The organism is Streptococcus timonensis, assembly GCF_047463455.1.
GTDB classification, from domain to species: domain Bacteria; phylum Bacillota; class Bacilli; order Lactobacillales; family Streptococcaceae; genus Streptococcus; species Streptococcus timonensis_B.
The window spans coordinates 55,929-157,478 of the sequence record NZ_JASHDV010000004.1 but is presented as its reverse complement, the minus strand read 5'-3'; the positions used below and the strand labels follow the sequence as shown (position 1 = coordinate 157,478).

General features: G+C 37.8%; 93 protein-coding genes, 4 tRNA genes and 1 pseudogene (1 of these 98 cut by a window edge). 52 read left to right on the top strand and 46 right to left on the bottom strand.

All coding sequences use genetic code 11. From position 1 onward, the window contains the following. Window positions 1-19: 19 nt before the first annotated feature. The 16 genes from QM847_RS07640 to QM847_RS07565 all read right to left on the bottom strand — a co-directional run bounded on the left by QM847_RS07640 (window position 20) and on the right by QM847_RS07565 (window position 16,583). A tRNA-Glu gene (locus QM847_RS07640) sits at window positions 20-91 on the bottom strand. Between the two features lie 148 nt (window positions 92-239). After that, a complete protein-coding gene (ftsH, locus tag QM847_RS07635) occupies window positions 240-2,198 on the bottom strand; it encodes an ATP-dependent zinc metalloprotease FtsH (protein ID WP_269797910.1) in 1,959 nt (652 codons plus the stop codon). 16 nt (window positions 2,199-2,214) lie between these two features. Further along, a complete protein-coding gene (hpt, locus tag QM847_RS07630) occupies window positions 2,215-2,757 on the bottom strand; it encodes a hypoxanthine phosphoribosyltransferase (RefSeq protein ID WP_269797909.1) in 543 nt (180 codons plus the stop codon). Between the two features lie 4 nt (window positions 2,758-2,761). Further along, the gene (gene tilS / locus QM847_RS07625; RefSeq protein ID WP_269797908.1) at window positions 2,762-4,039 is read right to left on the bottom strand and encodes a tRNA lysidine(34) synthetase TilS; all 1,278 of its coding nucleotides are present in this window, start codon (window positions 4,037-4,039) and stop codon (window positions 2,762-2,764) included. Further along, window positions 4,036-5,304, bottom strand: coding sequence for a serine hydrolase (locus QM847_RS07620; RefSeq protein WP_414354824.1), 1,269 nt, complete (start codon window positions 5,302-5,304; stop codon window positions 4,036-4,038). Before QM847_RS07620 ends, tilS begins: the two co-directional genes overlap by 4 nt. Continuing rightward, window positions 5,297-5,419 (bottom strand): SP_0009 family protein, encoded by a 123-nt coding sequence (locus QM847_RS07615; protein WP_414354822.1) that lies wholly within the window; start codon window positions 5,417-5,419, stop codon window positions 5,297-5,299. Before QM847_RS07615 ends, QM847_RS07620 begins: the two co-directional genes overlap by 8 nt. Before the next feature lie 6 nt (window positions 5,420-5,425). After that, a complete protein-coding gene (locus QM847_RS07610; protein ID WP_269797906.1) occupies window positions 5,426-5,794 on the bottom strand; it encodes a septum formation initiator family protein in 369 nt (122 codons plus the stop codon). Further along, window positions 5,787-6,053 (bottom strand): RNA-binding S4 domain-containing protein, encoded by a 267-nt coding sequence (locus QM847_RS07605; protein ID WP_269797905.1) that lies wholly within the window; start codon window positions 6,051-6,053, stop codon window positions 5,787-5,789. Before QM847_RS07605 ends, QM847_RS07610 begins: the two co-directional genes overlap by 8 nt. A gap of 65 nt (window positions 6,054-6,118) precedes the next feature. Next, window positions 6,119-9,622, bottom strand: a complete 3,504-nt coding sequence (gene mfd, locus QM847_RS07600) for a transcription-repair coupling factor (RefSeq protein WP_414354826.1) — start codon at window positions 9,620-9,622, stop codon at window positions 6,119-6,121. Further along, window positions 9,615-10,184 carry an aminoacyl-tRNA hydrolase gene (gene pth, locus QM847_RS07595; RefSeq protein WP_414354820.1) on the bottom strand — a complete coding sequence of 190 codons (570 nt, stop codon included), beginning with the start codon at window positions 10,182-10,184 and terminating at the stop codon, window positions 9,615-9,617. The genes mfd and pth overlap by 8 nt, the downstream gene beginning before the upstream one ends. A gap of 72 nt (window positions 10,185-10,256) precedes the next feature. Then, window positions 10,257-11,372 (bottom strand): redox-regulated ATPase YchF, encoded by a 1,116-nt coding sequence (ychF, locus tag QM847_RS07590; RefSeq protein WP_414354818.1) that lies wholly within the window; start codon window positions 11,370-11,372, stop codon window positions 10,257-10,259. 84 nt (window positions 11,373-11,456) lie between these two features. Then, on the bottom strand, window positions 11,457-11,651 hold the full coding sequence (locus QM847_RS07585) for a DUF951 domain-containing protein (RefSeq protein WP_004250933.1): 195 nt from the start codon (window positions 11,649-11,651) through the stop codon (window positions 11,457-11,459). A gap of 66 nt (window positions 11,652-11,717) precedes the next feature. Then, window positions 11,718-12,854 (bottom strand): DNA polymerase III subunit beta, encoded by a 1,137-nt coding sequence (gene dnaN, locus QM847_RS07580; RefSeq protein WP_414354816.1) that lies wholly within the window; start codon window positions 12,852-12,854, stop codon window positions 11,718-11,720. 158 nt (window positions 12,855-13,012) lie between these two features. Continuing rightward, on the bottom strand, window positions 13,013-14,371 hold the full coding sequence (gene dnaA / locus QM847_RS07575) for a chromosomal replication initiator protein DnaA (RefSeq protein WP_414354814.1): 1,359 nt from the start codon (window positions 14,369-14,371) through the stop codon (window positions 13,013-13,015). 212 nt (window positions 14,372-14,583) lie between these two features. Beyond that, window positions 14,584-15,342 (bottom strand): ParB/RepB/Spo0J family partition protein, encoded by a 759-nt coding sequence (locus tag QM847_RS07570; RefSeq protein WP_414354812.1) that lies wholly within the window; start codon window positions 15,340-15,342, stop codon window positions 14,584-14,586. Between the two features lie 56 nt (window positions 15,343-15,398). Then, window positions 15,399-16,583 (bottom strand): S1C family serine protease, encoded by a 1,185-nt coding sequence (locus tag QM847_RS07565; RefSeq protein WP_269797898.1) that lies wholly within the window; start codon window positions 16,581-16,583, stop codon window positions 15,399-15,401. Window positions 16,584-16,768: 185 nt separating this feature from the next. On the opposite strand from QM847_RS07565, the gene rlmH reads away from it, so the two are divergent. The 6 genes from rlmH (at window position 16,769) to QM847_RS07535 (ending at window position 19,802) form a co-directional block, all read left to right on the top strand. Then, the gene (gene rlmH / locus QM847_RS07560; RefSeq protein WP_269797897.1) at window positions 16,769-17,248 is read left to right on the top strand and encodes a 23S rRNA (pseudouridine(1915)-N(3))-methyltransferase RlmH; all 480 of its coding nucleotides are present in this window, start codon (window positions 16,769-16,771) and stop codon (window positions 17,246-17,248) included. 41 nt (window positions 17,249-17,289) lie between these two features. After that, window positions 17,290-17,363, top strand: a tRNA-Arg gene (locus QM847_RS07555). Between the two features lie 168 nt (window positions 17,364-17,531). Continuing rightward, window positions 17,532-18,851: a GHKL domain-containing protein gene (locus tag QM847_RS07550; protein WP_269797896.1), complete on the top strand. Its 1,320-nt coding sequence runs from the start codon at window positions 17,532-17,534 to the stop codon at window positions 18,849-18,851. Continuing rightward, window positions 18,848-19,600 (top strand): competence system response regulator transcription factor ComE, encoded by a 753-nt coding sequence (gene comE, locus QM847_RS07545; protein ID WP_075565225.1) that lies wholly within the window; start codon window positions 18,848-18,850, stop codon window positions 19,598-19,600. Before QM847_RS07550 ends, comE begins: the two co-directional genes overlap by 4 nt. 51 nt (window positions 19,601-19,651) lie before the next feature. Then, a tRNA-Glu gene (locus tag QM847_RS07540) sits at window positions 19,652-19,723 on the top strand. Window positions 19,724-19,728: 5 nt separating this feature from the next. Further along, window positions 19,729-19,802, top strand: a tRNA-Asn gene (locus QM847_RS07535). A 39-nt stretch (window positions 19,803-19,841) separates the two neighbouring features. Here the strand turns inward: QM847_RS07535 and QM847_RS07530 are convergent. Continuing rightward, on the bottom strand, window positions 19,842-20,384 hold the full coding sequence (locus QM847_RS07530; RefSeq protein WP_269797895.1) for a TetR/AcrR family transcriptional regulator: 543 nt from the start codon (window positions 20,382-20,384) through the stop codon (window positions 19,842-19,844). Between the two features lie 128 nt (window positions 20,385-20,512). On the opposite strand from QM847_RS07530, the gene QM847_RS07525 reads away from it, so the two are divergent. Further along, on the top strand, window positions 20,513-23,155 hold the full coding sequence (locus tag QM847_RS07525) for a YhgE/Pip domain-containing protein (RefSeq protein WP_269797894.1): 2,643 nt from the start codon (window positions 20,513-20,515) through the stop codon (window positions 23,153-23,155). Between the two features lie 192 nt (window positions 23,156-23,347). On the opposite strand, the gene QM847_RS07520 is transcribed toward QM847_RS07525, so the two are convergent. Next, entirely contained in the window at window positions 23,348-24,970 is a 1,623-nt protein-coding gene (locus QM847_RS07520; RefSeq protein ID WP_414354809.1) for an ATP-binding cassette domain-containing protein, read from the bottom strand. Window positions 24,971-25,165: 195 nt separating this feature from the next. Between QM847_RS07520 and trpS the strand changes: the two genes are divergently transcribed. Further along, a complete protein-coding gene (trpS, locus tag QM847_RS07515) occupies window positions 25,166-26,191 on the top strand; it encodes a tryptophan--tRNA ligase (RefSeq protein WP_269797892.1) in 1,026 nt (341 codons plus the stop codon). Window positions 26,192-26,353: 162 nt separating this feature from the next. After that, a complete protein-coding gene (gene guaB, locus QM847_RS07510) occupies window positions 26,354-27,832 on the top strand; it encodes an IMP dehydrogenase (RefSeq protein WP_414354807.1) in 1,479 nt (492 codons plus the stop codon). A 65-nt stretch (window positions 27,833-27,897) separates the two neighbouring features. Here the strand turns inward: guaB and recF are convergent, their stop codons facing one another. Beyond that, entirely contained in the window at window positions 27,898-28,989 is a 1,092-nt protein-coding gene (gene recF / locus QM847_RS07505; RefSeq protein WP_269797890.1) for a DNA replication/repair protein RecF, read from the bottom strand. 2 nt (window positions 28,990-28,991) lie between these two features. Further along, window positions 28,992-29,351, bottom strand: a complete 360-nt coding sequence (gene yaaA, locus QM847_RS07500) for a S4 domain-containing protein YaaA (protein WP_269797889.1) — start codon at window positions 29,349-29,351, stop codon at window positions 28,992-28,994. 161 nt (window positions 29,352-29,512) lie between these two features. Here yaaA and yfmF point away from each other — a divergent pair, with 161 nt between their 5' ends. From yfmF to tsf, 12 genes are all read left to right on the top strand, one after another. Next, a complete protein-coding gene (gene yfmF, locus QM847_RS07495; protein ID WP_269797888.1) occupies window positions 29,513-30,763 on the top strand; it encodes an EF-P 5-aminopentanol modification-associated protein YfmF in 1,251 nt (416 codons plus the stop codon). Then, window positions 30,760-32,043, top strand: a complete 1,284-nt coding sequence (gene yfmH / locus QM847_RS07490) for an EF-P 5-aminopentanol modification-associated protein YfmH (protein WP_414354805.1) — start codon at window positions 30,760-30,762, stop codon at window positions 32,041-32,043. Before yfmF ends, yfmH begins: the two co-directional genes overlap by 4 nt. Window positions 32,044-32,082: 39 nt before the next feature. Then, the gene (rodZ, locus tag QM847_RS07485; protein ID WP_414354803.1) at window positions 32,083-32,910 is read left to right on the top strand and encodes a cytoskeleton protein RodZ; all 828 of its coding nucleotides are present in this window, start codon (window positions 32,083-32,085) and stop codon (window positions 32,908-32,910) included. Between the two features lie 11 nt (window positions 32,911-32,921). Next, window positions 32,922-33,461 carry a CDP-diacylglycerol--glycerol-3-phosphate 3-phosphatidyltransferase gene (gene pgsA / locus QM847_RS07480; protein ID WP_414354801.1) on the top strand — a complete coding sequence of 180 codons (540 nt, stop codon included), beginning with the start codon at window positions 32,922-32,924 and terminating at the stop codon, window positions 33,459-33,461. A 2-nt stretch (window positions 33,462-33,463) separates the two neighbouring features. Then, window positions 33,464-34,291, top strand: coding sequence for an energy-coupling factor ABC transporter ATP-binding protein (locus QM847_RS07475; protein WP_414354799.1), 828 nt, complete (start codon window positions 33,464-33,466; stop codon window positions 34,289-34,291). Further along, the gene (locus QM847_RS07470; RefSeq protein ID WP_414345986.1) at window positions 34,276-35,115 is read left to right on the top strand and encodes an energy-coupling factor transporter ATPase; all 840 of its coding nucleotides are present in this window, start codon (window positions 34,276-34,278) and stop codon (window positions 35,113-35,115) included. The genes QM847_RS07475 and QM847_RS07470 overlap by 16 nt, the downstream gene beginning before the upstream one ends. Continuing rightward, a complete protein-coding gene (locus tag QM847_RS07465; RefSeq protein ID WP_414354797.1) occupies window positions 35,108-35,902 on the top strand; it encodes an energy-coupling factor transporter transmembrane component T family protein in 795 nt (264 codons plus the stop codon). Before QM847_RS07470 ends, QM847_RS07465 begins: the two co-directional genes overlap by 8 nt. Before the next feature lie 28 nt (window positions 35,903-35,930). Then, on the top strand, window positions 35,931-36,752 hold the full coding sequence (gene mreC, locus QM847_RS07460; protein ID WP_414354795.1) for a rod shape-determining protein MreC: 822 nt from the start codon (window positions 35,931-35,933) through the stop codon (window positions 36,750-36,752). After that, a complete protein-coding gene (gene mreD, locus QM847_RS07455; RefSeq protein WP_414354794.1) occupies window positions 36,749-37,243 on the top strand; it encodes a rod shape-determining protein MreD in 495 nt (164 codons plus the stop codon). The genes mreC and mreD overlap by 4 nt, the downstream gene beginning before the upstream one ends. A 91-nt stretch (window positions 37,244-37,334) precedes the next feature. Next, window positions 37,335-38,534, top strand: coding sequence for a peptidoglycan hydrolase PcsB (pcsB, locus tag QM847_RS07450; protein WP_414354792.1), 1,200 nt, complete (start codon window positions 37,335-37,337; stop codon window positions 38,532-38,534). Between the two features lie 230 nt (window positions 38,535-38,764). Beyond that, the gene (rpsB, locus tag QM847_RS07445; protein ID WP_269797878.1) at window positions 38,765-39,547 is read left to right on the top strand and encodes a 30S ribosomal protein S2; all 783 of its coding nucleotides are present in this window, start codon (window positions 38,765-38,767) and stop codon (window positions 39,545-39,547) included. A gap of 78 nt (window positions 39,548-39,625) precedes the next feature. Then, window positions 39,626-40,666, top strand: coding sequence for a translation elongation factor Ts (gene tsf / locus QM847_RS07440; protein ID WP_414354789.1), 1,041 nt, complete (start codon window positions 39,626-39,628; stop codon window positions 40,664-40,666). Window positions 40,667-40,754: 88 nt separating this feature from the next. Here the strand turns inward: tsf and cysK are convergent, their stop codons facing one another. The 3 genes from cysK to QM847_RS07425 all read right to left on the bottom strand — a co-directional run bounded on the left by cysK (window position 40,755) and on the right by QM847_RS07425 (window position 42,870). Then, entirely contained in the window at window positions 40,755-41,681 is a 927-nt protein-coding gene (cysK, locus tag QM847_RS07435; protein ID WP_414354787.1) for a cysteine synthase A, read from the bottom strand. A gap of 96 nt (window positions 41,682-41,777) precedes the next feature. Further along, window positions 41,778-42,221 (bottom strand): PH domain-containing protein, encoded by a 444-nt coding sequence (locus QM847_RS07430; RefSeq protein WP_414354785.1) that lies wholly within the window; start codon window positions 42,219-42,221, stop codon window positions 41,778-41,780. 13 nt (window positions 42,222-42,234) lie between these two features. After that, window positions 42,235-42,870: a YigZ family protein gene (locus tag QM847_RS07425; protein WP_414354783.1), complete on the bottom strand. Its 636-nt coding sequence runs from the start codon at window positions 42,868-42,870 to the stop codon at window positions 42,235-42,237. A gap of 55 nt (window positions 42,871-42,925) precedes the next feature. Between QM847_RS07425 and QM847_RS07420 the strand changes: the two genes are divergently transcribed. The 19 genes from QM847_RS07420 to polA all read left to right on the top strand — a co-directional run bounded on the left by QM847_RS07420 (window position 42,926) and on the right by polA (window position 63,872). Beyond that, window positions 42,926-44,224: a DEAD/DEAH box helicase gene (locus tag QM847_RS07420; protein WP_414354781.1), complete on the top strand. Its 1,299-nt coding sequence runs from the start codon at window positions 42,926-42,928 to the stop codon at window positions 44,222-44,224. Next, complete coding sequence (locus QM847_RS07415) at window positions 44,221-44,883, top strand: ComF family protein (RefSeq protein WP_414354779.1); 663 nt, start codon at window positions 44,221-44,223, stop codon at window positions 44,881-44,883. Before QM847_RS07420 ends, QM847_RS07415 begins: the two co-directional genes overlap by 4 nt. 79 nt (window positions 44,884-44,962) lie before the next feature. Further along, the gene (gene hpf, locus QM847_RS07410) at window positions 44,963-45,511 is read left to right on the top strand and encodes a ribosome hibernation-promoting factor, HPF/YfiA family (protein WP_414354777.1); all 549 of its coding nucleotides are present in this window, start codon (window positions 44,963-44,965) and stop codon (window positions 45,509-45,511) included. 216 nt (window positions 45,512-45,727) lie between these two features. Next, entirely contained in the window at window positions 45,728-46,936 is a 1,209-nt protein-coding gene (locus tag QM847_RS07405) for an acyl-CoA dehydrogenase family protein (RefSeq protein ID WP_269797871.1), read from the top strand. 103 nt (window positions 46,937-47,039) lie between these two features. Further along, entirely contained in the window at window positions 47,040-47,888 is an 849-nt protein-coding gene (locus tag QM847_RS07400) for a 3-hydroxybutyryl-CoA dehydrogenase (RefSeq protein WP_075565162.1), read from the top strand. Window positions 47,889-47,906: 18 nt separating this feature from the next. After that, the gene (locus QM847_RS07395; RefSeq protein ID WP_075565159.1) at window positions 47,907-49,085 is read left to right on the top strand and encodes an acetyl-CoA C-acetyltransferase; all 1,179 of its coding nucleotides are present in this window, start codon (window positions 47,907-47,909) and stop codon (window positions 49,083-49,085) included. A 277-nt stretch (window positions 49,086-49,362) separates the two neighbouring features. After that, window positions 49,363-50,142 carry an enoyl-CoA hydratase/isomerase family protein gene (locus tag QM847_RS07390; RefSeq protein ID WP_269797869.1) on the top strand — a complete coding sequence of 260 codons (780 nt, stop codon included), beginning with the start codon at window positions 49,363-49,365 and terminating at the stop codon, window positions 50,140-50,142. 16 nt (window positions 50,143-50,158) lie between these two features. Beyond that, the gene (locus QM847_RS07385; protein ID WP_414354774.1) at window positions 50,159-50,884 is read left to right on the top strand and encodes a CoA transferase subunit A; all 726 of its coding nucleotides are present in this window, start codon (window positions 50,159-50,161) and stop codon (window positions 50,882-50,884) included. A 1-nt stretch (window position 50,885) separates the two neighbouring features. Beyond that, window positions 50,886-51,536, top strand: a complete 651-nt coding sequence (locus tag QM847_RS07380) for a 3-oxoacid CoA-transferase subunit B (protein WP_075565155.1) — start codon at window positions 50,886-50,888, stop codon at window positions 51,534-51,536. 124 nt (window positions 51,537-51,660) lie between these two features. Then, window positions 51,661-52,569 carry a LysR substrate-binding domain-containing protein gene (locus QM847_RS07375; RefSeq protein WP_269797867.1) on the top strand — a complete coding sequence of 303 codons (909 nt, stop codon included), beginning with the start codon at window positions 51,661-51,663 and terminating at the stop codon, window positions 52,567-52,569. 16 nt (window positions 52,570-52,585) lie between these two features. After that, window positions 52,586-53,698, top strand: a complete 1,113-nt coding sequence (locus tag QM847_RS07370) for an acyl-CoA dehydrogenase (RefSeq protein WP_414354772.1) — start codon at window positions 52,586-52,588, stop codon at window positions 53,696-53,698. A 4-nt stretch (window positions 53,699-53,702) separates the two neighbouring features. Further along, window positions 53,703-54,617 (top strand): MBL fold metallo-hydrolase, encoded by a 915-nt coding sequence (locus QM847_RS07365; protein ID WP_414354771.1) that lies wholly within the window; start codon window positions 53,703-53,705, stop codon window positions 54,615-54,617. Between the two features lie 108 nt (window positions 54,618-54,725). Next, window positions 54,726-55,664, top strand: coding sequence for a DUF561 domain-containing protein (locus QM847_RS07360; RefSeq protein WP_269797864.1), 939 nt, complete (start codon window positions 54,726-54,728; stop codon window positions 55,662-55,664). Window positions 55,665-55,842: 178 nt separating this feature from the next. After that, entirely contained in the window at window positions 55,843-57,816 is a 1,974-nt protein-coding gene (locus tag QM847_RS07355) for a DHH family phosphoesterase (RefSeq protein WP_414354769.1), read from the top strand. Then, window positions 57,813-58,265 (top strand): 50S ribosomal protein L9, encoded by a 453-nt coding sequence (rplI, locus tag QM847_RS07350; protein WP_269797862.1) that lies wholly within the window; start codon window positions 57,813-57,815, stop codon window positions 58,263-58,265. The genes QM847_RS07355 and rplI overlap by 4 nt, the downstream gene beginning before the upstream one ends. A 42-nt stretch (window positions 58,266-58,307) precedes the next feature. Next, window positions 58,308-59,666, top strand: coding sequence for a replicative DNA helicase (dnaB, locus tag QM847_RS07345; protein ID WP_269797861.1), 1,359 nt, complete (start codon window positions 58,308-58,310; stop codon window positions 59,664-59,666). Beyond that, on the top strand, window positions 59,663-59,935 hold the full coding sequence (locus QM847_RS07340) for a Veg family protein (protein ID WP_075565140.1): 273 nt from the start codon (window positions 59,663-59,665) through the stop codon (window positions 59,933-59,935). Before dnaB ends, QM847_RS07340 begins: the two co-directional genes overlap by 4 nt. Before the next feature lie 96 nt (window positions 59,936-60,031). Further along, window positions 60,032-61,174: an SH3 domain-containing protein gene (locus QM847_RS07335; protein WP_414354768.1), complete on the top strand. Its 1,143-nt coding sequence runs from the start codon at window positions 60,032-60,034 to the stop codon at window positions 61,172-61,174. 64 nt (window positions 61,175-61,238) lie between these two features. Then, window positions 61,239-63,872 (top strand): DNA polymerase I, encoded by a 2,634-nt coding sequence (gene polA, locus QM847_RS07330; RefSeq protein WP_414354767.1) that lies wholly within the window; start codon window positions 61,239-61,241, stop codon window positions 63,870-63,872. A 105-nt stretch (window positions 63,873-63,977) separates the two neighbouring features. Here polA and QM847_RS07325 read toward each other — a convergent pair whose 3' ends face one another. Next, a complete protein-coding gene (locus QM847_RS07325) occupies window positions 63,978-65,426 on the bottom strand; it encodes an APC family permease (protein ID WP_414354765.1) in 1,449 nt (482 codons plus the stop codon). Between the two features lie 426 nt (window positions 65,427-65,852). After that, window positions 65,853-67,940: a GH92 family glycosyl hydrolase gene (locus QM847_RS07320; RefSeq protein WP_414354763.1), complete on the bottom strand. Its 2,088-nt coding sequence runs from the start codon at window positions 67,938-67,940 to the stop codon at window positions 65,853-65,855. 172 nt (window positions 67,941-68,112) lie between these two features. Between QM847_RS07320 and QM847_RS07315 the strand changes: the two genes are divergently transcribed. The 10 genes from QM847_RS07315 (at window position 68,113) to QM847_RS07270 (ending at window position 82,364) form a co-directional block, all read left to right on the top strand. Next, entirely contained in the window at window positions 68,113-69,393 is a 1,281-nt protein-coding gene (locus tag QM847_RS07315; RefSeq protein WP_414354762.1) for a glycoside hydrolase family 125 protein, read from the top strand. A 76-nt stretch (window positions 69,394-69,469) separates the two neighbouring features. Continuing rightward, complete coding sequence (locus QM847_RS07310) at window positions 69,470-72,115, top strand: alpha-mannosidase (protein ID WP_414354761.1); 2,646 nt, start codon at window positions 69,470-69,472, stop codon at window positions 72,113-72,115. An 84-nt stretch (window positions 72,116-72,199) separates the two neighbouring features. Further along, window positions 72,200-73,069: an ROK family protein gene (locus QM847_RS07305; protein WP_414354760.1), complete on the top strand. Its 870-nt coding sequence runs from the start codon at window positions 72,200-72,202 to the stop codon at window positions 73,067-73,069. Then, window positions 73,063-74,943, top strand: coding sequence for a beta-N-acetylhexosaminidase (locus tag QM847_RS07300; RefSeq protein WP_414354758.1), 1,881 nt, complete (start codon window positions 73,063-73,065; stop codon window positions 74,941-74,943). The genes QM847_RS07305 and QM847_RS07300 overlap by 7 nt, the downstream gene beginning before the upstream one ends. A 207-nt stretch (window positions 74,944-75,150) precedes the next feature. After that, window positions 75,151-76,080 (top strand): ABC transporter permease, encoded by a 930-nt coding sequence (locus QM847_RS07295; protein WP_414354756.1) that lies wholly within the window; start codon window positions 75,151-75,153, stop codon window positions 76,078-76,080. 13 nt (window positions 76,081-76,093) lie between these two features. Then, complete coding sequence (locus QM847_RS07290) at window positions 76,094-77,014, top strand: carbohydrate ABC transporter permease (protein ID WP_414354754.1); 921 nt, start codon at window positions 76,094-76,096, stop codon at window positions 77,012-77,014. A 106-nt stretch (window positions 77,015-77,120) separates the two neighbouring features. Beyond that, the gene (locus QM847_RS07285; protein ID WP_414354752.1) at window positions 77,121-78,608 is read left to right on the top strand and encodes an ABC transporter substrate-binding protein; all 1,488 of its coding nucleotides are present in this window, start codon (window positions 77,121-77,123) and stop codon (window positions 78,606-78,608) included. Window positions 78,609-78,996: 388 nt separating this feature from the next. Continuing rightward, on the top strand, window positions 78,997-80,190 hold the full coding sequence (locus tag QM847_RS07280; protein ID WP_414354751.1) for an OFA family MFS transporter: 1,194 nt from the start codon (window positions 78,997-78,999) through the stop codon (window positions 80,188-80,190). A gap of 195 nt (window positions 80,191-80,385) precedes the next feature. Then, entirely contained in the window at window positions 80,386-81,372 is a 987-nt protein-coding gene (locus QM847_RS07275) for a rhodanese-related sulfurtransferase (RefSeq protein WP_250307881.1), read from the top strand. 122 nt (window positions 81,373-81,494) lie between these two features. After that, complete coding sequence (locus QM847_RS07270) at window positions 81,495-82,364, top strand: DUF4299 family protein (RefSeq protein WP_414354749.1); 870 nt, start codon at window positions 81,495-81,497, stop codon at window positions 82,362-82,364. A 92-nt stretch (window positions 82,365-82,456) separates the two neighbouring features. Here the strand turns inward: QM847_RS07270 and QM847_RS07265 are convergent, their stop codons facing one another. The 6 genes from QM847_RS07265 to QM847_RS07240 form a co-directional block, all read right to left on the bottom strand. Further along, window positions 82,457-83,428 carry a DUF6574 domain-containing protein gene (locus QM847_RS07265; protein ID WP_414354748.1) on the bottom strand — a complete coding sequence of 324 codons (972 nt, stop codon included), beginning with the start codon at window positions 83,426-83,428 and terminating at the stop codon, window positions 82,457-82,459. 54 nt (window positions 83,429-83,482) lie between these two features. Then, entirely contained in the window at window positions 83,483-84,433 is a 951-nt protein-coding gene (locus QM847_RS07260; RefSeq protein ID WP_414354747.1) for a DUF4097 family beta strand repeat-containing protein, read from the bottom strand. Beyond that, window positions 84,426-85,019, bottom strand: coding sequence for a DUF1700 domain-containing protein (locus QM847_RS07255; RefSeq protein ID WP_414354745.1), 594 nt, complete (start codon window positions 85,017-85,019; stop codon window positions 84,426-84,428). The genes QM847_RS07260 and QM847_RS07255 overlap by 8 nt, the downstream gene beginning before the upstream one ends. Then, window positions 85,006-85,332, bottom strand: coding sequence for a PadR family transcriptional regulator (locus QM847_RS07250; RefSeq protein WP_006149048.1), 327 nt, complete (start codon window positions 85,330-85,332; stop codon window positions 85,006-85,008). Before QM847_RS07250 ends, QM847_RS07255 begins: the two co-directional genes overlap by 14 nt. A gap of 285 nt (window positions 85,333-85,617) precedes the next feature. Further along, the gene (locus QM847_RS07245; protein ID WP_001291561.1) at window positions 85,618-86,835 is read right to left on the bottom strand and encodes a tyrosine-type recombinase/integrase; all 1,218 of its coding nucleotides are present in this window, start codon (window positions 86,833-86,835) and stop codon (window positions 85,618-85,620) included. An 81-nt stretch (window positions 86,836-86,916) separates the two neighbouring features. Next, complete coding sequence (locus QM847_RS07240) at window positions 86,917-87,120, bottom strand: excisionase (RefSeq protein WP_000814511.1); 204 nt, start codon at window positions 87,118-87,120, stop codon at window positions 86,917-86,919. On the opposite strand from QM847_RS07240, the gene QM847_RS07235 reads away from it, so the two are divergent. Then, entirely contained in the window at window positions 87,104-87,355 is a 252-nt protein-coding gene (locus QM847_RS07235; RefSeq protein WP_001845478.1) for a hypothetical protein, read from the top strand. The two genes, QM847_RS07240 and QM847_RS07235, sit on opposite strands and share 17 nt — an antisense overlap. A gap of 225 nt (window positions 87,356-87,580) precedes the next feature. Here QM847_RS07235 and QM847_RS07230 read toward each other — a convergent pair whose 3' ends face one another. Both QM847_RS07230 and QM847_RS07225 read right to left on the bottom strand, forming a co-directional pair. After that, window positions 87,581-87,811 carry a helix-turn-helix domain-containing protein gene (locus tag QM847_RS07230; RefSeq protein WP_000857133.1) on the bottom strand — a complete coding sequence of 77 codons (231 nt, stop codon included), beginning with the start codon at window positions 87,809-87,811 and terminating at the stop codon, window positions 87,581-87,583. After that, window positions 87,808-88,230 carry a sigma-70 family RNA polymerase sigma factor gene (locus QM847_RS07225; protein ID WP_000804885.1) on the bottom strand — a complete coding sequence of 141 codons (423 nt, stop codon included), beginning with the start codon at window positions 88,228-88,230 and terminating at the stop codon, window positions 87,808-87,810. Before QM847_RS07225 ends, QM847_RS07230 begins: the two co-directional genes overlap by 4 nt. Before the next feature lie 504 nt (window positions 88,231-88,734). Here QM847_RS07225 and QM847_RS07220 point away from each other — a divergent pair. After that, entirely contained in the window at window positions 88,735-89,088 is a 354-nt protein-coding gene (locus QM847_RS07220) for a helix-turn-helix transcriptional regulator (protein WP_001227347.1), read from the top strand. Window positions 89,089-89,147: 59 nt separating this feature from the next. Here the strand turns inward: QM847_RS07220 and QM847_RS07215 are convergent, their stop codons facing one another. The 13 genes and pseudogenes from QM847_RS07215 to QM847_RS07155 all read right to left on the bottom strand — a co-directional run. Further along, window positions 89,148-89,315 (bottom strand): cysteine-rich KTR domain-containing protein, encoded by a 168-nt coding sequence (locus QM847_RS07215; protein WP_000336323.1) that lies wholly within the window; start codon window positions 89,313-89,315, stop codon window positions 89,148-89,150. Between the two features lie 118 nt (window positions 89,316-89,433). Further along, a complete protein-coding gene (gene tet(M), locus QM847_RS07210) occupies window positions 89,434-91,353 on the bottom strand; it encodes a tetracycline resistance ribosomal protection protein Tet(M) (protein WP_019418832.1) in 1,920 nt (639 codons plus the stop codon). Window positions 91,354-91,368: 15 nt separating this feature from the next. Continuing rightward, window positions 91,369-91,416: pseudogene (locus tag QM847_RS07205) on the bottom strand (hypothetical protein); the annotation flags it as partial. Window positions 91,417-91,729: 313 nt separating this feature from the next. Next, complete coding sequence (locus tag QM847_RS07200) at window positions 91,730-92,665, bottom strand: conjugal transfer protein (RefSeq protein ID WP_001224320.1); 936 nt, start codon at window positions 92,663-92,665, stop codon at window positions 91,730-91,732. Then, on the bottom strand, window positions 92,662-93,663 hold the full coding sequence (locus QM847_RS07195; RefSeq protein WP_000769868.1) for a lysozyme family protein: 1,002 nt from the start codon (window positions 93,661-93,663) through the stop codon (window positions 92,662-92,664). Before QM847_RS07195 ends, QM847_RS07200 begins: the two co-directional genes overlap by 4 nt. Then, window positions 93,660-95,837, bottom strand: coding sequence for a CD3337/EF1877 family mobilome membrane protein (locus QM847_RS07190; RefSeq protein ID WP_000804748.1), 2,178 nt, complete (start codon window positions 95,835-95,837; stop codon window positions 93,660-93,662). The genes QM847_RS07195 and QM847_RS07190 overlap by 4 nt, the downstream gene beginning before the upstream one ends. Before the next feature lie 2 nt (window positions 95,838-95,839). Continuing rightward, entirely contained in the window at window positions 95,840-98,287 is a 2,448-nt protein-coding gene (locus QM847_RS07185) for an ATP-binding protein (RefSeq protein ID WP_000331160.1), read from the bottom strand. Beyond that, window positions 98,271-98,663 (bottom strand): conjugal transfer protein, encoded by a 393-nt coding sequence (locus QM847_RS07180; protein WP_000723888.1) that lies wholly within the window; start codon window positions 98,661-98,663, stop codon window positions 98,271-98,273. Before QM847_RS07180 ends, QM847_RS07185 begins: the two co-directional genes overlap by 17 nt. Before the next feature lie 88 nt (window positions 98,664-98,751). Then, window positions 98,752-99,249 carry an antirestriction protein ArdA gene (locus tag QM847_RS07175; RefSeq protein ID WP_000342539.1) on the bottom strand — a complete coding sequence of 166 codons (498 nt, stop codon included), beginning with the start codon at window positions 99,247-99,249 and terminating at the stop codon, window positions 98,752-98,754. Between the two features lie 116 nt (window positions 99,250-99,365). Next, window positions 99,366-99,587 carry a hypothetical protein gene (locus tag QM847_RS07170; protein ID WP_001009056.1) on the bottom strand — a complete coding sequence of 74 codons (222 nt, stop codon included), beginning with the start codon at window positions 99,585-99,587 and terminating at the stop codon, window positions 99,366-99,368. A 42-nt stretch (window positions 99,588-99,629) separates the two neighbouring features. Then, complete coding sequence (gene mobT / locus QM847_RS07165) at window positions 99,630-100,835, bottom strand: MobT family relaxase (protein WP_000398284.1); 1,206 nt, start codon at window positions 100,833-100,835, stop codon at window positions 99,630-99,632. Between the two features lie 22 nt (window positions 100,836-100,857). Then, window positions 100,858-101,010: a hypothetical protein gene (locus QM847_RS07160; protein ID WP_000879507.1), complete on the bottom strand. Its 153-nt coding sequence runs from the start codon at window positions 101,008-101,010 to the stop codon at window positions 100,858-100,860. A gap of 2 nt (window positions 101,011-101,012) precedes the next feature. Then, window positions 101,013-101,550 carry the end of an FtsK/SpoIIIE domain-containing protein gene (locus tag QM847_RS07155; RefSeq protein ID WP_000813488.1) on the bottom strand. The gene runs 848 nt beyond the window's last position, so only the last 538 of its 1,386 coding nucleotides appear in the window; its start codon lies off the right edge, out of view; the stop codon is at window positions 101,013-101,015.

Genomic DNA, 101,550 nt, shown 5'->3' with positions numbered 1-101,550 from the left:
TTCTACTGCAACACACTCATAGTCCGTACGGGATTCGAACCCGTGTTACCGCCGTGAAAAGGCGGTGTCTTAACCCCTTGACCAACGGACCCGAGCTTTTTGACTCTTTCTATTATACCTACTTTTTTTGCCTTGTCAAGAACTTAGGTTTATTTTTTTAATTTTTATATTTCTCTTAATACAATATATTTAAAAAAGAGAGGATTAACGATTTCCTCTCTTTTTATATAGAAAAATTTTTATTGTTCTTCAGCCATTTTTGATTTTACTTCATCATATGATAATGCACGTGACTCTTCTTCTACTGATTCAGGCATTTTACCTGTTTCGTAAAGAGATTTGATTTGTGTACTATCTAATGTTTCATATTTCAATAAGGCTTCTGCGATTAATTTGTGCGTTTCACGGTTTGATTGAATAATCTCAGCAGCTTTATTACGGGCTTCATTCAACAATGAACGAACTTCTTCATCAATTTCGTAAGCTGTACGCTCTGAAATTGTTTTTTGTGGGGATTGAGCACCAAACATAGCATGATTACCTTCGTACTGAACTGGACCAAGTTTTTCACTCATACCATACTCAGTAACCATAGCACGCGCCATCTGTGTAGCTTGTTCAAAATCGTTGGATGCGCCTGTTGTTTGGACATTGAAGATGATTTCCTCTGCTACACGTCCACCCATTAAACCAGCTAATTGTTCTTTCATGTCTTCTTTAGATAGCAACATTTGATCCTCTTTTGGAAGAGCAATCATGTAACCACCTGCACGACCACGAGGAACAATTGTTACCTTATGAACTACACGCGCATTTGATAATACTAACCCCACGATAGTGTGTCCGGCTTCGTGATAAGCAACCATTTCACGTTCTTTTTGAGAAACAGTTTTATCTTTCTTAGAAGGTCCAGCAATAACACGATCTTCTGCTTCATCAATGTCAGAAGCATCAATCACTGATTTATTACGACGAGCAGCAACTAATGCCGCTTCGTTCAATACATTTTCTAAATCAGCACCAACAAATCCTGGTGTTTGTTGAGCAACTAATTTTAAGTCGACATCTTCAGCTAATGGTTTATTTCTAGCATGAACTTTTAGAATCGCTTCACGTCCCTTAACGTCTGGACGACCAACCAATACTTTTCTATCAAAACGACCTGGACGAAGAAGCGCTGGATCTAATACGTCAGAACGGTTTGTTGCCGCAATAACAATAATTCCTTCATTTCCTTCAAAACCATCCATCTCAATCAGCAATTGGTTCAAGGTTTGTTCACGTTCATCATTACCCCCACCAAGACCAACACCACGTTGTCGACCGACAGCATCAATTTCATCAATAAAGATAATTGCAGGGGCTGCTTTTTTAGCATCCTCAAAGAGAGAACGTACACGGCTTGCACCGACACCGACGAACATTTCTACGAAGTCAGATCCTGAAATACTAAAGAATGGTACGCCAGCTTCTCCTGCAACTGCTTTAGCAAGTAATGTTTTACCAGTTCCTGGAGGACCCTCTAAGAGAACACCAGCTGGGATACGGGCTCCCAGTTTTGTAAAGCGTTTTGGATCTTTTAAAAATTCAACAACTTCAACAAGTTCTTGTTTTTCTTCTTCAGCACCAGCAACATCTGAAAAGCGAACTTTGATATCTTCTTTATTTGCTGCTCTAGCTTTATTTCGTCCAAAGCTCATTGGGTTTCTTCCATTATTCCCTCCTACATTTCCCATCATAGAAAATAAGAAGAAAAATAGGATTGCAAATGGCACAACTGAGACTAGTATGTTAATCCACATACCACTTGAACTCTCATGTTTTACTTCAATTTGCGTCTGATGTTCACTTGCAAGTTTTTGTAAATCAGCTACAGTAGTATCTGACGGAAGAAGAATACTTGTAAATTTTTCTACTTTAGCAGAAGGAGGTGTGAAGAAACGTATACCAGTTTCTTTTTTTTCTGTTTTAGCAGTTTTATATACACCAGATACTTCAATAACACTACCACTTGGTTGATAGGTCATTTCCTTAACGTTATCATTAGTAATTTCCTGCACTAATTCTGAGTACTTAATTTCTTGACTTCTACCTGCAACTCTCCCAGCAAAAAAGTACTGGAATCCTGTTACAAGCAAAAAGATTATCAACAAATAAAGAAATGGATTTTTTATGAAACCATTATTTTGTTTTTGCATTCAACAACTTACCCTTCTATTTTGAGTAAACTTCCTCTTTTAATACACCTACATAAGGAAGATTACGGTAATTTTCATTATAGTCTAAACCATAACCTACAACAAATTCATTTGGAATTGTAAAACAAGTGTAATCTGCTTCAATCTCTACAGTACGACCTTCTGGTTTATCTAGCATAGTAACAATTTTAACAGAAGCCGCTTCTCTCGCAGTAAACATATCTCTCAAACTTTTTAAAGTCTGACCAGTATCAATAATGTCTTCTACAAAAACAATATGTCTACCTTTAATTTCTTGAGTTACATCTTGTTTAATATTGATTACCCCGCTACTCACAGTTCCACCATGATAGCTAGAAACCATCATAAAGTCCATCTCAAGATGTGTATCAATATATTTCACCAATTCTGCCATAAAAGGAATAGATCCTTTTAAAATACCAACCAGAATCGGATTTTTCCCTTCATAATCTTTTGTTAATTGAGCGCCTAATTTTTTTGCCGCTTCTGTGATTTCATCTTGAGAAATCATAATCTTCTTGATATCTTGTTCTAACATGATTTTACCTATCTATTTTTTCTATATAAAGTACAGTGTTCATTATATCATTTTTAGTTTTTTTACTCAAATCACTGATTTCAATTCCTAAAACTGAACAAATTTGTCCAAATTGCTCAATGACAATCACATTTTCCCTTTTTTCTAAAGAAATTTTCAAATCTATAAAGAGTCGTCTCAGTTTCTTTCGATGTCCATTTTTTATCAGATAGTCCCCTACTTCTCTATGTCGTAAAACGATAGATGTTTCACGGGAAACATTGATTTTTTGAACATTATCTCCTTCTAATGGAATGCCAAATGAAAAGAGATAACCTTCATAAGAGACTTGATTTAGATAGTCTAACACACATTTACTACTTATTTCATCCGACTTTGGTCTGATTTTACGAATTTGAAAGTAATTGTATTCTTTAACTAATTCATAGCCATTTTTCAAGCTATGGTGGTATTGACTTTTAGTCTTTAGAATATGATGAATTTCTTGGAATTGTTCTCTAGTTACATTTAAATTAGCAAAGCGACCCAGATACTGTTGCAATAAAACTCGTTGTGTCTCTTCTGAAAAAGCTAAAAACTGAGTTAAGTTTTCTACATCAACAGCCTGAGATAATTCATTAATGGCTGTTTGATAATCAGAAATTTCTTTTCCAAATTCTAGTATAGCTTTTCGAACTTCAGGATTTTCTTTCTCCAATTGCGGTAAATAGAGATTACGAACACGATTTCGAAAATAATGATTTTCTTGATTTGAAACATCTTCAAAATGATTTATTTCAGGAAAATCACTTTTATAGAAGCTTAGTAAGGGACGAATTAATTCACATCTATCAAACTTTTGTTTTTCTTTTATAGCTGATAAATGGTGTAATCTAACACCTCTAATCAGTCGCATAAAAATCGTCTCGACCTGATCATCTGCATGATGAGCTGTTACAAGTGCAGTTGCAGATGTTTCTCTCATTACTTCTCTAAAAAAGTCATAGCGAAATTGGCGAGCACTTGCCTCTGTAAAACGCCCAGTGAAATAATCTACATAAAATGGAGTTCCATTTTGTCTAGCTAGTTTTCTTAATGCGTCTTCTTCTTCATCAGATTCTGGTCTTTGTTTGTGGTTCACATGGGCCACAACAAGTTCAATATTAAGTTCATCTTTATAAGTAGACAAAAGGTGAAATAGAAACATCGAATCAAGTCCACCAGATAAAGCTACAACTACTTTTGAATGATTTTTGAAATAACCTTTTTTAAGAAAATGATTCAAAAAATCCCGGTCTGTCATTTTAAGACCTCATAGACATCCTTAGCAATTTTAGAAATTGTATCGTAATCTGAATTTTTGGTAAAGATAGAAATGATAAATGGTGATTCTGTATAAACAACTCCAGTATCATGTTTGAATTCATCTGCATCTCCAATTTTGTGAGCCACACTAACAGAAATATTTTTAGCAATTCTCTGGTTGTCATACGAAGTTTTTGAAAGTGATTCAAGTACAAAACCATTTTGGTTATAAATAGACTCCATGACTTGGCCAGCCATTTTTGCAGAAGCCAATTTATCTGTAACATCCCAGTTTTCGCCAGTAAGAGCTGTCATCTGCTGTTTAAATGTTTCATCAGATTTGTTTGTAATATAATAACCAAGGATATTATGTGCTACATTATCTGACTCTTTTGCTGTTTTTTCGATTAAATCTTTAACACTGTACTCTTTGTTGTCTGCTTTTTTTGGAATACTTCCACTTCCTTCAGGTTTATAGGAACCAGGATATTCATTCACTTCTGGAATATACTTAAGAGCTGTGTCTAGTTGAATATCTCCTTGATTTATCTTTTCCTGAACATAATAGAGATAAGGCAATTTCATGATACTAGCAGCGTACATTCTTTGGTTTTCATTAATACCAGCTTCTTTACCTGTGCTTAACTGTTTAACATAAATTGAAAACTGTTTATTTTGATAATTTGAAGATAATAATTCCTGTACTTTTTCAATACGGTTATCCTCTTCAGAAATATCTTCCAGCGAAATCCAACCACCTTGTTTAAGACGTAAAAACTCTCTACCTTCAGCAAACACTAACATATCCCCTTCAATCTTTTGATAAGGTGATAAAGTATGTGTTTTTTCTGTTTGATCATAAGGACTGTTATAGATCATAAACCCAGGTTTTAACCATACCTGTTTAATGGTACTATTTACAGTTGATTCATCATACACGAATCTTTTATCTGCAGCGACAAATTGGTTATTAGATAATTTAAACACTGCAATTCCTTGACTATTTAATCGCCACTCTAATACAGTTAATTTAGTTTCTGAATTAACTTTTCCTGATTCTTTAATCAAATCTTCTGTAGAATAAGTGGGGATTTCACCATAAAATTTTGGAGATTCAATGGCATCTTGATAATAAAAATCATATGAACCATGAGTTAATGAATAGATTTCTTGTTTTGGAATGATAACTGGATTCTCAGTGCTAACTACTTGGACACTTTTTAAAAAAATTGGAAGTAGTAATATCACTAAAAATTTACGCATTCTTTGTTTCCTCTTCTTCCTGCAATCGCAACAGATGATTCTTCTGGGCTAATTCTTCTAATTTTTCATCTGATAAATTTAAAAATTGCTCAACTATATCTAATATATTTTCCATCTCATATTACCTAGGAAGTAAGTCCGGAATAGTATAGACTTCCTCCCACGATTTCGAATAATAATATTTTGCACGAGAATATTTAGCTGCGTACGACTCATCTTTCAACTTAGTAGCAAAACTAGCTTCTTTATCCTTTTCGTCACTCAATTCTTGGTATTGTTTTTTCAACTCAGCTAGTTGTTGACGACGTGACAGTAGTTGTTGATAACTCTGCGCTAAATTGTAAGTTGGTAAAATAAACAACAACATGATTAAAATCAAAACCCAACCCATAAAACGATTGCGTCTTTGTCGTTCTTCCATCAAATATCTACGACGTTGATGTTCATTTTGAATAAAAGAGTTATTCATTTGGACTATTTTTTTATACATCGGCTTCTACCCTTGTTTCACTGATAATCTCAAACATTCCTGCTGCATCTTCTTTTTTAGTGCTATCTTTCATTTCGAGCACTTTTACAAGCAACAATTTATTTCCAAAGCGAATTTCAACCTGATCGTTCACTTTTAAATCTGTTGAACTCTTAGCAAGGATTCCATTTACCTTAATTCGCCCCTTATCTGCTACTTCCTTAGCGACTGTACGGCGTTTAATAATTCGTGATACTTTTAAATATTTATCTAATCTCATCTTATAATACCTCAAATTATTATTGTACCATTTTTATCCCTTTTATAGAAGAAAAAAGGTAATTCCTAATGTAACTCTTTTGAATCTTTTATCTTCGCTAATGATTCTCCAAAAGTTAAGAGTCCTTCTAAAATCTCATAATCTTTTTTATTTCGAATATCAAACACAACTTCGATTAACCCTTGATTTTCTGAAATATTAGCCTTCAAATTTGTCTGAGAAAGAGCTTGGAAATAATCTTGAGTTAAGAATAGTTGTTTCGATATTTTTTCAAATTGAATGACAAGCTTATTATTTCTTCTTTCAACACGATTGACAAATACTTTATCAAGATAAGCTTTAGCTAATCCAATTTCCAAAAGATAAGCAACTACATCCGGATATTCTCCGAATCGGTCTATCAACTCATCTTGCAATTCTTCATAGTTGACACGATTGTCAATCTGCCGAATTCTCTTGTAAATCTCAATTTTATGTCTCTCGTCCGAAATATACTCATCTGGAAGATAAGCATCAATTTGTAGAATTAACTCAGCATTTCCTTTTTCACGTTTCTTGTCAGTTCCATTTTTCTTAGCAATTGCTTCTTCCAGTAACTGAGAATACAGTTCAAAACCGACTGAATCAATAAAACCGGACTGCGAACTTCCCAAAAGATTACCCGCTCCACGGATGGACAAATCACGCATGGCAATTTTGAAACCAGAACCCAATTCAGTGAAACCTTTAATTGCCTCCAATCTCTTCTCAGAAACTTCTGTCAATGATTTATCTGGTCGATACATGAGATAGGCATAAGCAATACGATTACTACGACCAACCCGACCTCTTAATTGATACAAGGTAGACAGACCCATGTGATCCGCATTTTCGATAAACAAGGTATTGGCATTTGGAATATCCACTCCTGTTTCAATGATTGTCGTGGTTACTAAAATATCATATTCACCTTCAATGAAATCAAGTAGTGTGTTCTCCAAACGAATTTCACTCATTTGACCATGAACAAAACCAATAGAAGCTTCAGGAATCAGTTCTTGTAACTCTGAAACCTTCTTTTCAATCGTGTCAACTTTGTTGTAAAGATAGTAAACTTGACCACCACGATCGATTTCTCTCAAAACAGCATCTCGAATGACACGATCATTTTGTTCAAGAACATAGGTTTGTACAGGATATCGATTAGTTGGAGGGGTTTCAATAACTGATAAATCTCGGATGCCTAGCATAGACATATGAAGAGTTCGAGGAATTGGTGTAGCTGTCAAGGTTAAGACATCAACTTTCTTTTTTAATTCCTTCAACGCTTCCTTATGTTTGACACCAAAACGTTGTTCTTCATCGATGATGATTAATCCTAAATCTGAAAATTGCACATCTCTAGATAAAACTCGATGAGTTCCTATCAAGATGTCTACTTGACCTTTTTTCAATTTTTCAAGTGTTTCAGCCTGCTCTTTTTTACTTCTGAAACGACTTAAAACATCTACATTTACAGCAAACTGTTCAAATCTTTCCTTGAAATTACTGTAATGTTGCTGCGCCAAAACTGTAGTAGGTACTAACACAACAACCTGCTTATGATCATTGACAGCTTTAAATGTAGCTCGCATTGCAACTTCTGTTTTACCAAATCCAACATCTCCAACTAAAAGTCGATCCATTGGTTGAGAAGCTTGCATATCCTTTTTAATTTCATCTATGCTTCGAAGTTGATCCTCGGTTTCAACATAAGGGAAAGCCGCATCAAAAGCAACTTGATCTTCATCATCTTTTGAAAATGCAAAACCTTCAAGTTGACTTCTCTCTGCATATAACTTAATTAAATCATCTGCAATATCTTCAACTTGAGTTTTGACTTTTTGTTTAGCTTTTTTAAAACGTCCATCGTTTAATTTGTTTAACTTTGGAGCCTTGCCATCACTAGAAACATACTTAGAAAGAGTCTGTATCTGCTCAACAGGGATAGAAATTCGATCTCCATTTTGATATTGGATACTCACATAATCTCGATGAATTCCTTTGATTTCAATCGTTTCGATTCCTAAATACTGCCCAATACCATGAATTTGATGAACGACGTAGTCTCCTTTTTGGAGCTCATTATAATCCTTTAATCGCTCAGCATTACTGATATTTTGTTTTCTATATTTACGTTTAATCTTCTTTTTAAAAATCTCATATTCAGTGATGAATACAAGATTCTCATCTACAAAATGAAATCCATGACAAAGATTTCCTTCAACAAGATTGACAACTCCTTTACATAGTTTATTTTCATTGTTATTGTCAACTTTAATGCTATATTCATCTAAAATTGATGTTAGTCTTTTTAGTTCAGTCTTGCTGCTTGACTGAAGAACAATCGTGTACTTTAATTTTTTATATCGTTCAATTTCTTCTTTTAGAAAGGAAAACTGATTGAAGAACTCCTGCATTGGATATTGATTAAATTGATAAAGATAATCAAATTTTAGATTTCCAAGACCTTTTTGAAAATTAGAAAAGAAACTAGCTGGTAAATATTTTTTTATTTTACTTTCCATATCAGCAAAATATTGTAAACTTGATACAGATTTACCCTTGTGTAAATCATCTGTAAAGTAGCTAGCTGTTTCCTTATCAAAAACATCATATTGATTCATGATTTTTTGGTAATCATCAAAGATAATAGGCGTTTGGTTCAAGTAGTCAATCAAAGTCCACTGTTTTTTATACAAAACAGATAAAAACTTTCGAATATCAGCATGAAGAACTTGCTCTTTCGTGCAACTAAAAACTTCTTCTAGGTAAGACTTTACAGTTGGTGACAGTGTCTTGTCAATCTCTTTTTCTAAAAATTCATGACCACGATGATAATCTTCAGCAGTTAGTAAAATATCACTAGCGGGATATATAGAAATTTCAGGGAGACTTTCCTTTGATAATTGTGTCTCTGCATCAAATTCTCTAATCCCATCTATTTCATCACCGAAAAATTCAATTCGGCAAGGAGACATTTGTGAGGTTTCAAAGACATCTAAAATATCCCCTCGAAGACTAAATTCACCTTGACTCTGAACTTGTGTAACTTTCTTATAGCCAAGTGCAGTTAACTTATTTTTTAATTCTCTTTGTTCACACTCTTGTCCGACTTGCAGTTTTAAAACACTATCATCGAAAATCTTAGGATCAGGCAAGAATATGCGACTAGCTGCCATGTTGCAAACTAAAATACCTCTTTGAGATTTATCTCTTAAAAAACGCAAGGCTTCAACTCGAGAAAAAATCTTCTCTTGGGACGATACTAAAAATTCTACCATAGGTGAATCATCCACCAAGAATGGATAGACCATATCTGAACCCAGGGTAGACATTAAATCATTGACCAGACGTTCAGCCTCTCCATAAGTAGACGTCATCACTAAAATCTTGTTCTGGCTTTTTACACTACTTGCAATAACTAAAGACTTTGCTGAACCAGAAAGACCGAGTAATAATTGTCTTTTTTTAAGCTCTAAGTGCTCATACCAGGATTGTATCTGCTTATTTTCAATAAAGAAATCTATTAATGTCATTTCCTTACCCATTGTATTTCTGCATTGTTTTTTCAAAGTTTTTCTCTTGTAAATAGTAATTTACAGCATCGTCAACCTTGTCAATAGACTGTAAAATACTGATATAGTCATCCTTGTCAAATTTACTCAAAACGTGTTGAACAACGGATATTCCTTTTTTAGGTCTACCGATACCAATCTTTACACGATTGAAAACCTGGGTACCAATATGTTGGATAATCGACTTGATACCATTATGACCGCCAGCTGATCCTTTAGCACGAAGTCGAATCTTTCCTACTTCCATGTCAAGATCATCGTATATGATTAGTAAATCTTCAATATCTAAACCATAGTAGGTTAATAATGCATGAACTGCTTTTCCACTTTCATTCATAAAAGTAGTTGGTTTCACAAGATAAATTTTTTCACCATTGTAGAAAAATGAAGCTAAATCAGCTTGAAAAATTTTATCATGTGTAAAGGTGATATTCTGTTTTTTAGCTAGTTGGTCAATCAACATAAAACCAACATTATGCTTTGTCTCAAAATATTTATCTCCTGGATTTCCTAATCCTACAATTAATTTAGTCATGTATTTTCCCTTTCAAAAGCCAAAAGGGTTGGAATTTTTTTCCAACCTAATTGACACTATTTAAAATGTTAATTAAACGTTAAAGCGGAATTCCATAATGTCGCCATCTTGAACGACATATTCTTTTCCTTCTTCACGCAAGCGTCCAGCTTCTTTTACAGCCTTTTCAGATCCGTATTTAATCAAATCATCATAAGACATAGTCACTGCACGAATAAAGCCTTTTTCGAAGTCAGAGTGGATAATACCTGCTGCTTGAGGAGCTTTCATGCCACGTTTAAAGGTCCAAGCACGAACCTCTTTTTCACCAGCTGTGAAATAAGTCCCAAGTCCAAGTAAATGGTAAGCTGCACGAGTCAACTTATCAACACCTGATTCTGTCAAGCCAAGTGCTTCAAGAAACTCTTGCTTATCTTCATCGTCTAACTCAGAAATTTCTTCTTCAGCACGCGCAGAAATCACAACCACTTCAGCATTCTCTGTTGCTGCAAATTCACGAATCTGCTTCACATAATCGATAGAGTCTGGGTCTCCAACAACATCCTCATCAACGTTAGCTACATAAAGAACTGGTTTAGTTGTCAAGAGAAAAAGACCTTTGACAACCTTTTGCTCTTCATCTGTAAATTCAATAGTACGAGCTGATTTCCCATCTTCAAGGACTGGTTTAATTTTTTGAAGAACGTTAAATTCTGCAACTGATTCCTTATCTTTTTGCGTACGTGCCATCTTTTCCACACGCGCATAGCGTTTATTAACAGATTCTAGGTCAGCAAGAATCAATTCTAGGTTAATGGTATCAATATCTGCTAATGGATCTACAAAAGCATCTTCACGTCCTTGCTCACGCATGACATTCTCATCATCAAAGGCACGAACCACATGGACAATAGCATCAACTTCACGGATATTGGCCAAGAATTTATTCCCAAGCCCCTCTCCTTTTGACGCACCTTTTACAATCCCTGCAATATCTGTAAATTCAAAGGTTGTTGGAACTGTCTTCTTAGGAGTAATCATTTCAGTTAATTTTTGTAGGCGTTCATCTGGAACTTCTACCATCCCGACGTTTGGGTCGATGGTTGCAAATGGATAGTTTGCAGCCTCTGCTCCTGCTTTGGTAATTGCATTAAATAGAGTTGATTTACCAACATTTGGTAAGCCAACGATACCTGCTGTTAAAGCCATAGTTTCTCATTCTCCGTTCACATTTCAATCTTCAATATTATAACACAAAAAGGGAAAACTTGCTAACCCTCCAATTAAGTGTTACTAATCGATGATTTTACTCATTTTTCTTTCAAAATCATAACGACTCATCATGACTACATGGTCACAGTTACTGCATTTAATCTTAATATCTGCCCCTAAACGTGTTATTTCCCAACGATTTGCTTTTTTACCAGTTGACTTGATTGTACAAGCATGTGGTTTTTTCATTTCAACAAAATTTCCAACTTGATACATACTACTCTCCTTTTCATATTTCTGATTATATCATAAAAGAGGTGAGCTAGGCTCAACCTCTTTCCATTAATTTGTACGAACTGGTGTAATCAGCTGCATGAAATCTTCATCTGTATCAGCTGGTACCAAGGTAAAAGGACGAACTGCTGAAATGAAGCTGATTGTTACCTTTTCACTATTCAAAGCTTTTAGTGCTTCAATCAAGTAAGTTGGGTTAAAGCTAATAGTTAAATCTTCACCAGATACAGCAATTGTATCTATTTCTTCGTTTACTTTACCAACTTCTGGAGAATTTACATGAGCTGTAACTACTCCTTGTTTGATTTCTAATTTTACAGTTCCATTTTGAGTAGCACTTGATAAAAGACGTGCACGTTCCATAGATTGACGTAGATTCACAACATCAAAAGTTACTGTCGTATTAAAATCTGTTGGAATCAGACGATCTGTATCAGGATAATTACCTTCTAAGAGACGTGTATAGAAGCTAATATTTTCGCTTCTAAAGAGAATTTGGTTGTTTGCGAAGAAAATCTCTACTGTTTCGATATCGTCCGTAAAAACAGCTGAAAATTCGCGTAGAGAGCGACTTGGGATAACAACATCAAAATTATCACTATTTTTTTCAAGAGTTAATTTTTTCTGGCTGAGACGATGTGAGTCTGTCGCAACTGTTTTCAATTCTTGATGATTACTTAGGACAAAGTGTACACCAGTTAAGATTGGACGGCTTTCTTGTACACTAGCAGCAAAAGCAGTTTCATTGATAATTTTCTTAAGAAGTTTTGTTTCAAGAACTAGAGGATTACTTGCTGCAATTTCCTGAATACGTGGATACTGTTCGCTGTCTTTTCCTTTCAGAGTAATTTCTGATTTTCCACTTGTTAATACAATCTGATGTTGTTCAATTTCTTTAAAATCAAGAGTCACATCTGGAAGACTAGAAACAACATTGATAAAGAATGAAGCTTCTAGAAGGATAGAGCCTAAAGAGTTTATTAAAAGACCAGCATTTTCATCTTTTTGAGAAATGAAGTTTTCAATTGAAATTTGACCATTTGATCCAATTAATGTAATTCCTTCGCTTGTAACATCGATTTTGATTGTTGATAAAACAGGAATAGCATTTTTAGAACTAATTGCACGTTTAGTGATATTTAATGATTGCAAGAATAAATTTTTATTAATAGAAAAATGAATCATGAAATCTCCTTTATTTATTTTTATTATTAGAAGGTTAATAGTAATAGTAGATTGTGTGAAATCTGTGGAAAACGTAGTTTAGTTTAGAAAAATCAAGAAGTTGTACTTGTTTAAAATATGTGTATAAATTAGTAAAAATTTATACACTTATCCACACGCTATTTGATTTTCTTTTTGATAGTTTCGATTTCTATACGTAATTTATCATCAGTTTCAATCATAGATTTGATTTTTGCATGAGCATGAATGACGGTTGTATGATCTTTACCACCAAATTCTTTCCCGATTTTTGGAAGGCTATTATCAGTCAGTTCTCTAGCTAGATACATAGCAACTTGACGAGCTAGAACAATATTCTGAACACGTCTAGTTCCCTTCATTTCCTTAACGCTGACATCATAAAAGCTTCCGACTTCTTCTTGGATTTTTTCAATCGGAATAACAACCATGGTGCTAACATTTTGTTTTCTAGCACGTATAGCCTCAGATGCAATATCCACAGTTATAGTGTTGATTTGTTTAACTTTAGCCATGAGACTAATATCTTTTAGGGCACCTTCTAATTCACGTACGTTTGAATCAAACTGGCCAGCCAAATATTCGATTGTGTCAGGTTGAAAATGATATTCTAAATCCTCTGTTTTACTATTTAAAATAGCGATACGAGTTTCGAAATCAGGTGGAGTAATATCTGTTGTTAATCCCCATGAGAAGCGCGTGACAAGTCGCTCAGGTAGATTTTCTAGTTGTTCTGGTCTACGGTCACTCGTTAAAACAATCTGTTTATTGTTACTATGAAGGTTGTTAAATGTGTTGAAAAACTCTTCCTGAGTTTGCACTTTATTTCCACTAAGAGATTGAATATCATCAATAAGAAGGAGATCTATACTTCGATAGGTTTTCTTAAAATTCTCCATATCATTGAGTCTTAGATGATCTAAAAATTCATTAATAAAGCTTTCTGCAGGAATGTATTTTACACGCGCATTAGGATTTTTTTTGAGAATTTCATTCCCCAAAGCATTGAGTAAGTGAGTTTTTCCTAGACCAGGACCACCATAAATAAACAGAGGATTATAAGTTAGTCCAGGATCTTCCGAGACGGCTAAAGCTGCAGACTTGGCCCAAATATTTCCATCACCTTGGATGAAATTATCAAAAGTATAGATGTCTCTTAATCCTGTTTCTGAATAAGGAATAGACTTTTCAGTTTGTCCCTGTTGATGATTATTGTTTTCAACATTGTTTGATATATCGAAGATATTAGAATCTTCTTTAGTCAATACATACTGAGCTTTTATTTCAGTATCATAAACTTGGAAACCTACAGCTACAATAATATCATTGAGTTTTGTGCTCCAAACCATTTCCATTTCAGATCTTGGTAAAAATATTGTCGCTACATTTCCCTCGACCTTTATTAATTCAGCAGGTGTTGCATAGAAATCAAACATTGATCGTGTCAATCTTTCTTTAGCCAATTCTAAAATCTGATTCCAAAACTGTTTCTCTTTCAACTACCAACTCCTCCTCTCCTAAAAGGTATAATCTTAAACACTATTTTATCATATAGCAAGTATTTTTTCCACAACTTGTGAAAAACAATCCACAATGTTTAAAAGATTTATCCACAAGTTGTGGATAAAATATCTTATTTTTGATTTAATCGACTTTTTCCATACTAATCCAGTGGATAACTATGTTAGTTAAGAAAAATAAAATAACAGCCTTATTTCAGGCTGTTAATAAAACGTTGATACTCTTCTTGATTATGGAAGGAAATAGTTATTTTTCCAGCATCTTTTTTTTGAAGTTTAATGTCGACATCTAACCCTAGTATTTTTTTCAAAGACTCTTCTTCTTCTTTTATGAAGTGATCTTTTTCTTTAAGTGTTTTTTTCTTTTTTTCCTGAAGTAATCGTTCTACTTGTCTTACTGATAAATCTTCTGATTGAATTCTACCAAGTAATTTCTTCTGTTCTTGATTGGATAGTTGAATTAGGAGCCTAGCATGTGCCTGTGATAATCTACCATTTTCAACTTCAGTTAAAATATCATCTGGTAAGCTTAGTAATCGAACAAGATTTGTAATATAAGGTCGAGATTTCCCCATTTTTTCAGCAATTTCTGCATGAGTGAACCCTTTATCAATCAAAGACTGGTAGGATTTGGCTTCCTCAACAGGATTTAAATCCTCTCGTTGCAAATTTTCAATGATTGAATGAAGCATCATATCTTGATCAGATAAATTTTTGACAATTACTGGGACTTCTGAGAGTCCAGCCAGAATGGATGCACGATAACGTCTTTCTCCAGCCAAAATTTCATAACCGATGACTGGAGATTGACGAACAATAATGGGTTGAATCAAGCCGTTTTCTTTAATAGATTGAGCAAGTTCCTTTATTTTTTCTTCAGGAAAATCTTTACGGGGTTGATAGGGATTTTTTTGAATATCTTTTATATGAATTACTTTTAATTCTTCCATATTTCTACAGTATCACAACTTCGATATTCTGTAAAGTAGCTTTACATTCATGTAAACTAATAATTTAAATCATTTGTACTCTTATCTAATTTGATTGTTGTTGTCTCTTCTTTACCATTACGATAGTAAGTTATCGTTATTTCATCTCCAACAGAGTGACTGTAAAGCGCATTTTGCAATTCTGTAGCAGATGCAATAGGATTACCGTCGACTTTAGTGATGACATCATATTTTTCTAAGTGTCCGTTTGCTGGCATATTAGGTTGAACAGAACGAACAGCTACTCCAGAAGTAATATTATCAGGGAGTTTTAATTTTTGAAGGTCAGTTGTGCTTAGATTTGATAAGTTGACCATTTGGATTCCAAGAGCTGGTCGAGTTACTTTTCCGTTTTTCTCCAACTGTTCTATGATTTTGATAGCATCATTTGAAGGGATAGCAAATCCTAGACCTTCTACAGAAGTTCCACCATTGGTAGCAATTTTACTTGATGTAATTCCAATAACTTGTCCTTGAATATTGATTAAAGGACCACCTGAGTTACCAGGGTTGATAGCTGTATCAGTTTGTATAGCTTTAGTAGAAATAGCTTGACCATCTTCAGATTTTAAAGAAACAGTTCTATTCAAACTAGATACAATTCCTTGAGTAACAGTATTTGCATACTCTGAACCTAAAGGACTACCGATTGCGATAGCTGTCTCTCCAACAGTTAATTGACTTGAGTCTCCGAATTCAGCTACTGCAGAAACCTTTTCTGAAGAAATTTTAACAACGGCTATATCAGAATAAGTATCAGTTCCTACAATTTCTCCTGGTACTTTTGTTCCGTCAGCCAAACGAATATCAACTTTGTTAGCTCCATTAATAACGTGAGTATTAGTAACGATATAGGCGTATTCTCCATCTTTTTTATAGATAACACCAGATCCTTGACTGGAAACTTGTTCAGTATTTGTGTCTGTATCAGATTCACCATATCCAAACAGACTATTTTGAGAGTTTGCTGAGTAGGTGATAATCGATACCACAGCATCTTTAACTTTATCTACTGCCTTAGTAGTTGAATTCTCATTTTTAACTGAAGTTTGAGTGATTGTTGTACTATTCTGTGTATTAGTTTCCTGTTTTTGGTTTAGCTGAAGAATAGTCAAACTACCCAATACACCACTAAAAAAGCTAATGAGAATAATTAGTAAAAGTTGTCCGATTTTTTTTGAAACATTTTGTATTGTTTTCATATATTCCTCCATATTTTAATCATTGTTTAAAGTATAAAATTGTTAACTTAATTCAAACTTAAAAAAAATTATATTTTCAACAATCTGTGGATAACTGTGGGAAATATGTGAATTTCTTGAAGATTTTAGTTCTTTTACTTGTGTATAAGATGTGAAATATGATTTGAATGTGGTAGAATATAAGAATGAAAATTAAAATTGTAACAGTAGGAAAACTGAAAGAAAAATACCTTAAAGACGGGATTGCTGAATATTCAAAAAGACTTTCGCGATTTGCGAATTTAGAAATGATTGAACTTGCTGATGAAAAAACACCAGATCGTGCAAGTGATTCTGAAAATCAGAAGATTTTAGAGTTAGAAGGAACTAGAATTCTTTCTAAAATTGGTGAGCGAGATTTTGTTATTGTACTAGCTATAGAAGGGAAAACTCTCTCTTCAGAAGAGTTTAGTAAACAATTGGAACAAGCACCTATCAATGGTTTTTCTACTTTAACCTTTGTCATTGGTGGGAGTTTAGGTCTCTCTCCTCAAGTAAAAAAGCGTGCTAATCTATCTATTAGCTTTGGCCGTTTGACTCTTCCCCATCAATTAATGAGATTAGTCTTGGTTGAACAAATTTACCGTGCCTTTACTATCCAGCAAGGCTCTCCCTATCATAAATAGGATTGACTAACCTAGATTTTTCTGATAATATAGACTAGTGAGGTCTCATAGCTCAGCTGGATAGAGCATTCGCCTTCTAAGCGAACGGTCGCAGGTTCGAATCCTGCTGGGATCAATACATACAATTTTAAGCTGGGTTTTCCCAGCTTTTTTTGTAAAAAATACATTTCAGGCACAAAAAAGTGCAGTTGAGAATGAATGGTTCTAAAATAGAATTCATTTTGTATAATAGATTTGTAAGTTCATTTACAAGTAAAAATAGAAAACATTATAGGGAGATATAATGGATTTATTGAAAATACTTATAGTTATTCTTCATATTCTTATTCTGTCAAATAGCTATGAACTCATTTGTAAGGCAACAAAAAAAGAAAAATATCTGTTTGTTTTTGGAGTATTTATAGCACAGTCTATAGTTGAAATTCTATTCTATTTCTTTTCCTTTCATGGATTAGGAATGGAAAAAATTTCATTTACTTGTATGATATTTGTTTATCTAATAGGATTCAAGAAATATCATAAGTACAAGGCTATTTTTATCGGCCTACTACTGTCTTTACTATATCAAAGCACTCATACTTTTATAGCAGTAATCATATCCTCTATAACAGGTGTTTCTTTCGTAACCAAATATGAAGATTTCTTTTTTGTAGTAGTTTTATTACTGACTTATTTTGTAGTAAAAAAAATTATTATTTATTTCCACTTGGAGCTCAATTATTTTGATAAAGATTACCTCTATTCATTTTTTAAAAAGGTCATCTTTGCTTTCTTTGCTTTACATATTCTACTATTCATTTCAGATATGGTGAATATTCATGAACATTTTAATAGTTTTAGTAGTATTCTAGCAACAATTGTCTTTATTTGTTTATTACTAATTTTCTTTGCAATGAATGCCAATAAGGTTCAAGTTGAGAGGGAAATTGCTCTAAATCAGAAAAAATTTGAACAGGAATATTTACAGAATTATACTGATGAAATTGTTTCACTTTACAATGAGATTCGAGGGTTTAGACATGACTATGCAGGAATGATGGTTAGTATGCAAACTGCAATTGACAGTAAAGATTTACAAGAAATTGACAGGATTTACAACGAAGTATTTGTTAAAGCCAACCATAAACTTAGATCAGATAAGTATACTTATTTTGATCTAAATAATCTTGAAGATTCTGCTCTTAGAAGTGTAATTGCTCAGTCTATTGCCAATGCAAGAGTTCATGATATAGAGTATACTCTGGAGGTAAAAGATATCATTTCACCACTAGCAATGGAATTATTAGATTTAGTTCGTGTCATGAGTATTTTACTTAATAATGCTGTTGAAGGTGCACTAGAAAGCTATAGAAAACAAATGGAAGTAGCTGTCATTAAATTAGACTCTGAAATATTGATTGTTATCCAAAATTCTCGCAAAAATAGATCAATCAAGCCGGAAGAAATATTTAACATTGGATATTCTACAAAAGGTATAAATAGAGGAATAGGTCTTAATAATGTTAAGGAAATACTAGAAAAATATGACGATGTTATTTTAGAAACAGAAATTGATGATGAACGATTTAAACAAATTATTAGATTTAAGAGGAATATAATATGAAAGTATTAATTTTAGAAGACATTATAGAACATCAGGTAAGATTGGAAAAAACTTTGAATGAGATTTCCAAAGAAATGAATATTCCTATATCATATAAAACAACAGGAAAAGTTAGAGAATTTATGGAATATGTTGAAAACGAAGAAGTGAATCAGCTGTATTTTTTAGATATCGATATTAATGGAATTGAGAAAAAAGGATTTGAAGTAGCCCAGTTTATTCGTCATCGTAACCCTTATGCGATTATCGTTTTTATAACGAGTCGCTCTGAATTTGCAACACTAACTTACAAATACAAAGTATCTGCTTTAGATTTTATTGATAAGGACATCAATGATCGTTTATTTAAAGAACGAGTTGCGGAGTGTATTGTGTATACTAAAAGTACACTATTAGAGAATCAATCCGTAGTTGATTATTTTGAATATAGTTTTAAAGGAAATGACATTTGTCTTCCTTACCATGATATTTTATATATCGAAACAACCGGGACTTCCCATAAATTAAGGATTATTGGTAAGAATTTTTCAAAAGAGTTTTATGGAACAATAACAGATATTCAAGAAAAAGATAAGGAATCTCAACGTTTCTATTTAGCTCATAAATCATTTTTAGTGAATGTTGGAAATATTAAAGATATAGATCGTAAGACTATGGAAGTTGTTTTTTACGAAGAACATCGTTGTCCTATTTCACGTTTAAAAACGAAAAAACTCAAACAGATTTTAACTGAAAAGACTAAAAAATAATTGACAATTTTTCATTTATTGATATAATGGTTATATCTGTTAAAGATAAATGGTCCGTTGGTCAAGGGGTTAAGACACCGCCTTTTCACGGCGGGAACACGGGTTCGAATCCCGTACGGACTATTTTATCCGCCATAGCTCAGTTGGTAGTAGCGCATGACTGTTAATCATGATGTCGTAGGTTCGAGTCCTACTGGCGGAGTTAAACAAAAAGAACACCATTGGTGTTCTTTTTTTGTCTCTAATTTGCATCTCCCAACATTTTCATAAGAAAGTTTGTCATTTCTTGAGGACTTTCTTTTTTTCCATGAGCAATCCAGGTTTGGCATACACCAAATAGTGCGTTTGTTAGATAAATACTGCTATACTCTAACTCAATATTGTTTAAATTTAATTGCATAAAGCGTTTTTGGAGGTCAGTGCTAAGCATAATGTGAAGTTTATTTCTCAGGAAGTTTTGTATCTCTTTTGTACCATTTTCAGATAGAAGAGCAGCTAGTAAAGGTTCAGACTCTAAGTATTCAAACACTTCTAGAATAGCATCTCTTTTATGATTTGCGTGTTTTTGAAAAATGTACTCAAAAGTATGAAATAGCTTACTTTGGTAGTGTTCAATCATGTCATACTTATCTTTGTAATGAGTATAAAAACTAGAACGACTAATTCCGGCTTTTTCTGCCAGTTTAATGGTGCTAATTTGATCAAATGGTTGTTCCATTAATAATTGAACCATGGCGTTCTCGATAGTACGTTTGGTTTTTAAGCGTTTGTTGCTCTCTTTCATAGTTCCTCCTTTTGAACAAAAATAGACGTAGTGTCTAAAAATGATGATTTTGACTTGTAAATCAGATTTTTTAATGTATAATCTATTATATCAAAATTTTAGACAATATGTTTAAAAAAGGAGACAATATGTTTAAAGAATGGAAAGCAATTTTTAAAAAACCAACCTTTATCATTGTAATGATAGGGATTTCTCTTATTCCTGCCTTATACAACATCATATTTTTATCATCTATGTGGGATCCATATGGCCAATTATCTGAGTTGCCTGTAGCGGTCGTTAATAATGATAAAGAAGCGTCTTACAATGGAAATACAATGAGCATTGGAAAAGACATGGTGTCTAATTTAGAAAACAATAAATCCTTGGATTTTCATTTTGTAAATGAGGAAGAAGGAAAAAAAGGACTAGAGAATGGCGATTACTATATGGTAGTGACTTTGCCAAGTGATTTGTCTGAAAAGGCTGCTTCTATTTTAACAGATCACCCAGAACAAATGAATATTGACTATCAAACTTCTAGTGGACATAGCTTCATTGCAAGTAAGATGAGTGATTCTGCCATGACACAGTTGAAACAGAATGTTTCTGCTAATGTAACCGAATCCTATACGAAAGCTTTATTTCAAAAGATGGGTGATTTAAAATCCGGTTTAACGAAGGCAGCCGATGGAAGTGAACAATTGGCTAACGGGGCCAGTCAGTTAGCTGTAGGAAGTCAGACATTGACTACTAACCTACACTCTTTAGCAGATTCAAGTTTAACATTTTCAAATGGAACGGAGCAGTTTACTAAAGGATTATCCTCTTATGTTTCTGGTGTTGAACAACTTCATCTTAGCTTAGGGACTTTTAATAGTGGTTTAGTTACATATACTGGTGCAGTAAGTAAATTAGATAGCGGATTAGGTCAATTAGCTTCTAAAAGTCCTGAATTAGTAGGAGGAATCAATCAATTATATACTGGTGTAGAGGCCTATACTGGCGGTGTTTCTCAGCTCAATACTGGTCTTAATCAATTTTCATCTGGTGTTAGTGCCTATACAAATGGAGTGGAAAATCTTGCAACAGGTGCAAATCAGTTATCTAGTCAATCAGCTACACTTCGAATGGGTGTGGAGCAATTAAGTGAAGGGATTCAACAACTTTCTAGCAAGTTAGATACTTCGTCTGAGCAAAAAGATCAAATTAATCAATTATCTTCTGGTCTAAATCAGTTAAATCAAGCCATTCAAAATATTGATGTTGGAGATACAGAACAATTATCTTCTGTTTTATCAAGTATGGTTTCTCTTTCTAATCAAATGCTAGCAAGTGCTCAGTCTGAAAAAGCAACTACATTAGCCAATATTCAATCGACAGCAGCTTATCAATCATTGACAAGTGAGCAACAAGCTGAGATAAGCGCTTCTGTATCTCAAAATTCGACTGATAGTATTCAATCGGCTCAGTCAATTATAGCTTTAGTACAAGGTTTACAGGGAAGTTTAGAAAACTTACAAAATCAATCTTCAAATCTTTCGACATTAAAAAATCAAGCCAATCAAGTATTACCGCTTGCTTCTAGTTCTTTGACAGGATTGTCAAGTGGATTAACAGAAATGCAGGGAGCAGTGACGAGTAAATTAGTTCCTGCTAGTCAGTCTATTGCATCAGGTGTAAATGCATATACTGCAGGTGTTGATAAAGTTTCTCAGGGCGCAAGTCAACTAAGTGAAAAAAATTCCACCTTGACAGGTAGTTTGGATCAACTAGTTTCAGGCTCAACTACCTTGACACAAAAATCTTCTAGCTTGACAGCAGGAGTTGGTCAATTAGTTGAAAAAACTCCAGAATTAGTATCTGGTATTGAAAAATTATCAACTGGCTCTAACCAATTGAATCAAAAGAGTCAAGAATTAATGGCAGGAGTTGATAAATTACAATCAGGATCTGGTCAATTAGCAGACAAATCCAGTCAGTTACTTTCAGGTGCTTCTCAATTAGAGAATGGAGCTAATAAATTGGCAGATGGATCTGAGAAACTTGCAGAAGGTGGAACAAAGTTAACTTCTGGATTGGAAGATTTACAGGCAGGAGTTGCTTCTTTAGGACAAGGACTAGCTAATGCTAGTGATCAACTCAAATCAGCATCAACAGAGTCAAAAAATGCAGAAACATTAGCGGAACCCTTAAGTCTTTCAAAGACAGATAATGATCAGGTTCCTGTAAATGGGATTGCAATGGCTCCTTACATGATATCAGTTGCACTTTTTGTTGCAGCATTATCAACAAATATGATTTTTGCTAAGTTACCTTCAGGTCGTCATCCTGAAAGTCGCTGGGCTTGGTTCAAATCTCGCTTTGAGATAAATGGAGTTATAGCTGTTTTAGCCGCTGTCTTAGTCTATGGTGGCGTTCATCTTATTGGTCTAACAGCAAATCATGAAATGAGAACCTTGTTCTTAATTATTATCGCAAGCTTAACATTTATGTCTATGGTAACTGCATTAACAACATGGAATAGTCGTTTGGGTGCTTTCTTCTCTCTAATATTGCTATTATTACAATTAGCTTCGAGTGCAGGAACCTATCCACTTGCTTTGACAAATGATTTCTTTAAAGCTGTTAATCCTTGGTTACCAATGAGTTATTCAGTTTCAGGATTGAGACAAACCATTTCTATGACAGGAAATATTCATCATCAGATAATTTTCCTTCTCGTAACTTTGGTTTTATTCATAGGATTAGGCATGCTAGCTTATCAACCTAAAAAAATGGATGAAGATTAAAAAAATCGACCAATTTGGTCGATTTTTTATGTGCATGAATCTTGTCAAGAATTTATAAATCTAATAATAGAATGTTTCACGTGAAACAATGAATATGTTGAATAGAATCAGATTGACAGAACTATCAACTAAAAATTCATAAGAAATAAAAAAACTCAGTTGGGAGCCCAACTGAGTTTTTTTAAATTCTACCTAATCTTTCCAAAGTTCTTTGACTTTTGCTTGAACTTCAGCATTTTCTAAGAATTCATCATAGGTTTCATCAATACGATCGATGACGCCGTTTTTAGATAAGACAATAATGTGGTTAGCCAAAGTTTGAATAAACTCATGGTCGTGACTGGCAAAGATGATGGACTCTTTAAAGTTTTTCAATCCATCGTTCAAGCTTGAGATTGATTCCAAGTCTAAGTGATTTGTAGGATCGTCAAGTACAAGAACGTTTGATTTTAAAAGCATGAGTTTTGAGAGCATCACGCGCACTTTTTCTCCCCCTGACAAGACGTTTACAGGTTTGTTAACTTCGTCTCCAGAGAAGAGCATACGGCCTAGGAAACCACGTAGGAAGGTATTGTCATCTTCTTCTTTACTTGCAAATTGACGTAACCAGTCAAGGATAGATTCACTGCCAGCAAAATCAGCTGAATTGTCTTTTGGCAAGTAAGAGCGACTAGTTGTAACTCCCCACTTGACAGTCCCTTCATAGTCAATTTCACCCATAATGGCGCGGATCAAAGCAGTGGTTTGGATGTCGTTTTGTCCGATAAGAGCTGTTTTATCACCTGGACGCAAGATAAAGCTGATGTTGTCAAGAATAGTTTCACCGTCAATCTTTACAGATAAGTTCTCTACTGTCAAGAGATCATTACCAATTTCACGTTCTGCTTTAAAGTTGATAAATGGATATTTACGACTTGACGGAATAATTTCTTCTAAGACAATCTTGTCAAGCATCTTTTTACGTGAAGTAGCCTGTTTAGATTTAGATGCGTTAGCAGAGAACCGAGCAACGAATTCTTGGAGTTGTTTAATTTTCTCTTCTGCTTTAGCATTTCTGTCTGCTAGCAATTTAGCAGCAAGCTCAGAAGATTCCTTCCAGAAGTCGTAGTTTCCGACATAGAGTTTAATTTTACCAAAGTCAAGGTCAGCCATGTGGGTACATACTTTATTTAAGAAGTGACGGTCATGGGATACGACAATAACTGTGTTATCAAAATCAATTAGGAAATCTTCTAGCCAGGTAATAGATTGAATATCAAGACCGTTGGTTGGCTCGTCCAAAAGAAGGACGTCTGGTTTACCAAATAGGGCTTTAGCAAGGAGAACCTTCACCTTGTCACCATTAGTAAGTTCGCTCATATTTTGGTAATGAAGTTCTTCTGGGATGTTAAGGTTTTGTAGGAGTTGTGAAGCTTCACTTTCTGCTTCCCAACCCCCTAGTTCAGCAAATTCTCCCTCAAGTTCAGCTGCGCGTACTCCATCTTCATCGGAAAAATCTTCCTTCATGTAGATAGCATCTTTTTCTTTCATAATGTTGTATAGTTTTTCATTTCCCATGATAACAACATCAATCGCACGCTCATCTTCGTAGTCGAAGTGGTTCTGACGAAGAACTGAGAGACGTTCGTTTGGTCCAAGAGAGATATGACCTGTTGTTGGTTCGATATCACCAGCTAAGATTTTTAAAAATGTTGATTTTCCCGCACCGTTAGCACCGATCAAACCATATGTATTTCCCTCTGTAAATTTGATGTTGACATCATCAAAAAGTTTGCGGTCACTAAAACGTAGTGAGACATCCGATACTGTAAGCAATGTTTTTCTCCTATAATATGTAATATATTTATTCTACTAGAAAAGGGAGAAATATTCAAATTTTTGTTTGTCAATTTTATGTCAATTAAGTTTACAGATTCATTGACACAAACCTAGTTGTTTGATTTTAAAATTTATCTGTCTTTTTATTAAAAAAATGCTATAATTGAAAGGACCATATCAAAGGAGAATAAGATGAATAAACCCATTATTTTAACAGGAGATCGACCAACTGGGAGATTACATATTGGGCACTACGTTGGGAGCTTAAAGAACCGTGTCTTACTACAAGAAGAAAATAAATATGACATGTTTGTATTTTTAGCTGATCAGCAAGCTTTAACTGACCATGCAAAGGATCCACAAACAATTGTAGAGTCTATTGGGAATGTGGCCTTGGACTATCTTGCAGTGGGATTAGATCCTAAGAAATCAACAATTTTTATTCAGAGTCAGATACCAGAATTAGCAGAACTTTCTATGTATTATATGAATTTGGTGTCTTTAGCTCGTTTGGAACGAAACCCAACCGTCAAGACTGAAATTGCTCAGAAAGGCTTTGGAGAAAGTATTCCAACTGGATTTTTAGTTTATCCAGTTGCGCAAGCAGCAGATATTACAGCATTTAAGGCTAACTTGGTTCCAGTAGGGAATGATCAAAAGCCGATGATTGAACAAACACGTGAAATTGTGCGTTCTTTCAACCATGCCTATAACTGTGATGTTTTAGTAGAACCAGAAGGAATTTACCCTGAGCACGAAGGTGCGGGACGTTTACCAGGTCTTGATGGTAATGCCAAAATGTCGAAATCACTTAATAATGGAATTTATCTAGCTGATGATGCAGATACTTTGCGTAAAAAAGTAATGAGTATGTATACAGATCCAGACCATATTCGTGTTGAGGATCCAGGTAAGATTGAAGGAAATATGGTTTTCCATTACTTGGACGTATTCGGTCGACCTGAGGATGCTCAAGAAATTGCTGAAATGAAGGAACATTATCAACGTGGAGGCCTTGGTGATGTTAAGACTAAACGTTACCTACTTGAAATCCTAGAACGTGAACTTGGTCCAATCCGTGAACGTCGCCTAGAATATGCTAAAGATATGGGTGAGGTTTATAGTATGCTCCAAAAAGGTAGTGAAAAAGCTCGAGAAGTTGCTGGGCAAACACTATCAGAAGTAAAAGCTGCAATGGGTCTAAATTACTTTCACTAATGGATAAAATATGAATTATAAAACTATTTCTTCTTTAAAATAAGAGGGATAGTTTTTTATTTATTCTCTTATAAATTTAATTGACAAATTTTCATAGAATGGTATGATAGATACAATACAAAAAGCGTCTAGCTCAATAAAGAAAGAAAAGAGGAAACTTCAATGTCTAATTGGGACACTAAATTTTTGAAAAAAGGTTTTACCTTTGATGATGTATTGCTAATTCCAGCAGAGAGTCATGTGTTGCCTAATGATGCGGATTTAACAACAAAATTAGCAGATAATTTGACTTTAAATATCCCAATTATTACAGCTGCAATGGACACTGTAACAGAAAGCCAAATGGCCATTGCAATCGCGCGTGCAGGTGGACTCGGAGTTATCCATAAAAATATGTCTATCGAACAACAGGCAGATGAAGTTCGTAAGGTAAAACGTTCTGAAAATGGTGTTATCATTGATCCATTCTTCTTGACTCCGGAACATACAATCGCTGAAGCAGATGAACTCATGGGCCGTTACCGTATCAGTGGTGTTCCAGTGGTTGAAACTCTTGAAAATCGTAAGTTAATTGGTATTTTGACCAACCGAGATCTGCGTTTTATTTCTGACTACAATCAACCAATTTCAAAACACATGACTAGTGAAAACTTAGTTACTGCTCCGGTTGGTACAGACTTAAAAACTGCAGAGAGTATTCTTCAAGAACACCGTATTGAGAAATTACCTCTAGTTGATGATGAAGGACGTCTATCAGGTTTAATCACCATTAAAGATATTGAAAAAGTGATTGAGTTCCCAAATGCGGCAAAAGATGAATTCGGTCGTCTTTTAGTTGCTGGTGCGGTAGGTGTTACTTCTGACACATTTGAACGTGCAGAAGCCCTCTTTGAAGCAGGGGCGGATGCCATTGTCATCGATACAGCACACGGACACTCTGCAGGGGTTCTCCGTAAAATCGCTGAAATTCGTGCGCACTTTCCAGACCGTACATTGATTGCTGGGAACATCGCTACTGCTGAAGGAGCACGTGCTCTTTATGATGCAGGTGTTGACGTTGTTAAAGTCGGTATTGGCCCAGGTTCAATCTGTACAACTCGTGTTATTGCTGGTGTAGGAGTTCCTCAAGTAACAGCAATTTACGATGCAGCAGCAGTTGCGCGTGAATACGGAAAAACTATCATTGCTGACGGTGGTATTAAGTATTCTGGAGATATTGTAAAAGCTCTTGCGGCTGGCGGCAATGCAGTTATGCTAGGTTCAATGTTTGCAGGAACTGATGAAGCTCCTGGTGAGACTGAAATTTATCAGGGACGTAAGTTCAAGACATACCGTGGTATGGGTTCAATTGCAGCTATGAAAAAAGGGTCAAGTGATCGCTACTTCCAAGGTGCTGTAAATGAAGCTAACAAACTAGTTCCAGAAGGAATTGAAGGTCGTGTTGCTTATAAAGGTGCAGCAGCTGACATCGTCTTCCAAATGGTTGGTGGTATTCGCTCTGGTATGGGCTATTGTGGTGCAGCAAACCTTAAGGAGTTACATGACAATGCTCAGTTTATCGAAATGTCAGGGGCTGGCCTCAAAGAAAGTCATCCACATGATGTTCAAATTACTAATGAGGCACCAAATTACTCGTTATAGTAAAAAATTAAAAAATCTCCTAACTAAAATAGGAGATTTTTTGTTTATTTACAGATATGTAAATTTTAATTTACAGAGACTTGACCATTATTTACTTTAAAGATGCTAAGGTTGTCAGGTAAATTTTGAAGATGCTCTAAACTAGTAGTGGTAATAAAGGTTTGAATGTTGTGTGAAATGGTTTCTAATAATTTAAGTTGACGGTTGTTGTCAAGTTCGCTCATGACATCGTCAAGTAATAAAATAGGAGATTCCTGAGTGATACTTTCCATTAGTTCAATTTCTGCAAGTTTGATGGAAAGAACAAGACTACGGTGTTGTCCTTGACTACCGAAACTTGCTTCCATTCTATTAATGAAAAAAATCATGTCATCTCTATGAGGACCAACCCCAGTGTTCTTTTTAAAGATATCCCTTGATCTACTTTTCTTCAAACTTGATGTAAAACTGTCAACTAAGTCCACCTTGTCAATAAAGTTTACAGAAGATTGATACTTGATTGACAACTCTTCTAGCTGGTCTGATATTTCAAAATGTTTTTTTCGACCAAATGATTCAAGCTTTTTGATAAAGTCTAATCGATGAAGCATCACGCGACAACCATATTCTACTAACTGATCGTCAAGAACTGATAGAAAGGTTTCGTCAATATTTTGTGTTGATTTTAAATAAGTATTTCTCTGTTTAAGTACATGATTATAACTTGACAAGTCTGACAAGTATATCGGTTTGATTTGACCCAGCTCCATATCTATAAATCTACGTCTAATGGCTGGTGCTCCTTTTACAAGCTGTAAATCTTCTGGTGCAAATAAGACAACATTCATATGTCCGATATAATCAGAAAGACGAGCTTGTTTTAAGTGATTCACTTTAGTGATGCGTCCTTTTGGAGTTAAGTCAATTTCAAGTGGTACTGTTGTAGTCCTTTTTTGTAGGATTCCAGACACCTGAAGATTCTCTTCTTCAAATTGGATGAGATTTTTGTCTGAATTGGTTCGATGACTACGTGTCAGGGATAGGAAGTAAATACTTTCAAGAAGATTCGTTTTTCCTTGAGCGTTTCGACCAACAAAAACGTTTAATTTAGGGTTAAACTCTATATTGGTATTATTGTAATTTCTAAATTGTTTGATGGATAAGTTTTTGAGCCACATACTTATCTACCTGGGAAACGTGGAGCAGTTTTATTTTGGGTTGGGTTAGTCTTTTTCGTTTTGACCTTCTTGTTCATTTCTTTGACAAGTTTAGCTACACGTTCTTTCTCAAGTTTTTCTAGTTTATACTCTTCTATTTCATCAATGCTAGGTTGGACTATACTGATGTGGAGTTGCATTTTGGGAATCTCGATAGAATCTCCAATTCGTATTTTTTTCCCTCGACGATTTTCTAATTCTCCGTTAAAATAAACGATATTCTCAGCTAAAAAGGATTTAATAGCCCCGCCACTTTGTATAATACCAAGCTCTTTCAAAAGTGCTTGGAGAGTGATAAATTCTTCAAATAATTTGTATTCCATAGTACACCTCGATCTTTGGTATTATATCATATTTTACTATAAATAACAGAGCGTGACCTTTTCTAAATTGAAATGGAATTTTATTGAAAAAGAAATAAAGAGAATAAGAAAATTTTCCTGTTTCGTGGTATAATAGAACTCTATGTATAAGGAGGTAAAATATGGAGTTGGTTCCAGGAATTGCAGTGCGTTTTATCCAATCTAAACAATTTAAAACTAATAAAATAACAGTGCGTTTCACAGCTCCATTGTCTCTTGAAACAATTTCAAGTCGCATGTTAATTGCAAGCATGTTGGAAACTGCCAATAAGTCTTTTCCAACTGCTCAACTTTTTAGAAAACATTTAGCAGGCTTGTATGGAACAGATTTGTCTTCTCATGCATACAGGAGAGGACAAAGTCATCTTGTAGATGTTAGTTTCACTTATGTAAGGGATGAATTTTTAAGCAAGAAAAATGTCTTAACTTCACAAATTTTAGATTTATTAAGTCAGATTCTATTTTCTCCCTTGACAGACGATGAAGGATTTGAAAAAAACACATTTGAGATTGAGAAAAAGCAGGTTTTAGCTAGATTAGAGTCAGAATTTGAAGATCCATTTTTCTTTGCTCACAAAGAACTAGATCATTTATATTTTGAAGATCCTTCTATGCAATTAGTTCCTGAGGATTTGATTACTAGAATATCAGAAGAATCTCCAAACACGAGTTTTACTAGCTTTCAAAAGATGCTTCAAGAAGATCGAATTGATATTTTCTTCTTAGGTGATTTTAATGAAATTGAGATTTTAGAATATATAAAACAAACACCCTTTACAGATCGTCAACGAACTGTAAATATTCAGTACCAGCAACCTTATTCGAACGTGATAAAAGAGAATCTTGTTCGAAAAAGTTTAGGACAATCAATCATAGAAATGGCTTATCATTGTTCTGTAGGGTACGGGGATGAACAACAGATGGCTATGATTGTTGTTAATGGTTTACTAGGAGCTTTTCCTCATTCTAAAATGTTTACGGTGATTCGAGAAAAAGAGGCTCTAGCTTATACTATTTCTAGCCATATAGATTTTTTTAGTGGATGTTTACGTTTATATGCTGGAATTGATCGTAATAATCGAAACAGAGTAAGAAAACTGATGAACCAACAATTGCAAGATATTAAAAATGGGAAATTTACAGATTTAGAGATTGATCAAACGAAAAAAATGATTAAGCGATCTTTGATGTTGGCTCAAGACAATCAAGATTCAATTTTAGATCGCACCTATTTGCGTCATTATTTTGGGAAAAAAGCTTTGGATATCCCTACCATGCTAGAGAAATTAGAGTTGATCGGAAAAAATGAGATTTGTGAGGCTGCAAGTAATCTAAAATTACAGGCCATTTACTTTATGGAAGGAGTAGAATGACAAAAGTTGAGTTTAACAAAAAATACTACCCTGCTATTAAGGAGACTCTATATCAAGTAACTTTAGAAAATGGATTGACAGTTTCTTTGTTACCTAAGAAGGATTACAAAGAGATTTACGGCGTTGTAAATGTTCATGTCGGATCGATTGACACAGAGTTTACAACACCTAGTAAAGAGTTTAAAACTTTTCCTCACGGAGTTGCACATTTTTTAGAGCACAAGTTATTTGAAAGAGAAAATGCGGGAGATATTATGGCGGCATTTACAGCATTGGGAGCTGAAAGCAACGCCTTTACAAGTTTTACACATACAAGTTATTTATTTTCTGCTACTGATCATGTTATTGAGTGTTTGGAATTACTCAAGGAGCTTGTAACTAAAATTAATATATCTGAAGAATCTGTTGAGCGAGAGAAAGATATTATTGAGCAAGAAAGAGAAATGTATTTAGATGATCCTGACTCATGTTTATTCTTTAGAACTTTGGCAAATCTTTATCCAGAAACACCTTTAGCAGCTGATATAGTTGGTACGGAAATGTCTATTCAGGAAATTTCGGTAAGTGATTTAGAGGAAAATTTCAGGTGGTTTTACACCCCTGTAAATACAAATATTTTTCTGGTAGGTAATTTTGAACTTGAAATCTTGAAAGAATATTTTCTTAAAAATTATAGAACTAGTGAAAGATTTGAAAAGATTGTTAAAAACAAGGTTGCTTTACACCCTGTAAATAAGATCGACAGCATTCGAATGGATGTTACCTCTCCAAAATTAGCAATTGGGCTACGTAGCAATTTAGATTTTGACAATAAAGATTGTTATCGTTATAGTATCTTGTTGAGAGCTCTATTTACAATGATGTTTGGCTGGACTTCACAAAGGTACCAAAATTTATATGAAACTGGTAAGATCGATTCGTCTTTATCTTTAGAAATTGAGATTAATAAACGTTTTAACTTCCTAATGTTAACTATGGAAACCAAGGAACCTCTTGCCCTTTCTCATCTTTTTCGTAAAGCTATTCAGGAATTTGAAAGAGATAATGATATCTCAGAGGACCATTTAGATTTAGTTAAAAGTGAATTATATGGGGAATTTATTCATAATTTAAACTCTTTAGATTTTATTGCGACTCAGTATCAACCTTCTAAAGAGGGTTCAACCCTATTTGATTTACCTAAAATTATACAAGAAATGACTTTGGAAGATGTTCTTGAGGTTGGGCATCATTTTATTGATAATAGTGATATGGTAGATTTTACAATTTTACCATTATAGTAAACAATAAGAATATACTTGAAAGTAGGAGTGTTAAGTATGAGAAAAAAAACGATTGGTGAAGTCTTGCGGTTAGCTAGAATTAGCCAAGGGTTAAGTTTAGAGGAATTGCAAAGAAAGACTGATATTCAACTAGACTTGTTAGAAGCGTTGGAAACAGATAATTTTGATAAATTACCAAATCTTTTTTATACGCGATCATTTTTAAGGAAATATGCTTGGGCTGTTGAACTTGACGAAAATATTATTCTAGATGCCTATGATTCTGGTAGCATGATTACATATGAAGAAATCGATGTTGATGAGATTGAACTTTCAGGACGTAGACGTTCAAATCGAAAAAACCAATCTTATCTTCCTCTGTTCTATTTCCTTGTCTTTTCATTATCTATAATAGCTTTTGTGGTCTATTATGTCTGGAATTACATCCAAACACAACCCATAAAAACATCTGAAGCTAGTTATAGTGTTATTACAACGACTGTACCTGATTCTACTAGTGAAGTGACAAGTAGTAGTCAATCTACTACTGAAACAAGTGTTAATAAAACGTCTGCAGTGACGGTTTCTGGAGAAGGTGATACAATCTCAGTAGTATATAAAACTTCTAAAGAAACTGCCGAGCTCCAACTTTCTGTAAAAGATACTCAAAGTTGGGTGAGTGTTTCGGATACTGACTTGGCAGGAGGTGTTACTCTTGCTGCAGGTAAACAGACAGCCACAACTACAATTTCTAAAAAAACTCCCGTAACAATAACTTTAGGCGTTGTCAAAGGAGTAAGCTTGAAAATAGATAATCAAGAAATAGATACATCAAAATTAACCGGACAGACAGGATGGATAAGTTTGACTATTAGTCCAAATTAAGAAAGGTAAACATGAAAAAAGAGAATATTCCTAACATACTTACGATAGGTAGAATTTTATTTATACCCATTTTTATTCTTCTTCTATCATTTGGTGAGTCTCATTTATTACATGGAATAGCGGCCATTATTTTTTCAATCGCGAGTATAACAGATTATTTAGATGGGTATTTGGCTAGAAAATGGGGAGTTGTTAGCAATTTTGGCAAGTTTGCGGATCCTATGGCTGATAAATTACTGGTGATGTCTGCATTTATCATGTTGGTTGGTTTAAATATGGCTCCTGCTTGGGTTGTTGCCATAATTATTTGTCGAGAGCTTGCAGTTACAGGACTACGCTTGCTGCTGGTCGAGACAGGTGGTACAGTTCTAGCTGCTGCAATGCCAGGTAAAATTAAGACATTTAGTCAGATGTTTGCGATTATTTTCTTATTGTTTCATTGGAATTTTCTAGGACAACTGACGCTGTATATAGCACTATTCTTTACTATCTATTCAGGATATGATTACTTTAAAGGAAGTGCCTATTTATTTAAAGGAACCTTTCGTTAAAAATGGAAAACATTATTGAAATTAAAGATTTAGCTTTTCGTTACCAAATGAACCAAGAGCATTATGATGTTAATCATGTATCGTTTCACGTGAAACGTGGAGAGTGGCTGTCTATTGTTGGTCATAATGGAAGCGGTAAATCGACAACAGTTCGCTTGATAGATGGCTTGCTTGAGGCTGAGTCAGGAGAAATTTGGATAGACGGTGATCTTTTAACTCCCGAAAATGTCTGGGAAAAGAGACGTAAAATTGGAATGGTTTTTCAAAATCCGGACAACCAATTTGTTGGAGCCACTGTGGAAGACGATGTTGCTTTTGGCTTGGAAAATCAAGGAATTTCGCTGGATCAAATGCAAAAACGAGTAACAGAGGCGCTTTCCTTGGTAGGAATGGAAGAATTTCATAAAAAAGAACCTGCGCGTTTGTCTGGTGGGCAAAAACAAAGAGTAGCGATTGCTGGTGTAGTAGCTTTGCGCCCTGATATTTTGATTTTAGATGAATCAACAAGTATGCTTGATCCAGAGGGGCGATTGGAACTAATCAAAATCGTCCAAGAAATTCGAAAAGATCATCAAATGACTGTTATTTCTATTACTCATGATTTGGAAGAAGTTGCCATGAGCGATCGTGTTCTGGTTATGAAAAAGGGTCAAGTCGAATCAACAAGTAGCCCGAGAGAATTGTTTTCTCGAAGTGATTTAGACAAAATTGGGTTAGACCAACCTTTTGTGAACCAATTGAGACAGTCATTACGCGAGAGCGGCTTGAATTTACCTGATTCGTACATGACTGAGGATGAGCTAGAGGAGGCGTTATGGGAATTACTCTAGAAAATGTTAGTTATATTTATCAGAATGGAACGCCGTTTGCCTCTACAGCTCTATCTGATGTTAGTTTAACAATCAAGGATGGTTCTTACACTGCCCTGATTGGACATACAGGGAGTGGAAAGTCGACAATACTACAATTACTGAACGGTTTGTTAGTTCCAACAGATGGGGAAGTTCGTGTCTTTGATACGCTGATTACCCCCACATCGGTAAATAAAGAAATTCGACAAATTCGTAAGCAAGTTGGCTTAGTTTTTCAGTTTGCTGAAAACCAAATTTTTGAAGAGACTGTTCTCAAAGATGTGGCCTTTGGCCCTCAAAACTTTGGAGTTTCTAGGGAAGAAGCAGAGACTATTGCGCGTGAAAAATTAGCCCTGGTCGGAATTGATGAATCCCTCTTTGAACGTAGTCCTTTTGAATTATCAGGTGGACAGATGAGACGTGTAGCAATTGCTGGAATTTTGGCTATGGAGCCTAGAATCTTAGTGTTAGATGAACCAACAGCGGGATTGGATCCGATTGGTAGAAAAGAGTTGATGAACTTGTTTAAAAAACTCCATCAAGATGGAATAACAATCGTCTTGGTGACACATCTTATGGATGATGTGGCAGAATATGCTGATCAAGTTTATGTGATGGAAAAAGGAAGATTAGTCAAAAGTGGAGAACCAAGCTTTGTTTTTCAAGATATTGATTTTATGGAGAAAATACAGTTAGGTGTTCCAAAAATTACAAGATTTGCACAAAAATTAATTAAAAGAGGGGCTACTTTTAAGCAATTACCTATAACGATAGAGGAGTTCAAGGAGTTCATAAATGGATAATATGATTTTAGGTCGATACATACCTGGGGACTCGATTATTCATCGTTTGGATCCTCGAAGTAAGTTATTGGCAATGTTTTTGCTGATTGTTATAAGTTTTTGGGCTAATAATCCTATTACAAATTTGATTCTGTTTGTTGTTACTGGCATTTTTGTTAGTTTATCAGGAGTACCTTTGTCCTTTTTTATAAAAGGTTTGCGTTCGATGTTCTTTCTGATAGCTTTCACAACTATTTTCCAGTTGTTCTTCATATCAGGTGGTCAGGTATTATGGGAAATAGGTTTTATTAAGATTACCAGTCATGGAGTTGAACAAGCAGGAGTAATCTTTTGTAGGTTTGTATTGATTATCTTTTTCTCGACTTTACTAACCTTGACTACTATGCCACTAAGCTTAGCAACGGCTGTTGAATCCTTGTTAAGTCCTTTGAAGAGATTCAAAGTCCCAGTTCATGAGATAGGGCTCATGCTGTCAATGAGCTTGCGTTTTGTGCCAACCTTGATGGATGATACTATTCGAATCATGAATGCTCAAAAGGCGCGTGGAGTTGATTTTGGTGAAGGAAGCATTATTCAAAAGGTCAAAGCAATGATTCCTATTTTGATTCCATTGTTTGCAACTAGTTTGAAACGTGCAGATTCTCTAGCGACTGCTATGGAGGCTAGAGGCTATCAGGGTGGTGTTGGAAGAAGTCAATATCGACAATTAAGTTGGATGAGAAAAGATAGCATTGCCCTCATTTTGATAAGTCTATTGGGGATATTATTATTTATATTAAAATCCTGAAGTAAAGTAAAAAATATAAGGTAGATGTATGAATCGTTTTAAAAAATCAAAGTATATCATCGTCCTATTTGCCGTAGTGATAATTGTTGGAGTATTTTTAGTAACAACAAAATCAAGTACATTTGTGACAAAAGCGAGTGATGGCCTTTCGCTTATTGACAGAATAGTGGAAAAACCATTTCAGTGGTTGTCTTCTGTAAAATCTGATTTAGGACATTTAACTAGAACCTACAATGAAAATGAGACTCTCAAAAGCGAATTCTATCGTATGAAAAAAGAGTCTAATGAATCAGAAAGTCTAAAAGAAGAGAATGAACAACTACGCCAATTGTTAGAAATGAAGTCAAAATTAAACGTTACCAAGTTGATTGCTACGGATGTGATTATGAGAACTCCCGCTACTTGGAAGCAAGAATTGACAGTTGACGCAGGATCTACAACAGGCGTTACTAGTAATATGCTTGTTGTAGCTGGCGGCGGGCTTATTGGTAGTGTTGAAAAGGTTGAAGAGCATTCAACCATCGTCAATTTGTTAACAAATGCTGAGAACACTGATAAAATTTCAGTAAAAATTCAGCATGAATCTAGTAGCATTTACGGAATTATCGTTGGCTATGATAAGGGAAAAGAGCTACTTAAGATTAGCCAGCTAAATAGTAGTGGCGATATCAGTCAAGGGGACAAGGTGACGACCAGTGGTTTAGGAAACTTTAATGCAGCAGACATTCCTGTTGGGGAAGTAGTTTCTGTGACTCATAGTAGCGATTATCTGACAAGAGAAGTTATGGTTAAGCTTTATGCTGACTCGATGAATGTGAAGGTTGTAGAGCTAGTGGGGAATCCATCATGAGACAGTTGAAACAGATAGGAATGTTTATCCTCTTGCCCCTTATTTTGTTAATAGATAGCCATTTAGGACAATTTGTAAATAGTTTTTTTCCTCATTTTCATATTATTAGTCATTTTATTTTTATATTCCTATTATTTGAGACGATTGAAGTCTCTGAGTATTTATTTTTGGCTTATTGCTTGGTTCTAGGTGTCATATACGATATTTATTTCTTTCATTTAATAGGATTAGCAAGCCTTCTTTTTATTATAGTTGGTGCTATTGTTTATAAAAATAATTCTGTCATATTGTTAAATAGATGGACTAGAATGTTAGCAATACTGGTGATGACTTTCTTATTTGAATTTGGTGGCTTTATGCTTGCGCAGGCTATTGGATTAACATCTGAAAGCCTAACATTTTTTATAATCTATAGTTTGGTGCCAACCATGATCTTAAATTTTATTTGGATGTTAGTTTTTCAGTTTGTTTTTGAAAAAATATATCTATAATAAAGAAATAAAACTGTAATAAAGGCGTAATATTTATTAAGCCTTTTTTTGATATACTAGTAATGTCTTAAAAGAAGGAGTATATACCAATATGAAGAAAAAAATCTTAGCGTCACTTTTATTAAGTACAGTATTAGTTTCACAAGGAGCAATCCTTTCAACAGTAAAAGCTGACAATACAGACGATAAAATTGCTGCTCAAGATAGTAAAATTAGTTCTTTGACAGCGCAACAAGCAGAAGCTCAAAAGCAAGTTGATCAAATTCAAGAGCAAGTTTCAGCAATTCAAACTGAACAAGAAAAATTACAAGCTGAAAATGAAACTCTACAAGCAGAATCTAAGCAACTTGAAGGAGAAATCACTGAGTTATCAAAAAATATCGTAGCTCGCAATGCTTCTCTTGAAAACCAAGCTCGTAGCGCACAAACTAATGGAACTGCTACAAGTTATATCAACACAATTATTAACTCAAACTCAATCACAGAAGCTATTTCTCGTGTTGCTGCAATGAGTGAAATTGTATCTGCTAACAACAAAATGTTGGAACAACAAAAAGAAGATAAAAAAGCTATTGCTGAAAAACAAGTGGCAAACAACGAAGCTATTAATACAGTTATTGCTAACCAACAAACACTTGCTGACGATGCTCAAGTTTTGACAACTAAACAAGCAGAATTAAAAGTTGCTGAATTGAACCTTGCAGCTGAGAAAGCTACAGCTGAGGGCGAAAAAGCTAGTTTGTTAGAGAAAAAAGCAGCGGCAGAAGCAGAAGCAAAAGCAGCAGCTGAGGCAGAAGCAGCTTATAAAGCCCAACAAGCTAGTCAACGTCAATCTGTAGTCGCATCTGCTAACACTACACTAGTAGCACAAGTACAAGCTACAGCAGCATCTTCTTCTGCATCATCTGAGGGAGAAGCGCCAACACCTGTCGCAACACCTGCACCAGCAAGACAACGTCCTACATACAGCACCAATGCTTCAAGCTATCCTGTTGGAGAATGTACATGGGGAGCTAAAACATTAGCGCCTTGGGCTGGAGACTACTGGGGTAATGGTGGACAGTGGGCTGCAAGTGCAGCAGCTGCCGGCTTCCGTACAGGTTCTACACCGCAAGTAGGAGCTATCGCTTGTTGGAATGATGGTGGTTATGGACACGTTGCAGTCGTTACAGCTGTTGAGTCTTCATCACGTATCCAAGTATCAGAATCAAACTATGGTGGAAACCGTACAATCGGAAATCACCGTGGATGGTTCAATCCAGGTGCAGTAACATACATCTATCCAAACTAAAAAATACTGAGACTCGTATTGAGTCTCTTTTTAATTTTTGTTTAGTTAGGATAGCAGTTTTTAATAGAAAATAATTTAAAATAACTTGAAAAATACGATAAACTATGGTAAAATGAAACTTGTCGTGTAAACGATAATACTCATTCTTGATGAATTGTGAAACTGTTGCCCTCGGGTCGTTTTGCAAGCTGAAATCGAGAAGAGGAAAAAACAAAAAAGGAGAAATACTCATGGCAGTAATTTCAATGAAACAACTTCTTGAGGCTGGTGTACACTTCGGTCACCAAACTCGTCGCTGGAACCCTAAGATGGCTAAGTACATCTTCACTGAGCGTAACGGAATCCACGTTATCGACTTGCAACAAACTGTAAAATACGCTGACCAAGCATACGACTTTATGCGTGATGCTGCAGCGAACGATGCAGTTGTATTGTTTGTTGGTACTAAGAAACAAGCCGCTGATGCAGTTGCAGAAGAAGCTGTTCGTGCAGGTCAATACTTCATCAACCACCGTTGGTTGGGTGGAACTCTTACAAACTGGGGAACAATCCAAAAACGTATCGCTCGTTTGAAAGAAATCAAACGTATGGAAGAAGAAGGAATCTTCGACGTTCTTCCTAAGAAAGAAGTTGCACTTCTTAACAAACAACGCGCTCGTCTTGAAAAATTCTTGGGTGGTATCGAAGACATGCCTCGCATCCCAGATGTAATGTACGTAGTTGACCCACATAAAGAGCAAATCGCTGTTAAAGAAGCTAAAAAATTGGGTATCCCAGTTGTAGCGATGGTTGACACAAACACGGATCCAGATGATATCGATGTAATCATCCCAGCTAACGATGACGCTATCCGCGCAGTTAAGTTGATCACAGCTAAATTGGCAGACGCTATCATCGAAGGTCGCCAAGGTGAAGATGCTGTAGCAGCAGTTGAAGCAGAATTTGCAGCTTCAGAAGCTCAAGCAGACTCAATCGAAGAAATCGTTGAAGTTGTTGAAGGTGACAACGCTTAATTCGTATAAATAGTAATTACCTAGGAGGGCGGGGCTTAGCCCTGCTCTCCTATTTTTAAAAAATATAGGAGAATCAAAATGGCAGAAATTACAGCTAAACTTGTTAAAGAGTTGCGTGAAAAATCTGGTGCTGGTGTTATGGACGCTAAGAAAGCATTGGTCGAAGTTGAAGGTGATATCGAAAAAGCGATTGAATTGCTTCGCGAAAAAGGTATGGCTAAGGCAGCTAAGAAAGCTGACCGTGTTGCAGCTGAAGGTTTGACTGGTGTATTTGTTAACGGTAACGTTGCAGCAGTAGTTGAAGTAAATGCTGAAACTGACTTCGTTGCGAAAAACGCTCAATTCGTTGAGTTGGTAAATGCTACAGCTAAAGTCATCGCTGAAGGTAAACCAGCTAACAACGAAGAAGCTCTTGCTTTGACAATGCCTTCAGGAGAAACTCTTGAAGCTGCATACGTATCTGCAACAGCAACTATCGGAGAAAAAATCTCATTCCGTCGTTTTGCTTTGCTTGAAAAAACAGATGCACAACACTTCGGTGCCTACCAACACAACGGCGGACGTATCGGTGTTATCTCTGTAATCGAAGGCGGAGACGAAGCGCTTGCTAAACAAATCTCAATGCACATCGCTGCGATGAAACCAACAGTTCTTTCATACAAAGAATTGGACCCTCAATTCGTTAAAGATGAGTTGGCACAATTGAACCACGTAATCGATCAAGATAACGAAAGTCGCGCTATGGTTAACAAACCAGCACTTCCACACTTGGCATATGGATCTAAAGCTCAATTGACTGATGAAGTTATTGCTAAAGCTGAAGAAGATATCAAAGCTGAGTTGGCTGCAGAAGGTAAACCAGAAAAAATCTGGGATAAAATCATTCCAGGTAAAATGGATCGCTTCATGCTTGACAACACTAAAGTTGACCAAGCATACACACTTCTTGCACAAGTCTACATCATGGATGACAGCAAGACAGTTGAAGCATACCTTGAATCAGTTAACGCTTCAGTAGTTGAGTTCGCTCGCTTTGAAGTTGGTGAAGGTATCGAGAAAGCTGCAAATGACTTTGAAGCTGAAGTTGCAGCTACGATGGCAGCAGCTTTGAATAACTAATAATAAAAAGAGGAAGCAGATTTGCTTCCTTTTTCTTTTATAAAAAAATTAAAAAGCCCTTTAACAAGGGCTTGGTGTATTTAGGAGACTAGACTTCAAACTCATAGAGTGCTGTAGATAGGTAACGTTCTCCGTTATCTGGTGCAAGTGCAAGGACTTTTTTACCTGCTCCAAGTTTTTTAGCAACTTCGATTGCTGCATAGATAGCTGCGGCAGAAGAAATACCTACCAAGAAACCTTCTTTTCCACCGATTTCACGGCCAAGGGCTAAAGCATTGTCTGATGTTACGCGAACGATACCATCGTAAGCTTTCGTATCAAGTGTTTCTGGAATGAATCCTGCAGATATACCTTGAATTTTGTGAGGTCCTGGTTTTTCACCTGATAAGATTGCTGACTCGTCTGCCTCAACTGCAAAAACTTGAATGTCTGAATTAGCCGATTTAAGAGCATGAGAGACACCAGAAATAGTTCCTCCAGTACCAACACCAGCAACAAAGGCATCTAAACCATCAGCTCCGAAAGCAGCTAGAATTTCAGCTCCTGTTGTTCTTTCGTGGACAGCTGGATTAGCTGGGTTGTTAAATTGTAACGGAAGGAAACCATCGCGCTCGTCTGCAATTTCTTGAGCTTTAGCAATCGCACCTTTCATACCTTCGCTACCAGGAGTAAGGACTAGTTCAGCACCATAAGCTTGGATGATTTTACGGCGTTCAACACTCATTGTTTCAGGTATAACGATGACAACTTTATAACCTTTAGCAGCACCAACCCATGAAAGTCCGATACCAGTATTTCCGCTAGTGGCTTCTACAATTGTAGTCCCTGGTTTGAGTTTGCCATCTTTTTCAGCTTGCTCAATCATACTAAGAGCGATGCGGTCTTTAACGGATGAACCTGGGTTAAAAGCTTCTAGTTTTACGTAAATGTCTGCTGCACCTTCTGGTACAATATGATTTAGTTTGACAATAGGAGTCTGTCCCACTAATTCAGTAATATTATTGTATATAGCCATGTGAATACCTCTTTTTGTAAGTTGTACCTAGTATAACCCTATCAAGACTATTTGTAAAATATAGAAATCCTATCGAAGCGATAGGATTTTTTTATATCAATGATCCAAACCGTTAATTCTAAGACGATTTTGGTAAGCTAGCTCTAACAGATAAGTATAGAGTGGAATAAGATCGGATTTCTTTGGAAATTCAAATTTGATAGAGTTTGAGTGTTCACGATGGGCTTTTAGGAAGACATTTTCTAAATAAGTAATAGTCATTTCACTGTCATCGATTCCAACGCCAGCGGTTTCCAATTCAACATTGACAATGTTCATGAGGAAGATGGATTTGACAGATACTTTTTTTCCAGTAGCTCCCTGTTTGTCCGTAAAGATGATACGAATATTTGTAAAGATGATTGCATCACGAATAAGCTTGTACCCGATTTGGATCTCTTCATTTTCCAGTAGATACTGGCCATACTCCTTAGCTAGAGTTTCTTTGTTTTGTTCGCTAAAATTTCCAGCAAGTCCATTGATTAATTTTCCAAATACCATATTTTTCTCCTTTTTAAGCTAAGTCAACAGGAACTTCAACTTCTCGTAAACCTTTATCTACTAAAATTACCTTCCCATTATAAAATTCTATGAGTTCTGTTTTTATATGTTCTTTATTTTCTTTATCTACAAAAACCATGGTTTCAACTTGATCCGTAAAGTTGGTTTCAATCTCCATAAGATGATGTTCTTTCAGAAAGTTGCCATATTCTTGATATTGAGCATAAGTCATTTGAATCTGAATTCCTGCTTGCTCTTTGATTTCAATGATGCCAATTTCTTTGACAGCCAAGGCGACACTTCCTGCATAAGCGCGTATCAAACCACCAGCTCCTAACTTGATACCCCCAAAGTAGCGAGTAACAACTACACAGACATTGGTAAGGTTATGATTTTCTAAAACACCCAGCATAGGGACACCGGCTGTTCCGCTAGGTTCTCCATCATCACTTGTACGTTTGATTTCACTTCGTTCGCCGATTATAAAGGCAGAGCAGTTATGAGTAGCCTTGTAGTGTTCTTTTTTGATAGCAGTAATAAAGTCACGCGCCTCTTCCTCACTATAGACACGCTTTGCATGGCAAATAAAGCGAGACTTTTTGATTTCTTCTTGGACTTGTCCGTCTTCTTTAATTGTTCTAAATTCCATGGTTTAATTGTACTAAAAAATAGTATAAATCGCTAGTTTTTCCGAACATATAAGTATGAAAGTTAATCCAAATTACCTTGGTCGTCTATTTACTGAACAAGAATTGAGTCTCGAAGAGCGGCAACTGGCTAGACTGCTTCCTTCTATGAGAAGAGAGAAAGGACAACTAGTTTGTCAGCGTTGTGGCAGCATGGTTGAGGAAGAGTGGCATCTGCCTGTTGGAGCCTTTTATTGTCGAGAGTGTTTGATTATGAAGAGAGTTAGAAGTGATGAGTCCCTTTATTATTTCCCTCAAGAAGATTTTCCGAGACAAGATGTTCTCAACTGGTCTGGACAATTAACGCCTTTTCAAGAACAGGTGTCAAAGGGTTTGCTCCAAGCAGTAGATAAGAAGGAACCTAGCTTAGTTCATGCAGTTACGGGCGCTGGAAAGACAGAGATGATCTACCAAGTTGTTGCTAAAGTAATTAATAGGGGTGGAGCAGTCTGTCTGGCAAGTCCAAGAATAGATGTTTGCTTAGAGTTATATAAGCGGCTACAGAGTGATTTTACCTGTAAAATTTCTCTACTACATGGTGAATCAGAGCCCTACTTTCGGACTCCCTTAGTTGTTGCAACGACACACCAGTTACTAAAATTCTATCAAGCTTTTGATTTATTAATAGTTGATGAAGTGGATGCTTTTCCTTATGTAGACAATCCCATACTGTATCATGCTGTCAATAACTGTGTAAAAGAAAGTGGTTTGAAAATTTTTTTGACGGCTACTTCAACAGATGAGTTAGATAAGAAGGTCAAGCAAGGAGAATTGAAGCGTCTTAGTTTGCCAAGACGTTTTCACGGCAATCCTTTAATTATTCCAAAGCCCGTCTGGTTGTCGAATTTTGATAAATATTTACAAAAGAATCGCTTAGTTCCCAAATTACGGCGCTATATTGAGAAACAAAGAAAAACTGGTTATCCCTTGCTCTTATTTGCATCAGAAATTGAGAAGGGAGAAAGATTAAAGGAAATCTTAAAAGTTACCTTTCCTGATGAGAAAATTGGTTTTGTTTCGTCTACAACAGAGAACCGCCTGGAACAAGTACAAGCTTTTCGCGATAAAGAATTTACCATTTTGATAAGCACAACCATTTTGGAACGTGGAGTTACTTTTCCTTGTGTGGATGTTTTTGTTATAGAAGCCAATCATCAACTCTTTACCAAGTCTAGTTTAATACAAATTGGTGGACGAGTAGGTAGAAGTGTGGACCGGCCAACAGGTGAGCTAATTTTCTTTCATGATGGGGTCAACAAATCTATCAAGAAAGCCATAAAGGAAATCAAAGAGATGAATCAGGAGGCAGGTCTATGAAATGTCTATTATGTGGACAAGATTTGGAAACGGAGTTATCATTCACGAGTTTGTTGCTTCTCAAAAAAGAAGAGACATATACCTGCTCCGCTTGTTTTATTCAGTTTGAAAGAATTAGTCCTGAACACTGCCCAACGTGTTTTAAGGAGGGGGAGACAAGTCCCTGCCAGGATTGTCAGTATTGGTATAAAGAAGGGATTCAAGTAGAGCATGAAGCTGTTTTTACTTATAATAAGTCCATGAAGGATTATTTTCAGAGATATAAATTTGATGGAGATTATCTACTAAGGAAGGTATTTACAAAAGTTCTTTGCCAAGAATTTCAAAAATATAAAGATTATCAGCTTGTGTTTATTCCGCTTAGCAAGGAGAGATTACAGCAAAGGGGATTTAATCAAGTAGAAGGTTTAATAGAGGGAACGGGGATTTCTTATCACGATATTATGGATAAAAAAGAAGTCAAAGCCAGTTCATCTATGAAGCGTTCAGACCGTTTGCGAGCAGAATTTCCCTTTGTTATCAAAGAGGGAGTGGAGATACCAGACAAGATTTTACTGTTTGATGATGTCTATACAACAGGCGCCACAATAAATCGTATGAAAAAGATGCTGATAGAAGCTGGTTGTCAGAAAATTAAAACATTTTCCCTCGTAAGATGAGGAAAAAGATTGCAAAAAGATTATGAAAGCGTTATAATAAATGTAGAAAAACAAATATGTTTAGAAAGAAGGTACTTATATGATTAAATATAGTATCCGTGGTGAAAACCTAGAAGTAACTGAAGCAATTCGTGATTATGTAGTTTCTAAACTCGAAAAGATCGAAAAATACTTCCAAGCAGATCAAGAATTAGATGCGCGTGTCAACTTGAAAGTCTATCGTGAAAAAACTGCTAAGGTAGAAGTAACGATTCCACTTGGTTCTATTACCCTTCGTGCAGAAGATGTTTCTCAGGATATGTATGGATCTATCGACCTAGTGACAGATAAGATTGAACGTCAAATCCGTAAAAACAAAACAAAGATTGAGCGTAAAAACAGAAATAAAGTATCTACAAGTCAGCTGTTCACAGATGCTTTGGTTGAAGATACAGATATATCACAACCAAAAGTTGTTCGTTCAAAACAAATTGATTTGAAACCAATGGATTTAGAAGAAGCCATTCTACAAATGGACTTGCTAGGACATGATTTCTTCATCTACGTAGATGTTGAAGATGAATCAACAAATGTAATCTATCGTCGTGAAGATGGAGATATCGGTCTTCTAGAAGTAAAAGAATCATAAGATATTGTCGTTTAATATATAAGTGGGCTGTTGAAAGCAGCCCACTTATTTGATTTTACAAAGATATAAGTTGGAGTATTAACTCAACTTATAGGGCCATTTACTTTAATTAAGTAGACAAAAGAAAGCGCTTTAAGTTAAAATAGTCATGTCAACAAATATTGAGCGTAAAAATGTAAGCGCTCTAAAATTAATTTATTACAAAGGAGTCCACAGATGGCAACTAAAGAAGAAATCTTGCGCGAATTATATCCAGAGGATCTATTCCACTATGCAGATGGTTTAACATTGGGAGAAGCAGAAGTTTTACAAGAAACTCGTCGTTTGATTGAAAAACACCTTCGTCCTGTAATTAATGAATATTGGGAAGCACCTGATTTCCCATTCGAACAATTTTACGCTGTAGCAAAAGGCGCACAAATCATGAACAACCCTAAATTGTTCGAAGGAAGAGAAGGAAGCTACAAACCATCAGAACTTTACATCGCATTCTTGTACCTTGAATTAGGTCGTTTCGATGCTTCTATGGCAACATTCTTCACAGTACATGGTGGACTTTGCTACAACACAATCTTGCTTGGTGGTGATGAGCGTCAACAAAAAGAATTCCTTCCTAAATTGGCTGCATTTGACTGGCAAGGATGTTTCGCTTTGACTGAGCCATTGTCAGGTTCTGACATCGCTGGTGGTCTTGCTACAACAGCTGAGCGCGTTGGAGATAAATGGATCTTGAACGGTGAAAAACGTTGGATCGGTGGATCAGACACAGCTGACGTTGTTCCAGTATTCGCTCGCGACGTTGAAGATGGACGCGTGAAATGTTTCATCGTTCGTAAAGGTGCTCCAGGATACCACGCTGAGCCAATTCCTCACAAAGCTGCTCTTCGTTGCGTACGTAATGGTCACATTACTATGAAGAATGTTGAAGTTCCAGATTCAGACCGTTTGGTAAACATTAACGGTTTTGCTGATGTAGCTCGTATCTTGACATTTACTCGTGCTGACGTTGCTCACATTGCAACTGCAATCACTTGTGGTTCATTTGTTGCAGCTCTTAAATATGCTAAAGACCGTCAACAATTCAAACGTCCAATCGCTTCATTCCAGATCGTTCAAGAAAAATTGGCTAGAATGCAAGCTAACGCTGTAGCAGCACTTTCTTACTCAGCACGTATCGCAGAAATGCAAGAAGCTGGTAACGAATTGATGCTTAACTCTGCACTTGCTAAAATGCATAACTCATTGGTAATGCGTGAAACAGTTGCTCTTGCACGTGAAACATGTGGTGGTAACGGAATCACTCTTGAAACTGACGTAGCTCGCTTCTTCGCAGATGCTGAAGCAATTTACACTTACGAAGGTTCTCACGAAGTGAACGCATTGATCGTTGGTCGTGAACTCACTGGTATCGGTGCATTCGTATAATTCGTATAATAATGAATTTGGAACGGTTGCTTAGCATTTGCTGAAAGACCGTTCCGATTCTTTCTTTATAAACTTTATATATTAAAATGAAGAGGAGAAAATAATGAGTATTTCTAAAGTAATGATCATTGGTTCTGGTCAAATGGGAGGCGGAATCGCGCAAGTATTCGCTCAATCTGGTTTTACAGTATACCTTAATGACATTAAAGAAGAATTTGTACAAAGAGGGATTGATAACATCTCTAAACAATTGGCTCGTTCAGTAGAAAAAGGACGTATGTCAGAAGAAGAAAAAGGAAAAATCTTGGGTAACTTGATCCCTTCAACTTCTTACGAAGATGCTAAAAACGTTCAATTGGTTATTGAAGCAGCTACAGAAAACAGAGATATCAAACTCAGCATCTTTAAACAATTGGATGAAATCACTGCTCCTGAAACAATTTTGGCTTCTAACACATCATCTCTATCTATTACTGATATTGCTGCGGCTACAGTTCATCAAGAACGTGTAATTGGTATGCACTTCTTCAACCCAGCACCAGTTATGAAGTTGGTTGAAGTCATTCGTGCTCTTCAAACTTCAGATGAAGTTGTAAAAGCAGTTCGTGAATTGACTGAAAAAATTGGTAAAACTGCAGTTGATGTTAAAGACTCTTATGGATTCGTTGTTAACCGTGTGTTGATCCCAATGATTAATGAAGCTATCTTTATCCTTGGTGAAGGTGTTGCTTCTGCAGAAGAAATTGATGAAGCTATGAAATTGGGTGCAAACCATCCAATTGGCCCATTGGCACTTGCTGACTTGATCGGATTGGATGTATGTTTGGCAATCATGGGAGTATTAAATAACGGCTTCGGTGATCCTAAATACCGTCCAGCACCTCTATTGAAGAAAATGGTTGAAGCTGGTAAACTAGGTCGTAAGACTAAAGAAGGATTCTTTAAATACTAAGATTATAAGGAGCAAATAATGAAAGAAGCAGTTATTGTTGCAGCGGTTCGTACACCTCTAGGTGCATTCGGTGGAAGCTTGAAAGATGTTCCTGCTGTTGATTTGGGAAGTTTAGTTATCAAGAGCGCTATCGAAAGAGCTAACTTGAAACCAGAACAAGTTGATGAAGTTATCATGGGTAACGTCCTTGGTGCAGGCCTTGGACAAAACGTTGCACGTCAAATGAGTGTTAACGCGGGTATCCCAGTTGCTTCTCCAGCATTCACTATTAACAAAGTTTGTGGATCTGGTTTGAAAGCAGTTCAATTGGCAGCTCAAGCAGTATTGTGTGGAGATGCAGATATTGTTGTAGCCGGTGGTGCAGAAAATATGAGTCAAGCTCCTTACGTTGTTCAAAACCAACGTTGGGGATCTCGTATGGGAGACTCTAAAGTAGTAGATACTATGCTTCGCGATGGTTTGACAGATGGTTTCGAAGGTTTCCACATGGGGATCACAGCTGAAAACGTTGCTGAACAATACGGAATCACTCGTGAAGACCAAGATAACTTTGCTGTACAATCACAACAACGTGCAGTTGCTGCAATCGAAGCTGGACGCTTTAAAGAAGAAATCGTTCCAGTTGAAATTCCACAACGCCGTGGTGAGCCTATTGTATTTGATACAGATGAGTTCCCAAGAAAAGACGCTTCATTTGAAGGGCTTTCTAAACTTCGTCCAGTATTCAAGAAAGATGGTACTGTAACAGCTGGTAATGCTTCAGGTATCAATGATGGTGCAGCAGCAGTCGTAGTTATGAGTGCTGAAAAAGCTAAAGAATTGGGAGTTCCAGTATTGGCAACTATCAAATCTTACGCAAGCGCTGGTCTTGATCCAAAAGTTATGGGTTGTGGTCCAATCTATGCATCTCGTAAAGCACTTGAAAAAGGTGGATTTACAGTTGCAGATCTTGACTTGGTAGAATCAAACGAAGCATTTGCGGCTCAAGCATGTGCAGTTGGTAAAGAACTAGGTCTTGACCCAGAAAAAGTAAACGTTAACGGTGGAGCTATCGCTCTTGGACACCCAATCGGTGCTTCAGGATGCCGTATCTTAGTTACTCTTCTTCACGAAATGGAAAAACGTGATGCAAAACGTGGTCTTGCTACACTTTGTATCGGTGGAGGAATGGGTACTGCAGTTATCGTAGAACGTTAATTCCTACTTTATTCGATTGACTAAAATGTATTATATCTTACCTGAAATCTCCTCGGAGAATTTCGGGTAAGATATTTTTTATTCTAAATAATTAGAAGTCTAAAGTATCAAAATAAAAGCGCTTTCCTATAAGATAAACTTATAGTTCCAAGCATAAATACTAAGTGGACGGTTGTTAATAAATAAGGTATTATTATAATGTAAGCACTTACATTAGTATCAGTATTTGTTGACGCAGTACTCTATACTCAAAATAACTTAAAGTAGGAGGAGAATAATGAGTAATACAGTTTTATTAGAGGTTAAAGATGGTATCGGTTATATCACCATTAACCGCCCAGCAGCTTTGAACGCGTTGAGTTCAGAGGTTTTGACGGATTTAAATCTTGTTTTGGATGAAGTAGAAAAACATGAAGACATCCGTGTTGTTATTTTGACTGGCCAAGGTGATAAAGCATTTGTTGCAGGGGCTGATATTAAGGAAATGGACCAAATGTCTCCAATCCAAGCCTTCGAATACATGACATATGCCAATGATACATTTACCCGTCTGTCTGATCTTACTCAACCGACTATTGCAGTTCTTAATGGATATGCTTTGGGAGGCGGTTTGGAGCTTGCACTCTCAACGGATATTAGAATTGGCTTTGAAAAGACGATGGTAGGATTCCCTGAAGTTGGCTTGGGTATCATTCCTGGTTTCGCAGGAACACAAAGAATGTCTCGTTTGATCGGTACTAGCAAGACAAAAGAATTGATCTACACTGCTAGAATCGTCAAAGGAAATGAAGCCTATGACCTAGGAATTTTGAACAAACTTGTTCCAGCTGAGGAATTATTGTCATCTGCTGAAGAACTAGCTAAAAGCATCATGAAAAATGCTCCGTTGGCTGTTGAAAAAGCTAAGCATGTCATTCAAGTTGGTTCAGAACTTCCTCTTAAGAATGCAATTCGTTTAGAGACAGAAGCTGAAGCTCTTCTCTTCTCTACTGAAGACAAAGTTGAAGGAATGCGTGCTTTTGTTGAAAAACGTAAAGCCGTGTTCAACCGTAAATAAAAATTGAGGTGTTAGTATGAAAGCTGTTTTATCATTACAAGAAGCTATTTCTAAAGTAAAACCTGGTAATGTCGTAGGGATTTCAGGATTCCTTGCTGTTGGTGAACCTTTGGAGTTAATCGAAGAGTTGGTTAGACAAAATCAACAAGATTTGACTTTGGTTTCAGTTGTTACTTCACATCCAGGTAAAGAAGTGGGTGTTGGACGCCTTTGTGAAAACCACCAAGTTAAAAAATATGTTGCTGCCCACATTGGTACATCTCCTGCTGCTCAAAAAGCATACTTTAGTGGAGAAATGGAAGTAGAATTCACTCCAATGGGTACTGTTGTTGAACGTCTTCACGCTGCTGGAGCAGGTCTTGGAGGAGTTTTGACACCGACAGGAGTTGGTACTATTTTAGAAAATAACCATGAAAAAGTAGTTCGCAATGGTCGCGAGTACCTCATTTATGACCCGCTAAAACTTGACGTAGCATTGATTAAAGCTACAAAAGCTGATAAGTACGGAAACTTGTACATTGATGGTACGACTAAGAACATTTCATTGCAACTAGCTCTTGCAGCAGATACAGTTATCGTTGAAACAAATGAAATTGTTGAAGTTGGTGAAATTAAACCGGATGACATCTATATTCCAGGTATCCTTGTTGACTATGTAGTCCAAGGCTTAACTCCAGAAGAACACCACAAGATGATGGGTGACCTCTGGACAGAGACTAATAAATTAGCGGGGGTAAAATAATATGAAACCAAAAGAAATTATTGCAAGACGTGTTGCTCTTGAATTTAAAGATGGTGATGTTGTAAACCTTGGATTTGGTATTCCAAATGCTTCTGCAGACTTCATCCCAGAAGGTGTTAACGTAATCCTTCAAGCAGAAAATGGTGCCCTTCGCTTTGGTGAAACACCAACTAAAGATAATTACAATCCAAACCTAGCAAACTCAGGTGGTGCACCAATTACTCTCCTTCCAGGAGCTGCTTTGTTTGACTTGCAAACATCATTTGCAATTATTCGTGGTGGTCACGTTGATGCGACTGTTCTTGGAGCTCTTGAAGTAAGCCAAGACGGAAGCATTGCAAACTGGATTATCCCAGGAAAATTTGCACCAGGTATGGGTGGAGCGATGGACCTTTTGGTAGGTGCTAAACGCGTTATTGGAGCAATCCAACATACTACAGGTGGCGAATCAAAACTTTTGAAAGAGTGCACATTGCCTCTATCAGCTAAAGGTGTTTTAGATCTTGTCATTACAGAACTAGCTGTTTTTGGATTCAAAGATGGTAAATTCTTGTTGAAAGAAGTTGCACCAGGTGTAACTGTAGAAGAAGTTCTTGAAAAAACAGCCGGTGACGTTATTGTTGCAGAAGATGTAAAGACAATGCCTATCTAGGCTAATATTGGCTATTTTCTTCTGAACATGATATTATATATGTAAACGATACTATCGCCTTTTTAGGCGGTAGTATCAATTGGTATCTAAGTGAAAAAATAAATGGAAGTAAGGTGATAGCTAAGTGGATATTATACAAATGAACTATTTCATTAATATAGTCGAATGTGGTTGCAATCTATCGATTGCAGCAAAGAAAATCCATATTAGTCAGTCAGCCTTAAGTCAATTTGTAACAAATTTTGAAGCAGCTGAGGGAATCCAATTATTCAATCGAAAGAATGGTAGATTGGAAAGTTTGACTGAGGCAGGACGAAAGATTTATCGTTTTGCCACAGAAATTGTTAATCGTCACGAAGAGATGCTTTCAATGATTCATATTGAATCACAAAAGCAGAGAGGGACTATTAATCTTGGTATTCCTTCTTTGATATTAAGAACGTTCTTCTCAAACGCTCTACCGCATTTTTTGAGAAACAACCCTCACATCTATATTCAAGTTATAGAGGGTGGAGGGAAAGAAATTCACCAAAAAATGAGTGACGGTGATTTGAACCTAGCATTTTTAATTGAGCCAACAAACTTAGATGCACAAAAATTTGAACAACATATTATTCATTTAGACGAGTATGTTGCTTATATGGATAAACATCATCCATTAGCACAGAAAGAAGCGCTAGATTGGTCTGATCTTGCTGATTATGATTTAGCAATCTTTAATAAAACATTTACGACTTATGATTTGGTGGTCGAGAAACTTCGTTCACAACGTATAAATACTAAATTTGCTTATTTATCATCTACTTGGGACTTTTTAATTGAGTCTACTTATCAAACAGATTTGATTACAATTTTACCAAAATCTGTTGAAACTCTTGTAGATAGTAGTCGCTTCCAAACTGTTCGATTTAATGACCCGATTCCTTTTAATGTTTGGTTCTGTAGACCGTACAAGGATTCCTACAACGAGGTCGAATCCTATGTGTATGAAGAATTGTTAAAAGGGTATTATCAACCTTTGTCTGAAAATTAGCTTGGGGTGAAGAGTAATGGTCTACAATGATAACCTTGCTAAAAGGTATAATGCAGAGATAAGCAGTCTAATTGCAAGCTATTTTGAGCAAAGAACAGATAAAAATCAATTTCCAAGAGAATTGTTCGATAAGTTTATTGAATCTTTTGATATATTTTCATCCATCGTAAGGGATGAAGATTCGATTTTAAGTGAAGAATTCATGACTTTTATTCGTTTAATCTCAAAAGAATTTGCTGCTTTTTCGACAGTTTTATTAACCCAGGCTTGCTATGGGATTTATCCTATTAATCGATACGGTAGTCCCAAACAAAAAAGTCTATATCTTGAAAAATTAATTAAAGGAGAGATATTGGCTGGTCTAGGTTTTTCTGAGGGATATCTTGGCGAAAATCTAGAATTAGTGAATACAACTGCGACTAAAACAAGTAATGGATGGCGTCTTTCAGGTAAGAAATCGATTGTTTCAAATTGCCGTTTTACGGATATACTTTTTATATTTGCCAAAGTAGAAAATGATGAAAAGAAACCGTCGTTTGGATTTTTTATCGTAGACACTAAGGCCCCAGGTGTTTACTTTGGAGAAGATATCCCTAAACAAGGACTAAAAGGTTTACCAATCAGTTCAGTTACTTTTGATAATATTGAATTATCAGAGGATAGTTTATTAGGGATGACTTTAGCTGGTCAAGAACAGTTAAATGACTTTGTTCGAAAGCTTCAATTAGGTTTAAGCGCAGTTTCTATTGGAATTTCCGAAGGAGCTTTTGAAAAAGGTTTATCTTTTCTAAAGGTGAAACGTGGTTTTGGTAAGAGGTTGATTGATGCGACGATTTATCAACATCAATTTGCTGATTTATATACAAAACTATGTGCAGCAGAAGCGTATTTCAATTCATATAAAAATCAAATGTTAGATGATTCTTTGTATGTTTCACAGATTAAATTATTTACTACAAAAGTAGCTATTGAAATTTCTGAAGAGATTATCAGATTAATAGGTCCGCTACAAGCACAGGATAAAAACCCGATTGATCGTTATTTAAAAGATGCTAAAACTATTGAAAGTTACGGGAAATCTGGAGACTCAATTCGAAAAAGAATAGCACACCAGTGGCTAAAGGAGTAATAAAATGACAGGACTCAAGTTGCAAGAGTATCAATTTCATGATATGAAATTGACATGGCTACGAGGAGCTGATAAATTAACAGATGCAGGGACATTATTTGGTCCTGTTCCAAAAGTTGTGTGGTCACGTTACTACCCAACTAATGAAGCGAATATGATGTCAGAGTTGACAGATCCAATCCTCATTCAATATCAAGGGAAGAATTACCTGATGGATGCAAGTTTCGATACGGCAAAATTGTCTGAGAAACAAAGACGCAATCTTGGAATTTTATCTGAAAGTAAAATTGAAGAGAGTTTAGAGCTTTTAGGCTTGTCTCCAGAGAAGATTGATTATGTACTAATGACACATATGCACCATGACCATTCAGGTGGTTTGACACGCGTTAATTCTGAGGGCAATCTTGTTTCTAAGTTTCCAAATGCAAAGATTATTGTCAATGATATAGAATGGTACGAGATGAGAAATCCAAATAATCGTACTCGCGGAACTTATCTGAAAGAGAATTGGGAACCGATTCAGGACCAAGTTACAACTTTCTCTGATTCTGTTGAGATTATTCCAGAAATTCAAATGATTCATACAAGCGGACATAGTAACGGTCACTGTATTATTTTACTTAAACAAGGTGAAGATACAATGATTCACATGGGGGATTTGATGCTAACACACGCTCATCGAAATCCACTATGGGTCCCAGCTGTAGATGATTATCCAATGAAATCTATTTCAGCAAAAGAAAAATGGCTTAAGCAAGCCTTTGAAAATGGTTATAAATTCTTCTTCTATCATGATCAATTTTTTGCAGTTGCAGAATTTGATAAAGAAGGTAAAGAATTTGTGAACTATGTTTTACGCTCACGTCCACCAGTGATTCCATTTACAGAACAGCAAGATCGTAGACCGGACTTTTTATAATAGTTGCGTATAAGGAGACAAATGACTAAATTCTCTTGTTTGTTAGATACAGGAAAATAGCCTGTTGAATTTCAAACAAAACTGAACCGAAAATAAAGGAGTAAACATATGTCTATTACTAAACTTTTGCAAATTAAATACCCTATTTTCCAAGGAGCTATGGCTCAAATTTCTCACTATCAACTTGCTGCTGCTGTTTCAGAAGCTGGAGGACTAGGAATTATTGCCTCTGGTGGTATGACAGGAGAACAACTTCGCGAAGAAATTCGTGAATTGAGAAAATTAACTGACAAACCTTTTGGTGTTAACATCATGTTAATGATGAAAAACATCAAGGATATTGTAACAGTTATTATCGAAGAAAAAGTTCCAGTTGTTACTACTGGTGCAGGAACTCCAAAACATATCATGCCATATTTGAAAGAAGCTGGCGTTAAAGTGATTCCTGTGGTTGCTAGTGTAAAACATGCTCAAAAAATGCAAGAACTTGGGGTTGATGCAGTTGTTGCTGAAGGTTCAGAAGCAGGAGGACACATTGGTGACACCAACACTATGGCTTTGATTCCACAAATTGTAGACGCTGTTGATATTCCTGTTATCGCTGCGGGTGGTATTGCTGATGGTCGTGGATTGGCTGCTGCCTTTACACTTGGAGCTCAAGGTGTACAAATGGGTACTATCTTCTTGGCTTCAAACGAATGTCCAATTGCTGATGCTTATAAAGAAGCTGTCCTTGCAGCAAATGATACAGCAACTGCTGTTACTGGACGTATTGCAGGAGCTCCTGTTCGTTGTATTCGCAATGAAATGACAGACCACTACATCGAATTAGAACAAAAAGGTACAAACCGTGAAGAGCTTGAGGAAATTACTATCGGTTCACTTTCTAAAGCTGTTTACGAAGGTGATACTGTGCATGGTTCAATGATGAGTGGACAAATTGCAGGTATGGTAAAAGAAATTAAACCATGTAAAGAAATCATCGAAACAATTGTGGCAGAAGCACAAGAACGTCTTAAACAGGTTGAAATCTCAGTAGGCGAATAATCTATTTTACAGAATAAATTCATAAGGCAAATATAGAAGTATATCTATAGGAGGGCGACTTAATCGCCCTCCTTTTTCTTTAAAAGCTTGATGCAACACTTGTCTAGCATGTCTATAAACTTCCTTAAGTTCGCTTTTTGCCTCTATTTATGGTATAATAATGCGCAAGAGGTTTCGAATGAAAAAAAATGAAAAAAATCCCTTTTTAATATACCTATTTTCTATGACGGCATTTACAGTCATGTCTGTATTGGTTATTTTCTTGAAAGATGATTTTGTCACAATAGCAAGCCTATTTTTCTTTATTGTAGCATTTTTAGTGTTATTTAATTTTCAGAGAAAATGCTATCAGAAAACTGAAATTGAGCAAATTCAATATGTAAACCACCAAGCTGAAGATAGTCTAAGTACACTATTAGAACGGATGCCGGTTGGAGTAATCAAACTCAATATGGATAGTATTGAAATTGAATGGTTTAATCCCTATGCCGAGCTAATTCTAACAACCGAAGATGGGGAGATTGATATTTCCCAAGTTCAAGAAATCATAAAAGCGTCTATATCCTCTCCTGGTGTTTATGCCAATATTGGAGAGAAGCGTTACGCTGTTCATCTTGACAGAAATTCTGGAGTTTTATACTTTTTTGATGTGTCAGGAGAGTATGAAGCGACAGTTGAACTGGCTACTAGTCGTCCAGTTATTGGTGTTATCTCAGTTGATAACTATGATGATTTAGAAAATGAAACGTCTGAATCTGATATCAGCCAGATCAATAGCTTTGTTGCCAATTTTGTCGAGGAATTTACAAGACAGCATAAGATGTTTTCACGTCGCGTTGGCATGGATCGCTTTTACCTGTTTACAGACTATATCGTTCTTGAAAATTTGATGAAGGATAAGTTCTCTGTCATTGATACCTTCCGTGAGGAAGCTAAACAAAGGAATCTACCTTTAACGATTAGTATGGGACTTTCATATGGAGACGGTGATCACGAGAGCATTGGTAAGGTTGCTTTATCCAACCTTAACTTAGCTGAAGTTCGTGGCGGAGATCAGGTTGTCGTACGAGAAAATGATGAGACTAAGAATCCAGTCTACTTTGGTGGAGGCTCTGTTGCGTCTGTTAAACGTACAAGAACTCGTACGAGAGCAATGATGACTGCAATATCAGAGAAGCTGAAGAGTGTTGATAGTGTATTCATCGTTGGGCATAAAAACTTAGACATGGATGCTCTAGGATCGGCTGTCGGTATGCAGTTATTTTCTAGCAATGTAATGGACGAGTCCTATGTTGTTTATGATGCTGAGCAAATGTCTCCTGATATTCATAGAGCTATAGAATTTTTAGAAAACGAGGGTGTTACAAAACTTCTACCTCTAACTGAAGCAATGGATATGGTGACGACACGTTCATTATTAGTTATGGTTGACCATTCTAAGACAGCCTTGACACTCTCAAAAGACTTCTATGACTTGTTTACTCAAACAATCGTCATCGACCATCATCGACGAGATCAGGACTTCCCTGACAATGCAGCTATTACCTATATTGAAAGCGGAGCTAGCAGTGCAAGTGAATTAGTGACTGAGTTAATTCAGTTCCAAAATTCTAAGAAGATTCGATTGAGTCGTATTCAAGCAAGCCTACTGATGGGTGGTATGATGCTTGATACTAAGAATTTCACGTCTCGTGTGACTAGTCGAACTTTTGATGTGGCTAGCTATTTACGAACACGTGGAAGTGATAGTGTTGTAATTCAAGATATATCAGCGACTGATTTTGAAGAGTACCGTTTAGTAAATGAATTAATTTTACAAGGCCAAATGGTGCAACCATCTATTCTGGTAGCCCAAGCTATAGAGAATAAGGAATATGATACGGTTGTCATTAGTAAAGCGGCAGATGCCATGCTTGCTATGTCAGGTATAGAAGCTAGTTTTGTAGTTGCAAGAAATCTCCAGGGAGATATTTCTATTTCTGCTCGTAGTCGCAGTAAGATTAACGTTCAACGTATTATGGAAGAGTTAGGCGGTGGTGGTCACTTTAATTTAGCAGCAGCGCGTTTGAGTGATATGACCCTACAGGAAGCCGGAGATAAATTAAAGAAAGTAATCTTTAATGATATAACAGAAAAGGAGACAGAAGAATGAAGGTAATCTTTTTAGCAGATGTTAAAGGTAAAGGAAAAAAAGGCGAAATTAAGGAAGTTCCTACAGGTTATGCACAAAACTTCTTAATCAAGAAAAATCTTGCTAAAGAAGCAACAGCTCAAGCTATTGGAGAGTTGCGTGGTAAGCAGAAATCAGAAGAAAAAGCGCATGCTGAACTTTTAGCTGAAGCACAAGAAATCAAAGCAAAACTTGAAGCTGAAGAAACGATTGTTGAGTTTGTAGAGAAGGTAGGTCCAGATGGACGTACTTTTGGTTCGATTACCAATAAGAAAATTGCTGAAGAACTCCAAAAACAATTTGGAATTAAAATTGATAAACGTCACATCCAAGTGCAAGCGCCAATTCGAGCAGTTGGTTTGATTGATGTACCTGTAAAGATTTATCAAGATGTAACTAGCGTCATCAATCTTCGTGTAAGAGAAGGTTAAGCTAGATTTGAGTAACGTTTTTGTAAGAGGAAGGAAAGTCTGATGGCAGAAGTAGCAGAACTACGAGTTCAGCCCCAGGATATTTTGGCAGAACAATCTGTGTTGGGAGCTATATTTATTGATGAAAGCAAGCTCGTATTTGTCCGAGAATATATTGATTCTCAGGACTTCTTTAAGTATGCTCACCGTTTGATTTTTCAGGCTATGGTGGATCTGTCTGATCGTGGCGAAGCAATTGATGCAACAACTGTTCGTACCATTTTAGATAATCAGAATGATTTACAAAATATTGGTGGCCTGTCCTACCTTGTTGAAATCATCAACTCTGTTCCAACCTCTGCCAATGCTGAGTATTATGCAAAAATTGTGGCAGAAAAAGCCATGCTTCGTCGCTTGATAGCTAAATTGACAGATTCTGTTAATCAAGCTTATGAAGCGTCTAGTCCTGTGGATGAAATTATTGCTCAGGCAGAAAAGGGCTTGATTGATGTTAGCGAAAATGCCAATCGTAGTGGGTTTAGAAATATTCGTGATATTCTAAACCTGAACTTTGGAAATTTAGAAACTCGCTCACAACAAACATCTGATATTACAGGAATTGCTACTGGTTATCAAGATTTGGATCATATGACTACAGGTTTACATGAGGAAGAGTTGATTATTATAGCAGCTCGTCCTGCTGTTGGTAAGACGGCCTTTGCTTTAAATATTGCTCAAAACATTGGAACCAAGTTAGATAAAACAGTTGCTATCTTCTCGCTAGAGATGGGGGCAGAGAGCTTAGTCGACCGTATGTTGGCTGCTGAAGGTTTGGTAGAGTCTCACTCTATCCGTACAGGGCAATTGACTGAGGAAGAGTGGCGCAAATATACGATTGCTCAAGGTAATCTTGCAAAAGCAAGTATCTATATCGATGATACACCAGGGATTCGAATCACAGAGATTCGTTCTCGTGCGAGAAAATTGTCACAGGAAACAGGTAATCTTGGTTTAATTTTGATTGACTACCTACAGCTAATCACAGGAACTGGTCGAGAAAATCGACAGCAAGAAGTTTCTGAAATTTCTCGTCAGTTGAAGATTCTAGCAAAGGAACTCAAAGTTCCAGTCATTGCCCTTAGTCAGTTATCTCGTGGAGTTGAGCAACGCCAAGATAAAAGACCAGTTTTATCCGATATTCGTGAATCGGGATCTATCGAGCAAGATGCGGATATTGTAGCCTTTCTTTACCGTGAAGACTACTATGATAGAACTGGTGGAGAAGAGGAAGGTCTTCCGAATAATAAGGTAGAAGTCATTATTGAGAAAAACCGTAGCGGTGCTCGTGGGACAGTTGAGTTGATTTTCCAAAAAGAATATAACAAATTTTCAAGTATTTCAAAGAGAGAGGAACAAAGATGACAGATGCATTTACAGATGTAGCTAAGATGAAAAAAATCAAAGAAGAAATCAAGGCGCATGAAGGACAAGTCGTTGAGATGACCCTAGAAAATGGTCGTAAACGTCAAAAAAATAAGTTAGGAAAATTGATAGAAGTGTATCCGTCACTCTTTATCGTTGAGTTTGGTAATGTTGAAGGAGATAAACAAGCTAATGTCTATGTTGAATCCTTTACTTACTCAGATATCTTAACTGAAAAGAATTTGATTCGATACTTGGACGAGGAATAATTATCTAAAAGTGGGAAATTTCCCACTTTTTTCTTTTTCTCCCGAATAAGTTATTTGAGGATAACCTCAAAAATTTATATCACTAAAGGAGAATGAATGACATTTACTAAAGCAGGAAATAAAAAGGCTATTACTCTAAAAAAAGCTACTGTAGGAACAGCTTCCCTATTGCTGGCAGGTGCTTTTTTATTTGGAGCTGGATCTGTTCAGGCTGATCAATTGGCTCAAGCCTCTAGAGCACGAGGGGATGATTACCCTCATTACTATAAAAATGGAAGCCAAGATATTGACAAATGGCGTCTATACTCTAGACAATGCACTTCTTTCGCTGCTTTTCGTTTAAGTAACGCCAATGGATTTGAGCTACCTCCAGCATACGGAAATGCTAGGGAGTGGGGCTATCGTGCTCAACGAGAAGGTTATCGTGTGGATAAGACTCCGACAATTGGTTCAATTGCTTGGGACGGAAGCGGAGACTATGGCCACGTTGCATGGGTTTCAAATGTTTTTGGTGATATGATTGAAATTGAAGAATACAACTATGGATATACAGGTAAGTATAATCGTCGAACGATAAAAGCAAGTTCTATGACAGGCTTCATTCACTTTAAGGATCTGGGAGTTACGAGTAAAGCTCCTATTGTACCTGTAACTCCATCCCTTGGGACTCCTGGGACTCATTTGTTTACAGAAAAAGCTGCTATTATGAACCAGCCATCACAACAGGCTGCGATTATTGACTATTATTACCCTGGAGAAAGTGTTCATTACGATCAGACTCTTGAAAAAGATGGCTATAAATGGCTTTCTTATCTATCCCGAACTGGTAGTAGAAGATATGTCCAGCTAACTAAAATAGCCACCTCTAAGAGTGGATGGGAAAAACAGGGGACAACTTGGTACTATTATGAAAATGGGAAAGTCGGTCTTGGTTGGAAAAAGATAAACGGCAGTTGGTACTATTTCCAAACAAGTGGTGCCATGAGAACAGGTTGGCTAAAAGACGGTTCCAAGTGGTATTACCTGAAATCGTCTGGAGAAATGCAGACGGGTTGGTTGAAGGACAAAGGCATTTGGTATTATTTTGAAAGCTCAGGAGCTATGAAAACAGATCAGTGGTTCCAGGTTTCAGGGAAATATTATTACGTGAATGCATCTGGAGAATTGGCAGTAGATACGACAATCGATGGATTCCAAGTTGATAGCAATGGTGCGCGAGTTGAAAAAACATCCCAATAAGCCTTCTCCTTTAATCTAACTCTTAGCAATGGTATTTTTCCCTGCTTTCCTATATAATGGGTGTATGGACAAGAAAAAATTATTATTGATTGATGGTTCTTCGGTTGCTTTCCGAGCATTCTTTGCACTTTATCAGCAACTGGATCGTTTTAAAAATGACAATGGACTACATACCAATGCAATCTATGGATTTCATCTGATGCTAAATCACCTATTGGAACGTGTCCAACCGAGTCATATCCTGGTTGCTTTTGATGCAGGAAAGACAACTTTCCGTACAGAGATGTATGCTGATTATAAGGGTGGCCGTGCTAAGACTCCGGATGAGTTTCGTGAGCAATTTCCCTTTATTCGTGAGTTGCTAGACCATCTTGGGATTCGTCATTATGAGTTGGCCCAGTATGAAGCAGATGATATCATTGGTACCTTGGGACGCTTGGCTGAAAAGGATTCTTTTGATGTAACTATCGTCAGTGGAGACAAGGACTTGATTCAGTTGACGGATGAACATACAGTGGTTGAGATTTCTAAGAAAGGTGTAGCTGAATTTGAGGCGTTTACACCAGAATATCTCATGGAAAAGATGGGCATCACACCAGCTCAGTTCATTGATCTTAAAGCCCTCATGGGAGATAAGTCAGATAATATCCCTGGTGTAACTAAGATTGGTGAAAAGACTGGGATCAAGCTCTTGTTAGAACATGGCTCGCTTGAAGGTATTTATGAAAATATTGACAGCATGAAGGCTTCAAAGATGAAGGAAAATCTTGTCAATGACAAGGAACAAGCCTTTCTGTCTAAAACACTAGCTACCATCGACACGAAAGCGCCAATCGAGATAGGTCTGGATGATTTGGTCTATAGTGGGCCAAATGTGGAAAACCTTGGGAAATTCTACGATGAGATGGGCTTTAAGCAGCTCAAGCAAGCCTTGAATGCTTCTCAGACTAACCAAGCTGAGACTTTGAATTTCACTATGGTGGATAAAGTAAGTCAAGATATGCTGAGTGCCGACTCTATCTTTCTCTTTGAACTTTTTGGTGAAAATTACCATACAGATGACTTGGTTGGTTTGGCCTGGTCATGCGGAGACAAGCTCTATGCTACAGATAAGCTGGAACTTCTGCAGGATCCGATTCTTAAGGATTTTCTAGAAAAAACATCTCTGAAAGTGTATGACTTTAAGAAAGCTAAAGTTCTCTTAAATCGCTTTGGTTTGAATTTACAGGCTCCTGCTTTTGACAGCCGTTTGGCTAAGTATCTTCTCTCAACAGTAGAGAATAATGAAATTTCAACCATTGCTAGTCTATACGGTAAGACATATTTACCTGATGATGAAACCTTCTACGGCAAGGGTGTCAAGAAAGCTATCCCTGAGCGAGAGAAATTCTTGGAACACTTAGCTCGTAAGGTTGCTGTTTTAGTTGAAACTGAACCTGTTTTACTTGACAAGTTAAGTGAAAACGGTCAATTAGACCTCCTCTATGAGATGGAGCAACCTCTGGCCCTTGTTCTAGCTAAGATGGAAATCGCTGGGATCAAGGTCAAAAAAGAAACTTTGCTTGAGATGCAAGCTGAAAATGAGCTTGTTATTGAAAAGCTGACGCAAGAGATTTATGAACTAGCTGGTCAGGAATTTAATATCAACTCGCCTAAACAACTTGGTGAATTGCTTTTTGAAAAGCTAGGTCTCCCTCTCGAATACACCAAGAAAACCAAGACCGGTTACTCGACAGCGGTAGATGTCCTGGAACGTCTAGCCCCTATTGCCCCAATTGTTAAGAAAATTCTTGATTACCGTCAGATTGCTAAGATTCAATCGACTTATGTGATTGGTTTGCAGGACTGGATTTTGCATGATGGCAAGATTCACACGCGCTATGTCCAAGATTTAACTCAGACAGGGCGTCTGTCTAGTGTGGATCCAAACTTGCAAAATATTCCTGTGCGCTTGGAACAAGGTCGCCTCATTCGTAAGGCTTTCGTGCCAGAGTGGGAGGATAGTGTCCTTCTCAGCTCTGACTATTCACAGATTGAATTGCGCGTTTTGGCGCATATCTCTAAAGATGAGCATTTAATCAAGGCTTTCCAAGAGGGAGCTGATATCCATACCTCGACAGCCATGCGTGTCTTTGGAATTGAACGTCCTGAGGATGTGACTCCAAACGACCGTCGTAATGCCAAGGCCGTCAACTTTGGAGTGGTTTACGGAATTTCAGACTTTGGTTTATCCAATAACCTAGGTATCAGCCGTAAAGAGGCTAAGGCTTACATTGAAACCTATTTTGAACGCTTCCCAGGAATCAAAAACTACATGGATGAAGTCGTTCGTGAGGCGCGTGATAAGGGTTATGTAGAGACTCTCTTCAAACGTCGTCGTGAGTTGCCAGATATCAATTCGCGTAACTTTAACATTCGTGGTTTTGCAGAGCGTACAGCTATCAACTCCCCTATTCAAGGTTCGGCTGCAGATATTCTCAAAATCGCTATGATTCAGCTAGATAAAGCCTTGGTAGCAGGTGGTTATCAGACTAAGATGCTGTTACAAGTACACGATGAAATTGTACTTGAGGTGCCTAAGTCAGAATTAGCTGCCATTAAAAAAATCGTCAAACAAACCATGGAAGAAGCCATTCAACTCAGTGTGCCTCTTATTGCTGATGAAAATGAAGGCGTGACTTGGTATGAGGCCAAATAAAAAATAGACTATTAGACAAAAAGAATCCCCTTGAACATTATGGTTCAAAGGGGATTTTTCTTTCAGGAAAAGACAAAAGTGATACTATCTAGCTAATAGTAGGATTTATTTGATTTGTTTCTTTTGTTCTTTTTTGGCAAGTACTGGTAGAATCACACCTAATCCAATCAGAATAATTGGAGTCAAGATGTTTGTAATAAGAGAGAATTGCCAAGCCGTTGGATTCTCAGCGTAGTTAATTTTTGGAACCATACCTAGGATACAAGCAAAGGCAGTGAAGAGGAAGCACCAAGTACCGATCACAAAGCCAAGCTTAGGATTGTTCACAAACTTGTATTCGGCATTTTTGTATGTTTTCCAAGCACGGTTGAGCATCATATAGGCAAGGAATACCCAAAGATAACGCATCGGCATCACGATAGAATTGAGGTTGGTCATCCATTTTACAAGTCCGTCAATTTCCTGAATACCAAAAATTGGAAGGATGATGATAAGGCTAACGAGGACACCTGTAAGGAGGTAACCGTTAATGAGGATACCTTTTTCAGTACGTTTACGAAGCCAGCTTGGGATGTAGTTTTCATCAGCGTTATTGAGAAGGATTTGCAATGGTGCGTCAATAGAGAAGGCAAGCGCTGCTATTTGTCCGACCATGTTTGTAAGAGCGTAGATCACAACAAATAGGTTTCCAACTCCCCAAGAATTTCCTAACATTTGGAAGGCTTGATAAGCACCATTACGCATGAGGTCTTCGGGGATGTTATTGCCATCAAATAGCATTCCCATGGCAACTGAACCAAGGATAGCAGAGAGACCTACCATGATTGCCATGACAATCATACCTTTTGGAAATTCTTTTGCAGGGTTGCGAGTTTGATTCACATAAGGGGAAATTTTTTCACAACCACCAACTGCAAAGACTAGTAGTGAGATCGTTGTAAAATAAGAAAAATCAAAATTTGGAATGTAGGTACTCAGTTGATCCATATGTGGTGTCGCAAACTGGATGTCTGGTTTAATGAAAGGCAGACCGACAGCCAAAAGCACGAAGAGTAGAGACATAACCAACATAGCACTTCCCGCCAAGCTACCAATGACTTTTAGAGTTGCCAATCCCTTTGTAGAAAGGTAGAGGAAAAGTCCAAAGATTAGCAAGCAGAGAATAACAATCCAGTGGAAGTCAATTTGTTTTAGAAATTGTCCATTACCCTGCAAGGCCCATCCAAGCGGAATAAGGATTCCTTGAGGCTTTTGTGCGAGGTAAGGAATGTGAACAACCCAGTAGGTCCAAGCAGCGAAGTAGGCGAGGCGTTTGGTTGATGTTTTTTCAACCCATTCACTAACACCGCTTCCGCTTTCCTTGAAGGTAGAACCTAGTTGTCCGACGATGAGTGAATATGGGATAAAGTAGAGTGCGAGGATTAAAACCCAAGATACGACTACTGAAATCCCCTGTTGAGAATAGTTGTTGACGACGTTTCCGAGTCCCCAAACCATGTTGAAAGCAATCAGAGAAACCATCAGCCAATTAAGTTGGTGTTGATCTTTTTTCATAATGTCTCCTTTTCTGATAATTTTAGTATATCATGTTTTTTTGAAAGCGCCTAACAAAATTTGAAAATTACTATAAAAAAAGTAAAAGCTAGCTAACAGATAGGGAATAAGGCTTGTTGGTTTAGAAAAAGATTATCCACAACCTGTGGATAAGTCGAGGTGAAAACAACAACTGTCTCTTTATAATTTTAATAGGAAAAAGAGAGACGAAATTTATAGAATAGGAAACAAATCAATCTTTTATAAACCTTGTTAGGACAAGGTTTATAGACTTTTTTCTATTGTAAATCCTATGAACTTGGATTGGAAAGATATTTTGGAAAAACTTGAAAATCTTTTCCGAAAAAAACTTGAAGGTTATTCACAGTCTGTGGATAACTTTATATGGATAAGAAGACCCCTTTGTCAGACACAAAGGGGCTTAGTTTATTGATGGTTTGGTAACCAACTGAGATTAAAGTCAAGGGTTTGAGCATTCAGCAATTCCTGATGGCTGATGCTTTCTTTTTCTTTCCCGTCCAATCGACAGTCTTGGACAAAGTGGAAGTGTTCATGATTTTGCTGAGTACGAATATCCAACCTCTTATCTTTTTCTGCAAGATAGACACGAAGGTGGTCAAAGAGTGGAATTCCAATGTCATAGTTTGCTTTTCCTGGGCAGGTCGGGTAAAGTCCAAGAGCAGACCAGACATGCCAAGCCGATAAACTACCGTTATCTTCATCTCCTGGATAAGCATCCCAGCCAGCTCGGAAGGCTTTTTGACGGAGGGTCTTGATTAAGAGACTAGTATATTGGGGATAATTACTATAGCGGAAAAGATAAGGGATGTGGAAACTTGGTTGGTTGGAAATGGCTAGTTGACCAAATGGTGCTGTTGCCATTTCACTCATCTCATGGATCTCATAACCATAGCCCGTCGTTTCAAAGAGTGGGAGACTTTGACAAGCTTTCAAAAGATAGTTGCTAAAGGCTTCTTTCCCACCCATTAGCTGGCTAAGTCCAGAAATATCATGTAAAACACCAAGACTGGCCTGAATAGCTGAACACTCAGCGTAATCACGGCCCCAACTATAAGGAGAAAAATCAGGACGGAAGTTGCCATCTACATCACGCGCCCTCATGTAGCCTGTTTCAGGGTCAAATAGATTTTGATAATTCTTAGAATATTGAGCATAGATTTGAGCCAGCTCTTCTTGACCTAATTTTGCTGCGCAAGTAGAGATACAAAAATCACTATAAGCATAGTCTAGGGTATGGCTGACACTTTCATGATAATCTGTGGATAGGTAGCCTAGCTCTTGGTATTGGGCCAGACCGTGGCGTCCGTTGATAGCTTTTGGATCAGCCTTAGTCGCAGTTTCAAGCATAGCTTTGAGAAATTCTTCTTCAAGCTCAGGAGCCATATCTTTACAAGCACTGTCAGCAATAAGACCATCAATCAAAGTACCAGGCATCATTCCTCGTTCGTCAGGCGCCAGCCACTTAGGGAGATATCCCGTGTCGCGGTAGCTATTGAGGAAGCCTTCCAGAAATTGGCGATAGCGATCTGGAATAATCAAGGCAAAGAGTGGGAATGAAGTACGGAAGGTATCCCAAAAACCATTATTGGTAAAGAGCAGACCGGGCTTGATCGTTCTTGAAGCGAGGTCCATATGGATGTTTTCGCCTTGCTCATTTACCTCATAAAAGGTTTGCGGGAAGAGGAAAAGTCTGTAGAGGCAATGGTCAAAAAATGTTCGGTCTACTGAGCCGGTTTCTACGACATCAAAACGGCCTAGAAGGTCTTCCCAACTTTCTTTGGCATCTGCTTTTGTTTCTTCAAAATCTTGTTTAGGAAGATTAAAGAGGGCTTGTTCTTTGGAAATAAAAGAAGTTGCCAGTTGAACCTGAGCTTCCGCTCCAGTCAAGTCAATACGCCAGTCTTGTCCTTCTTGTTTGATAGATAATATTTCTACTGAAAATGCGAGGGCAGTGAACATGACTAGGGGACTTTTGTTTGTTTCGGTTAATCCGCTTTGTCGAATGTCGATAGTACGATTATCCACTTGCTCTAATGTTAAGTCATCAGCTGCATGCAGATAGAGTGAGATCTTCTTGCCTTGTATCTGTCTTAGTTGAATAGAAGCCCCATAGCAAGTCGGACTTAACTGGGTTTCAATCTGATAACGCTCAGAAAAAATTCTGAGATAATGGGGATTGAAAATAGCACGATCAAGGTTATAAGAAGACTGACGATGGAAGAGGTTGTCGCCACTGATTTCTCCTGTAACAGGTGTCAGTAGTAACCAAGAATAGTCGCCGATCCAAGGGCTAGGCTGATGGGTTAGTCGAATACCCTGAAAGATAGGAAGATGGGGATCAAAAAACCAAGACCCTTCCTGGTCACTCGTTTGTGGAACAAAGTAATTCATCCCAAAAGGCACACCTGTGTAAGGTAGGGTATTTCCCCGAGAAAAGGCATGCTTGCTCGCGGTGCCAAAGCGGGTATCAATGGTTTCAAGTATCGGTTTCATAGCGATTTCCTTCAGTAGTTTTCTACATTATATCAGAAAAAGGATACTTTTAGAAAATGACTTCAAAATATAACAATTTTGTAGAATAATGACTAACATTTGTGTATATATTTTCTGGACTAAAAGCTATATACTGAAAATGAAAATTTGTTTGAAAGAGGCAAAATAGTTTATGGTTTATTCAAAAGAAATTGTCAGAGAGTGGCTAGATGAGGTAGCGGAGCGTGCTAAAGATCATCCTGAATGGGTAGATGTCTTTGAGCGTTGCTATACAGACACTTTAGACAATACAGTTGAAATCTTAGGAGATGGCTCGACCTTTGTGCTGACTGGGGATATCCCAGCTATGTGGCTTCGGGACTCGACTGCTCAGCTTAGACCATACCTCCATGTGGCAAAAAGAGATCCTCGTTTGCGCCAGACCATTGCTGGTTTGGTTAAACGCCAGATGACTTTGATTCTCAAGGATCCCTATGCCAACTCTTTCAATATTGAGGAGAACTGGAAGGGTCACCACGAGACCGACCATACAGATCTCAATGGCTGGATTTGGGAGCGCAAGTATGAAGTAGATTCGCTTTGCTATCCCTTGCAGTTGGCTTACCTCCTTTGGAAAGAAACTGGTGAGACTAGCCAGTTTGATGAAACTTTTGTTACGGCGACCAAGGAAATCCTTCATCTTTGGACGGTTGAGCAAGATCACAATAACTCACTATACCGTTTCGTCCGTGATACCGATCGTAAGGAAGATACCTTGGTAAATGACGGCTTTGGTCCTGACTTTGCTGTAACAGGAATGACCTGGTCAGCTTTCCGTCCAAGCGATGACTGCTGTCAGTATAGCTACTTGATTCCGTCAAATATGTTCGCAGTCGTTGTCTTAGGTTATGTCCAAGAAATCTTTGCAGAATTGAATCTAGCTGATAGTGAGAGTATCATTGCAGATGCAAAACGCCTGCAAGCTGAAATCCAAGAAGGGATCGAAAATTACGCCTACACGACTAACAGCAAGGGCGAGAAGATCTATGCCTTTGAAGTAGACGGTCTAGGAAATGCTAGCATCATGGATGACCCTAACGTACCAAGTTTGTTAGCTGCTCCATATCTTGGTTACTGCGATGTGAACGATGAAGTCTATCAAGCAACTCGTCGCACCATTCTCAGCCCGGAAAATCCTTACTTCTACCAAGGAAAATACGCTAGCGGTCTCGGAAGCTCTCATACTTTCTATCGTTATATCTGGCCCATTGCCCTATCAATTCAAGGCTTAACATCTACAGATAAAGCTGAGAAAAAATACTTGCTAGACCAACTAGTTGCCTGTGATGGGGGAACAGGTGTGATGCATGAAAGCTTTCACGTAGATGATCCAACTCTCTACTCACGCGAATGGTTCTCATGGGCCAACATGATGTTCTGCGAATTGGTCTTGGATTACCTGGATATTCGCTAATGAGCCTTAGCTCGATAGGTTCTTGTAAAGAATCACAAATATATTTTTAAATTTAAGTTAGAATGAGGTTTTACTCATGGAAAATGTTGTTGTACATATCATCTCTCACAGTCACTGGGATCGTGAGTGGTATCTACCTTTTGAAAGTCACCGTATGCAATTGGTGGAACTTTTTGACAATCTTTTTGATCTCTTTGAAAATGATCCTGAGTTTAAGAGTTTCCACTTGGATGGACAAACCATTGTCCTTGATGACTATTTAGAAATTCGCCCTGAAAACCGTGACAAGGTGCAGCGTTATATTGACGAAGGGAAACTCAAGATTGGACCTTTCTACATCTTGCAGGATGATTACTTAATCTCCAGTGAAGCCAATGTCCGCAATACCTTGATTGGTCAAGCTGAATGTGCCAAATGGGGCAAATCTACTCAAATCGGTTACTTCCCTGATACCTTTGGGAATATGGGACAAGCTCCTCAAATCCTTCAAAAATCAGGCATTCACGTAGCGGCCTTTGGTCGTGGTGTCAAACCGATTGGATTTGACAACCAAGTCCTAGAAGATGAGCAATTTACCTCTCAATTTTCTGAGATGTACTGGCAGGGTGCGGATGGTAGCCGTGTACTCGGCATTCTCTTTGCTAACTGGTACAGTAACGGGAACGAAATTCCAGTGGATAAAGATGAAGCCTTGACCTTCTGGAAACAAAAATTGGCAGACGTTCGTGACTATGCATCGACCAACCAATGGTTGATGATGAACGGCTGTGACCACCAGCCAGTACAGAGAAATATTAGTGAAGCGATTCGTGTGGCCAACGAACTTTTCCCAGACGTAACCTTTATTCACAGTTCTTTTGATGAATATGTCCAAGCAGTGGAAAGTGCACTTCCTGAACACCTATCAACGGTCACAGGTGAGTTGACTAGCCAGGAAACAGATGGTTGGTACACTCTGGCTAACACCTCTTCATCCCGTATTTACCTCAAACAAGCCTTTCAAGAAAATAGCAACTTGTTAGAGCAGGTCGTGGAACCGTTGACCATTCTCACAGGAGGTCATAACCACAAAGATCAATTGACCTATGCTTGGAAAGTACTTTTACAAAATGCACCACACGACAGTATATGTGGCTGTAGTATTGACGAAGTTCACCGTGAAATGGAAGTTCGTTTTGCCAAAGTTAACCAAGTTGGGAATTTTGTCAAGAGCAATCTTCTCAATGAATGGAAGGGTAAATTAGCTACCCAAAATGCGCAAAGCGACCACCTCTTTACCGTTGTCAACACAGCTTTACATGACAAGGTTGATACAGTCAGTGTTGTAGTGGATGTTGTTACTTGTGATTTCAAAGAATTGCATCCAACAGAAGGCTACAAGAAGATGGCAGCTGTGACTTTGCCAGAGTATCATGTTGAAGATTTGGATGGTCATGTCCTTGAAGCCAAGATTGAAGACTTGGGAGCAAGTTTTGGTTATACTTTGCCTAAGGATAAATTCCGTCAACCCTATATTGCTCGTCAAGTGCGCGTGACACTTCCAGTTCACCTAGCCGCTCTTTCTTGGGCAAGCTTCCAGTTGGTTGAAGGCGAGAGAGAAGGCCACGATGGTATCTACCAAAACGGTGTGATTGACACACCATTCGTAACTGTCAGTGTAGACCAAGGAATCATTGTCTATGACAAGACGACTCATGAAGCTTACGAAGACTTTATCCGATTTGAAGACCGTGGAGACATTGGTAACGAGTACATCTACTTCCAACCAAAAGGAACCGAGCCAATCTACGCTCAACTGAAAGGCTATGAAGTCTTAGAAAACAATGCTCGCTATGCCAAAATCTTACTCAAACATGACTTGACCATTCCAGTCAGTGCTGATGAAAAATTAGATGCTGAACAAAGAGGCATTATTGAGTTTATGAAACGAGATGCAGGTCGTTCAGAAGAGTTGACAACCATTCCTCTTGAAACTGAGATGACCGTCTTTGTGGACAATCCACAGATTCGCTTCAAGACTCGCTTTACCAATACAGCCAAAGACCACCGCATTCGTCTCTTGGTCAAAACTCATAATACACGCCCAAGTAATGATTCTGAAAGCATCTATGAAGTTGTGACAAGACCAAATAAACCGGCAGCTTCTTGGGAAAATCCAGAAAATCCACAACACCAACAAGCCTTTGTCAGCCTTTATGATGATGAAAAGGCTGTAACTGTAGCAAATAAAGGATTGCACGAGTATGAAATCCTTGGAGATGACACCATTGCAGTGACTCTTCTTCGTGCTTCAGGTGAACTTGGAGACTGGGGCTACTTCCCTACTCCAGAAGCCCAGTGCTTGCGTGATGTAGAGGTTGAGTTTGCAGTAGAGTGCCACCAAGCAGGCGAACGCTTCTCGGCCTTTCGTCGTGCCAAGGCCTTCCAAGTGCCATTTACAGGCCTTCAAGTTACAAAACAAGAAGGAAGTGTTGCGGCTACGGGTAGTCTCTTCAACCATCCGGCTTTGAGCTTGCCACAAGTCTGCCCGACAGCCTTTAAGGTGGCTGAAAATGAAGAAGGCTATGTCCTTCGTTACTACAATATGAGTCAAGAAAATGTCCGCATATCTGAAAAACAACAGACCATTCTTGACTTGCTGGAACGCCCATATCCAGTTCACTCAGGATTATTGGCACCACATGAAATTCGTACAGAATTGATTAAAAAAGAAGAAATCTGATTTCAAAAAGTAAACATAAAAAGAAAGGAGGAGCGAAAAAGTAAGAATCAACTACTGACTCGCTCCTTTTTACAGGTGAAAGCCATGACCCTTGCAACCATTGATATCGGAGGAACTGGGATTAAGTTTGCTAGTCTAACTCCTGATGGAAAGATTATAGATAAGATCAGCATCCCAACTCCAGAGACTCTGGAAGAGTTACTAGCTTGGTTGGACCAACGCTTGTCAGAAAAGGGCTACAGCGGGATTGCCATGAGTGTACCAGGTGCAGTTAATCAAGAGACAGGTGTTATTGAGGGAATTAGTGCTATTCCTTATATTCATGGATTTTCTTGGTATGAAGCTCTTGCTCATCATCAACTCCCTATCCATCTAGAAAATGATGCTAACTGTGTTGGGCTAAGTGAACTGCTAGCTCACCCAGAGATTGAAAATGCAGCTTGTGTCGTGATTGGGACTGGAATCGGCGGTGCCATGATTATCAATGGGAAACTTCACAGAGGTCGTCATGGCTTGGGAGGAGAGTTTGGTTATATGACAACCATTGAACCCGCAGAAAAACTCAACAACTGGTCGCTACTAGCTTCTACAGGAAATATGGTTCGTTATGTGATTGAAAAATCAGGTCAGTCTGACTGGGATGGCCGTAAGATTTATCAAGAGGCTGCGGCAGGAAATGCCCTTTGCCAAGAAGCCATTGAACGCATGAATCGTAACTTAGCTCAAGGCCTGCTCAATATCCAGTACCTCATCGACCCAGATGTCATTAGCCTAGGTGGCTCTATCAGTCAGAACTCTGATTTTATCAAAGGTGTGCAAAAAGCAGTAGACGCCTTTGTGGACAGATATGAAGAATATACAATCGCTCCAGTCATTCAAGCTTGCACCTATCACGCAGATGCTAATCTCTACGGTGCCCTTGTCAACTGGTTACAGGAGGAAAACCAATGGTAATTTTTACAGGACTTAGTCCCAAACAAGCGCAAGCTATTGAAGTACTAAAAAATCAAATCTCCCTACCGGATGTAGAAGTGGCAGTCTCTCAGTCTGACCAAGCCTCCATCTCTATCAAGGGTGAGAATGGGCAATATCAACTGACCTACCGTAAACCTCATCAACTCTATCGTGCCTTATCTGTACTAGCAACAGCTTTAACAGAAGGCGACAAGGTCGAGATTGAAGAACAAGCTGCTTATGAAGATTTAGCCTATATGGCGGACTGTTCGCGAAATGCCGTGATCAATGTAGCGTCTGCTAAGCAGATGATTGAACTTCTAGTTCTGATGGGTTACTCAACCTTTGAGCTCTACATGGAAGACACCTATCAGATTGAAGGACAACCTTACTTTGGTTATTTCCGTGGAGCGTATTCGGCTGAAGAGTTACAGGAAATTGAAGATTACGCCCAGCAGTTTGACATGACCCTTGTGCCATGTATCCAGACCTTGGCCCACTTGTCAGCCTTTGTCAAATGGGGCGTCAAAGAAGTGCAAGAGCTCCGTGATGTAGAGGACATTCTCCTCATCGGCGAAGAAAAAGTTTACGACCTAATTGACGGTATGTTTGCCACTTTGTCTAAACTACAAACCCGTAAGGTCAATATTGGGATGGATGAAGCCCACTTGGTAGGTTTGGGACGCTACCTCATCCTAAACGGCGTTGTCGATCGTAGTCTCCTCATGTGCCAACACTTGGAGCGCGTATTGGATATTGCAGACAAGTATGGTTTCCACTGCCAGATGTGGAGTGATATGTTCTTCAAGCTCATGTCAGCAGATGGTCAGTATGACCGTGAGGTGGAAATTCCCGAGGAAACACGTGTTTACCTAGATCGCCTAAAAGACCGTGTGACCTTGGTTTACTGGGATTATTATCAAGACAGCGAAGAAAAATACAACCGTAACTTCAGTAATCACCACAAGATTAGCCAGGATATCGCCTTTGCAGGTGGTGCCTGGAAGTGGATTGGCTTCACACCTCATAATCATTTCAGCCGTCTAGTAGCGATTGAGGCTAATAAAGCCTGCCGTGCTAACCAGATCAAGGAAGTTATCGTGACTGGTTGGGGAGACAATGGTGGCGAAACAGCCCAGTTCTCTATCTTACCAAGTTTGCAAATCTGGGCAGAACTCAGTTATCGCAACGATTTAGAACGCCTGTCTGCTCACTTCGAGGCCAATACAGGTTTATCGGTCGAAGACTTCATGCAGCTTGATTTGGCCAATCTATTGCCTAATCTACCAGGTAATCTCAGTGGACTCAATCCTAACCGCTATGTCTTTTATCAGGATGTTCTTTGCCCAATCCTTGACAAGCACATGACTCCTGAACAGGACAAACCTCACTTTGCCCAAGCAGCTGAGACTCTTGCTACTATTAAAGAAAAAGCAGGCGCCTATGCTTATCTTTTTGAAACTCAGGCACAGTTGAATGCCATTTTAAGTGATAAGGTTGATGTGGGCCGACGCCTCCGTCAAGCCTATCAAGCAGGTGATAAAGAGAGCTTGCAACAAATCGCTAGAGAAGAATTACCAAACCTCAGAAGCCAGATTGAAAACTTCCACAAGCTCTTTAGCCACCAATGGTTGAAAGAAAACAAGGTCTTTGGATTGGATACAGTAGATATCCGTATAGGTGGACTCTTGCAACGAATTAAGCGAGCAGAAAGCCGCATCGAGGCTTATTTGGCGGGTGATATTTCTCGCATTGATGAACTAGAAGTAGAAATCTTGCCGTTTAATGATTTCTACGGAGATAAGGACTTCGCAGCAACGACAGCCAACCAGTGGCATACTATTGCGACAGCTTCGACAATCTATACTACATAAAAATCAGAACACCCTGCATGAAGTAGAGTGTTTCTCGTGAAACATACTTTTATAAACAAAATTTCTCCACAAAAAATAATTTGTGGAGTTTTTTCTATAATTAGTAGTTTAAACTATCATAAAAATAGGAGTATACTATTGATGTAAACGTTATCATGCCTAAAACGGAGAATTTTGACGTTTTAGAAAATAAAAAGGGAGGAATTTATGAATAAGTTTTCAAAGACCTTAAGAGACAACTGGATTTTTCTCTTAATGGTTCTACCAGGAACGCTTTGGTTGATTTTATTCTTCTATATCCCTGTATTTGGAAATGTGGTCGCCTTTAAAGATTACCGGATGACGGGAGAAGGATTTATCCACAGTATTATGAATAGTAAATGGGTTGGACTAGACAACTTTAAGTTCTTGTTTAGTTCAAGAGATGCCTTTGTTATCACTCGAAATACTGTTCTTTACAACCTCGGATTCATCTTTATCGGTTTGATTGTGTCGGTTGGAATTGCCATTATCCTTAGTGAGCTTCGCTCTAAGCAAATGGTTAAAATATTCCAGACTTCTATGTTATTCCCTTACTTCCTATCATGGGTTATCATCAGTTTCTTTACAGATGCTTTCCTTAACATCGATAAGGGTGTCATCAACCGTTTCTTGCAAACGATTGGTATGAAGGGAATTAACTTCTACGCTGACTTAGGCATCTGGCCATATCTCCTACTTTTCCTAGGTATCTGGAAAGGTTTTGGATATAGCAGTGTTATGTACTATGCAACTATCATGGGTATTGACCCAACCTATTATGAGGCGGCGACAGTGGACGGTGCTAGCAAATGGCAACGTATCCGTAACGTAACTATTCCTCAGTTGACACCGCTTGTGACAGTATTGACCATTCTTGCAGTCGGAAACATCTTCCGTGCAGACTTCGGTCTCTTCTATCAAATTCCTCACAATGCTGGACAGCTTTATAGTGTAACAAACGTATTAGACGTCTATGTCTTTAACGGATTGACTCAAACAGCAGATATCGGTATGGCTTCAGCAGCCGGTCTCTATCAGTCAGTTGTAGGTTTGATTCTGGTTATCCTATCAAACTTACTTGCAAGACGTGTTGATCCTAACTCGGCACTATTCTAGAAAGGAGGAGCATATGGCAAAAAACATTCAAAAAGGAAAAATTGATAATGTCGGCATACACTCCTTCGGAAAAAAAGCAAACATATTCTTCAGTATCATATCAGGTTTGCTGGCCTTCTCTTGTATATTGCCCTTTATCTTCGTAATCATTATATCGATTACGGATGAAACCAGTATCGTCCAAAACGGATACAGTTTCTTCCCTTCTAAATTTGGGTTAGATGGGTTTGAGTTTTTGACTCAGTTTCAAGATAAGATTTTACAAGCGCTCTTTATCTCTGTGTTTGTAACGGTCGTTGGTACATTGACAAACGTCTTCATCACAACAACTTATGCCTATGCCATCTCACGTTCAACATTTAAGTATCGTAAATTCTTTACAATCTTCGCTCTTCTTAGTATGTTGTTCAATGCTGGTTTGGTACCAGGCTACATCGTGGTGACTCAATTGCTTCACCTTGGTGATACCATTTGGGCTTTGATTATTCCAATGCTTCTATCTCCATTCAACATCATGTTGATGCGTTCCTTCTTCAAGAAGACTATCCCAGAAGCAATTCTCGAATCAGCTCGTATCGATGGTGCCAGCGAGGCTCGGATCTTCTTCCAGATCTGTTTGCCGCTTTCATTACCAGGTATTGCAACCATCACGCTTCTGACAGCTCTTGGCTTTTGGAATGACTGGTTTAACGCTCTTCTTTACATCAAGAGTGACAACTTGTATCCATTGCAATATTTGCTCATGCAGATTCAACAAAATATGGACTACATTGCTAAGTCAGTTGGTTTGTCAGGTCAACTTGCAGTTGCCCTTCCAAAAGAGACAGGACGTATGGCAATGGTTGTAGTTGCAACCCTTCCTATTGCGATTTTATATCCATTCTTCCAACGCTACTTTGTAAAAGGTTTGACCATCGGTGGTGTTAAAGAATAGTGCTAGTTGAGAAATACAGTTTCTCCATCTCTAACTTCGTCATTGTGATAGAAGTTAACTATCATTACATTGTTTATAATTAAAAATAAAAAAAGGAGTTTTTATCATGAAAAACTGGAAAAAATATGCTTTTACTTCAGCTAGCCTTCTAGCTTTGGCTGCTGGACTTGCAGCTTGTGGTAACCTTAAAGGAAACAACCAAAAAGCTGCTGAATCATCATCATCGTCATCAGGTGATAAGACCGTTATCAAAATGTACCAAATCGGTGACAAACCAGATAACTTGGATGAATTGCTAGAAAATGCAAACAAAATCATCGGAGAAAAAGTTGGTGCTAAATTGGATATCCAATACCTTGGTTGGGGTGACTACGGTAAGAAAATGTCAGTTATCACATCATCAGGTGAAAACTATGATATCGCATTTGCAGATAACTACATCGTAAACGCTCAAAAAGGTGCTTATGCTGACTTGACTGAATTGTACAAGAAAGAAGGAGCAGAACTCTACAAAGCGCTTGACCCAGCTTACATCAAAGGTAACACTGTAAACGGCAAGATCTATGCAGTTCCAGTTGCAGCTAACGTTGCATCTTCACAAAACTTTGCCTTCAACGGCACTCTTCTTGCAAAATATGGAATCGACATCTCAGGTGTAACTTCATACGAAACACTTGAACCAGTCTTGAAACAAATTAAAGAAAAAGCTCCAGATGTAGTTCCATTTGCAGTTACTAAGAACTTTATCCCATCCGAAAACTTCGACTACCCAGTAGCAAACGGTCTTCCATTCGTAATCGACCTTGAAGGAGACACTACTAAGATCGTTAACCGTTACGAAGTTCCTCGTTTCGTAGAGCACTTGAAGACTCTTCACAAATTCTATGAAGAAGGATACATTCCAAAAGACGTAGCAACAAGCGATACTTCATTTGACCTTCAACAAGATACTTGGTTCGTACGTGAAGAAACAGTAGGACCAGCTGACTACGGTAACAGCTTGCTTTCTCGTGTTGCTAACAAAGACATCCAAATCAAACCATTTACTAACTTCATCAAGAAAAACCAAACAACTCAAGTTGCTAACTTTGTAATCTCAAACAACTCTAAGAACAAAGAAAAAGCAATGGAAGTGTTAAACCTCTTGAACACTAACCCAGAACTCTTGAACGGTCTTGTTTACGGACCAGAAGGCAAGAACTGGGAGAAAATTCAAGGTAAAGAAAACCGTGTTCGTGTCCTTGATGGATACAAAGGAAACACTCACATGGGTGGATGGAACACTGGTAACAACTGGATCCTTTACATCAACGAAAATGTTACAGATGAACAAATTGCACAATCTAAGAAAGACTTGGAAACTGCAAAAGAATCTCCAGCGCTTGGATTCATCTTTAACACTGACAGCGTGAAATCTGAAATCTCAGCAATCACTAATACTATGCAACAATTCGATACAGCTATCAACACTGGTACTGTAGACCCAGAAAAAGCTATTCCAGAATTGATGGAAAAACTTAAATCTGAAGGTGCATACCAAAAAGTATTGGATGAAATGCAAAAACAATACGATGAATTCTTGAAAAACAAATAATTCATAAATCCTCATTGATTTCGTGTATTCATTCCTAAAAATTGTAATCACTACCTTGTCTGGGTATTTCCAGATGGGGTAGTGATTCTTTTTGTATTTGGTGCGAAAAGGCTAAAGAGAGCGACTAGAAAAGCTTTTTAAATACAATATGATAGTATATGAATAGGGCTTAATTGAGCTAATACCCCTATTAGTTTAATTAAGTAGATTTTTAAATAAATCTAGCTTATAATAATAGTGTAAGACAATGAAAGCGCTTAACATTGTGAAAATTACTTTATTTGCTTGGTGATTTCTAGACTAGCTATCTAGGCTGAGTAAATGAAAAATCGACAATTTTTGTCAACAATTCCCTTTGGGGATAAGAATTTTACATGAGGTTATTCATATGAAAAAAACACCCAATCGTTGGTTAATCTTGGCAGCAGCCATTTTAACGAATCTCTCTCTAGGTGCTGGTTACGCCTGGTCAGTCTTTCAGAAGGCACTGCTAGAAACCAATGCTAGTCAAGGATGGGTTCAAGCCCAAACTTCTTTGGCCTTTAGTATTTCTTTTGCAATGGTACCTGTTGGTATGATTATTTTTGGTCCTAAAGTCGATTCAGAAGGACCTAAGAAATTTGTATTCCTAGGTGGTATTCTCTTCGGTGCTGGTATGTTCGCTACTGGATTTGCTACCACTCTTCCAGTCCTTTATCTCACTTACGGGGTTGTCCTAGGACTTGGTATTGGTTCAGCTTATGGAGCATCTACTTCAGTTGCTACTAAGTGGTTCCCAGATAAAAAAGGTCTAGCTGGTGGTTTGACAGCAGCAGGTTTCGGGTTAGGTCCCCTTATTATCGGTCCAGTTGCCAAATCTTTGATTGCTTCTATGGGTGTTTACTCAACATTCAAAGTATTAGGTATCATTCTTCTAATTGTTATTTGTACTTCTTCATTGGTAATGGAGAAAGCTCCTGCAGCTGCACCGGCAGCTGGAGCATCTCAACCAGAAGGTAAAACTTACAAAGAAATGCTTCGTGACGGAAATTACTGGCTTCTATGGTTGATTTACGTTCTTGGTGCTACTGGTGGAATGATGATCATCGGTACTGCAGCATCAATTTCTGACCAGTATCAACTTGTAGGAGAAGCTACACTCTTCGTTATGTTAGTATCTATCGCTAATACATTTGGACGTATCTTCTGGGGTTCAGTATCTGATAAGATTGGTCGCTACCCTACAGTTATCGCTATGTTTGGAGCAATTGCTGTTGGATTATTACTTACAGCCTTGTTCAAAGGTCCAGGAAGCATCTTGGCTATCCTTGGAGTTATGATGGTTGCCTTGTCATTTGGTGGATTCCTAGGTTTATTCCCAGGTATCACTGCTGAAAACTGGGGAGTAACTTATGTAGGAACAAACTACGGTTGGATGTTTACTGCATACGGTGTGGCTGCGATTGCTGGTCCACAGCTTGGTTCACGTCTTGCACAAGCAAACCAAGGAGACTACACAATGGCCTTCTTCATCGTTATCGGTATGGCTATCGTTGGTATTCTTCTCCAACTCTTCTACATGTCTAAAGCTAAAAAAGCATAAACATTAATCCTTGGAATTTTCCAAGGATTTTTTTATTATTTTGAATTAGATGTAGGATTGCAAATCAAAACTAGCTCCTGCCAGAGGAGGTTAATTTTCAGTCAAATAAATTGCAATCGCTTTTCTTTATCGGTATACTAGTGTAGTTAGATGAAAAATTCTGAAAATTTAAGAATAGAAAAGAGAACAAATCTTATGGCAAAAGATATTCGTGTCTTACTTTACTACCTCTATACTCCAATTGAGAATGCGGAACAATTCGCTGCAGATCATTTGGCCTTCTGTAAATCTATCGGTCTAAAAGGTCGTATCCTTGTGGCTGATGAAGGTATTAACGGAACAGTTTCAGGTGACTACGAAACAACACAAAAATATATGGACTATGTTCACAGTCTCCCAGGAATGGAGAACTTATGGTTCAAGATTGATGAGGAAAACGAGCAAGCCTTCAAGAAGATGTTTGTTCGCTACAAAAAAGAAATTGTTCACCTCGGTCTTGAAGACAATGACTTTGACAATGACATTAATCCATTAGAAACAACTGGTGCTTACCTATCTCCAAAAGAGTTCAAGGAAGCTTTACTTGATGAAGATACCGTTGTCTTAGATACACGTAATGACTACGAATATGATTTAGGTCATTTCCGAGGAGCAATCCGTCCAGAAATCCGTAACTTCCGCGAGCTACCACAGTGGGTTCGTGATAACAAGGAAAAATTCATGGACAAACGTGTCGTGGTTTACTGTACAGGTGGAGTACGTTGTGAAAAATTCTCTGGTTGGATGGTTCGTGAGGGTTATAAAGATGTTGGTCAATTGCACGGAGGTATTGCAACATACGGTAAAGACCCAGAAGTTCAAGGTGAGCTTTGGGATGGTAAAATGTATGTCTTTGATGAGCGTATCGCAGTGGATGTCAACCATGTGAATCCAACCGTTGTTGGTAAGGACTGGTTTGATGGAACACCATGTGAGCGCTACGTTAACTGTGGCAATCCATTCTGTAACCGTCGTATCTTAACGTCAGAAGAAAATGAAGATAAATACCTTCGCGGGTGCTCACATGAGTGCCGTGTTCATCCACGCAATCGTTATGTCTTAGAACATGAATTAACAGAAGCTGATGTAATTGAGCGTTTAGCAGTACTTGGTGAGAGTTTAGACCCAGCTACAGCAGTATAAAAAGCAAACAGTCCTGAGGGGCTGTTTTTCTATGCTTTTTACCCAAAAATCTAAAATTTGTTTCTGCATCTTTCAGGAAAATAGTGTATACTATATGTAAACGATTTCAAAGGAGTTTATGTATGGTGAAAGCATTTTTTATTCCAAATAAACAAAGTGTCCTAGGACAACAGGAGATTTTAACAGCAAAATCAATCTTAGCCCTTGTAGATGGCTTGGAATCTCATAGTTATGATGCTATCTATCTCCGTCAACCTCTCAATCGCCTTGAGTATATCGAGTGTGCTGTTGTGGGCAAGTCTCAATTTCTCTTTAAAGTTAGCTATGAAGATAGCAAGAAAGGCTATCAAGTTGTTATTCCCGATTTTATCACAAGAGCTGACTGGGAAATTGTAGCAGATCTTTTGCGAGCATTGTCTAGTAAGATAGGAGAAGCAGTTGAAGGTTTTGAGGACTTTGACTTAAATGCTTATTTCCAAGAAACAGTTAAGAACTATCTGGCTGATAAAGCTGCTAGCCTATATTTCTGCCAAGGAATTCTTTCACCTATTTATTTTAATAAGACGGATTTGGAAGCTTTCTTAGAACAAGATGGTTTGACACGTTTTGAAACTCTGGTCAAGAAGGTTCAAGAGTCTGATGCTTATCTTGCAACCCTCAGATTTTACCCAGATGGCCAAGGCAAGATTCACGGCATCTACCATTTAGCCCAGGGAGTTAAGACTATCTTACCGAAGGGGCCTGTTGTTCCTGCTTCTTACATTGAGCAATTGGCAGGTAAAGATGTCATCTGGGAGATTGACTTAGTGAAAATATTTGGAGATGGTTCTAAACCTGAAGACTATGAAGCAGTAGCCAGATTAGATTACAAAGCCTTTTTAGAAGCTCTTCCAAAAAAACTTTATCAGGACTTGGATGCTAATCAAATAGTGGTAGGACCTGTTTTAGGGGAAGATTTTGAAGCATTAGTAAATAGTGAACTAGAGAAATAAACGAAAGATAGTAGTTCTAAAAATAAGAAAAGGCAGATTTTTGGTCTGCTTTTTGTGTACAAAAAATCCTGTCAGAGTGACAGGATTTTATCTTACATAAAGGCTAGGATTCGAAGATAATCGAAAACCAGTGCCATTTCTGCTAGGAAAAAGAGAAATAGGATGCTTCCGTTGACTAGAAAGGCCAAGAGAAGGCGATAGAAGGGGTCTGTTTGACTTTCCTTACTCGGCTTCGAGATAGTATAGAGGTTAGCAAGAAGTACCATGCCTAGGCTAATGAGACATAGAAGGATGGCAAACTTGAGACTGTTAAAGAATGCGAAGAAACTAGCCAGACCTGTCAAAAGGATAGGAATAGCGAAGAGTCTGCTGTGCTCTTGAAATGTTTTTTCTAGTGTCCAGTCATTATTTTGATCGACAAAACGTTTGACTACGAATCCACCCATGAGGACAGAAAAGAAGAATAAGCTTGTCGCTACCAAAATAGATAAGGCAGAAAAAAGACTGAGCGAAGGGAGTTGGTTAAATACTTGCGTATTAGCTGCGGCCATCTGACCGTAGTAAGCTTGCTTGATATGATAAATGCTAAAGAAGAAGCTAATGGCAGTGAAGAGAGTCAGTAGTGAAAAAGCGTTGTAGCTGTGTTTCTTATCTGTATCGAAACTAGCTGTTGGTTCTTTCAGAGCTCCTCGTAGCCAAATCCAAAAATCAGCCAATTCTTCTTTGAAGATTGCAGTTTTTGTAGGGACAGGATCTGGAACAAATGGACTTTCCAAGGATTTGTTGGTCAAAGGTTTGCTTGTCTGAGAAACTTCTTTAACAGGTTCTTCTGACTGGTCTGTCTTTGTTGCCAGTTCTTCTTCAGCTTCTTGTTCTTCAGTCTCTGCTTTTTCTAGGTCAGCATCCTGTTCTTCGGGCTTGGCTTGAAGATTTTCTTCAGCCACTGGCGCCTCTTCTTTTTCTTTCAGTTCTTCCTCGGGAATGACTGGATCAGATGGGTTTTCTTTTTTCTCATTGTTGGCTGTTTTCTCAAAATCAGCACTTTCGAACCATTCTTGAGTCATGATGAGACCTCCTTTTTTATTTCTTGTTTGAGTAGTAATGATAAATGATGGTTATTAATGATTTCTCGAATTGGGTGAGCGATCCGGTTCGTCTGGAATGTTGATATCTTGACCTGCCTTTGCGACGAGGAGGTCTTGTGTATCTTTTTTCTCTACTTTGTAAGGATTGGAGAATTCTTCGTCCCTATTTACATCATTTCCCTGGACAGGATTCACTCCTTCTCGAGTTCGATGATAGATAGCCCCATATTCTGATGAGAGATTGAGATTGATTCGTTCAAGCTCTTTTCGGGACAACATGAGTATGATGTCATTTTCTGCTTCGAATTCTACCTTACCGTGCACTTGGATGTCGTCTGCAGAGATATGTTGATGTTCTGCTTGGATACGGCTATCTGTTAGACTGGTTTCAAACACATTGACAATTCCAGTTGTGGTCAGCTGGCTATTTTTAATTTCGCTATTAGTGATACGAAGAAGATAGCCATTTGACTGAATCTTGGCATTGCTGACTTTTACATTGGCAATCGAAAGGACACCGTGGTCGACCTGGCCGGTTAGATTTTTTAATTCTCTTCCTTTTGGCAGCGATAGAACGACCTCGTCATTGCGGCTTGAGACTCCGCTTACGATAAATAGGATACCCTCGATACTAGAACCTACAAAGCGGTGTGTCGTTGACTTGGTGTCAGAAATCTCAAGCGTTTTTTCTTTGATAGAATGCTGGAGGTTTTCTTTTTTAGAGATGGTCGGGTGATACTGAAGGTGAATCTTGTCATCGCTAGATTCTCTAATGACTAACGAATGTTCTGTCAGTGACATGTTAAGATTTTCAATATCTTGATCGAAAACAAGCTCTTCCATTCGGCTCTCAAAGACTGGTTTTTGTGACATTGCAAGGAGGCCTCTGACACCGTCTGTTTGGATGCCGATGATCATCATTGAAAAACCGATGATACTGGTAACAACACCAAAGATAAGAAATCCTTTTGTCCATTTACGCATGTCTTTCACCTCTCTTTCCTCTATTAAGAATCCATTGGATAAGTCGAAGGACTAGTAATCCAAAGAAACGTGCTACATAGGAAGTCGCTAGTAAGACTAGAGACGAAGCTCCGATCGCTAGTAAACCTCCACCAAAAATCAGTATAAAAGCAGATGTCGATTCAGCCAGAACGTAGAAGCTTTCAAATAGGAGAATACCTCCTAGGATTAGTCCAGCTACTGATACAGCAAAGAAGGCTATAAGTACGCTGACAGCAGCGATAAAAATCCCGATGATAGTCATAAGAATCCCAATCCCGACTGGAATTCCGATAGGAGCTGCAAGAAGGGCTAGTAGAGCGATGCGTAAAATATGGCGGTCGTTCTTGCTGGAATTTTCTTCGTTGATTTTCTTATCAAGAAGTGTAGTCAGGACGTCATGGGCAGCTTCTTTTGGACTTCCCAGGCTAGCGATAAGCTCCTCCTCACCTTCTGGACCCGCATCATCAAAGAGTTCTTTGAAGTAATCCATGGCTTCAATGCGATCAGATTGAGGAAGCTTCATCAGATAGGCTTCAAGCTGATTCAAATATTCAGTTCTTGTCATGGCGAATGCTCCCTTCTATGATGCCGTTGATAGTGTCAGTGTATAGTGTCCACTCTTCCCTGAGTACAAATAGTTGCTCCTCCCCAATCTCTGTTAAGGAGTAGTATTTCCGCATCCGACCTTGGTATTCGCGAGAGTATGTAGTCAGATAGCGGTTGGTATCCAGTTTTTTCAAGATGGGGTAGAGGGTAGATTCCTTGATTTTGGCAATGAGTTTAATGGTTTGACTAATTTCATAACCATAGGAATCCCCTTGTTCTAGGATGGCCAAGATGAGAAATTCAATCAAGGCCGCTGATGTTGGAAAATACATGGGGTACCTCCTTTTTTAGTATGTAAAAATTTTATATATAATTATTCTACACATACATCATACATCTATTTGTAAGCCCTGTCAAGTAATATGTGTAAAATTTTTATATATAAACAAAGTATAAATTTCTAATTATCTTTTTATATTTTCTTAAATGCTCGTAAAGCCTTATTCTATGTGCTTTCGAGTATTTTTACTGTAGGAAGATACTTCACGTTTCTTTGCATATTTCCTCATGTCTTAGCTGTCAGAAGTGGTAAATAAGTAGTAAATTCATTTGTACTACTAAGCAACAAGACGCTCCTGTTGCTTCTCTTTATTCAAGCGTTTCATTTCTGCCATTGCAGAATCGAATGTTGCATGTGCGTAATAGTTCAGCGTCATGGCTATATTAGCATGTCCCATAATGTACTGTAATGCCTTTGGATTCATTCCTGCATTTGCATAGTTGGTACAGAATGTATGTCGCAAACTATGTGGAGTGATGTGTGGCAATTTATCCTCGTTATACTTATTGTATTTCTTAACAAGACCTTTCATCATGCCGTTGTAATCACTTGCCACTTTTGGATAGTTCTTTCTATTAAGAAAGAGGAAATCACTATATCCATCAATCTCAACACGCTTATCATTCTTTCGATTCGCTAACACTCGCTTAAATGCTTGATAGGCTTCTTCAACCATAGGAACTTGACGTTCGCCACTTTTGGTCTTTGGTGTTTCAATGTAGTACCCAATTTCAGTATCTCTCAATAGCTGATGGTCTATATTGACAAGACGATTCTCAAAATCTAAATCTGGAAGTGTCAAACCACCAAACTCTGAAATACGAAGACCTGTTTTTAAGAGTATCAGAATTTCATCATAATTTTTGCTGTAGGTTTTATCAGCTTTTGCAAAGGCTAACAGTTTTTCTTCCTGTTCTTCTGTTAGTACGGTCTTAGGGACAGTATCATCATCAAGAACTGCTTTCAGTTGAAAGTCAAATGGATTCTTCCGAACACAATCATCTTGTATAGCAATATAGAATGAAGCCTTTAAAGAACGTTTGTAGTTATTGATGGTTTGATAAGCATAACCATTTTCACTCATTCTAATAGCCCATTCTTTAGCGTCTGATGGCTTAATACTGTCAATACTTCTTACACCTAACTTGTCTTTCTTCAAAATATCCATAAGATATTTGCGTCCAGTTTCAGTGTTTTTTCTAACCTTTGGTCTTTGAGCGTTCTGTTTTGCGTAAAGCTGGCAGAGTGTCATTTTCTTTCCTACAACATCAATACCATCATGAATGTCTTTCTGTAACTCTGCGATTTTCTCTCTAAGTGAGATACAATCACGCTTTCCTGCTGGTACTCGGTCTGTAGCCACAAGTTTCCACGAGTAAACAAATTGCGGTTCTCCAAATGAATCTATATATTTGTATAAGTATCTTCCGTCTTTTCGTTGGCTCTCTCCAGTCTTTAAGATTCGACCTTTATTGTCACGTCTTTTTTCTGACATGGCATTTGCTCCTTTCCTTTATGGAAAGAGCCTTGATACGACTTAATACTATTTTATCATATACAAGACCCTTTGGCGACGCTAGATTGCGTCCAATGTATCTATAATTTTTTCAAATTGTTTTCGTTTAATCTGAATACGATTGCCATTCATAATCAGCCAATTTGCATTTTTATTTTCCTCTGCCAAGCGTCGTAGCTTGTTTTCGCCAATACGAAAATATTTTGACGCTTCTTCAATGGTTAGGGTATAACGTTCCCAAATAGGAATGTCAGTCTGCTTCATAAAATCCTCCTTTCCAAATCACTTATTTGGATTTCATAAAAGTTGTTTTACCAGCAATCGAACAGCTTTAGCAAAGCTCACGGGAGTTCCACCCCTGCATGGTTCTCATGTAGCCATACTCATTGCCTGCGACGGTTTTATCACGCTCGGACTATTGACTGTATGGGAGTATCATTATCACGATAAGAATGTCGTTGCAGGCAATCCTGCTAAAGATTGCTTCTCGGATCACTAACATGAATCGCTCGCTATCTTTATAAGATAGGTCATGGCGGTTAGTTCCGTTGGCTCTTTTCTTATCGAAACGTATTCGATTACTTTTATTCAGTTTTCAAAGAACAATGGCTCGTTAGCCTATCAAAACACATTGAAAGCTCAATATGCTTTGGTGGAATAACAAACCTCCCTGTTCGGGAAGCGTGGAATGGTTTAGCACGCTTCCACGAAAGGAGAGAGGATATTACTTAATTTCAAATGACAAAATCTTTGTAATCAGTCTGGTTTCCATTCTTCCACGTAAGACTTCATCAACGACCATACTTTGATTGCCATATTCATCTTTCATAAGTCGTAGGGAACGCTTCGTTATGTACCCTCTGTAATGATGTAGAATCTGGTTAATCGCTTCGGTATCGCCATCTGTTGCCTTTACAATGAGAGGAAAGGGAATCATAGGATATTGTGTTTTCATTCTTCAAATTCCTCCATAAACTTTTTAATTAAGGCTAGTCCACTGGTTCTATGCCGATAGACAGTAGAACGGTTCAATTTCAACAGGTCTGCAATTTCTGAATCGCTCATGTCCATAAAGTAAAACAGCAGTAGAATTTCACGTTTCTTGTCTGGCAACTCACGTAATGCTTCACTCAACAAATCATTTTCAACGCCTACTGATAACCCATTGAGTGTAAAAATCTGAAAGTCAGTTGAATAGTTATCTGTTGTCGCAAACTGGCTAACAAGATAATCGCCAACATCCGAAAAGGACACCTCACGCTTTGCAATCCTTGAAAGATAAAGCATATAATTCTTTCGCTCGTCTTCCATAGCACGTTTACAGATATAGTCAAACTGATTTTCTATTGTGGTCTGAAAAGAAGATGGTTTCATGTTTCTCACCCCCTTTCTGTCTAGGAAAGGAAGTGAGCCTTGCTCGTTTATCTCCTTTCACTCTTAGTCCCAATGTGAAAGGGGGATTTGTTGCATTACTGATAAATAAACTTTGTAAAAAAGTTCTGAATAGCCAAAAAAGCATATAAACAGATTTATTTCTCTGTTTACATGCTTCTGTTATTCTATCTATATGATTTATAAAACCACATTGGTGGACGTACTTATCTATTGCAGATAGACGACTTTTTTTGACAAGAACCCAATGTAAGGAAATTTATTGTATATGATGTACTTCATGGCGACGTTGACCTCCAACAAACCGCCATTTGGAAGTAATATACAATATTTTAACAGCGTAAATAGCACTACCATATAACGGTTTTTTTTATTGGCGTTTAGTAGTGCTTTTTATTAAATATAAACCTATAAACCATATAACACGTTTTTCTATACCTGTTTTTAATTCAGTAGGAACAATAAAATGTATAGAGGTGGTCTACTATGCGTAAAAAAGAAGATAAATATGATTTTAGAGCCTTTGGTTTAGCCATTAAAGAAGCTCGATTGAAACGAGGTTTAACTCGTGAACAAGTGGGAGCATTGATTGAAATTGACCCACGGTACTTAACTAATATTGAAAATAAAGGGCAACACCCCAGCATACAAGTTCTTTATGACCTTGTATCGTTACTTCATGTTTCCGTTGATGAATTTTTCTTACCTGCTAATAACTTGGTAAAAAGCACCCGACGATTACAGATAGAGAAATACATGGATAGCTTTACAGACAAAGAACTATCCTTAATGGAATCTTTAGCCAGCGGTATCAACGAAGCAAGAAACATCGAAGACTAATTAAAAGAATCCATACATAACGGAAAGAGCCGATAAAATGAGATTGTATTAATCTCATTTTATCGGCTCTGCGTCTTTGCGTCTGGCTCTGTAATCACAGTTACTTTGAACTGCTTTATTTCAATTAAATTTTCTTGTCTGCATTTCGGACAATAGAGGGGGAATTTTTTTAATTCAGTATCTTCCCTTATCTTTAATCGTGTTTTATTTCCACATACAGGACACAATATCCACTTGTAGTTTATAATAACTATCTCCTCCTTTACACTTTAATTCAAATCTTTATTAAAAAATATTTCATCTTATTTAACAAGAAACCATATTTATATAACAACATAAAATACACTAAGTTATTTTATTGAACATATATCGTACTTTATCTATCCGACTATTTGGACGACGGGGCTGGCAAACAGGTTCACCGGTAGTAACATGGTACCCTTTTAACTCTGTTAAACAAACACTACGTCCATTTGTAAAGAAAGTTAAATCACTACGATATTCTTGAATACACCGAGCAGGGATTTCTCCACTAAGAATGACCTCATTATTTTTCAATTGAGTGTCTACGATGTTCGCACAATATTTAGGAGCATCGTTGTATGCTCGTGAAAGATATTCCTGTGGCGCATAAATTTTAAAACTAAGATATGGCTCTAACAATTCTGTTCCAGCTTTTTTTAAGACTTGTTCCAATACAATAGGAGCAAGCATCCGAAAATCTGCTGGGGTACTAACAGGGCTATAGTATAAGCCATACTTAAAACAGATTTTACAGTCCGTCACATTCCAACCATACAATCCTTGTTCACAGCCATAGCGTATCCCCTCCATAACTGCATTTTGAAACGATTGATTTAAGTATCCAAGAGAAACCGAGCTCTCATACTGTACTCCGCTCCCTAATGGAAGCTGTGCTACAGATAGACCAATGGAAGCCCAGAAAGGATTCGGTGGAACTTCGATGTGAATGGTATACTCTGCTTTTTTTAACGGTCTTTCCATATAAATGACTGTAGGCTCTTTTATTTCTATCTCCACATGATACTTTTCTTGCAGCAGAGCACAAGTCACTTCCATTTGTACTTTCCCTAAGAAAGAAAGTATGATTTCATGTGTCGCAGAATCCACATAATATCGCAGAAGCGGGTCACTGTCGGAGATTTCTAAAAGTGCATCAAGTAACATTTCCCTTTGTTGAGGTTTGCTCGGTTCAACAGTCGTTTGCAGCAGAGGGAGGGGATTTTCAATTCTCTCTCTCTGTGGCAATAGCTTTGTATCTCCAAGAACACTATTTAACTTCAAAAACTCATTCTGCAAAATAACAATTTCCCCGGAATAAGCCTTATCGATTTTACATAATTCACCATTTATTGAAGTATACATTTCTGTAATTTTTATTTTTTCCTTTTCCGATATTCTAACCGAATCTCGCAAATGCAGTACGCCACTATAAAGACGTATATATGCAAGACGCTGTCTTTTTTCCGAATACTCAATTTTGAAAACTTTTCCGCAAAGTTCAGACTGACCTCGATGTGTTGATGAATAAAATTTATTCGTAATCACTTCTATAAGGTTATCAATCCCTATATTGTTTTTTGCACTTCCGTGATAAACAGGGAACAGGGAACAATTATGAAATCTTATGCTTTCCTCTTGTTCGAGTTCTAATGCTTCCAATAATTTCCCAGACGTATATTTCTCCAAAAGGTAATCATTTCCTTCTATTACCATATCCCATTGTTCAGATTCGGTAAAGTTCATTACACGCATATTAGGATGCAGTTCTACCTTCTGTTTGATTACAATTTCCGCAGAAAGTTTCTCTTTAATATCCTGATAAACCGTTGATAAATCAATTCCATTTTGGTCAATCTTATTGATAAAAAAGATTGTGGGAATACCTATTTTCCTAAGTGCATGAAACAATATACGAGTTTGTGCTTGTACGCCATCTTTTGCAGAAATCAGTAGAATTGCCCCATCTAATACTGATAATGAACGATATACTTCTGCTAAAAAATCCATATGTCCTGGCGTGTCTATGATGTTTATCTTAGTATTTTTCCACTGAAAAGAGGTTATCGCCGTCTGAATTGTAATTCCTCTCTGACGTTCTAAAAGCGTATTATCCGTTTTCGTTGTACCTCTGTCCACGCTTCCTAATTCTGTAATCGCTCCACTGTTATATAATAAGCTTTCTGTTAAGGTAGTTTTTCCCGCATCAACATGAGCTAAAACTCCAATATTAATAATTTTCATGTGATTTTCCTCCATTCAAAAGCCCAAAAGGGCATAAAAATCCCAGTGATAAATACTCTTATCACTGGGATTTTTATGCATAACCATAGGCATACAAAGCATACAGATATTCTCCGGATACTTTAGAATCACATGATAAAGGTATTCTTAAACTGGGTACAAAAAACTAAGCCCTCCTAAAAAAGGACATCCAATTATTTGTTCCCACTATCAAATTGACAGTTTATTTAAGAATACCTTGCCGCATATTTATTAACTCCTTTTAAATAGATACTTAAATAATAGCACGTAAGAGCATATTTGTAAAGGAATCTCCAATTTTTTATCAAAGAGAGTACGTGATTACAAAATAGCTGTAATAATGTACCAATATTTGTTATTCTATAATCTTCCAATTACTCCCGTTCTTTTCAAGTACCAAATCAAATTGAGATACCTGCGTTGCTTTGGTCTGCTGGTCGATATACTCCACTGTCAGCGATACCGTGACTTGATTATCCTTACGATTGTGAATAGGATTTACCAGTTCTTGAAAGATGTACTCTTTTCCGATTGGTTTTAATATCCCGTCATTCACATAGTAGGAAAGTTCACTGGCTGTCGCTGTAGGATAGAGCTTGAAGAACGTCGTTAAAAACTCATTGATTTCATTGGTTGTAATGGAATCAACCGTCCCCTCACTTTCAATGGCTTTTGGTTTATAACTTGATTTCTTAGGTATGTTGGTAATGGTCGGATTCTTAACCAGTACCATATTTCCAGAACCATCTACATAGACACTCACTATATAAGCAGAGTGGACGGTCTTTGTATTTTCTCCCTCTGTAATGAGCTGGTCTACACTGTAGGTTACATTAAACTCATTGTCGCCAGTTGGCTCTACCGTCCATATCTGAAATCCTCTTACAGAAGACGATACAGGAATATCTTTGCGTACTGTATCAACATTGAGAGCTTGAAGTTCATCTGTCAGATAGCCTTTTAGACTTTCCATTCGATTATCAATGGACTTATCGGATTGCTCCCATGAATAGTAGACTTTCGCAAAGTTCTCTACAAAATTTTCTACATGATGAGTATCAACGTATTCCTTTTCTATGATAGTTGTTTCGTGAATAGTATGAGTATCTATAGCTGTAAAGTGCTTGAATATCGCAAAGCTGAAACTAAGCCCTAAAAGTACCCACAAGGCAATCACAACCTTTTTATGAGGATTGACCTTATAGTAGACACGAGGTTTCTTTTCCTTTGGTATCTGTTTTTCTTTATTCTGATTTTTTCTAAATTTCATCATTAAATCTTCCTTTCTCATTGTTTGATTCGTCCTGCTCCCACTAAATGCTGTTGCCAGTAGGGGCTTGTTAAGTCGGCATAACCGATTGGGTCGCCTGCATGAAACATACGGTTATTGCCAAGGTATATCCCAACATGAGTAATATAAGAGCCAGCGTTATAGGTAGAATGAAAGAAAACCAAATCGCCAGCTTGTGCTTCCGATAGTGGGATATGCTGGGTCACATCATATTGCTGTTGTGCGGTTCGTGGTAAGTTAATTCCAGCTTTTCCATACGTCCATTGTGTCAGTCCGCTACAATCAAAAGAAGTAGTCGGGGAAGCTCCACCGTAAACGTATCGCCAGCCCTCATATTTCAGTGCTTCGTCCATGATGGCTTGTACCGTATCATCATCAAACTCTGTTGTGACAAGATACTGCGTTACCAGTTGCACATAAAACATATTGCCATAGTTGTATCGCCAGCCCCCATTGATAGGTATGGCTATGGGATTGGGGTAAGACACTTTTTCGCCACCTGAATACTCTTTTGAGAAACTTTGAGCCAGTTCAAAGGTATATTTATTTCCACGATTAGCCACATACCCTAAGAAACCACCACCATAATTGTAGGACTGGATAACCGATTCTAAATCTACACTGAGCCTTTCGCTACTGGCTAATAATTCACTGAAATACTTCACACCTTGCTTAATGGATTCTTCTGTACTCAATGAATTAGGTGGAAGACCGAGGGATTCCGAGGACTGCATAACATCTTCCGCAGTACCGCCCGATTCCACCTGTATAATCGCAAGAAGTATGTTGACATATTCTTCAACGCCATATTCTTTGGCATATTTTTCTACCATAGGCTTATGAGCCAGCACTTCTGCGGAAACATTCACACCTCCATAATGAATATTGGAAATTCCGCTGTCCTGTTCATCTGAAAATAAAATGGCAACAAACAGAAGCAGTGAGAAGACCATCAAGAATAATCCAGAACCACCAATCACTAAAGTTTTCAACTTCATGGTTTCTTACCGACTTTCTTAATGGTGGCGGTTTTGATTGGTGGTCTACTTCTTGTATTTTGTAGTGGTACTCTTTGAACAGTAGACGGACGTTCTTTTGTGATTGGACGTTGTGAAGTTCTATCTGCTGTAGTGGTTGAAGTTGCTGGCTTTTGAACGGTTTTTTCTTGAACGGTATTGCCTTGGCGTTCCACTTTTGGACTTGAAAAATCGGACTTAACTGCTGGACGCTCTTGTTTGGCTTGTTGAGATTCCTTATATGAAGTCTGAATATTAGACTGTTTTGAGGTCTGTTCATCATGATATTGTTCTTGTCTTGTAGTCGGTCTTTCATGAACAGAAGAAGCAGGCTGTTTTTTCTGTTTGACCTGTTCCATTTCAGAGCGACGCTTCGCAATGGTTTTTCGCCTTTGTTCCTGCTGTTCCTTGCGTCCACTGGCTCTGTCCGCTTTGGTTTGAGAAATACTACTGGTTAAATCACGGACATTCTCTTTTACTTTGGATTTTCCTTGATATACTGCATATCTTGCATTGGTCGGCAAATCTTTAACCTGTTCTTTCAAACCACTAGCAGTGTCTACCATTCTGTCTTTGGTATCAGCTACTGTACCGATGGTTTGACCGATACGTTTTCCAAGTGTTGATTTTTCCTTTCCGTCTGGTCGGGAGTGATCTGCTTGTGTCCTTGCAGAACTCCCCGAACCCGACTGTCCTTTTTTACCTGTAACAATGGCAGACCCAGCCCCTAGAGTAGTCATGGAACGTCCAAGTTTCCGCTGTAGACGGTGCATGTGAGCGTGCATAAGCATACGAGGTTTTCTCATCACACGACTTCCCACACTTTGAGAATCGTTACTCTGTAGAGAAAACATACTCATTAAATCGCCCAGCTTGAAGTAGATTCCTGCAAAGGTCACAATCTGTAGAAAAGCAATCAAAAAGAACGGATAACCAGCCGATAAGGTATAGAGCATGGTTGAAATACTAAATGCTGTCGTAATAATCAATGTGATTCCAGCTCGTGTCAAAATGGTATTAAAGAGCTTTGTTATGGCTCGTTTTGACATACCATCAAATGATGGAATCATGCTTAAAATAAAGCTCACAGGCAGAAACATAGCATAGATGATAAAAAGTACCTGCGAGAAAATCATGATTCCTGTTAATAGGAATACAAATATGGAAATCCCAATATTGAAGACAAATAGGAAGAAGACTGTACCTAAACGGTTAATGGTCTTTGTAATGGTTAGATTGGTATTGCTTCTGTCTTCAATTTCTTCCGCAACAATTTTTTCTCTGTCTTCGCCATTGTTGGAATCTGGGCTGGTGGAGAGCAGGCTTTCCACACGGTCAATACCGATACTTTCAATGTCTGAACTGTTGTATTGAAGCAGTAGCCACGGTTGCTGAACCTGTATGGAAAACAGGCTATCTCTGATTAAGTCCACGCTGTCCTTGCCTTGACTATCGGAATGGGGCATGACAATCTTCGTGCCAAGTGATAAACTGGCATTACTGATGTCTGATGAAAAGTCATTGATTTTTTTAATGTAGTCGGGAGCGTAGGCAATAAAGGAAGCCGATAGGATAAACACCAGCACAAAATTCATAATGGCATGAATTGCCTTTGTGGTTTCTCTCTTTATCAGTCCCGTATAGGCAACATAAACCCCAAGAACCAAAATCAAGAGTAAGAGGAATCCAACATAGAAACCCTCTGTTGAAAATCCGTTTGCACTCACACCAGCTAAGGTCTGCATATTCTTACCAATGGAATCTGCTGTAGCGGAAATGAAGTCTAAGGAATAGGCTTCCTGTACTAAGTAACCTGTCGCATTGGAAACATACAAACTGATTGTCCAAATAAAATTGGTAATGGCATATAGTCCATACATGACCTGTTTTCCAATCCCGTCCGACCAGTTCCACGGAAGCCAGCCCCAGCTATTATCCACATAAAAATCCAGTTGATAGTTTTCAAGTGGGTATCGGCTGTATTCATTTGCCACATTGACCGTATCATCTACCAAGCCCGCAGCTTGAACCACCGTTCCCAGCATGGCTAAAAGAAAAATGGCAATCACAAGTGTGAAAGCCACTGTCATTGCCACTTTACCTAGACGTTTCAGCGTCCAGTTTGATTTTATTCTGTTTACTATTGATGGTTTCACATTTACACCTCTTTTCGCACAGGTGGTCTGGTATCAAAGGCATGGAGCAGTTCTTCAAATACAGGGTGGAACTGTATCACACCGACACGACCATATAAATCACTGATAAGGCATTGCCCGTTTTCCAAATCACGCAATCGCTTCTGATTGTTTTCGTCCTCTGGGTCTACACCAAAAAAGGCTAAGGTCTTTTTAATCTCGTTAAGGTCAGTGGAACGAAATGCAAATTTTAAGCCGAGGTTATTTTTCAGTTTTTCATCTAAGAGGTCGTCTGTATTTTGGGTCACGAAATATACCCCAGCGTTCATAGCACGACCAGCCCGAACCAGCTTCATAGATAGTGTTTTTCCTTGTGCTACCTGTAAAAAGCTCCATGCTTCGTCTAAATCTACAATCTTGAAAATGCTTCGGTCTGTATGGATAAAGTCTAAAGCAAAGGTACTAATGACAATCAGCATAGCAACGGATAAAAGCTCCATAGTGGTATATTCCTCAAAGGAAGTTTCCTTGTCGGGAAGTACCAAGTCCGCAACCTGTATAATGTTCAGTTGTTTTTCTAAGCTGATAGACTGCTCCACATAACCATTACTGAATAATAAATGTGCAAAGTCATAGTCTGTAAAACTTTCGATATGGTCGGCTATACTGGTACTTAGTGGCGTATTCTCAACCCGTAATTCCTCAATCACTTTCATCAACCCTCGTACTTCACTATTGGTTACTGCACGAATGGCTTTTCTAAGGATTGGGAAGCGTTCCCCATCACGAGAGGAAATCCCCGTAAGGAATGTCAGAATATCAATAGCCAGTGATTCAGAATCTTTGGGATTTTTCATAATCACATAAGGGTCAAGTAAGCCTTTGTTTTTCTCATCAGAAGTCAGAGTGACGATATTGATTTCATGGGAAATCTCTGGCAAGGTTTCTTTCCATCTGCCACGTTCTGCTTTTGGGTCTACAATCACTGCTTGTGCCCCATAAAGCACCGCATAATAGACGATAAGGTTATTCGCAAAGGATTTACCACCACCCAGCGAACCAACAAAAGCCGACGCTAACGCATTGGTTACTGAACCCTTAACCCCTTGACTGGCAAGAGCAGGTTTCAGATAGACATTGCGTCCAGTATCTAAGCTGTAGCCAACATAAATCCCCTCATTTTCCCCCAGCATTTGAGTAGCACCAAAACCTAAACCAGCGAGGAAATCAGAGGTCACATATTGAATATAATCATTCATATAACGCTTGCTGGCAGGTAAAAATTCTTCATGTAAGCCGAGCATATCCCCAAATGGTCGTACCAGTTTTACGCTTAAATCGTCATAAAAATCTTTCACTTCATTACAACGACGTTTGAGTTCGTCAAGATCATTTGCTGATACCCTTACCACATAAGACAGCTTGTACATAGATTCCTTGCTTTGGTCTAAATTGGTTTCCAGCTCATTCACACTTTCCAGAGCTTCCGCCACATTGGAGCTGGTTTCATTATCACTTTGCCAAGCGTGGTTATCCAAGTCTTTCAGTTCTTTCTTTTTATTGCGGACAGTAGATAGGGCTTTACGATTCGCTACAATTTCCACATTCATTGACGTATCAATCGGGAATGTAAATTGCTGTTGCTGGTAGTAGAAGATTTCAGAGGACGGGAAGTCCAGTTCTCCGACAATGCTGTTAATGGTAAAGTAAGCTACATAGACGGTTTCATCTTCCTGCTGGATTTTCAAATATCGCTGTTTTTCTTCCACCAAACAGCGAGTAGGCTTAATCAAGTCATAGTATTTAATCAGCGTTTCATTATCCAGCTTTTTCTTTGATAGATGGTACTCATACTCTTCATAGGCAGTGCCTGTCTGTCCGTAAAGGTGTTCAATCAGATAGCCGAAGTCGTCCTTATCTAACCTGCGGATTTTGAAACGACGAGAGATTTTATTTTCTAAGAGCTTTTCCATCTTCTGAAAACGCAGGATTTCATCATTACTCATACTAACAAAATCGCCCATCAGCTTATGGTTCACATCATAGACAAAATCAGACAAAGCATTTTTTGCTTCAACGGTAAGACTTTTCATAGAAAACTCCTGATCGTTGAGAAGCAACTTAAAGCCGATAAAGAAACGGTAGTTCACTTGATTTTCGCCAATCATGGATATTAAAGCGTCTGTCTGTTGGTCGATTTTGTCATAGGCAACCGCTTTGAGCTTGCCAGTGACTTCATTTTTGGAACGCTCTTGTGCAGAACGTATGCTGGATTCTGTACTGATTTGTAAAGCATGAATTTTGCCATCACGATTTTGTGCGATAAGCTGTCTGAAAGAATCATGCACTTGTATTTTCTGTTCTGGACTTAGAAATGAGTAATTGTAAGGAACAAGCTCATAGTAAGCATAACATTCCCCGTCTTTATTCCAGACGAGATTGTTTTCAATGTATTTAATTGGATATGCCATAAAATTCACTCCTAACTGCTGTAATGGCTTCTTGTGGCTGGTTTCTGCCAAGCGTTACTTTTTTTCCTGCATAGGTCAGCTTTGGTCGCAGTGCATAAGCAATGACAGACTTCAAAAATCCATAAGGCTTTTTACCATCAAAAGTTTTTGTAGACATAAACCATGTGAAAGCCACAGGAATCCCAAAGTATTTGAGAAATGCTCCCTCTATCATGGAAAGAGGGGGCAAGTTGCCAAGTATCATCACTGCAAAGAGTGACACGACAAACCATGTCATTTGCGTAAAGGTTATGGGAAACGGAAGTCTAAAATCATTGATAGAATACAGTACCTTTTCCACAGACCAGATACTGGTATAGCTTCGTATTTTCTTCATGTAATCAATCCTTTCATAAAAAATAGGGGTAGCTGATTGAGCCACCCCGTAAAATAGAAAATCTGCCAGTAGTAATGTACCGACAGATTTAATAGACGATTTCAAAAATCCCATGATTGGTTGAGATAAACGTTCCTGAAAGGTCTAAATCCCGACCATAGGCTTGATAATCAATATAGTTTTGAAGACTAGCTGGTACTTCGCCTAAAGCACCCGTTTCTTCAATGTAGTAGCGTGCCACGTCATACATATCATCACAATCGGAATGAATGATAATATCCTCTTGATGTTCGCTTAGTTCTTCAATGCTTGAAAAATGAGTGAGCAGAGCAGATAGCTCCGATTGTAATTCTTCGGGTAATTCCGATACCATTTCCCATAGTCGATTGAGTTCGCCAATGGAAGTGTATTCGTCAACCGTAAAGGGTAACTCGTAGTCATGAATGGCGTATTCCTCATATTCATCATTCAAGCCGATTTTCTCTTTGACTTCCTCAAAGTCAATGGGAAAGGTAAACCACGCACCGACCAATTCGCCCTCATTGTATTTGCCTAAATTCGCAATATAGACTTGCATATCGTCCATATATTCACGTCCTTTCTTTGTAGAGATTCAAAAATCCCTACCGCACTTCGTTTGGTGTACCATTCCTTTGCGGAACATAAGAAAACCACTTATATTCCACAAAAGAACGGTTTTATTTAAGCACCAATAATGCGATTGAATAGCTCTAGTAAAATGTCTTTTACTCCAGCAGCGTTGAAGACTAAGCCAACCGCAATAATCGCAATAATTAAAAAGCCAATCAGTTTGCTAAACTCACGCTTGAAGCCAAGATACAAGCCAATCACAACGATTGCTAAAAGCACCAGTGATTGAGCGTTTGATAGAAACCAGTTATAAAGGTTTTGTCCAAAATTCATAAAAATGTTCTCCTCTCTATATTCAATGAATTTGTATTTGAGTTATTTTTTTGTTGTTATCACGTCCTGTTCTTTTACTGACTGTTGCTTCAAAATCTGCTTGTGTCGGTCTGTCAGTTTCGCATGGTCGAGAATGTCTTTTACAACCTGCGTCTGGTTGATTTCATCAAGTTTAATCGCAACCTTTAAGGTCGGGGCAACTTGATGAGATAGCCAGTTCAGCGTCCTTTGGAAGGAGTAAGGCTCTGGTTTTGTGGTTAGTTTTAATCGTTCACGATTGTTCCCAATAAACCAAGCCCATTCTTCATTCAGTTTCCAATCAGAACGAGGTTTGGAATCGTCTTTATCTACAAAACGGATATACCGATTGATAATTTTAAAGGCGGTATGCTCTGGATTGTCATAGACGAGTAAATCACGGACTGCATAATAGGCACGCTCATTTTTCAATCGAATCTCAAAACGGTTTTTTACTTCTGCGTCTTCAATGGGAATATCATTTTTCTTGTACTGCTCGTAGTCCTTTTCATAGATACAGAAATAAACTTCACTTTGTAATGAACCGATATAGAGGGTGTTTCCCATACATTCCTTTTCCTCTTTGCGTACCAGTTCGCCACTGCGATAGCTTTTAAAACTGCGGAAGACGGAGATACATTCTTCCTGTTGGCACTTTTCAGTGAGTACAGGGATATTCAAAATCCCTGTCTTATCGTTAATGGCAAGGTCAAGGCGTTTCATCACACCGCCAGCCACCAAAACGTCCATAAAGAACTCATACCAGCTTCTTTGTTGTGCCAGAAGATAGCTTTCAAATTGTCTGCACCCACGACCTTTCAATTCCACCAGAACTCCTTTGTCCAGTTCATGGGAGCAAAGGACGAATATGTCGCCTAAAGCATAATGCTCTGAATAAGAATAGAAACCATAGTCCTCATGAAGAAAATAGGACAGTTTCAGTTGTAAGATGTTTTCGACCACCTGCTGTACGTCTGTTGTCGGAAAGCGAATCCTTACATAATCAAACAGCATTTCAAGGGGAGCGTCGGGATTGAAGCGTTCCAGAGCTTCCCAAAGGGACTGCTGTAAATCCTCTGATGGCTTGACTTTTCCTGTTTCAATATCGCTTAGATACTGCCTTGTAATACCAGTCGCAACAGCTAAACGGTTTTGAGATAGTCCATAAGCCAAGCGTTTTTCTTTTAAATGCTGTAACCAAGTTTGTTCATTCAGTAAAAATCCCTCCAATCAAAAAGGCGTATGTCAACTTTTAAAGCCCATTTGACATACGCTGAAATTTTGTAAATCCCTTGTAACCAAAGGATTTTCTAATGTTTTTTTGACTGTTTCCTGTCGATTTGTACCCCCCTGTTAGATACGGGGGGTTAAGTGCTGGCGTGGCTATTGCCACACCAGCCAGCAAGATCAGTCCACACCTGCGACTTCCGCTTCGCACGTCGCCTGCGTGGACTGTCTGCTGTTGGATAACTTTTTAATTTCCTCCAAGAAATCATATCCTTTTGGTACAAGGGGAGTATAAAACTCTGATATGACACTTGTTCCTACATCAACATAGCCACGACCTTTGATTCGCTTTAAGAAGAAATCCTTTTGTACGTCACTGCCAAACATCATGCCATAGCCCATTTCAGACATACGACCTAAAGCCACTCTGAAATTAAACTGATCACGGATTCCGTCGCCTAAATATTTTGCGTCTGGACGTTGACAAGCCAGTATTAGAAAGAAGCCAGCTTGACGACCTAACATGACAATCTGTTTCAGCTTATTCATAACTGCGGTGTTTTCTTTTGTTCCCAGCATTTCCATGAAAGCGACGTATTCATCAAAGATTAAGAAGTGTGCCGGGAGACCTAAGTAAGCATAATTTTTGCCAGTCTTATAGTTCTTCATCTGCTTCATTTCCTCACTACGTTTCATCATTTCTTCATAGAATGTTTCA

Coding starts and splice junctions, on each gene's coding strand:
- QM847_RS07565 (WP_269797898.1), bottom strand. CDS start 16,583: ATGAAAACAATACAAAATGTTTCAAAAAAAATCGGACAACTTTTACTA.
- QM847_RS07475 (WP_414354799.1), top strand. CDS start 33,464: ATGGAAAACATTATTGAAATTAAAGATTTAGCTTTTCGTTACCAAATG.
- QM847_RS07380 (WP_075565155.1), top strand. CDS start 50,886: ATGAAACCAAAAGAAATTATTGCAAGACGTGTTGCTCTTGAATTTAAA.
- QM847_RS07225 (WP_000804885.1), bottom strand. CDS start 88,230: ATGAAACCATCTTCTTTTCAGACCACAATAGAAAATCAGTTTGACTAT.
- QM847_RS07175 (WP_000342539.1), bottom strand. CDS start 99,249: ATGGACGATATGCAAGTCTATATTGCGAATTTAGGCAAATACAATGAG.
- QM847_RS07255 (WP_414354745.1), bottom strand. CDS start 85,019: ATGACAAGAACTGAATATTTGAATCAGCTTGAAGCCTATCTGATGAAG.
- recF (WP_269797890.1), bottom strand. CDS start 28,989: ATGTGGCTCAAAAACTTATCCATCAAACAATTTAGAAATTACAATAAT.
- QM847_RS07170 (WP_001009056.1), bottom strand. CDS start 99,587: ATGAATTTTGGACAAAACCTTTATAACTGGTTTCTATCAAACGCTCAA.
- QM847_RS07285 (WP_414354752.1), top strand. CDS start 77,121: ATGAAAAACTGGAAAAAATATGCTTTTACTTCAGCTAGCCTTCTAGCT.
- QM847_RS07550 (WP_269797896.1), top strand. CDS start 17,532: ATGGATTTATTGAAAATACTTATAGTTATTCTTCATATTCTTATTCTG.
- QM847_RS07305 (WP_414354760.1), top strand. CDS start 72,200: ATGACCCTTGCAACCATTGATATCGGAGGAACTGGGATTAAGTTTGCT.
- QM847_RS07415 (WP_414354779.1), top strand. CDS start 44,221: ATGAAATGTCTATTATGTGGACAAGATTTGGAAACGGAGTTATCATTC.
- QM847_RS07430 (WP_414354785.1), bottom strand. CDS start 42,221: ATGGTATTTGGAAAATTAATCAATGGACTTGCTGGAAATTTTAGCGAA.
- QM847_RS07620 (WP_414354824.1), bottom strand. CDS start 5,304: ATGCGTAAATTTTTAGTGATATTACTACTTCCAATTTTTTTAAAAAGT.
- QM847_RS07385 (WP_414354774.1), top strand. CDS start 50,159: ATGAAAGCTGTTTTATCATTACAAGAAGCTATTTCTAAAGTAAAACCT.
- QM847_RS07585 (WP_004250933.1), bottom strand. CDS start 11,651: ATGTATCAAGTTGGAAATTTTGTTGAAATGAAAAAACCACATGCTTGT.
- cysK (WP_414354787.1), bottom strand. CDS start 41,681: ATGGCTATATACAATAATATTACTGAATTAGTGGGACAGACTCCTATT.
- QM847_RS07250 (WP_006149048.1), bottom strand. CDS start 85,332: ATGTATTTTCCAACATCAGCGGCCTTGATTGAATTTCTCATCTTGGCC.
- yfmF (WP_269797888.1), top strand. CDS start 29,513: ATGGAGTTGGTTCCAGGAATTGCAGTGCGTTTTATCCAATCTAAACAA.
- polA (WP_414354767.1), top strand. CDS start 61,239: ATGGACAAGAAAAAATTATTATTGATTGATGGTTCTTCGGTTGCTTTC.
- hpt (WP_269797909.1), bottom strand. CDS start 2,757: ATGTTAGAACAAGATATCAAGAAGATTATGATTTCTCAAGATGAAATC.
- QM847_RS07315 (WP_414354762.1), top strand. CDS start 68,113: ATGGTTTATTCAAAAGAAATTGTCAGAGAGTGGCTAGATGAGGTAGCG.
- QM847_RS07295 (WP_414354756.1), top strand. CDS start 75,151: ATGAATAAGTTTTCAAAGACCTTAAGAGACAACTGGATTTTTCTCTTA.
- QM847_RS07420 (WP_414354781.1), top strand. CDS start 42,926: ATGAAAGTTAATCCAAATTACCTTGGTCGTCTATTTACTGAACAAGAA.
- QM847_RS07290 (WP_414354754.1), top strand. CDS start 76,094: ATGGCAAAAAACATTCAAAAAGGAAAAATTGATAATGTCGGCATACAC.
- dnaN (WP_414354816.1), bottom strand. CDS start 12,854: ATGATTCATTTTTCTATTAATAAAAATTTATTCTTGCAATCATTAAAT.
- rlmH (WP_269797897.1), top strand. CDS start 16,769: ATGAAAATTAAAATTGTAACAGTAGGAAAACTGAAAGAAAAATACCTT.
- QM847_RS07530 (WP_269797895.1), bottom strand. CDS start 20,384: ATGAAAGAGAGCAACAAACGCTTAAAAACCAAACGTACTATCGAGAAC.
- QM847_RS07280 (WP_414354751.1), top strand. CDS start 78,997: ATGAAAAAAACACCCAATCGTTGGTTAATCTTGGCAGCAGCCATTTTA.
- yaaA (WP_269797889.1), bottom strand. CDS start 29,351: ATGGAATACAAATTATTTGAAGAATTTATCACTCTCCAAGCACTTTTG.
- QM847_RS07400 (WP_075565162.1), top strand. CDS start 47,040: ATGAGTATTTCTAAAGTAATGATCATTGGTTCTGGTCAAATGGGAGGC.
- QM847_RS07525 (WP_269797894.1), top strand. CDS start 20,513: ATGTTTAAAGAATGGAAAGCAATTTTTAAAAAACCAACCTTTATCATT.
- QM847_RS07310 (WP_414354761.1), top strand. CDS start 69,470: ATGGAAAATGTTGTTGTACATATCATCTCTCACAGTCACTGGGATCGT.
- dnaB (WP_269797861.1), top strand. CDS start 58,308: ATGGCAGAAGTAGCAGAACTACGAGTTCAGCCCCAGGATATTTTGGCA.
- QM847_RS07325 (WP_414354765.1), bottom strand. CDS start 65,426: ATGAAAAAAGATCAACACCAACTTAATTGGCTGATGGTTTCTCTGATT.
- ftsH (WP_269797910.1), bottom strand. CDS start 2,198: ATGCAAAAACAAAATAATGGTTTCATAAAAAATCCATTTCTTTATTTG.
- guaB (WP_414354807.1), top strand. CDS start 26,354: ATGTCTAATTGGGACACTAAATTTTTGAAAAAAGGTTTTACCTTTGAT.
- rplI (WP_269797862.1), top strand. CDS start 57,813: ATGAAGGTAATCTTTTTAGCAGATGTTAAAGGTAAAGGAAAAAAAGGC.
- QM847_RS07405 (WP_269797871.1), top strand. CDS start 45,728: ATGGCAACTAAAGAAGAAATCTTGCGCGAATTATATCCAGAGGATCTA.
- QM847_RS07270 (WP_414354749.1), top strand. CDS start 81,495: ATGGTGAAAGCATTTTTTATTCCAAATAAACAAAGTGTCCTAGGACAA.
- QM847_RS07180 (WP_000723888.1), bottom strand. CDS start 98,663: ATGAAGAAAATACGAAGCTATACCAGTATCTGGTCTGTGGAAAAGGTA.
- pgsA (WP_414354801.1), top strand. CDS start 32,922: ATGAAAAAAGAGAATATTCCTAACATACTTACGATAGGTAGAATTTTA.
- QM847_RS07195 (WP_000769868.1), bottom strand. CDS start 93,663: ATGAAGTTGAAAACTTTAGTGATTGGTGGTTCTGGATTATTCTTGATG.
- QM847_RS07245 (WP_001291561.1), bottom strand. CDS start 86,835: ATGTCAGAAAAAAGACGTGACAATAAAGGTCGAATCTTAAAGACTGGA.
- tsf (WP_414354789.1), top strand. CDS start 39,626: ATGGCAGAAATTACAGCTAAACTTGTTAAAGAGTTGCGTGAAAAATCT.
- tilS (WP_269797908.1), bottom strand. CDS start 4,039: ATGACAGACCGGGATTTTTTGAATCATTTTCTTAAAAAAGGTTATTTC.
- yfmH (WP_414354805.1), top strand. CDS start 30,760: ATGACAAAAGTTGAGTTTAACAAAAAATACTACCCTGCTATTAAGGAG.
- QM847_RS07570 (WP_414354812.1), bottom strand. CDS start 15,342: ATGGAAGAATTAAAAGTAATTCATATAAAAGATATTCAAAAAAATCCC.
- QM847_RS07390 (WP_269797869.1), top strand. CDS start 49,363: ATGAGTAATACAGTTTTATTAGAGGTTAAAGATGGTATCGGTTATATC.
- QM847_RS07230 (WP_000857133.1), bottom strand. CDS start 87,811: ATGAAAACACAATATCCTATGATTCCCTTTCCTCTCATTGTAAAGGCA.
- pth (WP_414354820.1), bottom strand. CDS start 10,184: ATGACTAAATTAATTGTAGGATTAGGAAATCCAGGAGATAAATATTTT.
- QM847_RS07470 (WP_414345986.1), top strand. CDS start 34,276: ATGGGAATTACTCTAGAAAATGTTAGTTATATTTATCAGAATGGAACG.
- QM847_RS07260 (WP_414354747.1), bottom strand. CDS start 84,433: ATGCGTAAATGGACAAAAGGATTTCTTATCTTTGGTGTTGTTACCAGT.
- QM847_RS07425 (WP_414354783.1), bottom strand. CDS start 42,870: ATGGAATTTAGAACAATTAAAGAAGACGGACAAGTCCAAGAAGAAATC.
- ychF (WP_414354818.1), bottom strand. CDS start 11,372: ATGGCTTTAACAGCAGGTATCGTTGGCTTACCAAATGTTGGTAAATCA.
- QM847_RS07360 (WP_269797864.1), top strand. CDS start 54,726: ATGTCTATTACTAAACTTTTGCAAATTAAATACCCTATTTTCCAAGGA.
- hpf (WP_414354777.1), top strand. CDS start 44,963: ATGATTAAATATAGTATCCGTGGTGAAAACCTAGAAGTAACTGAAGCA.
- QM847_RS07615 (WP_414354822.1), bottom strand. CDS start 5,419: ATGGAAAATATATTAGATATAGTTGAGCAATTTTTAAATTTATCAGAT.
- mfd (WP_414354826.1), bottom strand. CDS start 9,622: ATGGGTAAGGAAATGACATTAATAGATTTCTTTATTGAAAATAAGCAG.
- comE (WP_075565225.1), top strand. CDS start 18,848: ATGAAAGTATTAATTTTAGAAGACATTATAGAACATCAGGTAAGATTG.
- QM847_RS07185 (WP_000331160.1), bottom strand. CDS start 98,287: ATGGCATATCCAATTAAATACATTGAAAACAATCTCGTCTGGAATAAA.
- QM847_RS07220 (WP_001227347.1), top strand. CDS start 88,735: ATGCGTAAAAAAGAAGATAAATATGATTTTAGAGCCTTTGGTTTAGCC.
- mreD (WP_414354794.1), top strand. CDS start 36,749: ATGAGACAGTTGAAACAGATAGGAATGTTTATCCTCTTGCCCCTTATT.
- rodZ (WP_414354803.1), top strand. CDS start 32,083: ATGAGAAAAAAAACGATTGGTGAAGTCTTGCGGTTAGCTAGAATTAGC.
- QM847_RS07370 (WP_414354772.1), top strand. CDS start 52,586: ATGGTCTACAATGATAACCTTGCTAAAAGGTATAATGCAGAGATAAGC.
- mreC (WP_414354795.1), top strand. CDS start 35,931: ATGAATCGTTTTAAAAAATCAAAGTATATCATCGTCCTATTTGCCGTA.
- QM847_RS07465 (WP_414354797.1), top strand. CDS start 35,108: ATGGATAATATGATTTTAGGTCGATACATACCTGGGGACTCGATTATT.
- pcsB (WP_414354792.1), top strand. CDS start 37,335: ATGAAGAAAAAAATCTTAGCGTCACTTTTATTAAGTACAGTATTAGTT.
- QM847_RS07365 (WP_414354771.1), top strand. CDS start 53,703: ATGACAGGACTCAAGTTGCAAGAGTATCAATTTCATGATATGAAATTG.
- QM847_RS07610 (WP_269797906.1), bottom strand. CDS start 5,794: ATGTATAAAAAAATAGTCCAAATGAATAACTCTTTTATTCAAAATGAA.
- QM847_RS07395 (WP_075565159.1), top strand. CDS start 47,907: ATGAAAGAAGCAGTTATTGTTGCAGCGGTTCGTACACCTCTAGGTGCA.
- QM847_RS07300 (WP_414354758.1), top strand. CDS start 73,063: ATGGTAATTTTTACAGGACTTAGTCCCAAACAAGCGCAAGCTATTGAA.
- rpsB (WP_269797878.1), top strand. CDS start 38,765: ATGGCAGTAATTTCAATGAAACAACTTCTTGAGGCTGGTGTACACTTC.
- QM847_RS07200 (WP_001224320.1), bottom strand. CDS start 92,665: ATGAGAAAGGAAGATTTAATGATGAAATTTAGAAAAAATCAGAATAAA.
- QM847_RS07355 (WP_414354769.1), top strand. CDS start 55,843: ATGAAAAAAAATGAAAAAAATCCCTTTTTAATATACCTATTTTCTATG.
- QM847_RS07240 (WP_000814511.1), bottom strand. CDS start 87,120: ATGAAGCAGACTGACATTCCTATTTGGGAACGTTATACCCTAACCATT.
- QM847_RS07340 (WP_075565140.1), top strand. CDS start 59,663: ATGACAGATGCATTTACAGATGTAGCTAAGATGAAAAAAATCAAAGAA.
- QM847_RS07320 (WP_414354763.1), bottom strand. CDS start 67,940: ATGAAACCGATACTTGAAACCATTGATACCCGCTTTGGCACCGCGAGC.
- QM847_RS07275 (WP_250307881.1), top strand. CDS start 80,386: ATGGCAAAAGATATTCGTGTCTTACTTTACTACCTCTATACTCCAATT.
- QM847_RS07235 (WP_001845478.1), top strand. CDS start 87,104: ATGTCAGTCTGCTTCATAAAATCCTCCTTTCCAAATCACTTATTTGGA.
- QM847_RS07605 (WP_269797905.1), bottom strand. CDS start 6,053: ATGAGATTAGATAAATATTTAAAAGTATCACGAATTATTAAACGCCGT.
- trpS (WP_269797892.1), top strand. CDS start 25,166: ATGAATAAACCCATTATTTTAACAGGAGATCGACCAACTGGGAGATTA.
- QM847_RS07265 (WP_414354748.1), bottom strand. CDS start 83,428: ATGACTCAAGAATGGTTCGAAAGTGCTGATTTTGAGAAAACAGCCAAC.
- QM847_RS07335 (WP_414354768.1), top strand. CDS start 60,032: ATGACATTTACTAAAGCAGGAAATAAAAAGGCTATTACTCTAAAAAAA.